Origin of the sequence: Sinorhizobium sp. NFACC03, assembly GCF_900103435.1 — a bacterium.
GTDB lineage: Bacteria > Pseudomonadota > Alphaproteobacteria > Rhizobiales > Rhizobiaceae > Ensifer.
The window spans coordinates 1-115343 of sequence record NZ_FMXF01000019.1 but is presented as its reverse complement, the minus strand read 5'-3'; the positions used below and the strand labels follow the sequence as shown (position 1 = coordinate 115343).

The following is a 115343-nucleotide window of genomic DNA, read 5'->3' as shown; positions in this document are numbered from 1 at the left end:
CAGGATGTAGCGTAGAAGTTCCATCAGACCCCCGCGTGCCCTACCGGCTCAGATCGTTGACAAAGGCGATGTGCCCGTAGGCCGGATTGTCAGCATAGCCCTTGATGTCCGCACGGATGATGTGGACGTTCGGCTGGTCGAGCATGAAGATGGCTGCCGCATCCTCGATGATCTTGCGCTGCGCTTCGATGAACAGCGCCTCGGCGCGCGGGCGGTCGGTGCCCGAGAGCTTGGCCGCTTCATCGATCTTGGCGTCCACTTCCGGGTTGGAATAGTAGCCGAGATTGAAATTCGGCTTCTCTTCGCTGTGGAACAGGTTGACGAGGTAGTCATAGGGGGTGACGAAGGTCGGCCACCAGAACATGACGAAAATGTCCTGCGCCGCCTCGGGGTTCGATTTGCCGAGTTGCCATTGCGCCTCCCATGCCATCGGCTGGAGCTTCAGCGTGATGCCGAGCGTTTCCAGATTGGCCTTCCAGAGTTCGACTGCGACCGCCTCGATCGCCTGGGATGTGGAATAGGTCATGACCAGTTCCAGGCCCGGCTCAATGCCCTCTTCGGCAAGAAGTGCCTTTGCGGCTTCCAGATCGGTCTTCGGGATCGGCGCATTGGCATCGTGGCCCCAGATGCCGGCCGGGACGACGCCCTTGGCGCGGGTGCCGAAGCCGCTCGTGCCCGCGGCGATCACGTCGTCATAGGGAAAGGCGAGCGACAGGGCCTGACGCACCTTGACCTTGTCGAGCGGCGCCCGCTTGACATTGTAGAGGCCGAACAGCGTTTCGAAGGAAGGGTTGACGACCACGTTCAGGTCGGGATTGGACTTCAACGCCTCGAGATTTTCGTAAGGGAGGCTGTAGGTCCAGTCGGCCTGGCCGCTCTCGATCATGTTCTGAGCGAGCGTCGCATCCTCGACGATCTCGAACGAGATCGTCTGGAAGGCACCGTCCGGCACCTTGCCCCAATAGCCTTCGACCCGGTCGAGAACGGCGCGCTGACCGGGCTCGTAGCGCGAAATCTTGAACGCCCCGGTCCCTGCATCGTTGCCGGCGTTGAACCAGGACGCTTCCTTGTCATGCGAGGAAGGCGCGTAGATCCAGGCGGCGAAGCCGGCCGATGCGATGAGGTCCAGGGGCTGCGGTTCGGAAAGCACGAAGACCACCTTCAGCGGTTCCGGCGTTTCGATGGACGAAACGGGCCCCCAGACGAAGGACGCACCGCCGCCGATTTTCTTGGTCCGCTCGATCGAGCCCTTGACCGCCTGCGAGGTCAGCGGGCTGCCGTCATGGAACTTCACGCCATCGCGAAGGGTGAAGGTCCAGGTCTTGCCGTCTGCGCTCACGTCCCAGGAGGTGGCAAGCAGAGGCTCGATTTTGGCTTCGGCCTTGTCGGTCGCGGGAATGTAGCGCGTCAGCCCTTCGTAGACATTGGCAAGCACCGCGCCGTCGTTGGAAAACGAGGTGGCGGGGTCGAGGTCCGGAAAGCTCGTCGGATAGGCTAGCGTGAAGATGCTGCTCGTGCCCTCGGCCATCGCAAAATTCCAATTCGATGCGGCAGCTGTGGCGAGAGCAGTGAGGGCGGCGGTTTTCAAGAAATTGCGGCGGTTCATGTCAGGCTCCCAATCGAGTTCTGGAGGTGCGGACGCTTAGGCGTCTTCTTTGTAGTGGGGTACGGCAGGCGCATCCGCAGACACGCCCATCGGCACGAAGTCGAAATCGTAACCAAAGGCACGCGGGCCGACGGAGGCGAGCGCGATCTCGCTTCGCAGCAGCACCGGTGCAGGCATGGACAACACGTCGATGCGCAGGCCGTAGCGCAGCTCCTCCGTGCCGATCGCCCGACCGGTTTCCGAATCCACGATGCAGATCAGGTCCGGCACCATGGTGATGATCTCTTCGCCTTCGCGCGCGACCAGATATTCGTTCTGAATGTCGACCGTCAGTGTGCGCCCCGCGTCCGCATCCAGGCCCGCAACGGTGAGCTTGCCGCGGGTGAAGCCCGCCATGACACGGCGGCTGATATCGGACACCTTGCCACGCATCAACCGCACACCACCGGATTGCTTCAAGATGGCCTCGACTGGATCCTCCTTGGCCGCGCGCGCGTTCATGACAGCGTCCCCAAGGCTCCAGGCCTGGCTGGTGGTGTGGGGCACGCCGAAACGGCGGACGAATTCACCGGACATCGGCGCCGTCGTCATCAGCGCCGTACATCCCATGGCAATTGTGCTGGCGCGCAATAGCTTCTCCAGCATCTTCGGTGTTGTCGCGTCGGTGACGACGAGCACGTTGCCGTCGGCGTCGGCAAGCGCCGCTGGCTGTACCGCCTGGCCGTGGATAAAGAAGGTCGTCATCTGTACTTCCGGGAAGGCCCGGCCCATGCCGTCTGCATCGACGACGGGCAGGTCGACCATCGCTGCCGTCAGCATCGGCGCAATGCCATTGCCGCCACCAACTTCGTCACCGAGCAGCGCATCGACCTTGCGGCCCATATGCCGTTCGAGCGCGTTCAAAAGCCGGACGCCCTCACTGCCTTCCGGGATCTTCTCAATACCCACGGTCGGGGCACCGATGCCGCCGATACCGAGAATCTGGGCATCCGGTGCCATGTCGGCCGGCCGCACCATGCGGATGCGCTTGCCTTCGCGTAAGAGCGCCTTGGCACGCAGCAGACCGTGATAGGTGCTGCCGCCACCGCCGGTTCCCAGAATGCCGCAGCCGATGGCGATGCGATCGATATCCGCTTCGCTGAGCGTCCAGTATTTCATGCCCGCAACTCCCCAATCACTTTCGCGGCGACGCGAACGGCATTGCCCGGCAGGTAAGCCAGCGGCGTTTCTTCGATTTCGGCAAGGGTGGTCGTCGCGGCATCTGCGCCGGCCTCGACGGCGCGCGCCCGAGCCTCCGCGACGATGGATTCCAGTGCGATTTCCCGCGTGGTGCCTTCAAGCGAAACCACGCTGTCCACCTCGCCGGAGACCTGCGCGATTGCCGCGCCGATTGCGTTGGCCGAGCCGAAATGATCCGGTTTCAGCGAAACCGAGGTTCCCTCCAAGAGCCCCTCGACCAGCACGGAACCGCCGCCAACGAGAATGGCGGGGATCGGATCGGCGCTTGGTTTCATGCGGTCCAGCACCATTTCAATGCTGGCCTTCATCTGCGCCAGCATCTGCTGCGCAAATTCTGGCGTGATGTGGCTGAGGCGGTCCCGGTCGCCGAGGTCGACGAGGTCGGCAGCCACGGCGATGTCGGTCGCCGTCAGCGTGTCGCCGCCGAAGCAGAGAGCCTTTTCCGGCAGGCGGAAGCCAACCGAATCCGGACCGATCGTCGCAGACGTCCCCGGGCGCACGATGCTGCCGCCACCAAGCCCGAAGGAATAGACATCCGGCACGCGGAAGTTGGTCGGCACGCCGCCGATCATCGCGCCTTCGCTGCGGGTGCGCGGGAAACCAGCGACCAGCATGCCAATATCCGTGGTGGTGCCGCCGATATCGATCACGGCCGCGTCGGAGAGCCCGGTGAGGAAGGCCGCGCCGCGCATGGAGTTGGTCGGTCCCGAGGCGATCGTGAAGACGGGATAACGTTCGGCGAATTCGGCGGCCATTAGCGTGCCGTCGTTCTGCGTGAGGAAGAGCGGGCAGGTGAGGCCGAGGGCGGCGAAGGCCGAGCGGAAGGCGCCGACCGTCTCGCGTCCGAGCGTGTGGAGGCTCGCATTGAGGATCGTTGCGTTTTCGCGGGGCAGGAGGCCGGTGCGGCCGACGCGGTGCGACAGGCTGATTGCCGCGCCGGGAATTTCCTCGGCGACGATTTCTGCCGCGTCGTTTTCCATTTTCGGGTCGACCAGGGCGAAGACCGAGCAGATCGCGACGGCAGAGATGCCACGCGCACGCCAGTCGCGGCATGCCGCGCGGATGGCCACATCGTCGAGCGGTGCAATCTCCGAACCATCGTAATTGACGCCGCCGCCAACCAGGGCGGCACCACCGTCGACGACGGGGCGGAGCGTGTCCGGCCAATCGATCATCGGTGGCAGCGAGCGCGTTGCAGCGCCGCAAAGTCGGAGAACGCCAACCTTTTCAAGATGCCGACCCTCGACGATCGCATTGAGAAAATGCGTGGTGCCGATCATCACCGCATTGACCGCGCTGGCAGAAACGTCTGCTTCGGCCAGGACGGTGCGGATCGCCGCGCTGACGCCCGATGTCACGTCTGCGGTGGTCGAGGATTTTACCGTGGCCAGGACCTCGGCACCGCGCAGCAGCGCCGCGTCCGTATTGGTTCCGCCGACATCCACTCCGATACGAAGCATGGTCTATACCTTTTTCTTGCTGCCGAGGTCGGTACCGCGGCTGATCGCGGTCGTCCTCGTGCCGAATACCTTGTAGAGACGCAGCACGACCGAGCTCGTGACGCGCTTGATGCCAGGCAGTTTGCCCAGCTCCTGATCGATGAATTCGAGCAATGCCGCATGGTCGGCGACGAAGAGCGAAGCACTCAGGTTTGCCGTGCCGCTCGTGGCGGCGAGGTAGCCAATCTCGTCATACTCGGCGAGCAGGATGGCGACGTCTTCCTGCTTGCCGGGCTCGACCTCGATCAGAAGCTCGACCTGGACATCGCGTCCAAGCGCGACTGGGTCAGGAATGGCGCCGATGACGATCATCTTGGCCTGGAGTAGTCCGGCAATGCGGTTGCGGATCGTGCGCTCCGAGACGCTGCCGATCCGGCCGGCGATCTCGGCCGCCGAAAGGCGCCCGTCTTCGGAGAGATAACGGATAATCTCGCGGTCCAGATCATCGACGAGGTAGCGTTGGGTCATCACCGTTTCCATTTCGGCCTTGATGACCGCAGTAAATTTCCGAAACGGAATTGTGTCAAGATTATTTCAGTCGCACATGGCAAGTATTATCAAAAATTACCCGTTTTAGGCATGTATTCATTCAGAAGTTGCCGAATCGGAAATTGCGATGCGGTGAGGAGGTGACCTATGCGGCTATGCGGGGAGGCAGCATGCTTGGCTTCCGTTCGGCATGGCCTCGCGCCCGAAGTCTCTCGTCTAGCGCCTGAAGACCGTACGCGCTGACGAACAGCCGAGAGGGGGTCGTGTTGATCTACAGCCGAATGCCAATCTGATGATCGGGCTGAGCATCCCGATCAAGACGGAGGACTACGCAACGCGCTTCCAGTTGGCGATGGCGCCAGGTTGGCGCTGTGGAACAGGAACTGGCTCAGTTGCAATCAAGTAGACCGCGCTGCTGCAGGCAAAGGTCGCAAGGGCGACCGCCTACAGCGATATGCTCGTCGCCGCAGCGGGCCTGACATTCGCGATGGGAAGACCGACGAACCGCAATGCCGTCAGTCGCGTCTGGGAAAGTAGCTGAGTGTGCGTTGCTGTTTGCGAGCCGTTAGCCGCCCTGCCGCAGGGTCAGTGGTATTTTTCCTGCTCGCGAACGAGGATCGCCGGAGCGTTCAGCCCGGCAATGGGTTGATTGACATCCGCCGGAATGTCCCCCGTCAGTTGGAGAGCGAGATAGCGCGCGCAGCAGACCCTCAGAAACGAAGTGAAGTTCCCAAGATCGTGGCCGGCATCGATGGACTCATGATGCAGCTTGGTTATCAACTGCGTGACGTTCATACGATCGCGATGTGAGATCTCCTCGAGCTTCGACCAGAAGAAATTCTCCAGTCGAACGCTTGTCACCATGCCATCGATGCGAAGCGAACGGGTCGTGCTTTCCCAGAGCCTTGCGTCCGCCTTTATGAACAACTCGCACATCCCGATCCTCCCTTGTCCGCTTCCTCAGGCGGCGTCCGTTTGTAGCAGGGCGGAGGCGTCGAGCACAGCCATGAACTGCCGCAGCCACGACGGGTGCGCCGGCCACGCAGGAGCGGTGACGAGGTTGCCGTCCGAGACCGCATCATCGATTGCGATATCGGCATAGATGCCGCCGGCGAGTTCGACTTCCGGGCGGCAGGCGGGATAGGCCGAGCATGTGCGCCCCTTCAGCACACCGGCCGCCGCTAGAAGTTGGGCACCGTGGCAGATGGCCGCCACCGGCTTCCCGGCTTCGAAGAAATGTTGCACGGTCTTGATGACGTCGGGGTTGAGGCGCAGATACTCGGGCGCGCGGCCGCCCGGGATGACGAGCGCGTCGTAGTCCTCGGCGCGAATACTGGAGAAGGTAGCATTGAGGGCGAAGTTGTGGCCGCGTTTCTCGGAATAGGTCTGGTCGCCTTCGAAATCATGGATCGCGGTCGCGACCGTCTCTCCGGCCTTCTTGCCGGGGCAGGCGGCATGGACGCTGTACCCGCAGGCAAGCAGCGTCTGAAACGGGACCATCGTTTCATAGTCCTCGGTGAAGTCACCGGTGATCATCAGAATTTTCGAAGCTGTCATCTGTCCCTCCCAAAACCAATGGAAAGAGCTTAGCAGCGCAGGCGAGCCAGCAGGTACTAACGGAATACTACAACGAAAATTCCAGGCGGGTCCGATTGATGCGAGATGGCGGAGCGGCCGCCATTCCGATCCCGATAAGGTTCCTGTCAGTCAATTTCGTGTGTGGCCCCGATACGGCCCGGACAATTACTCGCTGAAGGAAAAAAACAGCAGGGGTGCAATGATGGCGTCTCCCTCGTCTCATTTTGCAATCACTCATTGCGAGACGGGCAGTCACATATCTGTCATAAACGCGAACAAGATTCTGCTTCAAATCCATCGAAACCGAGAGAGAGATGTCCGAGCAATTCTCGCTGGTATGCGAAATGCTGCCACAAAACTCTGCTCGTTCAATGACATGTGTCCAGCAGGCTGGCGCGATTTGTTTTCGAACCTCCGCAGATAATCTTCCTGAAGTGTTGCTCGTCACGAGCCGCCGCAACGGCGGTTGGGGAATACCAAAGGGGCGTATAGAGGCAGGGGAGACAGCGCGCGGGGCCGCCGCGCGCGAAGCGATGGAAGAGGCCGGCGTTAGAGGCCGGGTATCGAGCGATGCCATTGGCTCGTTCGTTTATACCAAGGATAGCATTGACCTCAGCTATCACCTCAACGTGCATTTGCTCGAAGTAGAGGAAATTCTGGCGGACTTCCCCGAGAGGCAAAGCCGGAGACTACAATGGACTCCGATTGAAGCCGCCGTTCAGGAAGTCTCGCAGCCAAAGCTCCGTGAACTGCTGTTGCTTCTGGCTGCAGAAAATGGGCTGTGTGTCGGGTTTGAACTCGAGGCCCGGTAGCGCTGCCAGCATCATGCAGAGAAATCAGTTTGCGGTTTTCGCTCGTTGCAGAAGAACCTGCATCTCCTGAAATCGTCTCTTGCGCTCGGGATCGTCCTCATCGGCGGCGTAGCAGATGCGTGAAACGCAGAAGCGCAGGATTTTTGTCGGCGCGTTCGCATTGTCGAACTCGCAGTCGAAGGTGTCCGTCATATCTGCCTTCTTCGTGTCGGCTCTTTCGGAATACTTGAAGCGTGCTCCTGGCGGTGCAATCTCGGGAAAGGACTGGACCACCCCGACGTTGAGCGTGTCGACCAGGAAGAAATTCTTGGCGACCGCCATGCAGGTCGTCTCGAGGCTGGAGCTTTGCGCATATGCGGGGCCCGCCGCGATACACAGGACTGGGAGAAGCCATTTCATCGCATACTCCATCCGCGGAAAAACCTTGCCATCCGATCGGCTGCTTCGACAACACGCGAAGGTGGAAATTGTTCCGTCGCGTGGGTGACTAGGATGTTGTCGCGGTCGTGAAGCGAGATCCTGCGGGCTCAATTGATCGCAAAGCGCGCGTCTTCAGATGCCGTATCGGCTATGAGCGCTTGGCCAATTGGTGTTCGCGCCAGATCGTGAAAAGGCCCGCGCCGACCACGATCAGGGCGCCGATGATCATGTTGTGGGTGATCGTTTCGCCAAACAACAGGACGGCAAACATCACGTTGAGGACCAGCTGAAAATAGGTAACCGGCTGAACTTCCGCGGCAGGCAGCAGCCCATAGGCCCGGATAAGGAAGTAGTGGCTGAGCGTGCCGCATACGCAAAGGGCTGCCAACGCGAACCAATCGGTGGGGACGACTTCGGTCCAGTAGAACGGGCCGATCAGCGAAATCGCCAGTGCCCCGACCACACCCGCATAAAAGAGGCTCGTCACCGCGGAATCCTCGCGGCTGACTGCGCGCGTTGCGATGCTATAGAGCGCGAACAGCACGGAGGCGACAAGCGGCAGAAGCAGCGATATGTCGAAGTGAACGTCCACCGGATTGATGATCACCAGCACGCCGACAAGACCAATCAGTACTGCAGCCCCGCGCCGCCATCCGACTACCTCTCCGAGAAGCGGTATCGACAGGATGGTGATGATCAGTGGAGTTGCCTGGAAGATCGACTGGCTCATGGCGAGCCCGGCGTGAACATAGGAAAAGACGATGACGACGATCTCTGCGACCAGCAGAAGGCCGCGAACAACCTGCAGCCAAGGATGGCGCGTTTGAATGGATCGGCGAATACCTCCGGGAGACGACGCGGCAAAGGCAAATACGAAGAGGGCGAACGCCCAGAACCGTATCATCGTTATGAAGAGCGCCGGATAGCGATCACCCAGATATTTGGTTATCGCATCCTGGCCAGCGAAGATGCAGATGGCGAGGAAGGCAAACAAATAGCCGCGGGTCTTGGCGCTCATCACACTAAAAACTCAGAATCGTTGGCCTTTTGATTAGCATAGACTTTTCGTGAGCGCGCGAACCAAACGACGGGATAGTTCCCGTCGCCTTTACTTGGGAATGGCGACGTAATCGCTCCATTGGCTCCGAAATCGGATCGCGCCCGCATTGCTTCTCGAAAGAACTGCGACTGGAATCGTGCTCACGGCCGCATCAGATCAGACCGAGATGGGTGGCCAGTTCCCGTGCTGCTGCGCCGCCCGCCCTGTTCGCCCCAATTGTGGAAGCCGAGGGGCCGTAGCCAACCAGATGGATGCGTGGGTCCTTTTCGACCCGCGTCGCCAGGCGTCCGCCCATGACGATGCCGCCATCGTCCTCGCGCAGCTGCAGCGGAGCGAGATGGTCGAGTGAGCTGCGAAAGCCCGTCGCCCAGAGAATGACGTCAGCCGTCTGTTCCGTTCCATCCGGCCAGCGCACGCCGTGCGGAAGGATTTCACTGAAAATCGGCAGCCGTTTCAGTGCCCCGCGTTTTGCGACGGCCCGCAGGGCCGGGGTCCAGGGAATGCCCGTGACCGACACCACCGAGCCCGGCACAAGCCCATTGCGTACCCTTTCTTCTACGGCGGCGACCGCGGCGCGGCCGTCTTCCGGCGTGAATGGCCGTTCACGAAACTGCGGCTCGCTACGCGTGACCCACGTTGTCGTCGTTACTTGCGAGATTTCGTCGAGGTGCTGGAGTGCCGAAATACCGCCGCCGACGACAATCACATGTTTGCCCGCAAAGGCGCCCGCCGTTTGATAGTCGCGGGAGTGAAGCTGCTGACCTTCGAACCGGTCGGCACCGGGATAGGCGGGAATGGAGGGGGTCTCCCATGTTCCCGTGGCGTTGATGAGCCCCTCGGCCGAAAAAGTTTCCCGGTCGGTCTCCACCCGAAGCCGCCCGAAACGTTCGCAGACCACCTTGACCGCGACCGGCCGATAGATCGGCAGCCGAAATTTCTCTTCGTAGGCGGCGTAGTAGCTGGGAACCGCGGTCGACGCCCGTGCTTCCGTTTCGCCAACGGGAACAACTTCCGCAAACTCCATGCCCGGCAAGTCGTGGAGACGGTTGACGGTGCTCAGTGTCAATGACGGCCAGCGATGCTGCCAGGCGCCACCCGGTTTATCGTTCTTGTCGAGTACGATGAAATTCCGGCCCGGCTGGAGGCCAAGCTTCATCAGGTGATAGGCCGATGACAGCCCGGCTTGGCCAGCGCCGATCACCACAATGTTGACCTTGATCGCGGCGTGAAGCGCCGCATTCGTTGAGGCTGTGGATGGCATGGTGTCAGTCACTCTGGGACCTCGAAACGCGTAGCTCGGCCGCCGAGCAAAGCGAAACCCAGCTCTTCTACGCATCCTTGTGACCATAAGAAGCCCGCAATGCGCTCGCGGCATCGTTTGGAGAAATCCCCCGCTCGGCAAGCCCATTGGAGAGCTGCGCCGGCGGCGGAGCGGAGATTGGGCACCTGGAAGATTCGGCTCGTGCGGCGCCATAACCTTCGCGGCACTCGGGATCGCGCAGTGCCCGTCGAAGACTCGAGTCTCTTGCCACATCGATCCATATGTGAGTAAGCTATTCATATAAGAAGAAATTGATCACTGCCGCTGAGCGCCACTGGCGTTCGATGGCGAAAATCAAAGTCGGACTTCGCTTTCGCTACGCAAGGGTCTGCTCATGCATGAATTCACGCCCACCGTCGGTGTTTCCTCGACGCGTCCCACGGATATGCCGCAAGACCATGCCGCCCTGCCGGTCTGGAATGCGGAAAACTGGTTCTATGAAGATTGGCCCGTCGGCCAGCGCATCCGGTCTTTGCGCCGGACGATCGCCGAGGGGGACAGTCATCTGTTCAACACGCTGGTCGTCGACATCCACCCCTATGTGCAGGATCAGATGTTTGCCGAGCGGGACGGCATGTTCGGCAAGCGTCTCGTCGCTGGCGCTTTGGTCTTTTCGGCGGGCCTCGGGCTCGTGGCCACCAATTGCGTCAACGCCTTTTCCTACGGTTACGACAAGCTGCGTTTCATCAAGCCGGTCTTCATTGGCGACACGATCTACACGATCCGGACCAACATGGACAAAACCCCCCGTTACAAGGAGCTCGGGCTTATCCGCGCCAGCTACCAGGTGTTCAAGGGCGAGGGGGAACTGGTGCTCTACTGCGAGCATCTGCAGACCGTGAAATACAAGAATCCCGCCGATTTCGTCGGCAAGACCGAGAAATAAGATACCGATGACCGAAACAAACGAACTGCCGCTCTCAGGCCTTGTCGTCGTCGACATGAGCCAGTTTCTCTCAGGTCCCTATTGTTCGCTGCGCCTCATGGATCTCGGCGCGCGCGTCATCAAGATCGAACGCCCCGACGGCGGCGACCTGTCGCGCCGGCTCTATCTGAGCGACACCGAGATCGGCGGCGACTCGACGATCTTCCATGCCATCAACCGCGCCAAGGAGAGCCTTGCGATCGACCTCAAGAACGAGGCCGACGTTACGGCCTTGAAGACGCTGCTCGCCAACGCCGATGTGCTGATCCAGAATTTCCGCCCCGGCGTCATCCAGCGCCTCGGGTTGGATTATGAGGCAGTCAAGGCGATCAACCCGAAGATCGTTTATGCCTCGATCAGCGGGTACGGCGAGGAGGGTCCCTGGGTGAAGCGGCCGGGGCAGGATCTGCTGGCGCAATCGCGCTCCGGCGTCATGTGGCTGAACGGCGACGAAGGGCAGGGCCCCGTTCCCTTCGGCCTGGCGATCGGCGACATGCTCGCCGGCGCCGCGGCAGCGCAAGGCATTCTTGCAGCGCTCGTCCGTCGCGGCATCAGCGGCAAGGGCAGCCTGATCGAAACCAGCCTGCTCGAGGCACTCGTCGACTTCCAGTTCGAAGTTCTGACGACTCATCTCAATGACGGCCGCCGGCTGCCGGCACGTTCCGGCTTCCGCAGCGCCCATGCCTATCTGTCGGCGCCCTATGGCGTCTATCCCGCCAAGGACGGCTATCTCGCCATCGCCATGACGCCGATCCCGAAGCTCGCCGATCTCCTGGAAATGCCCGAACTCGACGCCTATCGCGACGACCCGGCCTCCTGGTTCTCCGAACGGGACAAGATCAAGGCGCTGATCGCCAGGCGGATCGCCGAAAACACCATCGACCATTGGCTTGGCCTGCTTGAACCCGCGGACATCTGGTGCGCGCGCGTGCTCAACTGGAACGAACTGCTCGAAAGCGAAGGCTTCCGGGTGCTCGACATGCTGCAGACGGTCGTGCGCGACGACGATGTCTCGATCCTCACCACTCGTTCGCCGCTCAGGGTCAACGGCAAGCGCGCCCAGGTGGATCGCGCCGCGCCACGCATCGGCGAGCATAGCGAAGCGATCCGAGAGGAGTTCGGCCTGTGAGCATCACGTTGAAGGGCATGACCTGGAGCCACCCGCGCGGCTACGATCCGATGATCGCCTGTTCGCGGCTGTGGCGGGAACGCACCGGCGTCACGGTCGAATGGGACAAGCGATCGCTGCAGGATTTCGAGACCTATCCGGTCGAGGAACTGGCGCGAGCTTATGACCTCATTGTCATCGATCATCCGCATGTCGGCCAGATCACCAAGGAGAAGTGTCTGGCGCCGCTCGATGTCGAAGGACGAGCGGCCGAACGGAAGGCACTGGCCGATGCTAGCGTCGGTCGCTCCTATCCGAGTTACACCTGGCAGGGCCGGCAATGGGCCTTCCCGATCGACGCGGCGACGCAGGTGCAGGCCTGGCGGCCGGACCGGACGGAGCGGGCCGACAGTTGGTCCGAGATGCTGGCGATGGCACGCCAGGGAAAGGTGGCCCTGCCGATGCGCCCGCCGCACTCCTTGATGAGCTTCTACACGCTCTCAGCCAATCTCGGGCACGCCTGCTGCAGCGACGGTATCGGGCAGCTCATCGCTCCTGATGCGGGCACCGACGCCTTCGAGCGCCTGCGTGAATTGACGGATCTGATCGATCCCGCCTGTTTCTCGATGGATCCGATCGCCGTGCTGGAGGCAATGAGCCATCCGGGCTCCGGGTTTGCCTGCGTGCCGTTGATCTACGGCTATGTCAGCTATTCGATGCCGGGTTTTCGGCCGTCGCTTGTGAAGTTCGGCGACATACCGGTTGCCGGAAAAATTGGCCCCGCCGGCTCCGCCTTGGGCGGAACCGGGATCGCGGTCTCGGCGTTCTCCCGCTCGATCGATGCCGCGATCGATTTCGCCTATTTCGTCGCGAGCGGCGAGGTCCAGCGCGGCCCCTATGCCGCCGGCGGTGGGCAGCCCGGCCACACGGCCGCTTGGGACGACGACGGAGTCAATGCTGTTACCTCGGACTTTTATCGCGCCACGCGCAAGACGCTGGAAACCGCCTGGGTTCGCCCCCGGCACGATGGCTACATGGCCTTCCAGCAGGCAGCTTCCGATCGGATCAATAACGGCCTCATGCGCAAGGACGCGGCACGAAAGGTCGTCGACGACCTCAATCGGCTGTTTGCGGCGAGCTTTGCCGTGGCCTAATATTTGACTCCGGGGCACCCTGGCGTCCCGGAGCCTCTCAAGGAGCGGGTCTCGCTAGGCGAGCTTCCAGATCCGCCGCGCATTGCCGGCGAGTAGCTTGTGCTTTTCGTCGGCGCTGCAGCCTTGGAGAAGAGCGTGGGTGGCGCCGACCCAGGTCGAAAGATTGCCGCCGAGCGTGCAGACCGGCCAGTCGCTTCCCCAGACCACCCGGTCCCAGCCGAAGACGCCGATCGTATGTTCGACATAGGGGCGCAGCGTCTCGACCTGCCAAGCCTCATCGGCGTAGGCGACAACGCCGGAGATTTTTGCCGTGACGTTCGGACGGCGGGCGATCTCGCTCATGTGCTCGCGCCAGGGGTGCTCGGCCCCGGCGCGAATGTCGGGCACGCCGCAATGGTCGAGGATGAATTGTACGTCGGGCGCGAGGTCGGCAAGCGCGATCGCCTTCGAGATCTGGTGCGGCAAGACGCAGAGGTCGAATGTGAAGCGGCGGCCACCGAGCTTACGGATGCTGCCGCGAAAGGTTGACTGTTCGGACAGGTCGTCCGGCATCACGTGCAGCACGCGGCGAAAACCCCTCACGAAGCCGTTTGCGTCCTGGCGCTCGAGATAGGCCGCAAAACCATCGTCTTCGGGTCGGCAGGCGGCGATGGCGCCCTTGAGCAGGCTGCCCGGCTCGCGCGCCAGCCGTTCGACTTCTGCCGTTTCCTTCTCGATCTCCGAAGGGTCGACGTCGACCTCCATGTGCAGCGCCGCTTCAATGCCGAGCCGACGGGCCTCGCGCGCGTAGGTCGCGTAGAGAAAGTCGTGGTCGAGCGCCGGCACGCCCGAGAGCCAGGGATAGGTGAGCTTCGACCTGTCGATGAGGTGAAGATGGGTGTCAATGATCAAGGCGCTTCTCCTCCGAACGGCGTCTCACATAAGAATGAGTTATTCAGATAAGAAGTACGGCCGTTGCCGGCTGGCGTCAATCGCTAGCCGGCGCCACGTCCGAACCTGCAAGCGTCGATAGCTGCTCGGCTGTCTTCAGCAAAAGGGCGATCGTTCCGGTAATGTCCGGCGCCGAGGGCGCGTTGACCAGCGCGATATAGGGCACGGTGAGTGCCGCGATGCCGCGGCCATCGGGGCCTAGGATCGGTGCCGAAAGGTTATAGACGCCGGCGGTCTGCGCGCTCGCCATCATCTCGTAGCCGCGTTCGCGGATCTGGTCGAGCCGCGCGTAGAACTCCGGTCCGCGCGGGACTTCGTCTTTGCTCTTGGCGTGTTCCGCGATCATCATTTCGCGCTCTTCGGCTGAGCGGAAGGCGAGAAGGATGTGGCCGGAGCCGGTGTCGAACAGGCTGATGTGCGATCCGACCCGGATCGAGATGCCCCAATAATCAGGTGCTTCCTGCTGGGCAATTACCACGGCCGAGCCGCGATCGAAGACGGCGAGGTGGTTGGCCTGCTTGGAGCGCTGCGCCAGGTCGCGCATCAACGGTGTTGCGTAGGAAGCGAGCCTGCGAACCGGCGCATGCAGTTGCGAAAGCCCGAACAGCTTTAGTGTCAGGGAATAGCGATCGCCGTCGATGCGGGTGACGTAGCCGCGCCGCACGAGCCGGTCGAGCATCCGGTAGAACTCGTTGGGGCTGCGGTTCAGGCGCTTGGAAATCTCCGCCTGCGTCAGGCCCCCGTCGACGCTGGCGAGCAGCTCGAGAATGTCGAGCCCCTTGTCGAGGGCGGGCGCGCGATAGCGGTCAGACTCTTCGGTGTCCATGAGATCCCTCCTTGGTGAATATTCATATCCATATACGCAGAGAAAGGCGCCGACAAAGGAAAGTTCGCCCTTGACGCTGGATAAATTTGTTGTTTGTATATGAATTAGTTTCTCACAAATGAGAACGTCGCGCCAGGATGAGGGCGTGAACCAGGGAGGAATGGAGATGAGAAGGCTGCTATCCGGCGTGTCCGCCGGAGCGATCATGCTTGCCGCGGGACTGGGGACGGCTATGGCCGCTGACCTGCCCGGCAAGTTTGAAGGCGTTACGATCGACGCCAAGCTGATCGGCGGACAGCAATACGAAAAGCTCTACGAGCGTATCGGTGAGTGGGAGAAGGCGACCGGCGCCAAGGTCAACATCCTGTCGAAGAAGAACCACTTCGAGCTCGACAAGGAGATCAAGTCGGATATCGCGACCGGTGGCGTCAGCTGGTGCGTGGGTTCCAACCATTCGTCATTCGCTCCGCAATATCCTGACATCTACACCGACCTGCTCGCGCTTCTGCCGCCGGATGAGGTCGCCAAGTTCGTGCCGGCCCTGATCGATGCCTCGACACTCGACGGCAAGCTGGTGATGCTGCCGCGTGCCCAGTTCGACGTTTCGGCGCTCTATTACCAGAAGAGCCTCTATCAGGACGAAGCTAAGAAGACCGCCTTCAAGGCAAAGTATGGCTACGACCTCGCGCCGCCGGACACCTGGGCCCAGGTTGGCGACCAGGCCGAGTTTTTCGCAGCGCCACCGAATTTCTACGGCACGCAGTTCGCCGGCAAGGAAGAGGCCATCAACGGTCGCTTCTATGAAATGCTGGTCGCCGAAGGTGGGGAATATCTCGACAAGGATGGTCGCCCGGCCTTCAATTCCGAAGCCGGCGTGCGCGCGCTCGACTGGTTCGTCAAGCTCTACAAGGACAAGGCGGTACCGCCTGGCACAACCAACTATCTCTGGGACGACCTTGGTCAGGGCTTTGCCTCGGGCTCGATCGCTCTCAACCTCGACTGGCCTGGCTGGGCGAGCTTCTTCAACGATCCGAAGTCGTCCAAGGTCGCCGGCAATGTCGGCGTGAAGGTGCAGCCGGCCGGTTCTTCCGGCAAGCGCACCGGCTGGTCGGGCCACCACGGCTTCTCGGTCACCGAGGATTGCGCCAACAAGGAGGCCGCCGCCTCGCTCGTCTGGTGGCTGACCAACGAGGACAGTCAGAAGCTGGAATCGGCTGCCGGCCCGCTGCCGACCCGCTCGGCCGTCTGGGAATACAACATCAAGGCAGCCGCAGGCGACGCCTACAAGACCGAAGTGCTGCAGGCTTTCCAGGAAGCCGCCAAGCATGCCTTCCCGGTGCCGAAGACGGCTGAATGGATCGAAATCTCCAACGCCGTCTATCCGGAACTGCAGGCCGCCATCCTCGGCGACAAGACGTCGAAGGAAGCGCTCGATGCCGCCACTGAGAAGGCGACCGGCATTCTGGAAGACGCGGGCAAGCTCTGATCACAGCCAAGGAGGCGGCGCCGGCGCTTCGGTGCCGGCGCCGCCTCAGCCATTTCATGCCATCCTCAGGACTGCCCGATGAAGCTCAAGAAATTGTCAGCACCGGCCCTGCTTCTGCTTCCGGCCTTCGTCGTGCTCGCGGCGGTGATCGTCTTGCCGCTGCTCTTTTCCTTCTATTCGAGCTTCACGCCGTTCCGTCTCACCAAGCCGGAGACGCTGTGGGTTTTTGTGGGCCTGCGCAACTACGCAACCGTTCTCGGCAACGCCGAGTTCTGGGTCGCCTTCGGTCGCACCGTACTGTTGCTGACGGTGGCGTTGAACGCCGAGATGCTGCTTGGTCTCGGCCTGGCATTGCTTGTCAACAAGGTGACCCATGGCCAGCGCCTGCTACGCACGATGATGATGTTCCCGATGATGTTCTCGCCGGTGCTGGTCGGCTTCCAGTTCAAGTTTCTGTTCAACGACAATATCGGCTTCGTCAACAATGCGCTGCAGTCGCTGGGCCTGACCGACCAGGCTATCCCGTGGCTGATCGACGGCAATCTCGCGCTGCTGTCGATCATCATCGCCGAAGTCTGGTCCTCGACCGCCGTGTTCGCCATCCTGATCCTCGCCGGCCTGCTCGCCATGCCGAAGGATCCGGTCGAGGCCGCCCATGTCGACGGCTGCACGCCCTGGCAGACCTTCCGCTATGTCACCTGGCCTTATCTCATGCCGTTTGCCTTCATCGCCATGACCATCCGTTCGCTGGACGTGGCGCGGGCCTATGACATCGTCAAGATCATGACCGATGGCGGTCCTGCTAAGCGCACCGAACTGCTTTGGACGCTCGTCGGCCGCACCGCCTATGCCGATGCCCGCATGGGGCTCGCCAACGCCATGGCCTATGTCGCGATCCTCTTGTCGATCGTCTTCACCGTCTATTTCTTCCGCAAGCTCGCCGCGGCGCGCCAGCAGATCGGAGCCGAGTGGTAATGGATATCAACGCCTCGCACCGCCTGCGCCGGCGCCTCCTGAAGATCGCGCATCTGATCGGCCTGTTCCTGGCAATGGCGGTGATCTGCCTGCCCGGCCTCTGGATCGTGCTGTCGTCGCTACGCCCGACCGTCGAAATCATGGCGAAGCCCCCAGTCTGGATTCCCGAGAGCATCTCGCTCGATGCCTATCGCGCCATGTTCTCGGGCGCGGGGCAGGGCGGCGTTCCCGTCTGGGACTATTTCCGCAATTCGCTGATCATCTCCGTGACATCGACGGTAATTGCGCTCGCAATCGGCATGGCCGGCGGTTACGCCTTTGCGCGCTATCGCTTCAAGGCGAAGTCGGCGATCTTTCTCGGCTTCATGCTGACGCGGGCCGTGCCCGGGATCGCTCTGTCGCTGCCGCTCTTCATGCTCTACGCCCGCACCGGCATCATCGACACTCATTTCTCGCTGATCCTCACCTATGTCGCGCTCAACGTGCCCTTCACCATCTGGTTGATCGACGGCTTCTTTCGCCAGGTGCCGAAGGATCTCGCAGAAGCCGCCCAGATCGACGGCTGCACACCGTGGCAGGCCTTCTGGCAGGTGGAGTTTCCGCTCGCCGGCCCCGGCATCGCGTCCGCCGGCATCTTCGCGTTTCTCACCTCCTGGAACGAATACGCGCTCGCCTCGCAGATCACCCGCTCGGTCAATTCCAAGACCCTGCCGGTCGGGCTTCTCGACTACACCGCCGAGTTCACTATCGACTGGCGCGGCATGTGCGCGCTCGCCGTCGTGATGATCATCCCGGCGCTGACCCTCACCTTCATCATTCAGAAGCACCTCGTTTCGGGCCTCACCTTCGGCGCGGTGAAAGGATAATCGTTCATGGCTCCTGTCACCCTCAGGAAACTGGTCAAGCGCTACGGCGCGCTCGAGGTCGTCCACGGCATCGACCTCGAGGTCAAGGATCGCGAGTTCATTGCGCTCGTCGGCCCCTCCGGATGCGGCAAGTCGACGACGCTGCGGATGATCGCCGGCCTCGAGGACGTCAGCGACGGCGCCATCGAGATCGGCGGCCGCAAGGTCAACGATCTGCCGCCGCGGGCGCGCAACATCTCCATGGTGTTCCAGTCCTATGCGCTCTATCCGCATATGACCGTTGCCGAGAACATGGGCTTTTCGCTGAAGATCGCCGGGCGCTCGGCCGATGACATCAAGGCGCGTGTCGATGAGGCTGCTGCCATCCTCGATCTCGGCCATCTCCTGGAACGCCGGCCGTCGCAGCTTTCCGGCGGCCAGCGCCAACGCGTCGCCATGGGCCGCGCGATTGTGCGCCAACCGGACGTCTTCCTGTTCGATGAACCCCTGTCGAACCTCGACGCAAAACTGCGCACACAGGTGCGCACCGAGATCAAGAAGCTGCATGCGCGCATGCAGGCGACGATGATCTACGTCACCCACGACCAGGTCGAGGCGATGACGCTGTCGGACCGCATCGTCATCATGCGCGACGGGTACATCGAGCAGGTCGGTACGCCGGAAGAGGTGTTCCAACGACCGGCCACCAAGTTCGTCGCCGGTTTCATCGGTTCTCCGCCGATGAACATGGACGAGGCGATCGTCGACAACGGCACGCTGGTGTTTGCCAGTGGCGCCCGGCTGCCGATCCCGCCGCGTTTCGCAAAATCACTGCGCCCGGGCCAGAAGGTCACCTTCGGCCTCAGGCCGGACGATATCTATCCGAGCGGCCACGGCCTGCATGCCGGCGATCCGGCGGCCGTGCACGACGTCGAACTGCCGGTGTCGATCACCGAACCGCTCGGGAACGAGACACTTGTCTTCATCCAATTCAACGGCCGCGACTGGGTTTCGCGCATGCTCAACCCGCGCCCGCTCGCCTCAGGCGAAAAGGTGCGCATGAGCTTCGACCTGTCGCGCGCCCATCTCTTCGACATCGATACCGGCAAGGCTCTGGAAGGCTGACATGGCAAGAATCGAGAAAATTGAACTGCGCATGGTCGACCTGCCGCCGAAGGTGAAGCGGACCGATGCGATCCAGAGCTTCGTCAGCCAGGAAACGCCTATCGTCACGATCGTCGATTCCGACGGGGCGACGGGCACGGGCTACAGCTACACGATCGGCACCGGCGGATCGTCGGTAATGCGGCTTCTCTCCGATCACCTCGTGCCAATCCTGCTCGGCGAGGACGCCGATTGCATCGAGGCGATCTGGCACAAGATGGAATTTGCCACCCACGCCACGACCATCGGCGCGATCACCGCGCTGGCGCTGGCCGCAGTCGACACCGCCCTTTGGGACCTGCGCGCCAAGAAGCAGAAGCTGCCGCTCTGGAAGCTCGCCGGCGGCGCCAAGGACAGTTGCCCACTCTACACCACCGAGGGCGGCTGGCTGCATATCGAGAAGGAGGCCCTCGTCGAGGATGGGCTCGCCGCCAAGGCCAAGGGCTTCTCCGGCTCGAAGGTGAAGATCGGCAAGCCGCACGGCTCGGAGGATTACGATCGGCTCGCCGCGATGCGCAAGGCACTCGGCGATTGCTTCGAGATCATGACCGACTGCAATCAGGGCTTCACCGTCGACGAGGCGATCCGCCGCGCGTCGCGGTTGAAGGAGCTCGATCTCGCCTGGATCGAGGAGCCGCTGCCGGCCGACGATCTCGACGGTCATATCCGGCTGACGCGCTCGACGCCGACGCCGATTGCGGTTGGTGAATCGATGTATTCGATCCGCCATTTCCGTGAGTATATGCAGAAGGGCGCCTGCTCGATCGTGCAGGTCGACGTCGCCCGCATCGGTGGCATCACGCCCTGGCTGAAGGTCGCTCATGCGGCGGAAGCCTTCGACATTCCGGTCTGCCCGCATTTCCTGATGGAGCTGCATGTGAGCCTCGTCTGCGCCGTGCCGAACGGCAAATATGTCGAATACATTCCGCAGCTCGATGACCTGACCACCAAGGGCATGGAGATCCGGAACGGCCGCGCCATGGCCCCTTCTGAGCCGGGCATCGGCATCGCCTGGGATTGGGACGCCGTGCGCACTCGCTCGATCAGTGAATTCACCCGCGAGTTCCGCGGCTAGAGCAATTCCAGCAAAAGTGCGGAACGGTTTTGCGTTTGGAATTGCGCAATACCAATGAGATGGAGGACAGGATGCAGCGGATGGGAATGGTGATCGGCCTCGAAGCGTCGAAAATCGCCGAATACAAGGCGTTGCATGCCGCCGTCTGGCCGGAGATCCTCGAACTGATATCCGAATGCAACGTCACCAACTATTCGATCTTCCTCAAGGAGCCGGAAAGCCTGCTGTTCGGCTACTGGGAATATGTCGGCTCGGATTTCGCGTCGGATATGGCCAAGATGGCGGCGCATCCGAAGAACCAGGAATGGTGGTCGGTCTGCATGCCGTGCCAGAAGCCGCTTGAGATGAGAAAAGAAGGCGAGTGGTGGGCGATGATGGACGAGGTTTTCCATCATGACTGAAGGCTTTGATCCCGGCACTCTCAGACAATGGTGGCCGAGGCCGAGCAATCCACGGCCGATCGTGATCTTCGGTGCCGGTAGCATCGTCGGCGACGCCCATCTGCCGGCCTACCGCAAGGCGGGCCTCCCGGTTGCCGGGATTTATGACCCGGACCGTTCCAAGGCGTCTCAGCTTGCGGAAAGCTGGGATATTCGGGCCTTCGAAAATGAGGCGGACGCGCTTTCGGTGCCGGAAGCGATCTTCGACCTCGCAACGCCGCCCGCCGCCCATGCCACCATCCTTGGCCGATTGCCGATCGGCGCGGCAGCGCTGATCCAGAAGCCCATGGGGTCGGACCTCGCCGCCGCAACCGCCATTCTCGAGATCTGCCGCGCGCGCAAGCTGAAGGCGGCCGCCAACTTCCAGCTTCGCTTCGCGCCGATGATGCTGGCGCTGCAGGATGCCATCGCCAAGGGGCATCTCGGCGAGGTGGTGGATTTCGATGCCTGGCTGGCGCTCGCCACCCCCTGGGGCCTTTGGCCGTTCCTCAAAGGTCTGCCGCGCATCGAGATTGCCATGCACTCGATCCACTATCTGGATCTGATCCGCGGCCTGCTCGGCAACCCCTTAGGCGTACACGCCAAGACCATCGGGCATTCGAACCATGATGTCGCCCAGACGCGCACGGCGGCGATCCTCGACTATGGCGATCGCGTACGCTGCGTGCTCTCGGTCAATCACGACCACGATTTCGGCCGCAAGTTCCAGGCCTGCGAGTTCCGCATCTCCGGCACCTCGGGTGCCGCCTACGTGAAGCTCGGCGTCAATCTCGACTACCCCAAGGGTGAGCCGGATGAGCTCTGGATCAGGCCTACAGGCGGCAGCGATTGGGTTGCCGTGCCGCTCGAAGGTGCCTGGTTCCCCGACGCCTTCGTCAATCGCATGGCGAACCTGCAGCGCTTCGTCAGGGGTGAGGACGATGAACTGATCGGCTCGGTGGAAGACGCGTGGCAGACGATGGCGCTCGTCGAGGCCGCCTATCAATCGAGTGCCGCGCCGGCAACGGCGATCGCGCCGCTTCCAGGACAATGACATGTCTGAACAGATCATCCATTTTGAAGACTACGAGCTCGGACACGAACGCCTGACGACGGGTCGCACGATCACCGAGACCGACTTTGTCGTTCATGCCGGTCACACCGGCGATTTCTTTCCACACCACATGGACGCGGAATTCGCCAAGACCCTGCCGGGCGGCCAGCGCATCGCCCATGGCACCATGATCTTTTCGATCGGCGTGGGTCTGACAGCCTCGCTGATCAACCCCGTTGCCTTTTCCTACGGCTATGATCGTCTGCGCTTCGTGCGTCCGGTCCATATCGGCGATACGATCCGCACCCGCGTGACCGTCTCTGCGAAGGAGGACGATCCGAAGCGACCAAAGGCGGGGCGCGTCGTGGAACGGTTAGAAGTTATCAACCAGCGTGGCGAGGTCGTTCTCGCCGCCGACCATATCCTGGTCGTCGAACGCAAAGCATGAGGGATCGAGAATGACAGCGGATCTTAAAGGCAAAGTCGTCCTGATTACGGCCGCAGCTCAAGGAATCGGCCGCGCTTCGGCTTTGGCCTTCGCAAAGGCCGGCGCCAAGGTGCATGCGACCGATATCAATACGGATGCGCTTGCAGCGCTTGCCAGCGAAGCCGGCGTCGAGACGCACCGGCTTGACGTCCTCGATACGCAGGCGGTGGACGCTCTCGTGGCAAAGATCGGCGCCGTCGATATCCTCTTCAACTGCGCCGGCTTCGTTCATGCCGGCTCGATCCTGGAGATGAAGGATTCCGACCTCGAATTCGCCCTCGACCTTAACGTCAAGGCGATGATCCGCACCATCCGTGCCGTGCTTCCGGGCATGCTTGCGCGCAAGGATGGCGCGATCATCAACATGGCTTCCGTCGCTTCCAGCATCAAGGGCGTGCCCAACCGCTTCGCCTACGGCGTTACCAAGGCAGCCGTCATTGGTCTCACCAAGGCCGTTGCCGCCGACTACGTCTCTGAGGGAATTCGCTGCAACGCCATTTGCCCCGGTACCGTTGAGAGCCCGTCGCTGCAGGACCGTATGCGGGCGCAGGGCGATTATGAGACGGCACGAGCCGCCTTTATCGCCCGCCAGCCGATGGGCCGCCTCGGCACGCCGGAGGAGATCGCCGCGCTCGCCGTTCATCTCGCGAGCGCTACCTATACGACCGGCCAAGCCTATGCCATCGATGGCGGCTGGACCATCTGACCACCGAGTTCAAGGATTTAAGATATGAAGCTTCTGCGTTACGGCGTTCCGGGTCACGAAAAACCGGGTATTCTCGATGCGAACGGCACGCTGCGCGACCTTTCCGGTCATGTGGCTGACCTCTCTGGTGCGGCTCTCGATCCCGATAAGCTGGCGGAACTGGAGTCGCTCGATCTTGCAGGTCTGCCCGCTGTCGCGGGCAACCAGCGTCTCGGCCCTTGCATTGCCGGAACCGGCAAGTTCATCTGCATCGGTCTCAACTATTCCGATCACGCGGCTGAGACCGGCGCCAAGGTTCCGTCGGAGCCGATCATCTTCATGAAGGCGACTTCGGCCATCGTCGGCCCCGATGACGATCTTCTGATCCCGCGCGGTTCGACCAAGACCGACTGGGAAGTGGAGCTCGGTGTCGTCATCGGCCGCAAGGCGAAATACGTGACCGAAGCGGAAGCCCTCGACTATGTCGCCGGCTACTGCGTCGTGCACGACGTCTCCGAGCGAGCCTTCCAGACCGAACGCCAGGGCCAGTGGACCAAGGGCAAGTCCTGCGACACCTTTGGTCCGACAGGCCCCTGGCTCGTAACCAAGGACGAAGTGCCGGATCCGCAGAACCTGCCGATGTGGCTGAAGGTCAATGGCGAGACCATGCAGAATGGCTCCTCCAAGACCATGGTCTACGGCGTCGCCCATCTCGTGTCCTACCTTTCGCAGTTCATGTCGCTGCAACCGGGCGACATCATCTCGACCGGCACACCGCCTGGCGTCGGCATGGGCATGAAGCCGCCGCGTTATCTCAAGGCGGGCGATGTCGTCGAACTCGGTATCGAGGGCCTCGGCAGCCAGAAGCAGTCCGTACGCGCGGACGATTAATTACCACCGACTGGAGTGACCATGACCCGCATCACTGATCTGCGCGTCTTCGACCTGCGCTTTCCGACCTCACAGAGCCTTGACGGCTCCGATGCGATGAATCCGGACCCGGATTATTCCGCGGCCTATGTCATCCTCGACACGGACAGGCCCGGTGTTGCGGGCCATGGTCTCACCTTCACCATCGGCCGGGGCAACGATATCTGCTGCATGGCGATCAAGGCTATGCAGCACCTGGTCGTCGGTCAGGATACGGCGGACATCCTCGCCAATCCGGGCCGCTTCTGGCGGCACCTGACGAGCGACAGCCAATTGCGCTGGATCGGCCCCGAAAAGGGGGCAATCCATCTCGCCACCGGCGCCGTGGTCAATGCCGTCTGGGACCTGCTTGCCAAGGAAGCGGGCAAACCCGTCTGGCGCCTCGTTTCCGACATGTCGCCGGAACAGATCGCCGACATCGTCGACTATCGCTACATGACGGATGTGCTCACCCGCGACGAGGCGATCGGAATTCTCAGCAAGGCCGAGCCCGGAAAGGCCGAGCGCATCGCGACGCTGGAGAGGGAAGGCTACGCCTGCTACACGACGTCGGCCGGCTGGCTCGGCTATGACGATGACAAGCTCAGGCGGCTCGCCCAGGAGGCGATCGACGAAGGCTTCAATCACATCAAGATGAAGGTCGGCCGTGATCTTGCCGACGACATCCGGCGGCTGACGATTGCGCGCGAGGTGATCGGGCCGGACCGCTATCTGATGATCGATGCCAACCAGGTCTGGGAGGTCGGCGAGGCGATCGATTGGGTGAAGCAGCTTGCCTTCGCCAAGCCCTTCTTTATCGAGGAGCCGACAAGCCCCGACGATGTCGCCGGTCACCGCAAGATCCGCGAGGCGATCGGGCCGGTGAAGGTCGCGACCGGCGAGATGTGCCAGAACCGCATCATGTTCAAGCAATTCATTGCCGAGGGCGCGATCGACATCGTCCAGATCGACTCGTGCCGCATGGGCGGGCTGAACGAGGTGCTGGCGGTGCTGCTGGTCGCAGCCAAATACGGGCTGCCGGTCTGGCCGCATGCTGGTGGCGTAGGCCTTTGCGAATATGTGCAGCACCTGTCGATGATCGACTATGTCGCCGTTTCCGGCACCAAGGATGGCCGCGTGATCGAGTATGTCGATCATCTGCACGAGCACTTCCTCGACCCCTGCGTCATCGAGAATGCCGCCTACATGCCGCCGCAGCGGCCCGGCTTCTCGATCGAAATGAAGCCCCAATCGATCGCGGACTACACATTCCGCGCCTGACAAGAGCGTTTATATAAGAATACATCATTCAAAATGGAAAAGCCGGGGCGGTCATAGATCGCCCCGGTTTTTCGTTTTCGAACCGGACTCTATCGGGAAGATGGGCGCCGCACTCTTGACGCTGAAGTTCATTCATGAATAGATCATTCATGCATTGTGCATTCCGGAGGGGAGTCCGGAAAGAGGAGGAATTGATGAAGACCTTGATCGTCGTGGCCGCTATGGCTGCCCTTTCCTATTGCGGTATCGCTAATGCGCAGGAATACAGCCTGCGGTTCTCGACGTCGCAGGTGAACCCCAACGAGCCCATCGTCAAAGCGATGAAGACCTATGCCGAACGTGTCGGCGAACGCTCCGGCGGCCGCATTGCAATTACGGTCATGACGGGCGATCAGCTCGGCGCGCAGAAGAAGGTCAATGAAATGGTCATGAGCGGCGCGAGCCTGCTCAGTGCCACGGACTATGGTCAGCTCGGCCAATTCGTGCCCGATCTCTCCATTCTGGCCGGTCCCTATGTCTACCCCGATCTGGCCGCGACCGACCGCCTCTTCGAATCCGGTCTCTACAAGGAACTATCCGGCAAGCTCGAGGCACAGGGCATCAAGATCATCATGCCGAACGGTCTTTTCGGCTACCGCCACATCATCGCCAACAAGCCGGTTCGCTCACCAGCGGACCTTGCCGGCGTCACCATCCGCGTGCCCTCGTCGCCGATTATGATGGCGACCTTCGGCAATTACGGCGCACGGCCGACGGAACTGCCGTGGGGCGACGTCTACAACGCGCTTCAGACCGGTGTCGTCGATGCCGCCGAAGGCCCCTTCGGCTCGATCGCCGGCGCGAAACTGAACGAGACCCGCAAGGTCATCTCGAAGACCGGCCACCAGATCATGTTCACGGCCTGGGTCGCATCCAGCCAGTTCTTCAACGGCCTGCCGGAAGACCTGCAGAAGATCCTTCTCGAAGAGGGCCAGACGATCGCCAAGGAGCTGACTGAGATGACGCTCGAAACGGATGATGCCTACGCCAAGCAGCTCGCGGCCTCTGGCGTCGAGATCGTCACCGACATCGACGTTCCAGCTTTCATCGAAGCCTCGCGCGCGGCTTACGAGAAGGTGCCGAACATCACGCCCGGAATGTACGATCAGGTACAGAAGGCAATGGCCGAGTAAGCGCTCCAACGGGCGTGGCCCGAACGGCCGCGCCCATTCATGCTGTCGCGCATCGGTGCGATGACCTGGGGCCGTGTGGCCATTCCGCCGTCCCCATTCCGCCCTTTAGGATATCGAGACAACCATGGAAACCTCACGACCACCCGAGGAAGCAATTCCTCTGCTCAGCCTGCGCCGCGCCGATGAAGCGATTGGTGTTGCGGCGTTGCTCGTCATCGTCATTTCGATCCTTTGGGGAGTGATCAGCCGCTATATCTTCCCGCAGCCCGCCGCGTGGACCTACGAACTGGCGATCATGGCTTTTGCCTATCTGGTTTTCTTCGGCGCAGTTGCCGGTGTCCGTCTCGGCACCCATGCCGCCATCGACGTTCTCGTCGCAGCGTTCCCGGAGGGTTGGCAGAAGGCGGTCGCCTGGTTCAACTATTTTCTGCTGGCCCTGTTCTTCAGCGCCATGACGATCCTTTTTGCTTGGCAGGCCTGGACGTCGCGGCATGTGCATACGATCGCGCTCGATCTATCGCGAAGTCTTTCCTACGGGCCGCTCGCGCTCGCTTCGGCCGGCATGTTGTTCCAGCACCTCATCGTCGAAAGGCCATGGACTGTCCGTCTGCATCGCAATGTGGAATCGCTGATATGACCTTCTTCCATCTGGCCGGCCCTTCGCTGCTGGTCGTCATCCTCTTCCTGTTGTCGACGCCCATCACCTGGGCGATGGCGATTGGCGCGCTCGCCTTCTTCGTCATCAACATGGACATGATCCCGCTTGCCAATTTCGCCCAGGAAATGGCGGAGGGCAGTCAGTCCGTTTCTCTCCTTGCGCTGCCGCTCTTCGTGCTTGCCGGCTGCATCATGAATGCGTCGGGCATCACCCGCCGCCTGCTGGCGCTCGCCGACGTTCTGGTCGGCCATATGACCGGCGCTTTGGCGCAGATGTGCACCGTGCTCGGCACCTTGCTCGGCGGCCTTACCGCATCGGCCAACGCCGATGCCGCGATGCTCGCCAAGACCCTTGGCGTCGAAATGGCTGAGAGAGGCTACAGCCGCGCCTTTGCCGCAGTCATCACCTCGTCCGCCTCCATCATCACCAGCCTCATCCCACCCTCGATCGGTCTTATCGTCTACGGCTTCCTGGCGGAGACCTCGATCGGCCGGCTGTTTGCCGCTGGCGTGGTGCCCGGCCTCGTGCTCGCGGCAGGGCTTATGGTCACCACCTACTTCATCGCGCGCAAGCGCGGCTACAAACCGCTTCGCAAGGAGCGCGCCAGCCGGGCGGAGGCGAGCCGGGCGCTGATCGACGGGCTTTGGGCGCTGTCGATCCCGGTCGTGATTTTCGCCGGTACGCGCTATGGCATCTTCACCACCACCGAGGCCGGCGCGGTTGTCGTCGTCTATGTGCTGTTCGTCGCCGTCTTCGGCTACCGTGAATTCACGCTCCGTCAGATCCCGGAAGTGCTTGCGGAGTCGGTGCGCGATTCTGCGGTCGTGATGATCATGATCTGCGCGGCGGCCGCCTTCGGTTTCTATCTCGCCTGGGAACAGGTGCCGCAAGCGATGTCCGGTTGGCTGGGCGGTGCAACCGACAATCCGCTGCTGATGCTGCTCCTCATCAACGTTCTCCTCATCGTCATCGGCACGGCGATTGAGGGTTCGGCTGCGCTCATCATCCTGACCCCGATGCTGATCCCGATCATCGACGGTGTCGGCATCGATCGCGTGCATTTCGGCGTCGTCTTCATTACCAACCTGACGATCGCCGGCATCACGCCCCCGGTCGGTGGCCTGATGTACATCTCGTCCATGGTGCTGAAGGTACCGATGATGGCTTATGCGCGCGAGGTGCTGCCCTATCTCGGGATGATGATGGTCCTTCTGGTCATGCTCAGCATGTTTCCGCAGCTCTCGCTGTGGCTTCCCAACCTCGTCTATGGAACCGCGGCGGTTCAATAGCGCGACAGACGGCCCTCCGCGTTGACGGAGGGCCTGGCGCCTGCGGGGGCCAGATGCTCTCGATCAGGCCTCGGGTTCGTGGCAAACCGCTTCGATGTTGTGTCCATCAGGACAAAGCACGAAGGCCGCGTAGTAGTTCGCATGGTAGCGCGGGCGCAGACCCGGCGCACCGTTGTCTTTGCCACCCGCTGCCAGAGCGGCGCGGTAGAAAGCGTCGACTTGCTCGCGGCTCTCGGCCGCGAAGGCCAGGTGAAGATGCGCCGGTTTCTCGTCCGTCTGGTGCAGGCACAACGAAGCCTTGCCCTTCGAACTAAGTTCGACACCGTAGGACGGTTCGCCCTCGGCTATGATAGCTACACCGAGCGGTTCGAGAGCCCTTAGGTAGAAGGCTTTGCTCGCGGCAAAGTCCCTGACGCCGAATTTGACGTGGTCAAACATGAGTTCTCCTGACGTGTGCGAGCCTGCCTGGCGGTGGGGCCCTCAGTGCTGTTTGTGCTGCAAATCGGTCCTTCCCGGCCGATTTGCATCGGGCCTAATTGGCATGTCTGAGCGATCAATGGCAAGGAACGGAGGCGAGAGACAAGGGGCGGTCGTTCGCAGTTGAACGCCAGAAGCGCTGTATCAAGCAGGCTCTGGTGCCAGACCTTTGCTCAGTCGGTTTCCGTCAGCCAACAGACCGCATCATCGGCTTTTGAGATGTACATCAACCAAGGTCTGTTGCTTTGCCAGTGCATCGATCTCATCAGGCGCCATCAGCGAAAACGCTGTCGAAAGGGCATCAGCGGTCGAAGCCTCCGGCGCAACGACCGAAACCCGGACATATTGCTGTGCCGTTGCGCCGCTCCGTGGGTCCAGGATGTGGCTGAAGCGGCCTTTAGCGTCGAATTGGAACCCTTTTGCAGAGGACGTCGCGACCGCGCGGTCGATGATATTCAGGGTCGCGTCGACGTCATTGGTCATCCTCGAAGTCGGCCAGGCCGATGCGCCAAGGTTGCCCGTCCGCCCTTGCACCGATCGCGCGGCTTTCACCCATGTCGACGAGGCTGCTGGTGACACCGGCCTCACAAAAAGAGCTGGACGACGCGATCGGTGACGTAGCCCTGGGCAATGCCATTCAGCGTCAACGCCATGCCTCGGCGGGAAAAGGCGATGCGATTGCGGTCGATGCGCACCTGCGTGAAATCGGCCAGCGCCGCCGCTTCACGTACCCTACCTTCTGGCGGTCCGGCGGGATTAGCGATGCTGCGACGATGAGGGCAAAGCGGACGGGTTTCAAATGTCCCTCCTGGAGAAAAGCAGCGTGGCAAGAGCGAGCGGTGCGGCTGTCCAGACGCAAAGTGCGGCGAGCAGGACCTCGCCTGTGAGGATTGAGTTCTTGGCGACACCGCCCATGCCGGAGAGCGCGGCAGCGCCGCCGCTACCGAGATTGAGAAGTCGATAGGCATCCGTCGGATTGGCGAGCAGCAAGAGATCGAGCAGACCGTCCGGTAGTGAGCGGCCCTGTGCTGCCACGAGCCCGCCGAGCAGTGCCATGTCGTAGATCAGCACGAAGAACAGCCAGAGGCCGATGGCAATGCCGCCCGCGGTGCTGCGCTCGCCCGCACTGGCACTGACGAAGTATCCGATCGCGACGAATACCGCGCCGAGCAAGACGGACGATCCCGTCATGGACTCATCGTGTCGCCGTCGATCGCCGAGAAGATCGCGTGATACTGCTTGTGGTCGTCGAGAACTGAGCCGTCGTTCGGGATCGGCACACGATCTTCGCCATTGGCGAAGACGTAGCCGGTGCGCGGATATTTCTGCACGCGTAGGCCGTGAACGGTGTGCTGGTTCGGCAACTGGATGATCTTGTCGCACTTCATCACATCGAGGCGGATGCGGCAGACACGCGTGTTGGCCTTGTCGTTTGCGAAGAGGTAGCGCCCGTCATAGGTGCCTTTCGTGAAAGACGGGTGCGGGTGGTGCAGGTCGCCGTTGAGATAGATGCCGCCCTTGTCCTTCAGATATTCCTTGATCTCCGGCAGCAGACCTTCGGTCAGGATCTTGCGGCTTTCGTTCGTCTGGCCCCAGCCGGTTGCGCTGTCGCGGTTAAAGACGGGAATTCGCATATCTCATGGCGCGCGAAAAGAATGCAGATGTGCTTGTCTTCGCCCAGGAGGCTGCCTCCCAACTGGTGCAGTGCATTCTGTTCTTGCGCGAGTTGCCGCCGCGGGCGTGAGCTTGCGTTGCGACGATGCTCAATCGGATCATCTTGAGAGGGGCCTTTATCAACCAAAGGCAGCGACTGCTGATTTGACGATGATGCCACCATCCGGACTTCTGCGCATTTGCCGACCGGTAGCAGCGCGGAAGACCTGTAGCAATTGCAGCGCCGGCGGTACCCGTGACCACATTGTTTTCATGCGTTCCACGCCATTTCGGCTTTTCCGCACAGCCTGGCCCGTAACAATGCGCTGTGACCAGCGGAAACCGATCTCGTGGAAATACAGGTCGGCATGCTGCGGGCTGATATGATGAAAGACGCCGGCAATTGTGCGGCGGACGCGGGAATTGAAACCCTCGACCGAATTGACATGAACGGCGTCACGAACGTACTCGCGGCTGGAATGCTTCACAGTGTCATGCCTGGCATAGTTCTCGCCAAGGGCTATGAACGCTGCCGCCTCATCGCTCATCAAGTAGGCGTCGGGGTCGATCTGCGCTTCGGCCGCGCGCGCCGCTGCACGGAGCGAAAGACCAGTCACCACCGCAGCACGCGCGTCACCGGCCGGAGTGCCGGGTGTGACGGGTCGCTGCACGATCACCATGACAGGCGTCTTCTGGGTATTCGGTAGACCTTTTCGGCCGCGTCCAGGCGGTGGATCGTCCGGATTTATTCTCGGTCGCCCACCGAGATGAAAATGGTCGATCTCCACCGTGCCATCGAGCATGTGCTCGCGCGCCGCCATGAGACGCAGCGCGTGCCCCATCCGCCAGGCCGTCGGTTGGCTCACCCCCAGAGCCTCGGCCAGGCGCACCGAGGACAAACCTTTATCCGACTGCAGCATAAGCCACATGCCCTTCAGCCAGACACGCAAAGGAAGCTTTGTGGAATGCAGCGGCGTGTGTGTCGTCACCGTAAACTGGAACCGACATTCGCCGCTGGAGCATTGATAGAGACCCGGACGCGCACGCCGCTTGCCCATATCGCGCCCGGCGATTGCGATCGAGCGCTTGTAACCACAGGCAGGGCAAACTCTTCCGGCCGGCCACACCATGCTTTCCAGCAATCGCCGGCACTGCTCCTCATCGCGAAAGGCCACGATCATATCTTCCGCCGTCCGAATGTTGGTAAGTGCTGCAAGCATCGTTTCCGACATTCTCATCTCCCTCGGATCATGCCCGAAGAATCGCATGGCAATCCCTAGACAGCAAGGTAATTGCTGTCTTTCGTTGATAAAGGCCTTGAGAGGTGATGAACGGGCTGCTTGTCTAAGCCTGGCGGTGACGGAGGGCCATCGTGACAAGCGTGGCGAAGACCATGATGACGCCGTAGGGGATCTTGCGGCTGACCCGAATCTCTTCGATCCGCATAATCACGGCGTAATGCGCGAACGCCAACGGCATTGGCAGCCTCAAGGCCAGCATGGTCAATATCCCGCCGATCAGCAGGAAAACGGCAAAGGGGAGCATGCCGTGCCAGCCGACGAAGAGGCCAATCGGCAGGAATAGTTTGGCGTCGCCGGCGCCGAACAACCGAAATGCCCAGAGCGCTACCCCGAGCGTGAAGAGCAGTAAGCCAGCTCCGATATCGCCGCCGACGCCATCGAGTGAGAAGAGCGCGGCGCCGATGTCCTGTGTTGTCGTGAGCCAGATCATGGCGCCCAGCGCGTAGACGGAGACGAGCGCGAGCACGACGCCGTTCGGTATGCGCCAGCTCTGGAAGTCGCTCCAGGCGGAGTAGAGAAAGAGCGCCGCCGCTACCAAAGGGATTATATTGACAAGTTCTGTCATGTTTCACCAGTTCTGCGCGATAGGTGGCCTCAGATGCAATTGTGTTGCTCTTCCAAAGGCTTCGCAAGAAACCGCGGATCAGAAAAGCTCAAGAAATATTACAGGATGTCATGTTTCCGCAGGTGATCTCTCTATTGACCCTTAAAATGCAGGGGTTCTGATTTTAACCATAACCCAAAGATGGCTCATATCACTTCGTATTAGAAGTTGACGATATAATAATTAAGGGATTATTAATAATGTCAGTCGGAGAGGCGGTCTCGATGACAGGCGGGGGCCGGGAAAAAAGCGGCCACGCAGAAAGTATACTGTGTTGGAGGTAATTCTCGATGAAAGCACTTTTGAATAAAGTCCGCGCTTTCGCGCGGGAAGAAGACGGCGTAGCGCTGACTGAATACCTTATTCTTCTCGGCCTTCTCGTTGGCGGTGTTGTCGCTTCTATTGTGACGATCGGCGGCGAACTTGAGACTAACTGGTCCTCCTGGGCGACTTGGTTCCAAGGCCAAGACCTCGATGCTCCTGCTCCTGCTGCTGCTCCTCCAGCTTAAAAAAAAGCGCGAGGCCTGATAAATAAGGAGGGGAGTTTGTTAACTCCTCTCCGCTATTTTAGAAAAATATTCTGGAAATAGTTTTCTCCGAATGTGCGAGTAGCGGCGATGCGTTCCTCAGCTATCATCAGTCTGGTTATTGCCCTTTTACTTAGTGTTGGAGCGGTTTTTGCAACGCGCATCTATCTCGCCGACCAGAAGGCGCGACTTACGGCTGCCAGCGGCTCAAAAACTCAGGAAAAGACGCTTGTCGTCGCCTCAAAACCAATGCGCTTCGGCGACCGGGTTCGTCCCGAAAATTTGAAAGCCATTCCCTGGCCCTCCGAAGAAAGGCCGGAGGGTTCGTTTGACGCCATCGTTGCTGTTCTCGGCGATAAGGACGAACCCCGTTATGCTATGGAGGCGATCGATCCCGGCGAGCCGGTGCTCTCCTCAAAGATTACTGGCGCCGGCGAGCGCGCCACGCTCTCGGCGGCGCTTGATGAGGGGATGAAGGCGGTTTCCATTCGTGTCAACGACGTGCTCGGCGTTGCCGGCTTCGTGCGTCCCTCGGACCGGGTCGACGTGCTCCTGACCCGCTTGATCCGCAATTCGAGGGGTGGCACCGAACAGACCTCGGTGGATGTGCTCTTGCAGGGCGTGAAGGTGTTGGCTGTCGACCAGACGGCTGACGAGCGTAAAGACGAGCCCTCCGTCGTGAAGACTGTCACCTTTGAGGTCACGACCGACGAGGCCCAGCGCCTGACACTCGGGGCCAATATCGGCACGCTCTCGCTGGCGCTTCGCAATATCGCGTCGGCCTCCGTCGAACAGACACGGCCGGTGACCGTCGCAGATCTGGGGGGTGGCCCCGTCGCCGCCGAACTCTTACAAGGTACTGATGATGGGCGATTCGAGTCGATCGAACGTATGGTTCGCAAGGTCGGCGAGGATCTCGGAGGCCGGATCAATTCCGTCGAAAGCAAGATGAATGCACCCGTGCGTGAAAAACAGGTGCAAATCGTCGAGCGAAATGTTGAGCCGGTCTTGCTGGCAGAGCCCAAGTGGGCGACGGTCGGCGTCTGGAACACAACGAAGCGGGAAGAACACAGAGTGGGATTGATCCAGTGATGTGAGGTGTAACCTGCCCTGAGGGGGCGGGCCCGGCTTCGAGGAGAGGGAGCTAAGGCAGGAATGTTGAGGGGAAGCGTCAAGCGTTCAACAAGAGGCAAGGTCCTCGCGGCGGCTGTCGCGATCGTATCGGCCAATTGTCTTTGGGGACCCAGCCTCATAGGGCCGGCAGATGCGCAGGAAAAATTCGTCAATCTCGGCGGATCCGTTCAGCAGGTGGTGCTGCCGCCGAATGATACGATGACGATCGCCACCGGCAAGCCTTTCGGAGACCTCGTAATTGGCAGCGCGGAACTCATAGACGTCGTACCGCTCTCCGACAAATCGCTCTTTATCCGCGGCAAGAAGACCGGGGCGACAAACATCTCCGTTTATAGCGACGACAAGAAGCTTCTCGGCGTGATCGATATCCGCGTCGCCAGCGATTTCGGCGAGGTAGCATCGGCGATCCGCTCTGCGTCGCCCGGTTCGCAAGTTCGTGTGATCAATTCGAATGATCGTATCCGCCTGACGGGCATGGTGCGCGACGCCACCGAGCTGCAGCGGGTGCTTGAAATCGCCCAGTCCTATTCGGACCAGCCGGTTCTCAACCAGTTGCGCGTCAACGATTCCCAGCAGGTCATGCTGGAAGTTCGCGTGATCGAGGCGTCCCGGCAAACCGGTCGCGACCTCGGCATCGGTTGGGCAGGGGCGGGCAGGAATGGCATCGGCAAAGCGACGACCAGTCAGGGCATTGGAGTTGAGGATGGCGCGCTGGTTCGAACCCTCGAAGATGCGGCGGGCGCGGCAACTGGCATGCAACCTTTCGGTCAGCTGATTGCCAAGGTGCTTGAAATCTCCGGCGGCCAGATAGACGTGGTCATCAACGCGCTCGAACAGAAGGGGCTCGTGCGTCGCCTGGCCCAGCCGAACCTGATCGCGATGAGCGGCGAAACCGCCAGCTTCCACGCCGGTGGTGAAGTGCCGATCCAGACTACGGTCGCCAATGGCGCGACCGTTGCTACGCAAACGGACTACCGGCCTTTCGGTGTGCGGCTGACCTTCACGCCGGTGGTGCTCGATGGCGGGCTGATTAGCTTGAAGGTCGAGCCGGAAGTTTCCGAAATCGATACGTCTATTAACGTCAACGGCAATCCCGGCTTCATTTCGCGCGCGGCGAAGACGACCGTGGCACTGCGCGATGGCCAGAGCTTCGCCATGGCCGGCCTGCTGCAATCGATCAACTCCAAAGATATTCAGCAACTGCCTGGCTTGGGGCAGTTGCCGGTGATCGGTGCACTCTTCCGCTCGACGAGCTTCCTGAAGCGCGAGTCCGATCTCGTCATCGTCGTGACCCCGCGCATCGTGCGGCCCGCGGCGCCCGGCGAGGCGCTCTACAGCCCGCTCGAGCAGACGCGGTCATCCAATGATGTGGAGCTCTTTGCGCTTGGGATACTGGAAGTGGACAAGGATATGCTGCGCCGCTTCCGCAACGGTGAGGGTGTCACCGGGCCTTATGGCCATCGGCTTGATCTCGACACGGGAGGCGTCGTTGCTGTTGCGAAGAAGTAAGCGTGTGCTTCTGGTTCTGGCGGCTACCAGCCTCACCTCGGGCTGCGCCGACTATTTGAACCACCGGGACTCGATCACCTTCGGGCTCGGAAACGCGATGGAAGCGAACAAGGGTATCCACACGCAGGATCCTTTCCCGCGCGTGGCGCAGAATACGCACATCGCCACTGATGGCAAGGTGGTCCATAGGGCGATCCGCAGCTACCAGGGCGGCGGCGGGGCGCCGGCCTTCGTGATCCCGCCCGCGGGGGCGGGGGGCAACGGCGCAATGCCCGGCAACTGATGGGCAAAGGCAGAATTTGATGCGGCAGCAGTGCCGGAAAGGAATGCAATAAAAACAACGCGACACGACAGTAAGCCGCCGCGATCGGAGAGGCATGCCAATGTTGAACAGGGCAATCAAACGGTTCTGGGACGATCGTCGAGGTTACGTCATCGCGTTGACGCTCATTGCGATGCCGCTGTTGCTCGGATTCTCCCTCATCGTCATCGACATCGGCCGAAGTGCCAATCTCCACACCGATCTTCAGAACGCGGTCGATGCTATGGCGCTGGCGGGAGCGCGCGAACTCGACGGTCGTGATAACGCGATCGAGCGGGCTCGGGATGCAATCGAGAAGCTCGCCAACACCGCGGCCTTTGGCGACGGTGGGGAGGGAATGTCGCTCGGGTCATATATTGCCGTATCTTACAATGCTGCGGATGACGACTTGAGCACCGTGACGGTCCGTTTCCTGAAGGGTATCCCCGGCGACGGAACGTTCGAGGGGGACGACGACGACCCGATCACCGAGGCAATGGTGACGACGGATTCGAACGAGGCTGGTTATGCCTGGGTCACGGCTAAGGATCAGGCTATGCAGACGATTTTCCCGCTGCCTGTGGGCCTCAATCGCAATACGATCATTGTCTCCGCCGATGCGGTTGCAGCCTACCGGGTCAGCGCCTGCGATGTCACGCCGATCTTCGTCTGTAATCCTTACGAGCCTGCTGGAAACACCAGTGCAACAGTGAGCGAAGAGAAGGCGGAAGAACTGCACGACAGGTTTGCGGCCGGTGATCTCTATGGCGTGCAGATCGAGCTCCACAGCACGTCTTCGTCCAATCCGGGGCCGGGCAATTTCGGCTTTCTCCGGACGCCCTTGGGCAATGGTGCAAACGTGCTGGCGGAGGCGCTTGCTACGGGCAACCCGGGCACTTGCTATACCCAGGACAACCTTGACACCGAAACAGGCGCAAAGGCGGGGCCGATCGAAGACGGTGTCAATACACGGTTTGGCTTTTACGGGTCGATAGGGAGCACCACCGATCCGAGTTACCGGCCCGCTACGAATGTTCGTGCTGCGCAAGAGATTTCTGGCAAAGGCAATGGCAATGGCGATGCCAGTAAGAGTTGTAGTGGTTATACCCCTGTCATGAGTAGCGACGGAACCCAGGTGGGGGACCCCGCCAAGGCGGTTCCACTGGGTTATGGCGCGGACATGAGAGCGATGGGCGGCGGTAAGATCAGTGACAGTAACGATTGGAATTATGTAAGCTACTGGAACGTCGCACACGCCGGAATAAGCAGGCCGTCTGTCACGGACGTTCCCTCGAGCTATCCGGGAAGCGACGCTTCGGCACCGGGCCAACCTTCCGCCTATGATGTCTATCGCTATGAGCTTAACAACCCGTTGCGGATCAGTGACGCCTCGGCCAACGGCGACACGGGTGCGCCTACGACGGGCAAAGGATGCTACGCCGGCACATACCCCGAAGACGAGGAGGGCGACCGCCGCGAGATCTTTTCCGCTATCGTCAATTGCGGCTACGAAGCCTCGGTCGGACATCTAAACGGCCATAAGGCAACACAGGCGGTGGCCTTTGCGCGCATGTTCCTGACGAAGCCGGCGATCAAGGCTGGCAGCGAGCGTTATCTTTCCCTCGAGTTGATCGACATCACCGGTAGAGGAGGGCGCGGTACGTTGGACGAGTTCCTCCGCGAGGAAGCGGAACTGGTCAGATGATCATCGCGCTGCGAAATTTCGTCTGCGGTCTGTTCCATCCCTTCCGATCGAGGGAAGACGGAGCGGTGCTGACCGAAGCCTTGGTCGCAGTGCCATTCGTTACCCTGTTTGCCGCCGGCATCCTCGAGTTCGGTAACATTTTCTGGCAGCGGATGCAGATCGATGCGGGCTTGCGCGACGCCGGACGGTATATGTCGCGCTGCCGGCCAAGGCCGGATCCGGAGCCGACATGCGAGGAGATGGCCAGGAAGATCGCGTTTTACGGAACGCAGGCTTCGGGCACCGTCCTGCGTGTTCCCGGCTGGGGCGACGACCTCGATGATATCACTATCATTCCCCTCAATACCGATGGCACGATCAGGGTGCAGACGGTGCATGTCTACCAGAGTTCGCCCGTCTTTGCCTGGCTAGGCATCGATGAGATCACCATCACGTCCTTTCACGAAGAGAGGTATATCGGATGGTAAACCGTCGATCGCCCGTCTCCTTCTGGCAGGACCAGCGCGGGGTCACGTTCGCCGAAGGTTTGATAACGCTGCCGCTCGTCCTTTTGGTGTTCGCGGCCTTTGTCGAGTTCGGCTACGCCATGTCGCAATGGAACCAGACGGTTAAGGCCCTGCAATTTGGCGCCCGACTTGCGGCTGTGTCCGATCCTCTGACGAGCGACTTCGACGACGTCTTTCCGATTGAAGCCGAAAATCCGCTGAACAATGGCGACCTTGCACCGAACGACGCGACCATTTCGTCCACTTGCGGGCCCGATCTCGTCAATTGCAGCGACGAGTTGAGTCGGGTCGTTTTGGGAAGCGATGGTCAATGCGGCGTGACGAGTGATCCGAACCCGGGAATCTGTGATCTTAATTGGCGCATCCAACCGGCGAACGTGGTGGTGACCTACCAGCGCTCAGGTCTCGGCTATTGGGGACGGCCGAACGGACCCGTTCTCACGATGCGTCTAGAGGTGCGGCACGTCACCTTCGACCTGCCGCTTCTTGGCGGCTTGCTTGGATTGGATCGGATCGAAATTCCCGCCCATCCGGTAACGCTTACGACGGAAGACCTCAAGACATGTTCAACCTGCTGAGCGCTTCAATATTGCGTGGGGGAGCGAGATGACTGTGCACATGAACTTCGCAACAAGCACCAAAATCCTCGTTCTCTCCGACGACGCGGCGGCGGCAAGCCTTATGCTCGACACCTTTGGTTCCCTGTCGCGCTACGAGGTGTGCCACATAGCTCTAAGCGCACTTGGTGAGGCGGGAAAGCTCGACCCGACACAGTTCAATCTGATCGTGCTCGACGTCGACTGCGGCGACATGCTCTGCCGTCCGGAGATTTTTGCCTTTCGTGCCAGCCATCGCAATATTCCGATGGTGATCGTTTCCGAGGTTCTGTCCGATGAACTGATGCGGCCGCTCTTTCGGCTGAACGGTGACGACTGGTTGAAGAAGCCGCTCGAGCGCCGCGCACTGATCGAGATGATCTCGACCCATGCGCCAGGCGTCGGCGGCAACGAGTGCCGGGTTCATGCCATCGTTGCTGCCGTAGGCGGTGCCGGGGCGAGCGTCATTTCTTCGTCGCTTGCCCATCTATTGGCGCAGCCGACAAAAGGCGTCACGCCGCGTGTTGGTCTGTTCGATCTGGATTTCTCGTCCGGATCGCTCGGCTACTACCTCAACCTTCTCAACGACTACGATCTGAAGACCGTCATCGCCAATCCGGCGCGTGTCGATCTCGAATTCATCGATCTGGTGCGCAAGCGTCACCCGGGTGGGTTCACGCTGTTATCGTTCAAGCAGCCGTCCGTGTTGCTCGAACCCAAAGGTGCCGAACTGGTGTTGCGCATGCTGGATGTCGCCGCCTTCGAGAGCGATCACCTGGTGATCGACACGCCCTATTACGAAACGCCCTGGAAGAGCGATGTGCTGGGGTCGGTCAACAGCGTTTCCATCGTCACGGAGATGACGATTCCGGCGCTCCATCAAGCCAAAGACCTCTACGTCGATCTCGTGCGGTTGCGGGGCAGCGCGGATTCGATCCAGATCGTCATCAACAAGTATCATACCAAGCTCTTCAGCCTTGGGGTGCGCCGCGAGCAGGTGGACAAGGTGTTCAAGGATACGCATGCGCACATCATCCCCTACGACTGGGACACGCTGAGCGAGGCGGTGAACCGCGGTGTCCTGCCCGACGAGGTCAATTCGCGCTCGCCCTTCTGCGGTGCCGTCGGCAAGCTCGGAGCGCTCGTCAGATGAGGGCACTTCACCACGGCAGCAGTGGATCGATGGGCCGAAGCGGCGCTGGCTTCGGGCGTTGCCGGTGGATGCGCGCCGTGCTGCTCTTGGGTGCGCTGGCGCTCACGCCGGCTGCGACTGGAGCATTGGCGGGCGGGACGGTGCCGCGCAGTCTCGGGCCGAAAACGAGCACGGTCGTAGCGATCGAGAAAAAGTACCCTGCCGGCACGATCGTCGTCGCCAGTCAGGAGCGGACGCTCGATCTCGTTCTTTCCGGCAACCGTGCGATCCGCTATCGGATCGGCGTCGGCCGCGACGGTTTCCGTTGGAGCGGCGTGGTGAAGGTGGGGCGAAAAACCGAATGGCCTGATTGGCGGCCGCCGGCCGAGATGAAGGCGCGCGCACCGGAACTGCCGGAGCTGGTGCCTCCTGGTCCGTTCAACCCGCTCGGCGCCCGCGGCATCTATCTCTACCGGGGGAGCGCCGACACGCTTTATCGCATTCACGGAACGAACGAGCAGTCCACGGTCGGGCAGTTCGCGTCCTCGGGCTGTTTCCGCATGAGCAATGCCGACATCATCGATCTCTACGGGCGGGTGAAGGTCGGAGCAACGGTGATCGTCAAATAATCGAACAGGGTAGGAAGCAATGGCAACCGGGTTCATTGGACGTTTCTACAAGCAACGGCAGCCGGATGGCGGGGATCTTAGAGAAGCCGTCGAACCCTCTCCATCAGCGGGCGAAGCTGCCGTCATGTCCGATCCGGAGGCTGCCGGCGCCGCAGCAAGCGCCAGGTTGGAGGAGACGCTCGGGCTCGACATGGTTGCGGAGCGGGTCAATCTGCACCGCTACCTGCTCGATCGCATCAACCTCGGTATTCTCGACACGATGGACGACGGGGAAATCGCCACCGAGATCAGGCCTCTGGTCAAGGACTATATCCGCCGCGGCAATTTCCCGCTCAATGGCAAGGAAATCAACGATCTGATCCGCGACATCACCGATGAGATGCTCGGGCTGGGGCCGATCGAACCGCTGCTTGCCGATGACTCGATCGCCGATATCCTGATCAACGGTTACAACAGCGTCTACGTCGAACGGCGTGGCAAGCTCGAAAGCACGACGGTGCGTTTCAAGGACGAAGATCACCTGCTGCGGGTGATCAACAAGATCGTCTCGGCTGTTGGCCGCCGAGTGGACGAATCGACGCCGCTGGTCGATGCGCGCTTGAAGGATGGATCACGTGTCAACGTCGCCATTAGGCCGATCTCGGTCGACGGACCGCTCGTCTCGATCCGCAAGTTCACCCGCAAGCCACTGACGCTGGAGCGTCTGGTCGAGAATGGCGCCATGGCGAACGCGATGCGGATCCTCTTGAGCGCCGCCGTCAAGGGCAGGGTGTCGATGGTCGTCTCCGGCGGCACCGGCTCGGGCAAGACGACCCTGCTCAACGCCCTGTCATCGCAGATCTCGGTTAAGGAGCGCCTGATCACCATCGAAGACGCGGCCGAATTGCAGCTGCAGCAACCGCATGTCGGACGGCTGGAAACAAGGCCGCCAACCCTCGACGGCCGCAATGAAGTGCGCCAGCGTGAGCTTTTGAAGAATGCGCTGCGCATGCGACCCGATCGCATCATCGTCGGCGAGGTGCGCGGCGAAGAGGCCTTCGACATGCTGCAGGCGATGAACACCGGCCACGAAGGCTCAATGACGACCATTCACGCCAACACGCCGCGCGATGCGGTCGGCCGGCTCGAGCAGATGGTCGGCATGGCGGGCATGCCCATGTCGCAGCTCAGCATCCGCTCGCAGATCGCCTCGGCGATCACCATCATCGTTCAGGTCCAGCGCCTGAGTGACGGCAGCCGCAAAGTGGTTTCAATCTCCGAGATCACCGGCATGGAGGGCGAGGTCGTGCAGATGCAGGAGATCATGCGGTTCAGGCGAACCGCTACTGACGAGAACGGCCGCATCCACGGCGAATTCCGGGCGACCGGCTTGCGTCCTCGCTTCGTCGAGGAGTTTGCGCAACTAGGGATCGCTATTCCCGCGGCGATCTTTGATCCCGGAAAGCCGCTGCAAACGGGAGCTGTTGAACCATGACTTTGCTACTGCTCTACGCTGCCGTCTTCATCGCGTCTCTCATCGCCGTCGACACCCTTTTGCGCAGCTTCTTTAGAAAGTCAGAACGCCGGCGCGCGGTCAATCATCGCCTAAGTCTGCTTGACGCGAGCGAAGATCACCTCAAGACCTACCGCGAAATGGTGAAAGAGCGCGGCGCCGACGGAATTTGGCGATCGCTGCCGTCGACACAGCTCATTCGGCAATGGTATACACAGTCTGGCGTCAAGTTCGACCCACGGCGGTTTGCGCTCTACGGCATCCTCGGTGCGGTGCTGGTCTGGTTGGCCGTCCAGTTCCTGATCCCGAGCAATCTTGTGCGGGTTCCCGTCTTCGTGGCGAACTGCCTTCTGATCCCCATCGTCTTCGTCTGGCGCACACGAACCAGCCGGATCCGCACATTTACCCTGAAGCTTCCCGAGGCGCTCGACGTCGCCAATCGCAGCCTGGCGGCAGGTCATCCGCTGCCGGCGGCGATTTCCCTCGTGGCGCGCGAAATGCCCGATCCGGTAGGCACGGAGTTTGGCCTGCTCTCAGATGAGTTGACCTATGGCACCACCTTGGATGACGCCCTCGTCAACCTCAGCCGCCGCGTCGGCGCGGAAGACCTGAGCCTCCTGGCGATCGCCTTGAGCGTCCAGGCGGGAACCGGCGGGAATCTGGTCGAAATCCTTCAAAATCTCTCGAAGACCCTGCGTGATCGCGCGATGCTGAAGGCTAAGGTCAAGGCCATTTCATCGGAAGGGCGGATCACTGCGATCTTCATGTCGGTCTATCCGTTCCTTCTCTACGCGATGATCAAGGTGCTATCGCCGACTTACTTCGATCCTGTCTGGGCAAGTGGTTACGGCACGACCATCGTCGCCGCGCTCGTTGCCATCATGGCAGTCGGTAACGTCATTCTCTACAAGATGGTCAACTTCGAATACTGAGGCCGCTATGGGCGAGTACGGAATCTACATCGTCGTCTTCTTCGCGGTTATGATATTCTCCGGCGTTATCTCGGAGCTGGTGTTTCGCCGACGCGAGGTCGGCGTTCGATTGTCGGAGACGGCCGCAAAGGCAAGTGGTGACGATCTCCAACTTGGCGACAGCACCCTTGTCGATCTGGGTGATGCGGAGAACCGCCTGATCCGCCGCTATTTCGAAATCACTCGACGCGACCAAAATGCTAATTCCACACAGAACCGACTGATCCGGGCGGGATATTTCGGAGCAAGAGCGGTTACCGTGTTCCAAGTGGTGCGTGCACTGCTTTGCGGTGTGGTCATGGTGGGGGCTGCCTGGGCCCTAAACCGCTTCGTCCCCGAGATGTCCCAGCTTGCGGTCCTTCTCGTCGCGATGATCGTGACCGGTATCGCGTTCGTGCTCATCAATATCTACATCGATCGTCGGGGCGAAGCCAAGGAACGGGAATACCGGCGGCTCTTCCCCGATTTCATGGATATGCTGATCGTTTGCCTTGACGCGGGCATGAGCATCGAGGCGGCGGCAAATCGCGTCGCGCGCGAGTTCGTCCAGAAGAAGCAGGACTTTGGCCTGCATCTATCGATTATGATGCTAGAGGTGCGTGGCGGTCGCCGCTTGCGCGACGCTCTGTCCAATCTTGCCACGAGGCTGAGGATCGACGAAGCGCGTGCTCTTGCGGTGCTCTTCCGCCAGTCCGAGGAGCTAGGAACGAGTGTCACCCAAACGCTGCGCGTCTACAGCAAGGAGATGCGCGATCTCAGGGTCGTGCGGGCGGAGGAGAAGGCGAATGCTTTGCCGATCAAGATGCTGTTGCCGCTCGGCGCCTTCCTGTTTCCCGTGAGCCTCATCATCGTGCTCGTCCCAATCATCCTTCGTGTCGTCGGCATTCTCATCGGTTTGAAGCCCGGCGGATAGGCAAGAGTGAGGTCCACATGCAATGTTCGCCCAGTCAGGATCATGCAGGCCTTGCTCCCGCATTTGACCCGCGCATGCCGGTGGTACCGCTGAGTCTTGAAGAAACCGGACTGGAATTGTCGTTCCTGCTGCGTCTGGCGGCCAAGTGCGCGACCGAGCAGGACACGGTTACGACTTCGCATCTTGCCGACCGGATGAAGCTGTCGAAAGTGCTGACCAATCTGCTCATCAAGGAACTGGTGAAGCTGTCCTATCTCGAAGCGAGAGGGCTTGCGGGAGAGGACGTCAAGTCCGACATCCGCTACGCGCTCTCGATGAAGGGCCTGGACTACGCTCAGACGGCGGCGCGGCAGTCGGAATATGTCGGCCCGGCTCCCGTGCCTCTCGATGCCTTCTGCCGCCAGATCGGCTTGCAGTCGATTCACCACGAACGCGTCACCTCCGAGCGGCTGATCCGGAGTCTCGAAGGGCTGGTGCTGTCGCCGGCGCTGGTCGAGAAACTTGGGCCTGCCGTCAATTCGGGTCGTTCCATCCTGCTCTATGGCCCCCCGGGCAATGGCAAGACGAGCATCGCCGAGCGAACCTCGGAGCTCTTCCTCCAGACGATCTGGGTGCCCTACGCTATCGAAGTCGGCGGCTATGTCATCAGTTTCTATGACGAGGCGACGCACCAGCCTGTGCGCGAGCCGGCGGTTAGGTCGCATCCGAAGGCGGACCAGCGATGGGTGGAATGCCGGCGGCCGGTCATCAAGACCGGTGGCGAACTCACCCTGGATCTGCTCGACCTGACCTACAACCCGGGATCCAATGTCTACGAAGCGCCAGTGCATCTGAAGGCATCGGGTGGCGTCTTCATCATCGATGATTTCGGCCGCCAGCAGGACCGGCCGCAGGCGCTGATCAACCGCTGGATCGTGCCGCTCGAGCGTGGCTATGATTTCCTGACATTGCATACCGGCAAGAAGTTCAAGGTGCCCTTCGATGAGCTCGTCGTCTTTTCGACCAACATTGCGCCGCGTGAACTCTCCGATGAAGCCGGCCTGCGGCGCCTCAAATATAAGATATTTGTGAATAACCCCTCGCGAGATGAATATATCCGCATCTTCGAGTCCTACGCGCGCGATGTCGCGATAAACTTGTTGAGCGATGATTTGCGCCTGTTCTACGATCGAAAATACAAGAGAGATACACTGGCGTCCTGTTACCATCCCAAATACCTCCTGGATTTCATCTCCTCCTATTGCGAATTCAACGACCTGCCGAAGGTCGCGTCGCTGGAGATGCTGGATCGGGCTTGGGGAGGGGTGTTTACGTTGGATTGAGGCGGAAAGCTGAGCCGGTCTCGGCCTGGGCGTCGCAGTCTTGTTAAGGTATGTCTGAAACGCTTGCGCAGGCTGGCCATCGGCGCGGTCGAGCGGAATGACGTTTCGGGGATAGGTAAAGTCAGGGCCACGGCCCAGTTTGGTGACGGAGGAATTCGATGACACATATTTCGAATGTCGATGTCGAAATCGAGCCCGACGTCGAATTGCGGCGCAGAGAGCACGGCGCGAAGGAGCCAAGCCGTTCGAGAAGCATGCCGATCATTGCACTGGGACTCATGCTGCTGCCGCTCAACGCCGGCATCCTGCTTTACACGGCAAAGAATGCCGCAGACGTGCGCGAAAGCCGCGAAACCCTTTCTGCACTCAAACGCTCGATCGACGGCTTGAAGCAGCAGATCAGCAAACAGGCCGTGAACATCGCCAGCGGGGCCAAGGCCGATGATATGGCGGCTGTTCGTAAATCCGTTGAAGAGTTGCAGAAGGATGTCGCTGACCTCGATGGCCGCATGGGTACGAGCATGTTCGCATCCAGTGGCAGCATGATCATCAGCGCGCCGGGGAAAGAAGTGACCCAGCGCCTGGCGCCATCATCCTATTCGGTGTCCGCTCCTGAATCCGCTGTTGACGATGTCCTCGCCGCAGCTGATCCTCAGGGCGGTTCCATCGCCAACCTGCCGCGCTATGAGCGCACTGTCTCGGCGGACGGCAAGCTCGTTCTAAGAAAGGTGCGCTAGATTGAACCCCCTTGATGCGGGTTCTCACCTGTAACTCCTTCGAGCCGTCGGAGAAGCAATATTTGTCTCAAGCCCAGCATTTCTCACTCGCGGAAGTATTGCCGGCGCGTTCGTCCTCAGTAGAAATGTAGAGGCAAGCTTGACGCCGACGGAAGTGCGCGAGCGGTGACAGCCAGCTACCGCTGCGCGTATTTGACGCTGTTCTTCATCAACTCGAGGTTCCTCGCCGTGGTCTCGTTCGAGGGATCGATCTCATATGCTTTCAGGAAGTAGGTGCGGGCTCCGGGCAGATCACCGCGCAGCAGGTGGGAATAGCCGACGTTGTTGTAGTAGACGGCTGTACCGCCGATCATCTTGGAAAGCTGCGCATAGGCACGATCCGAAGTGTCAAAGCGACCGATCATGTCGGACGAGGCCGCAAAGCCCAGCCATGCTGCAGGATCTCGCGGAAAGACCTCAACCGCCCGCTTGTAGATCGCGTAGGACTTTCCGTAGTTCTTCTCCTGGAACTGGAGCTTGCCCGTGGTCACCAGCTCATCGTCCTTGTAGAAGGCGACCGCCGAATCATCGTTGAGCGTTTTCGCGCTATCGCCGAAGGCGGCGACATCGTCGAGTGCATCCGATTGGCAGCCGCCCAGCAACAGCACCCCCGCGAGCAGCATAACGCGGCCTATTTTGCTCCGAGACATTTCCATTACATTCCCCCGATTGCGGGCATCCTAGCCTCGCCTAGAAATGAGCTCACCGAAAATCTTCCAGAAAAATAACTAATAAAGATAGAATTGAAACTGGGAGTCGCAATAAAGAGACACATGCCGGCCGGTCCGGCCGCATCTGACTCCGTAATTCCGCCTTTCAGTCCTGCAAATCAAAGGGTTGGAGCCGGCAGACTTCGATGAGGGCGGCCCCGTTAAACCGCGAGATATTCCGAATCCAGGCGGCAATCTCGTAAGCCTCAATTAAGCATCATCTTATATTTTCTGTTCGACACATCCACATCGGGTGGGCGGGCGTGAAGGGATAGAGCCATGCGAGCGTTAGCGCTGACAATCATTCGACTTGGGCCCTGCGGAGCCTACTTGCTCGCAACCATCTCGCTTCTGAGTGTCGCGCTGCTTGGCAACACTCCGTCCAGCCCGTTCGCCTGGGCCTTGTACACGACCATGTTGCCGACGACGCGCACGCTTATACTGACGCTCGTGACCGCTTCCAATATGGTCTTTTGGGGCGTGACCTTTACGCTTCTTGTCGCCGCCGCCGTTGGCGGCTATCTCGCGGTTCGGCCGGAGCGATATCTGCAGCTTCGCTTCATTCATGCGCACGCGGCGCTCATCGCCTCCGGGCTCGCTGTGCTCCAGATATCGCAAAACAGCGTCGGGCTCGCCAGTGTTTCGTTTTCGCAACTTCCGCCAGTTGGCTGGTCACTCGTCGACGGCTCGTCTGCGGCGTTAGCCTTGTTCGTTCTGATCCTCTTGGCCTGCGTTAGCGCTCATGCGGCGATCATCAAGAGCGTCCGTTCCGCTCGTCATTGCACCCAATGAAGTAACGAGCCTGCCGAGGATGTCTATTTAACGAGAGTTCACGAACTTCATATACGGGATCGAGGATCTCGCTTCACGCATTGATCTGATGCTATGCGATCAAGCGGACGGCTCTCGGTAAGGAGTTGCGGAAAGTCGTCCGAGCTGCCGCCGGAAAATTGTCTATTTTTGCGGCTGTAGGTTGATCGGACGCTACTCACATCAAGGCGAAATTATTAAGAGCACTCATGGAGCCACCATCAATCGTCAACGACTTGGCCTCGATCGTCCAGACGTCCCTGGCGCCTGTCTTCCTGCTCGCCGGTACAGCCGGTTTTGTCAATGTCTATACGACACGTCTCGGCAGGGTCTCGGATCGGGTTAACGAGGTGGGGGAAAAGGATGGGGACGATGAGGCGCGTCGCATACAACTGGACTATCTGCGCCGGCGGACGTTTGCCCTGGAGATAGCGGTCGCCTTGGGAACCTTGGCTGCGATCTGTACCGGCTGCGCGATCCTTAACCTGCTTGCCGGCGCGCTCGCGTTCGGCTTCCGTGAGGAGAACCTTTTCTGGTTCTTCGGCGGTGCGATCGTCTCGCTCATCGTCTCGCTCGTGGCGTTCCTGTTTGAGATGCTCATCGCCGGGCGGAACATGCTGCGCCAGATGCGGATGGATCAGTCGGCTGCCGGACGCGACTGAGCTTGGCGAGACGACGGTCGGCTGCGAATGCAGCCCGCCCGTTTCCCGTCTATCTCGGTTCGCGTTGGGGGCGTCCGGACCGAAGACGTTCCCACGGTTTGCCCGTTGAGCTTTATCGCGCCTCCGCAGGACCTCTGCCTTGCCCATTTAGAAGCCAGGCTCACCTGCAGAGTTCGCGCCAGCATGTCGGGCTTTCAGCCCGGAACTGCGCCAGGTCAGGTCGCCGAAACAGCCGACCGTGATGGAGCCAGAACTGAATTTCCTCATCTCGGCTTTGGCTCGAAGCGAGGTCCTTCCTTGACGACGCACCCCTTTCGTCCAATACCGTCACCCGACGTGCACGGCGAGGTGGCGAAATATGGCAATGCTCCTGGTTCCGGGTTTTATGCTCGACGCTGATCTTTGGCGTGACGTGGTTCCCCCGCTGAGCGAATTTGGCCCCGCCACATACGCTGATCTCGCGCAGGACAGTTCCATACCGGCTATGGCCCGCCGCGCCCTCGGGGAAGCGCCGTCCAAGTTCGTGCTCGTCGGCTTCTCTATGGGCGGCTACGTCGCTCGGGATATCGTCCGGCAGGCTGCCGACCGGGTAACCGCCCTAGTCCTCATCGCAACGTCCGCACGTGGTGACAGCGATGTCGAGCTTCAGCGAAAGGCAGCGATCGCCGTGCAGACAGGCAGTGCCCTTTTCAAGGGGCTGAGCCGGACGGCTGTGGTCTCGTCGCTGCATCCTTTCAATGTCGAGCGGGCAGACATCGTCGAACGCATTCAGGCGGCAGGGCAGCGGTTGGGAGGTGAAGTGTTTCGCCGGCAGTCGCTGATCGACCGGCGAGACGAACGGAATGATCTGAAAACGATCAGCTGTCCAACCCTCGTCATCGCGGGAGAACAGGACCGATTGAGGTCCCGAACCGAAGCGCTTGAGCTGCGTCACGGTATCGCCGGCTCAGACTTCGAAATTATCGAACACACCGGACACATGGTTCCTATGGAGGCGCCGCAGCGCCTCGCCAAGGTCATCGCGGAATGGCTTGAACGACAACGCGGCGGAAGCTGATGAACGCTGCCGGTGCGATATCAAGCTACGGAGGATGGGCGGCGTTGGCCGCCCGCTTGACGAAGCTCCGACGCTTAGAGCGCGATGACCGCCTCGATCTCGACCTTTGCACCCTTTGGAAGCGCGCTGACTTCGTAGCAGGCGCGTGCTGGGAAAGGCTTGGAGAAGAAGCCGGCATAGACCTTGTTGATTTCGGCGAAGTTGCCGAGGTCGGTCAAAAGGACCGTCGTCTTGACCGTGTTGGCGAGGCTCGTGCCGGCGGCGGCGGCGATCGCGGCAAGGTTCTTGAGGCACTGATCGGCCTGCGCGATCGCGTCATCCGAGTTGAATTCGCCGGTCGCTGGATCGAGCGGCAACTGGCCGGAGACGAACAGCAGATTGCCGACCTTGATCGCCTGGGAGAAAGGGCCGACGGCGCCCGGCGCGTCGTTCGTGTGGATTTCCTGGATCATGATTTGTTTCCTCGAAAGGGATTGAACAGAGCCGCTTACGCGTAGCGAGCAATTGCGAGATCGGTTGCGTCGATCTCAGGTTTGCGGCCGCTGACGAGATCGGCGATCACCCGAGCCGAACCGGAGCTCATCGTCCAGCCGAGCGTACCGTGACCGGTGTTGAGATAGAGGCCCGCGACCTTCGTCGCACCGATGACCGGCGTGCCATCCGGCGTCATCGGGCGAAGGCCCGACCAGAAGCTGGCCTTCGACACGTCGCCGCCAGGGAAGAGGTCGGTGACGGAATGCTGCAGTGTGAGGCGGCGGGGCTCTCCAAGATCGTTGGTATAGCCGGAGATTTCCGCCATGCCGCCGACGCGGATGCGATCGCCGAGCCTTGTGATGGCGATCTTGAAGGTCTCGTCCATCACAGTCGATTCCGGCGCACGCGAGGCGTCGGTGATCGGGATCGTCAGCGAATAGCCCTTGACCGGATAGACCGGCAGACGGATGCCGTGCGGCCTTACCAGCAGGGGCGAGAAGCTGCCGAGCGCCACGACAACGGCGTCGGCTTGCAGCGTTCCGTGCGCGGTGACGACACCACGTATGCGGCCACCCTCGACGTCGAGGCCACGGATGATGCTGCCATAATTGAAGCGCACGCCGAGTTCGTCAGCCCTCTTCGCGAGAGCATTGGTGAACTTGAAGCAGTCGCCGGTCTCGTCCTTCGGCGTCAGGAGGCCGCCGACGATTTTTTCGCGAACGTGCTTCAGCGCAGGCTCCACGCGGATGCAGCCGTCGCGGTCCAGTACCTCGTAGGGGATGCCGTCGGCGGCGAGTGCCTTGACGTCTTTTCCGGAGGCATCGAGCTGCTGTTGTGTGCGGAACAATTGCAGCGTGCCCTGCATCCGCTCGTCATAGGCGATGCCGGTCTCTGTGCGCAGTGTGGCGAGCGAGATGCGGCTGTAGTCGGCAAGGCGCAACATGCGGCTCTTGTTGATGGCGTAGCGCTTGGACGTGCAATTGGAGAGCATCCTCATCATCCACGACAGCATGGCGGTGTCGACCTTCGGGCGAAGGATCAGAGGTGCATGCTCCATGAACAGCCACTTCATCGCCTTCATCGGAATGCCGGGCGCGGCCCAGGGCGAGCAGTAGCCGAAAGAGACTTCGCCGGCATTGGCGAAGCTCGTCTCCAGGGCGGGACCGGGCTGACGGTCGATGACCATCACCTCATGTCCTGCCTTGGCAAGCTGGTAGGCGGACGTCACGCCGATGATACCGGCGCCGAGAACGATAACTTTCATGATGTCCTCACGGGAGAAGAGAAGGGGTCAGCGGTATTGCCGCTCGTAGCGCTGGCCGAGGCCGGTCAGGATTTCGTAGGAGATGGTGCCGGCGTCGCGCGCAAGGTCTTCAAGCGTTTGATTGGGTCCGAGCACTTCCACGAGGCTGCCGAGGTGCAGGCGACCTTCCGGCAAAGCGGAGATGTCGATGGTGATGCTGTCCATCGAGACCCGGCCGACGATCGGCAGGCGAATGCCGTCGCAATAGACCGCGCCCCGGCCGCTCAGGCCGCGTGGCAGGCCATCGGCGTAACCGGCGGCAATGGTGGCAAGGCGTGTTTCTCCCGCGGCAATATGGGTGCCGCTGTAGCCGACGCGCGCCCCGGCAGGCACGGTGCGGGTCTGCACGACAGCCACATCAAGGCGCAGGACGGGCTCCATCGGATTGGGCTGGTTGGCGGTCGGCGCGCCGCCGTAGAGAGCGATGCCGGGACGGGCAAGTACGCCGTGATAGGGCCTGCCGAGGAAGATGCCTCCCGAATTTGCGAAGCACAGGTCGAACTCGGGGAATTCAGCCGTGATGCGGTTCATCTCGGCGAGCTGACTTCCGTTCTGCTCGCTCTCGGCCTCGTCGGCCGAAGCGAGGTGGCTCATGATGAACTGGACATCAATGCTACCGCTTGCTGTCAGCAGGCTGGCAACGGCGGCGCGTTCTGCCGGTGGAACGCCGAGGCGCGACATGCCGGTATCGAATTGCAGAGCCGCCGGCGGCTTGTGGCCGAGCGCCTTTGCAGTCTCGTTCCAGCGCTGCAACTGCTCCAGCGAATTGATGACCGGCACGATGCCATGCTCGGCGCAGGCAGTTTCATTGCCGGGCTGGAGGCCATTCAACACATAGACGGTGGCATCGGCTGCGAGACTTGTCTGCAGGCGCAGGGCTTCAACGAATTGGGCGACGAAGAAGTGACGGCAGCCTTGCTGGTAGAGCCTTGCGGCGACCCGGTTGGCGCCGAGCCCATAGGCATCCGCCTTGACGACCGCGGCTGCGCGCGCAGGCGCTACCTCAGCCGCCAGCTTTTCATAGTTGCGAGCAATGGCCCCTAGATCGATGGCCAGGTAGCCCGATGCGCCGCTCGTGGCGGTCGCCGTACCTTGCCTTCTTGCCTGTATTGCCCCGTCCATTTCAGCTTCCCCCGTGTTGGCGGGAGATTAGTGAAACGATCGTGAAATTGCCAAGGAAAGAATGATTGATCGTTGCGTGAAATCATGTTCATTGAAAGAAACGATGATGAATTGGAATAATCTGCAATGGCCGCACTTGATGCGATAGACCGCAACATTCTTCGCCTGCTTCGTCTCGATGCCCGACGCAGCAATGCGCGCCTTGCCGCCGAAGTCGGCCTTTCGCCATCGGCCTGCCTCAGGCGCATAAAACTGATGGAGCAGGCCGGCGTTATCCGTGGCTACACCGCGCTGGTAGACACATCTAATGTCGAAGCCACGATCGCCGTGATCATCAACATCACGCTCGATCGTCAGACGGAGGATTACCTCGACCGCTTCGAGGCCGCGATACGCAGGCACCCCGAAATAAAGGAGTGTTTCCTGATGACCGGCGGATCGGATTATCTATTGCGCGTCGAAGTCGCCAATGCCGGCGAGTTCGAACGTATTCACAAGGAAATCCTTTCAGCTCTTCCAGGTGTTTCGCGAATACATTCGAGTTTTGCGATCCGTAACGTGCTCGCGACGCGAACCAATACTAAGCGCCCCATGCGGCCGTAGAGACGACGAGGCGGCGGCGCAGATTCTGCTTGCGTGCCGTGCACACGCGTGCAAATATGCACGCGTGTGCAATGGAGTCCCACTGATGAACGATCAAAATCCGCGCTATTCGAATGATCTCGCTGGGCGAGCGTCGTTATGTCGGGACGTCATTCGCTCCGCTGGCGAGCTGGTGCTCGCCGGTTTCAAGGAGAGTTTCAGGCGCGGCTTCTCGTTGAAGGGTCCTCAGGACTTTCTGACCGAGACCGATGCTGCGTCCGAGGCTCACATCCGTCAGGCGATTGCGACACACTTCCCGGGCGATGCATTTCTGGGAGAGGAAGGCGGCGGCTTGATCGCCGAGCGCATGTGGGTCGTCGACCCGGTGGATGGCACTGCGAATTTTGCGCGCGGGATACCGCATTTCTGCATCTCGATCACCTATGTGGAGCGGGGCAGCGCAGAGATCGGCGCCATCTATAATCCCGCTCAGGACGAACTCTATTTTTGTCGAAGGGGGGCTGGAGCGACATTGAACGAAAAACCCATCGGCATCTCGTCGACGGTCGCATTCGATGCGGCCTCCATCGAAATGGGATGGTCACGCCGCGTGCCGGACGAGACCTACCTCGAAACCATGCGGCGGATGCTCGCGAAAGGAGCCAATGTCCGACGCGGCGCGTCGGGCGCACTTGCGCTTGCCTATGTTGCCGACGGGCGCTCGGACGCCTATGTGGAATTGCATATGAACTCATGGGATTGTCTCGCCGGGCTCCTGCTCGTTGCCGAAGCGGGCGGCGTCGTGTGCCCCTTCATGGAGATCGGCAGCCTTCAGGAGGGAGGGCCGGTGCTTGCGTCGACACCGGCCATCGCTGCTGGTGTGAGCGAGGCTTCGGGCATTCCGGTCAGCGCCCGCGAAATGACGGCTGCGCTTCAATCGGCCTGAGCCAACGAATGGCGGGATCACCGGCCGAACGAAGCGTTCGCCGCCCTAGAAGGAAACACCAATGAATGCACCGGTATACGCGCGCCCCGCAATCAGTCTGATCGCAAAGGGGCTCGGACCGCACAGCGCCGATCTCTATATCGGCGGTAGCGACGGCGCGCGCGACATGGATCTGCTCAAGCGCCACGGGATCACCATCGTCGTCAACTGTGCGGTCAACCTCGATATCAATCTCGTGCGCGAAGAGGGAATTGCAGTCAACGATGACCTCTGTGCGAGTGGTTACGCCGACATACGCTACTACAAGCTCGGCATGATTGACGGCGACGGCAGCCCGGACACGATGATGCTCGGCGCTTACTACATTCTCGATGGCGCTTTGCGCCAGACGATGCCGAAACGCTCAACCTACCCCTTCGTCGACGGCGGCAACATTCTGGTCAATTGCCGCGGCGGGCGTAGTCGCTCCGTATCGTTGGTGGCGCTTTTTCTGCACAAGCAACAGCCGCATCTGTTTCCAACGCTGGACGCCGCAGTCGCCCACATCCGGGAGCACCGCGAACTGAGGCCGGACGAATGGTTCGAGACGCCGAAGCCCATGCTGTACGAAGCGGCAAGGCGTGCCTCCGCCTGGATCGATCTCGTCGAAACATCGCGTGCGCAGGTCAATTCCAATGGCTGATTTGCCGCGGATCGCCGTCATTGCCGATGCTCACTTTCATGATCTTGAGGGTAACTTCGAATTTCCCGCCATCGAGGTCGATGGCGAGAGGATTGCCATCAGAAGCTGGGCCGATACCCGCGAGTCCACCCGCGTTTTCAACGAGAGTGCGAAGGCATTGGACGAGGCGCTTGCGGAGGTGCTTCGGCGCGACATCAGGCATGTCGTCCTTCTCGGCGACTACACGGATGACGGCCAAAGGCAAACCACCGAACGGCTGCGCGCCATCCTGGAGCGACACGAACGCGAGCACGATACGCGCTTCTATGCGCTTCCCGGCAACCACGACATCTTCGGCCCGAAGGGGCGCCATCACACGAAGCAGTTCCTTGGTGCGAACGCCGCGAGGGTCATTGTCACGAGCGACGGCGAGAAGGCTGGCCCTGGTACGTACGCAACGCCGCTGATGTACTGCGAGGGATATCCGAAGGGTCTCGCCCCCATGGCCGCGTTCGGATACTTCCGGAGGCCCGGCGACATCCATTGGGAGACGCCGTTCGGCACCTCGGACAAGGCCGAGGACCGGCTATATCAGGTTTCATCCCCCGATGGCCGAAACAGCTACACGCTGATGGACGCTTCCTATCTGGTCGAGCCGGCGCCCGGCCTCTGGCTGATGATGATCGATGCCAACGTGTTCGAGCCGCGCGACGGAACGTTCGAGGAGGGCGGCGAGGCCGCCTTCGTCGACAGTACCGGCGCCGGCTGGAACGCACTGTTGAGGCTGAAGGCGTTCATCATCGAGTGGATCGCCGACGTATCGGCGCGGGCCAGGAGGCTCGGCAAAACGCTTCTTGCCTTCTCGCATTACCCGGTGCTCGACCCCTTCGACGGCGCAACGGGAGCCGAAGGCGTGCTCTTCGGCGAGACCAACATTGCCCGCAGGACGCCACGCGAGGCCGTCGCGGAAGTGCTCATCGACGGCGGGATGACGGTGCATTTCAGCGGACATCTGCATGTCGAGGGCGTCACACGCCGAGAACGGGGCGGTCGGCAGCTCACCAATATTGCCGTCCCGTCGCTGGTGGCCTTTCCACCAGCCTTCAAGGTCGTCGAGCCATCCGCATCGGATTTCTTGGTTGAAACTATTGAACTTTATTCCACTGCCGTCGATCCGCGCATCCTGCATGGTTATCGCCGCGAAATGGCGCAACTGGAAGAAAACCTTGATCCCGCCTTTGATCCGTCTGACTACGGAGCGCTCCTGAAGGCGCACAAGCGTGCTCTGGTCCAGCACCGCTATTTCGCGAAGGAATGGCCTAAGGAAGTCGTCAACGAAATTTCCGGGCTCACTGTCGAAGGTATCTGCGAACGCCTCGGTGGTCCCGGCACGATAGCAGATGTGGTCGCGGCATGCGCGCTCGAAGATGCCGGTCAGTTGGCTCGCCTCGATATGCTCGAATTGATCGCCGATTGGTATTGCCTGCGGCAGGCCGCGGTGCTTGCACTCGACAAAATTCCTGCGCCACGCCTTTGGCTTTATCGCGCACTCGCTGAACGGTTTGGGCGCCCTCCGGAAAGCGGCTGGGATGGCTCGACGGACGGGTTCCTTTCGATTTTCTTCGGCGCTTTTGACGCCTTCCTCGATCGCGCCGAGGCTGGCGGTCTTCGCATTCGCATTGAGAACGCGTCCCCGAAAGAGGAGGCGGCCTGAACATGACGCATCAGTTGTCCGTCTGCGCGACCTCCACCGCCCCGCCTGCGACCTTCATCGAACTGCGGGAGTCCTGCCGCCTCGGCGTTCGGCGATTGAAGGGCGGGCGCCTCGAGGTGGCGAAGTTCGTGCTTGCTCACCCCTATGATGTCGCCTTTGCGAGTGCGCGCGAAGTGGCCGAATGCAGTGGTGTCTCGACGACGACCGTGATGCGCCTGGTCAGTGATCTTGGCTTCGAAAGCTACGCGGCCTTTCAGCGGCTCTTCCGGGCCGAGTTGATGCGCAGCAGACAGTAGCGTTCAGGGGAGAGGCCATGGATTCGGCGATCGTCATCATCAATCTCTTCGGCGCCGTGGCCCTGCTTCTGTTCGGTCTCGGTCTGGTGCGTGACGGCATGCAGTGCGCCTTCGGTGCTCGCCTGAAGGCGGGTCTGGCGACCGGAACGCGCGATGGTCCTCGCGCCTTCTTTGCCGGCCTGGTCGCGACCGTCGCGCTTCAGAGTTCGACCGCCACCGCCCTCATGGTCTCGTCCTTCGTCGAGCGTGACCTCATCCTGCCCCGCATGGCGCAAGTGGTGTTGCTTGGCGCCAATGTCGGAACGGCAATGACTGCCTGGATCGTCGCAATGGGCGTGGGTTGGCTTTCGCCGCTTCTGTTGCTTTCTGGCGTTGTCGTGGGGCGTGGAAGCTCGAACGCGCGCAAGGGGGCAGGTGCTGCCCTTGTGGGCATCGCGCTGATGTTGCTGTCGCTGCATCTGATCGGCGCCGCGACGGAGCCGCTTCGCACATCGGCCGCGCTTTCGGCCTTCCTCGCGCTGCTCGACAACGCCTGGCCGGTCGCCCTCATCATCTCCGCCGTCCTCGCCGTGCTTGCCTCGTCCAGCCTGGCGATCGTGGTGTTGATCCTCTCGCTAGCGGCGTCCGGGCACCTTTCGACAGGCCTGCTCATCGTCCTTGTGCTCGGCGCAAATCTCGGAGGGGCCGTGCCGCCGGTGCTGGCCACGCTGCATGCAGCGCTGAGCGCCAGGCGCGTCGCGGTTGGTAACCTGATCGTGCGGGCGGTCGGTTGCTTTCTGGCGCTGCCGCTCGCTGGCTATTCCGCCCAATTGCTCGAACTGTTGCCCCTGTCGCACGACAAGCTGCCGGTCGACGCGCATCTCGGCTTCAATCTTGCGCTGGCGGTCCTGGCTGCTCCTTTTACTGGCTTGCTTTCTCGCCTGACCACGCAGCTTTTGCCGGACCCGGCTAAAGCCGAGAATGGCCGGTCGTTTCTAGAACAGAGCGATCTACAGACACCTGTTGCAGCCCTGGCTGGCGCTAGCCGCGAGGTCCTCGGCGTTGGTGACATGATCGAGCGCATGCTCGTGCAGGCAAACGACGCGCTACAGCAGACGGACATTTCCAAGCTGTCGACGATCAGTGCGCTCGAGGGGCGGGTCGATCGCGTTCAGCACGAAATCAAGGTTTATGTCTCCCGGGTGGGCAAGACCGAAATCGGCGACCAGCACCGACGCCGGGCCACGGACATCGTCGACTATGCCATCAACCTCGAGCACATCGGCGACATCATCGAAAAGGGTTTGCTGGCCGAACTCGCGAAGAAGATCACTTGCGGCCTGACCTTTTCCCACGACGGCCACGAAGAACTATCGCAGGCTGTTCGCGGTCACGATCGACAACCTGCGCATGGCGCAGGCGGTATTTGCCACGCGCGACAACGCCATGGCGCGGCGCCTTGTCGAAGCGAAAGAAGATGTTCGCAGATTGGAGCGGCAATCGGCCGAACGGCATCTGCAACGGCTGCGTGACGGACGCGCCGAAAGCATCGAAACCAGCTCGCTTCATCTCGACATGTTGCGCGACTTGAAGCGCATCAATGCGCATATCGCGTCGGTTGCGCATCCGATCCTGGATCAAAGCGGACTGTTGATCGACAGCCGCATCAGGCCGGCGGCTTCTTGAGGAACTGGCTTAGCGTCTTGCCGTCTTGCGCTCGACCATCGCGACGGGCACGACCTGGAGACGGGTTTCGGCATCGTCGGAATCAAGCGCGGCAAGCACGTGATCGGTCAGCGCAGTAAAGGATTGCGCAACGGTGGTGAGCTCGTAGCTCTTCCAGCTCGCCTGCGGAATATCGTCGAAGCCAACGACGGAAAGGTCGGCCGGGATGCGGCGATGCATCTCGGTACGCGCCGCATCTAGAAAGCCGAGGGCGAGCAGATCGGTGACGCAGAATGCACCGTCAATGGCCTCATCTTTCAGCACCTCACAACCGGCCTGATAGCCACTCTCGTAGCTGGTCGGGCCGCCCGACCAGGCAACGACTTCAACGCCTGCCGTAGCCATCTTCTGCTTGAAAGCCGTTGCCCGACGAACCTGCGCCGGTGTCTGACTGCCGCTTGAAATAACCGCGACCTTCTTGCACTGCGCCTCAATCAACCGAACGGCCGCGAGATCGGCGCCACGGGAATCGTCGCTCAAGACCATGCTCGTATCGGTGCGTTCGAGTTTCTGGTTGATGAGGATCAGCCTAACGCCGTTTGCGATGCACTGGTCGACGATCGATTCCGGCGGCTCTCCGGAAAGAACCACGATGGCCTGCGCGCGGAACTCGAAGAGCAGTTCGATCAGCGGCGCGATATCCTTGCGGGCATCCGCGGCATTGAGTAGCAGGCACTGCAAACCCTTTCGCAAGAGGCCGATGCTCAGCAGATCGAGCTGTTTCGAAATGAAGGGTGAGCTGAGGTTGGCGCCGACGACACCGATCAGGTTCGATCGGTCGTTGTTCAAGCCTTGCGCCAGCCGGTTGACACGGTAGCCGAGCTCCCGGGCAGCCTTCAAAACCTTGCGCCTAACGGACTGGGAAACGCTGGCTCCGGGTGTAAAGGTCCGAGAGACCGCCGAGCGCGAGACGCCCGCGCGCTTTGCGACTTCCTCGGCCGTCACGAACCCTCTTGCCATGCCTTCCCCCATTGAATCAGACATTTCCATCAGGGCCATAAAAGCTGCCCCATTCCAACGAAAAAGTGCAAGCACCCGCTTAGGACCGACAGTCCACGGCTCCCGCTCGACAGCCCCTATCCACGGTACTTTTACCTCCGCGCTCGCCATTGATCGTAGCCCCGGAAAGACCCTTCGATAGGCGATTGATCACGTGTTCTAAAACGAATATCAAATGATCGAAAAAATATCAATTAAAACAAATAGATAAATGATTGCGCACGTGTGCATTTTTTTATTGACAAGATTAAGTCGCCGTTGGATCATGCATTCCGCAGCCGGAGAGATTTTGGAATATTTGTTCCGTCTGTGTTCGCGACAATGGCGGCGCCTTTGAGGAGTTGGAGCTGTCGTTTTGGCAGGGCGTTCGTACCTGTCCGCGAGTGGGGAGGATTGGAGCCGGGCGGGTGCGGTATCTTGTGTCCGTGTGCGGCGCTGCGCGCGCTGCGTAGAGCGAAGCGCGAACTCTGCTTCCCCATCAACATTACTGGAGCGCTGCCCGGCGACGATCGCCGCGACAGATTGCGCATGTCGAGTTCCGAGGGGAAGAGCATGGCCTTATTGAGTGAAACAGCCAAGGCGTCGACAGTGCCAGATGGCGCGATCGCGCCGACGGCATGGCAGCGCTGGCGCTATCGCGCCAAGGTCGCTTCCCGGGAGCCGACCACATTGATCGGAATCCTGACTGCTCTTCTGTTCACCTATCTGATCGCCGTGCCAATTATTTCGATCGTCTTGGATTCAGTTCGGGTTCAGTTCGGTCACGAGCGGCGGCTCGGCAAGGATTTTGGTGATCTGACGCTCTACTATCTTGATCGTGCGTTCTTTTCACCTGTTTCGGTTGATCTCTTCTGGCGGCCCCTCCTGAACACCCTGTCGGTCGCCCTCGGGGCCATCAGCCTGTCGCTGCTGATAGGGACTGTGCTCGCATGGTTGATCAGCCGGACAGATATGTTTGGGCGCCGCTGGTTCGCGACCGCGCTCATAGTGCCGTACATGCTGCCAGCCTGGACCTTCGCGCTTGCCTGGACGACGCTCTTCAAGAACAGGACGGTTGGCGGCCAACCAGGGTGGTTCGAGGCGATGGGGCTGACGCCGCCCGATTGGGTCGCCTATGGTCGCTTCCCGATCATCGTTATCCTGGCGCTGCACTATACGCCGTTCGTCATCCTGCTGTTTGGTTCGGCTCTTCGCCGTTTCGACTCACAGCTCGAAGACTCCGCGCGCATCCTGGGAGCCAAGCGTTACCAGGTGGCGATCCAGATCATCCTGCCGCTGATGCGCCCGGCGCTGCTGTCCTCCATGGTGCTGATCTTCGCCAAATGCCTCGGCGAGTTCGGCGTACCCTATGTCCTCGGCCTGCCGGTCAAGTTCGAAGTGCTCTCGACGTCTCTCTTCCGCAGCATCGCCTCCCGTCAGACGGGCGTTGCCGGTGTCGTCGCAGCCTCGATCATGCTGATCGGCATCATTACCCTGATGATCGACGCCCGGCTTGTCCGCGAAGCCAGACGGTTTGTTACCGTCGGCTCGAAGGGCTCGATGAACCGCCAGAGCCGGCTTGGCACGTATCGTCTGCCGGCGACGGGTTTCGCCGCGCTCATCTTCCTGCTGAGCGTCGGGTTGCCGCTGCTCACCCTGTTCCTGTCCACCATCATGAAGCTGCCGGCGCAGTTTACACTCGACAACTTCACGCTCGACTACTGGATCGGCCGTGATCTTAACACCGTGGCGCTGCAGACAGGCATACTCTTGAGCCCGGACCTCTGGGCTGCCGCCAAGAACACGCTCATGATCGTCGGTCTTGCCTCGCTGACCTCCGGCATCCTCGGCCTGCTCGTCGGCTATGTCGTCATCCGCACACCGGTCAAAGCGCTGTCGGTCTATCTGCGCCAGGTGACCTTCCTGCCCTATCTGGTGCCCGGCATCGCCTTCGCCGCCGCCTACCTCTCGCTCTTCGCCGTGCCGCGCGGGCCAATGCCCGCTCTCTACGGTACGGTCACGATCCTGATCCTGGCGCTGATTGCCGACCAGATGCCCTATGCCTCGCGCGCCGGTATTTCCGCCATGACCCAACTCGGCAAAGATCCCGAAGAGGCCGCCCAGATCGCTGGCGCCGGCTGGTTCCGACGGATGATCTCGATCGTCATCCCGATCCAGAAGGGGTCGCTCGTCACCGGTGTGCTGCTGCCGTTCATCTCCGGCATCAAGGGGCTGAGCCTCTTCGTCATCCTCGCCGTGCCGAGCACCGATGTGCTGACGACCTACTCGCTCAGGCTCGTCGACTACCACTACACCCAGGCGGCAAACGCGGTGGTGCTGATCATCGCCGCCATCGCCTATCTCGGAACCCTGGCAGCCCAGAAGCTGACCAAGACCAACCTCGCAGAAGGACTCGGAAGCTGATGCCCACCATCAATCTCAGCGGTGCTCAGAAGAACTATGGCGTGAATTCCGCCAATGCCGTTTCGAACCTTGACCTCGAAATCCGCGACGGTGAGTTCATGTGCCTGCTCGGGCCATCCGGCTGCGGCAAGACCACGACGCTGCGTATGATCGCCGGCCTCGAAAACCTCTCCGATGGAGAAATCCGCATTGGCGAGCGGGTGGTGGACTCGGTGAGGGCAGGTGTGTTCATACCGCCGGAAAAGCGCGAGATGGGCCTTGTTTTCCAGAGCTATGCGCTCTGGCCGCATCTAACCATCGAACGCAATACCGACTTCGGTCTGCGCCTGCGCAAGCTGCCGAAGGAAGAGCGGGAGCAGCGGGTCGAGAAGGTCATGCAAGCGCTCGACATCGCCAAGTATCGCGACCGCTACCCATCGCAGCTTTCCGGCGGCCAGCAGCAGCGTGTGGCGCTTGCCCGGATGCTCGCGGTCAATCCGGGCGTGCTTCTGCTCGACGAGCCGCTCTCCAACCTCGATGCGCGGCTGCGTCTCGAAATGCGGGCGGAGCTCAAGCGCATCCACAAGGAATTCAAGACGACGATCGTCTTCGTGACCCACGACCAATGGGAAGCGATGACGCTGGCGACGACGATTGCCGTTATGAACGAAGGCACGTTGCAGCAGATGGGCACGCCGAACGATATCTACGACCGCCCCGCCAATCGCTTCGTTGCAGAATTCGTCGGCAGCCCGCCGATCAATATCCTGACCTTCGGATCGTCCGCATCGGCGATGTCGCGGGCCGTCGCAGCCTTTCTCGGTGAGCGCTATCCGTCGTTGCGCGGCGTCGGTTCGGTCGGCATCCGGCCGGAAGCGATCGGCTACGCGACAAAGGGCCGGGATGTTCCGGCCGGAAGCTTCACAGGTGAGATGACGGTGACGGGGGTCTTGCCGACCGGCGGCAGCTGGATCCTTGAACTCAGGAACGACAACGACACGCTGTTCCTGACAACCAATGCGCTCACGCGCGTCGAGACCGGATCCAGGGTCGATTTTTTTGCGCCACCCGATGCGCTGCACGTCTTCGACAAAGACGGCCAGCGCATCGCCGAAGCGGACGCGCTTCTCCGCGCAAGCACGCTGAACTAAGGCGCCGGGCCGCGCCACAGCGATAAACCGAAACACGCTCTGAGGGAGGAACAGACGATGCAATTTCGGAAAACTGACAGGACAAGACGGGCAATCAGACGCGCGTTGCTGGCATCGGCCATCGCCACACTGGGTGACCCGGCGCTGGCGGAGGAGCCGTTCGATCTCAACGCGCTGATCGAGGCTGCGCGCAAGGAGCCGCCGATCACGGTCTACGACAGCACCGGCAAGATCGTCGAAATGGCCAAGGCCTTTGCCGAGAAATACCGGGTGGGCGCCGAGGGTTCCAAGGTCAAGGCGACAGCACAGCTCGAGATGATCATTCGCGAAGCCCGAGCCAACAATATCCAGGGCGATGTCTCGATCATCAGCGACGCGCCGGCCGCGATGGCGCAGCTCATTCCGCAGGGCTTTGCCGAGAGCTGGCTGCCGCCGGACCTCGCATCGAAGATTTCCGCGCAATACCACGACCCGCTCACCGTGGTCACCAGCGCCAATGTCTGGGCCTACAACACTGAACTCTTCGACAAGTGTCCGGTCACGAATATCTGGCAGCTGACCGGACCGGAGTGGAAGGGCAAGGTCGCGATGCAGGACCCGCTCGGCAAGGCGTCCTATGTCGACTGGTTCAACCAGATGGCCAAGCACGGCGACGACAAGGTTGCCGCCGCCTATAAGGAGCTCTATGCCAAGGACCTCCAAACCGACGACGGCAGTGCAACCGCCGCCTGGGTGAAGGCGCTTGCCGCCAATGCTCCGCTGCTGACCGATGCCGATGCGGCGGCTGCCGACGCCGTCGGGGCGCCCGGTCAATCGCAGCCGTTCATGGGACTGATGAGTTCCGCGAAGTTCCGTGACAATGCCGAGAAGGGCATGAAACTCGGGCTTTGCAAGGACCTGAAGCCGTGGCTCGGCTGGATGTATCCGGGTGTCGGGCTGATCACCAAGGGCACCAACAGCCCGAACGCCTCGAAGCTCTTCATCCACTATGTGATGACCGCCGAAGGCATCGCCCCGCAGGCCGAAGACGGGAAGATGTCGACGAACAAGGATGTCTCGCTGCCTGCCGACGAACCGTCCGGCATCGGCGCCGTCCTCGACCAGGTCATGCCTTATGAGATGTCGACCAGCCTCGACGACTGGGACGCGCGCGAAACCTGGCAGGACCTCTGGCGCATCAACTACCAGAAGTGAAGCGAGCTCCGAGGATAATTTTATGAGCACTCAAATCATGGGGTCCCGTCGGCTGGGAGCGGTTGTGTCCGTCACCGCCTTGTGTATGGCGGCCGTTATATCCGTCGCTTCCGCAGCCAAAGGCGAGGAAATCTTCGATCTTGAAGCGACGATCGCGGCGGCAAAGAAAGAACCGCCGATCACAGTCTATGCCGTGACCGGCAAAATCGTCGATACTGTCAAAGACTTCACCGAAAAATACGGAATTGAAGCAAATGGCAAGAAGGTGAATGAGGCGACGCAGGTCGAACTCATGATCCGCGAGCATCAGGCGGGCAACGCCGTCGGCGATGTCAGCCTCGCTATGGATGTTGCTTCCGCAGTCGGGCAGATTCTGCCTGAAGGCATCGCTACCAGTTGGACGCCGCCCGATCTTGCGGGTGACATTGCCGAGACGTCGCGCAACCCGTTGGTGGTCGTCTCCGATCCGCACGTGTGGACCTACAACACGGAGAAGTACGAGAAATGCCCCATTACCAACATCTGGCAGCTGACCGAGCCGGAATGGAAGGGGAAAGTCGCGATGCTCGATCTGTTCGACAAGCCGCTCTATGCGGATTGGTTCAATCAGATCGCTGCTCATCGCGACAACGACGTCGCGCGCGCCTATGAGGCGCACTACGGCAAGACGCTCGATACGCAAGGCGAGAGCGCAACGGCCGCTTGGGTCAAGGCATTCGCCGCAAACGGCCCGCTGCTCGCCGATTCATCGACCGTGGCCGAGGCCGCAGGTGCGCCCGGCCAGGCCGAGCCGTTCTTTGCAATTACCTCGACTGCAAAGTACCGGGAGAATGTCACCAAGGGACTGAAGCTCGGTATTTGTGCCGGAGTCGAGCCGTTCACGGGCTTCCTTTATCCCGGCTTTGGCTTGATCGCCGCCCAGACGAAGAGCCCGAACGCGGCAAAGCTTTTTGTTCGGTATCTCATGACCGCCGAGGGGATCGCGCCGCAGACCGTTGACGGAAAGGTCTCCGGCAACAGGACGATTGCCCTGCCTGCGGACGAGCCTTCCGGCGTCTCCAAACACCTCGGTGAACTGATGGTCTTTGATGCTGCGACGGCCGATGACGATCTCCAGAAGCGCGAAACCTGGCAAGACCTCTGGCGGATCAACTACCAGAAGTAGCTTCGTGAATTTGAAACGGTCTCCTTGGGAGGGGAAACCATGAAAAAAGGCAACAGCAAGTTTCTGGCAATGGGGGTGGCGTTTGCCGCCCTTGCGACCGCTGTCGCAGTTGAGGCGCGCGCCGAAGAAGCCTTCGATCTCGAAGCGTTGGTCGAGGCTGCGAAGAAGGAAAAACCGATCAACGTCTATGACAGTACAGGCAAGATCGTCGAAATGGCCGAGGCCTTCACCGCCAAATACGGGATCAAGGCAACGGGCGTGAAAGTGTCGGCAAACAGCCAGCTGGAGATGATCATCCGGGAGGCGCAGGCCGGCAATGTCCAGGGCGATGTCGCGCTGATCACCGATGCACCCGCCGCGCTCGCGCAGCTTCTGCCGCAGGGCTTTGTCGAAAGCTATCTGCCCGGTGATATGAAGGAAAAAATACCGGCGGCCTTCCAGAACCCTCTGGCGATTTCGACCAATGCCAATGTCTGGGCCTATAACACCGAGGCCTATGACAAATGCCCCATCAGCAACATCTGGGAACTGACGGAGGCGAAATGGAAAGGCAAGATCGCGCTCGTCGATCCCCTGACCAAGAGTACCTATACCGACTGGTTCAACCAATTGGAGAGACACGCCGACGCCAAGGTCGCGGAGGCCTACAAGCTCCACTTTGGCAGGGACTTGGAGACGAATGAAAAGAGCGCCGCGGCGGCGTGGATCAAGGCGCTCGCCCACAACGGACCGCTCGTCACGGATGGCGACGACCCGGTGGCTGAAGCGGTTGGCGCCGCCGGCCAGAAGGAGCCTTTCTTCGGGCTCCTGAGTTCGGCCAAGTTCCGCGACAACGAAGGTAAGGGCTATAAGCTCGGGCTGTGCACGGAACTCCAGCCATGGGTCGGTTGGACATACACCAAGCTCGGCCTGGTCGCGGCAAAGACCGCAAGCCCGAACGCCGCAAGGCTCTTCATCCATTACGTGCTGACGGAAGAGGGGATTGCGCCGCAGATGAAGGACGGCAAGCTGCCGACCAACTCCGATATCAAGATGCCGGCGGACGAGCGGTCGGGGATCATGGAAGTGGCGGACCGCCTGTTCCCCTACGATGCCGCAACGGGTCTTGAGGATTTCGACCGACGCGAGGAATGGCAGGACTTCTGGCGAGTAAACTACGGCAAATAGAAACTTGGGCTCGGCGCGGCCTCACGAAAGAGGGTCGCGCCGGCCGTTTCTGAAAGAACGGAAAGAGAGCATGGACAACGCCTATCCGGAGGCAAGCCAGAGCCGATCGGACGATGCGGGCCGACTTGGCCGCTCGCGTCATCTGATGAAGATTGCCGAGGGCGCTGCCCGCGCCGTCGGACCGTCGCTGATTGCCGCCTTTCGCGCCGAAATGACGGTGGATTACAAGCGCGACCTGCACGATATCGTGACGATCCATGACAGGAATGCCGAGGCGTTGATCCGCAACGTCATCTTCGCGAACGAACCGAACTCCGCCATGCTTGGTGAGGAAGGAGGCCAGATCGGCAAGGGTGACATCCAGTGGTATGTCGACCCAATCGACGGAACGGCCAATTTCGCCAGAGGGCTTGCTTTCTGGTGCGTGTCGATCGCTGCGGTCGAGGCTGGGGCCGTCGTGGCAGGGATCGTCTACGACCCGGTCGCCGACATGCTCTTCGCGAGTGATCTCGAGCGCTCCTATTTGAATGGGCATGTCATCGTCTCAAAGTCGGTCAGCGATGAGAACCGTGCGACCTTGATCACAGGATATCCCGTTTCCAGGGACTTTCGCCTCGATGGGCAGGATGTCGCGCTTCGCCGTTTCGGCGATCTGGTCGAGACCTTCTCGACGTTGCGAAGGCCCGGTAGCGCCGCGCTCAGCATCGCGCATGTGGCCGCGGGCTTCGCCGATGCCGCCGCCGGCTTCGGCGTCAATGCATGGGACGTGGCGGCCGCCACGCTGATCCTGAAGAACGCCGGCGGCCGCTATGTGCCTCTGACCCTCGGCAAGGTGCCGGCCGGTTCCGCCGATTATCTGTGCCCCGGTTACGTGGCCTACGGCGCCGGCGCGGAATATCCGACCTTGAACCGTGTCGCCATGGCCATTTCGGATGGCCGTATTGCCAAGGTCCTGGCACCATGACTACCTATGAGGAAATCATGCAAATTAGCGCGACCGACACCCCTACAACCGAAAAGACCAGCAGCGAGTTGCCAAAGCTCAGCCTCATATACGCCAAGCATCCGGCCTATGGCGTCGACATCTTCATCGCGGGCAAGGAGGGGGCGAGCGATCTCGATCTCCTACGCAGCAATGGCATTACCACCGTCATCAACTGCGCGGTCAACCTGGATTTCAATTTCGTCCGCCAGCCGCAACCCGTCTCGGATCATCGCAACAGTGTCCATGGTCCGGGTGAGATCCGTTACTACAAGGTCGGGCTGATCGACGGGGACGGGAATCCGGATACCCAGATGTTGGCGGCGTACTATATCCTACGCGCTGCGCTGGAGCAGATCCTGCCGGAAAAGCCGTCCTACCCAAGGCGCGAGCGCGGTGGGGTTCTCGTCAATTGCCGCGGCGGCCGTTCGCGCTCCGTAGCCGTCGTGTCGCTGTTTCTGCATCTTACACTGCCAGAGCAGTTCCCAACCCTGGAAGCCGCGATCGACTTCGTTCGCGATAGGCGCAACCTTCCTGAAGATGAATGGTACAAGGCACCAAAGCCCGTGTTGACGCAAGCGGCGCGGCGCGCGGCCGGATGGGCACGCGCAATTGGTTGCTGATACACCAATGACGATGGCCCCGACACTCGCGCAAGGCCCGCGAGCCAGCTGACAAATCGGGGCCTGCGATGTGGCCGGTGTGCGAATGAAAGTGGAGCACTCTGCGGGACGCGGGGGCCCCGCAGAGTGCCGTTACGACCGAGGCGTCACTTGAACGTCGAAACGACGACTTCGATCAGCGTGTCGCGGCCAAGATCGGCAACGCCGACAGTTGCGCGGGTGGGCAACTCCTCGGGGGCCATCCAGGCCATCCATTCGGCACCCATTTCCGGCTTCTTGCCGAGGTCAAATGCCGATTTGTTGGTGCGCTCGCGGCTATTCAATGCGGATAAGTGACCCAAACTTCTGCCCCGTTTAACGGCCCCCGGCCATTCTCGTTAAATGGGCGGGGCGCGGTGAACGGGACGAACGCGGGTTCAGTCCTTGAAACCGATCGCTCGCTTGACGCCTGATTTAAGCAGGTATTCGGCTCGCGAAATCGGGAAGCGCTCGATGAATATCTCGGAGTAGTCGTAGTGTGTCGCGCCAAAGCGCTCTTTGAAATGTGAAAGTGAGGCCGAACTGCCGCTCTCGCCAAGGTGATAGAAACGGCAGCCTGCCCGGCACGCATCTTCGATGGAGAGCTTTTGAAGGAGATCGTTGGCGCGCGACGTACCCAATGCAACCCGGTCGATTGCGCCGCGCGCGTCGTTCACATTCTTCCCCATCAAGACCAGGGACGCTGCAACGGGTTGTCCGTTCACCCACGCTGCCCAGACCTTGCAGGATGCTCCGAGCGCCTCCTGAATCCGATAGAGCTTTTTGATGGGATCCCGTCTCCCGAAGCGAAACTTCGCCAGCCAGTGCGGTTCGTTGTGCTGTTCGGCCCATCTCTTGACCGACGTCTCAAGCAAGCGGTGGAGCAACGGAATCAACTCGCCGCTGCTGCTGCTCTTAACGACAACGGCCTCCCTCTCGGCCTTGCGGATACTCACCCTTGTCGCCTTGGTGAAGAGCTTGCTGTAGACGTGATCGAAACCATCCTTGAGATCGATAACGTGCGCGCGTCGCGGTTTCGTCATCAGACCAAGGCCGCCCGCCGCTTCGGACCATCGTTTTCCCTGTAATGGGTTGGGCCTGATCCGAATGCTGAGGAAACGCAAAGCCATGAGATCCTTCAGGACTTCCCTGAGGTGGCGGCTGGTCGTGTTCTCGCAGCAGATAGCCCCGCCCATACCGCAACCATCGGGATACGACCCCGCAACAAGGTCCACGGGACCAATGGCCGTCACGGTCACGAGCGGAACTAGGATCTGGCACCCGTCTTCGAACTGGTAGTAGCGGCTAATGTCCCTGAGCCTGCCCTCAGCGCAGATTGCATTGTTCCACTCTGGCGATTGATAAGGCATCGCCTCCGGATCATGGTTCATCAATTGCTTCCACGCGTCACGCGGTGCGGGGCTTGTGACGCGATAGCAAATCGTGGGTGCGATCCGGTTGTCGTAAGTGTGTTGCATTGGCCCAATACGCAAGAAGAGTGGACACGCAAGAACAAGAAAATCATTTTATGCAAATAAATCGCGTGAAATCCGACACTTAAGCGTCGGTCCGCGAAGAAGCTAAAACCCATAATTCACTTCGGCAGTACAAACTTCCGCATAATATATATTACGTATGTTTTAATTTAAGGAAAGAGGGCGCAGACTACATTCGCGCCCCCCCCCGGCACCGAGTAAATCCACAACGAGTTTGCGAGCAGGAACGGCCCTCAAGTTTTGGCAGCCAGGATTTAGCGCTTCGCATGGCGTCGCGACGAGTACATATTGACGGAGTCCCCCGCTCTCGACGTCTGCTACCCGTACGCGAGCAAGAAGGATGTGGGGGATCGGTGACTTGACTGCTGGGTAGCGAAAATGGAGGATTGAATGGAGACGCCGAGAGTGTCGGTGGTGGCGCAGAGACAGCAAGGTATTGGTTTCGTTCGCAACTCATTTGCACATTTTGGTTGGCTATCTGCCGCGATAACTTTCGTCGAGACCAAAAAGTCATGGGGGGAAACGGGTTGAAAACGATCTTGGTTACCGGGGGGGCAGGGTTCATCGGTGCGCATCTGGCGCGGCGATTGCTGGAAACTGGCAGAGACGTTGTGGTGCTGGATGACCTCAGTTCAGGAAAGCGCGACAATGTGCCGAAGGCAGCGACGTTCATCAACGGTTCTATTCTGGATAAAGAGGTCGTTCGAAGTGCCCTTTCCGGTGTCGATGCTTGCATCCACCTGGCCGCGGTCGCTTCGGTCGAAAAATGCAATCGAGAGTTGACGTATTCTCACGCAATCAACATCACCGGGTTCCTAAATCTGGTTGAGGAAATTGCGAAGTCTGGCACCAAGCGAACAATAGTCTACGCCTCCTCAGCCGCTGTTTACGGGGCCAGCCAGAACCTGCCGCTCTCGGAGGACGGCAAGTGCGTTCCGCTTTCGCCCTACGGCGCCGACAAGCTTTCGTGCGAATTGCACGCCCGAGCCGCCTACGAAGTCTATGGTCTCTCGACGACGGGCCTTCGCTTCTTCAACGTCTTCGGACTGGGCCAGGATCCGCAGTCACCCTATTCCGGCGTGATCACCAAATTTGCGCAGCGGCTCGGAAACAACGAGGACATCGTGATCTACGGCGATGGCAAGCAGACCCGTGATTTCGTTTACGTCGCCGATGTCGTCGAGGCGCTTATCCGATCAGCGGAGCGGATTCCGGACGGTGCTCGGATCTTAAATGTTTGCAGCGGGGTCGAGACATCGATCAATGAGCTCGCGCGGATCATGATCGAAGAAACCAAGTCACAATGCGCAATCAGTTACGTGGACGGACTGCTCGGCGAAGTCAGGCGTTCTCAAGGGTGCACCCAAGCGCTCCAAGCAGAGCTCGACCATCGATGCCGCACGGATCTTCGCGCTGGACTGGCGCTGTTGCTTACGCAAGGGCGGCAATAGCGTGAAAGGCCTTGTTGCGGCGCCACGCATGACCACACCATAATGTGCGCTCCGATGCGACACACATTTCTGATGTTGGCTGAGCTCCGCTCAATGGTACCGATTGCCTGGGGTGCTGCCGTCCGCAGTCGCGGGCAGCAAGCGAAATACTTTCGCATTGGTCGATGCCCGCACCAGCTTAAAGCGAGGCGAGGTCAGCAGGTCCCGTTCGATGTGGTCAAAGTCGCCCGGCCGCAACTGCCCGTTGGCTTCGAGAGAAGCTTTCTGGCTGCGCGTGAGAATCACATAGGCGTCACGCCATTGGGGATTGTCCATCCACCGCAAAAAGACACCTGATGGGTCGGCGGCAATTTCTTCTCGCGTTGACTTGGCTTCCAGCGAAATCGCCAAATAGTAGAAATTCTCGTAGTTCATGAACTGCGACGGATAACTACGCGAACCTTCGATGAGGAGTGTGTCCTCCGGAGCTGTGCGATAGAGCCATTCGGCCACCGCGACTTCATCTTGCGCAAAGCGGTATTCGCGGTCCTTGCCATTGTTTGCGAATAGGAAACCGATGGTCGAAAAAAGAAGCACGATAGCAAGCGGCAGGAAGACATAGGCCGGCTTTCCCGCCCGGGTCGACGGAAAGAACGCGGCGGCAGCGAAGAAGGCAAGGAAGGGCGACGCAAAGAGGTAAACGCGAAATATCGACTCTCCGCCATACGCAACCGCTATCAGCGGCATTGGTGAGAGCAAGAGTGCGGCGGCGGTGAGGTCCCAGTGGCCATTTAAGAGCCGACGCAAACCGCCGAGGAGCGCAAGGACAATGACGCCTGCCGAAAGCGCGCGCCCGAACAAAACCACCCAGGCACGTTCGGCACTCACGTCGGCCACATTCGCGAGCTTGCTGGTGGCTTCTGACAGCGTACCCATGCTGGCCAGTTCGCTCAAAATTTGCTCGTAGACAAAGGGGGCCGCTGGCCAGAGAAGCCATCCAATTTCAGCGACGATTGCAAACATCAGATAGGCAGGCGAAAGCCATCCGAGTACGGTCAGGGATACCGCCGCGAGGATGATCATGAGAGGCGTCAGCTGATGCGTGACCACGACCACGCAAATGAGCACCATCGCCAGCAACGCGGAGAAGGTACGCACAAAGCGGCTGCCCGTCCAGGAAGGTAGCCCGATCGGGCGTGAGACAGGGCCGAGCACATACAGAAAACCAGGTCGCTGCGCCGCCCATGTCGTTTCGCGTTTGCGCAAGGGGCCAAGAAATAGCCCTATGAGAATGAGGTAACAAAGGAACGTCACGCCTTGCGGCGAAAAATAGTCCTGGCCGACCCAGTTGGCGACCACGAATAGCCAACAGGCCGTCAGTTGTAGGCGGCGATCTGCGGATAGGCGTTTGGCAATTCCCAGAAACGCCCCGACAAGCCCGAGCGTAAGGACCGGCGGGGTGAAGCTTACGATTGGCGCGAGATCGACCGATCTCAAGCCGAAGCGGTCGGCCAACCAAGCCGTCGCCGCGAACAGCCCGGGCCAATTGTGATAGGCCGCGAGGAAAGATGCATTTCGGTCAACGGCTTCATAACGTTGGATGTAGTCGACGACGCCGAGGTGCTTCCAGGCCCAGGAATAGCGCAATGTTCCGTAAACGATCGGCGGGGTCGCGTGAAGGACGATGACGAGCGCGATCAGATAGAAGACGGGTAAGGGGCCAGCGGTACGCCCAGCACATACCAGCCAGGCAAAACCTGCTGCTAGCAACGCCAGTGACAGAAAGAAGCTCCTGGGCAAAACCGAAACCAAGCCGACGTCGGTCATCCGATCGGGCTCGATCGCAGGCAACGATATCGCCCAAAGGAGGAGCGTCGCAAAGAGTATAGCGGCGAGGGCTACGTCATATCGCTTGGAGACTGTGTCAGCGTCAGTGTTCAATGGCATGTCTTCGACGCGGGCAAGGACAGTCATTACCTGCTACCCCTCTTCGCGGAGCCGGCAGGAATGAGGTAGGACGACGTCGCGCTTGTACTGCGCTTTTGTCTCCGCAGGCAGCCGACCGCAAGTGTGTGCGGTGCCGCGTTCACCTTACCGCCGTACCAGGCCAGGACGAGGTCGATATTGACCGCCAGCCATAGCGCTTTATCAGCAAAACAAGACGATTTGGTCAAATTGGTCGCAATGTGGTGCCACCACGCCAACCCGCAAAGCGCACGCAACACGGCGGGGTCCGTAAGTGCACCGTAGCTCTCCTCAAGTGTGGCACGCATTGGTGCCATGGCTTTCATCTCCTCGGGTGACAATTGCGGCACTTCCAAAAAACGGCGTACGACGAAACCCAGGTCTTCGCCGCTGCGCAATGCGCGCGCGGTCAGCAACAGGAAGATGACGTCAAGGCCGGGCGGGGTATCCTGGGTGGCGGTCTCCCAGTCAATAATAGCACTCAAGCGGACATCAGCTTCATCTGGGCCGGACGTGAAAAGCAAGTTTCCGGGGGCGAAATCCCCATGGCCGAGACTGAGAGACAACGAACGACCGCTCCAGAACTCGCGTTGCTGCGCCTGAAAGACAAAAAGTGCCTCTGCGCGCGACGCCGGGCCGAGTAAATGCGATTGCGATGCGCACACAATATCGGATCCATAATAGAGCCAGCTTTCCAGCCAATCCTGGTTGATTACCTCTTTTGTTCCTGTGCGCGAGTGCATTATGTGGATGGCGTCTATCGCTTGGGTGAGTGCGGAAAGGTATTGTTCAGACATGGCAAAAACCGAACGTCCGTCGGCACCCGGCAACGCGCGCTCGGCGAGCTTTGCTGCTGATGGGTCAACAGAACTCGCGATAATCGTTGAAACCGCAAAATCAAGGTGTCGGAACGCGGGATTGGCGGCGAGCTCACGGCTGCGTTCGATGTGGCGGGTAACTGCTCGGTGCCCCTCTGGCGAGGTCGATGCCTTGAAGACGAGGAGTTCGTTCGCAGCGTCATCCGTCCGGAACATGCCTGTTCGCACGTCGCTTTCACGGTAAAACTCCCGCACGGACTGCGCAGCTGGCATTGCAAGCCCGGTGGCGGAACAGAAGCTCGCAATTGACGCCTCTAGTGGCGGCGCTGAATGCCGCCGCGGTGCGACATTGCTCCAGATCCGCGCCAGCGACGATAACAAACGCAATGTAAGATCGATCCGACCGGACGGTCCGAGACGGCGCCACAGGTCGCCTAACAGGCCGACCGCCGTTAAGCTGTGGGCGATCAGCCACGCGGCCGCCATCCCTAGAGCGCCATAGGCGACGACAAGCGGAGTGCCAAGACCAAGCACAACGACTAACGTTACGACTTGTGCCAGTGCAACAACCTGTGTCCGACCCGTCGCACGATGGACGGCGAGAACGAGCGTGACGAGGCTCCAAGGCAGGCAGGATATAGCGAGTAGGCGCAGCAGCGTCGAATTTGTAAACGAGACATCGATACCGAGCACCGTCAACAGAAGTGGCGCGCCTATGATCAGCACCAACACAACAGCTGCCAATGGCGCGATGGTGTAGAGCAAGGCATCTACGGCGAGCCGATGCAATTTCGACTTATCGAACGCGATTTCTGCCAAGAGGGAGACGCCCATCGAACGGCTGATCAAATAGACCCCGTAGACGATTTCCCAGCTGATATAATAGACAGCAAGATTGGCCGAGCCGCCATAACGCAGGACGACGAGGGGCGCGATGCCCATTGCCGTCATTGAGGCGAGCGTACCCAGATAGTCCCATCCAAAATATCGAGTGAGCGCTCTGCGGTCAGCTCTCTGGGTGTCGCCGTTGATACGGTGTTGCGGAAGAAAACGGATAAAAATCAGCCAGTTAATGCCGGCCAACAAGAGTGGCAGCGGCAAGATCCACGCCGCATAGAGCCCAGCACCGAGAATGGAGGAGCCTGCAAATAGTGTAAGCAACAAAAGCTTGGCAACGGCGAATATGGCGTTTTCGATGGGCACGACCGTCGCCCGCCGCAAGCCCGCTAACACGCTATCCTGCAGGGCAAAGAGCGTCCAGGCGACCGTTGCGACCATGAAGGCTGCGGATGAGATGGGCTGCTCTCGCAGGAAACCCAATTCGGGTGTGATACGGGAGATGAAAATGATGGCGAGCGTGGAAAGAAAAGCCGCTGCAATGGCGGCTAATGCATAGGCCCAAAGCACCAGACGCCGGACACCCTCCTTCGCGGTCGCAGGTAGATAGCGGTTCAGAAAGTTGCCCATGTTGAGCTGCGAGATGTTTCCAAGCGCCAGCATGGTAGAAATGAGTGCTGCCCCAAGCCCGACTTGTTCGGGGGAGTAAAGGCGGGAAGCCAAGCCCCAGAAGGCGAGTCCGAGCACTGAAGTGAGCCCGGCGCTCGCGATCAGCGCGTAGCCGTTTTTGAGGAGTGACGAGTGGGCAAGCGCAGCCAACGCTGGATAGGCCCGCGAGATCCGGGCCATGAAGTTGACGTGGTCGTGGTTGTTACGCTGCAACATCAGCCGTCGTCCCGCTGCCAGATACGTACGTAGTCGACGAGGTATGCGGAGGGAAATTTCGTAGACTTCGATGGAGACCCCGCCCACTCACCGCCAACAGCCAGATTGAGGAGCAGGTACATCTCTTCACTGGATATCGTCGGGACGTCCGTGTGTCGCCAGACCTCCTTGCCGTCGAGGTACCAAATGATCTTGTCCGCGTCCCAGGTCAGACTGTAGACGTGCCAGTCCGCCGTCAAGTCTGATGTCTCGACGTCCTTCCCGACGCTTTTCTTCTCAGAGGCCGCGTCAAGGTAATGATAGTGCATTCGCAACGTGGAGGATGAATCGCCCAGAACCTCCATAATATCGATTTCCGGACGGGATTTGCGTGTCTCCGGCAGAAGCCATATCGCGGCCCAGAACCCCTTGCCCGCAGGAACTTTTGCCTTGACTTCAACGTGGCCGTAACGGAACCGAACACGCGAGGGACGAGGCAGTTCGTCGTAGTCGCGCCCCGTGGTGACAATGCCGGAGGTGTAGTTGAAAGTCCGGTCTTCGATGCCCTTGGCCTTTTGTCGTCGAGCAGTGAGCCGTAAAAGGCCTTCGGACAGAGTGACGTTTTCTGGTCGGTACCATTGCAGTTCGGCATTGCCGAGATTGGTACAGCCGTCCTTGTTCCACCAATAACAGGTGGTCCACTTTTCCCGGTCAATTTCGGGTCCGTCGAAGTTATCTTCAAAGATCATCCGCCACGAACCTTCGGCAGCGATCGGAACCGGTCCGTCAGCACGTGCCGCCGATGTTGCGAGACAGAGAGACAGGAGTACGGCGGTGATGGTGATCGATTGCCTAAGATGCATCACGAAACCCCACCACGCGTTTGACTGTATTTCGGGCGAAACTGTCGAGGCTTGCGAGGGGAAGTCGCTCATAGCGGTATTCCGCATAGGGGATGGCGACCGCGCCGAAGCGAGATTTGAATTGGGCGAGCGAAGCGGAATTCCCAGTCTCGCCCATATGATAATGTGTACTACCGAGCCGGCAGGCATCTTCGATCGCCCGGGCTTGAAGCAGGTATGTGGCGCGGCTTTCGCCAGCGAGCTCCTCATCGATCGCGCCGCGCGTGTAATGGGCTTGGTGATGCATGAGCACTAATATTGCGGCAACGGGCCGGCCGTTGATGCGCGCCACATAGAGCCGAAAAGCCTCGCCGAGATGGCTCGCCATTTCGGCGAACTTTGAACGTGGATCACGGCGCAACCCACGGAAGCGTGCAAGTACTGCAGGTTCATGCTGCTTGCGCGCCCAACGCAGCAACGAAAGTTCGAGCAGGCTGTGAAACTCATCGATCAGTCGATCGCTGTTACCTGCTTCCACCACAACGCCACATTTTTGGGCGCGTCGGATGTTCGTTCCAGCATTAGAGCGAAAGCGCGCCCGTACAACCTCCATCCCTCCGGCCAAATCAACGACATGCGCCAGACGGGGAACGGTCGCCCAGCCAGGGCGGACAGCCTCAGCCCAGATATTCGCTAAAAGAGGGTTTGGTCGGATTTTAAGGCCGACATAGGGCAACGTCTCAAGATGAGCGAGAACGCAACGCAACTTGTCGGGCGAAATTCCCTCGTCAGAAAGCAGGCCACCGAACCCCCACGCCGGCGGTGGCGACCAAGCGTAACGCAATGAGGCGACACCCTTGGTAAATAGGGGCAATACCGCTTGGGCACCGTCGGCGAAATGGAAGTACTGCGGGCTGCATCGGTAGTTGCCGCTGGCAGTGACGGCTTGTGCCCATTGGTGCGACTGGCTGACGAGCGCGGTCCGGTCACTTTGATAGAGATCAAGCCAAACGGCATCTGAGGCCGGCCCACTTGATTGGATGAGGTGACCAAAGGCGTTAGGGCCGATCGGTTGCGTTGATGCCGTCTCCAAACTCATACAGCCGATCCAGCGCTTCCATCATGGTCGTTCATCGGTGCGTTTCACAAGCATAGGACGAATAAGCAGGAAATGAAATGCCCGAGAATGATCTCTTAGGGGGCGTGCATCTTCAAAATTTTGTGCTTTACTAATGTAGGACAGCGCACTGGCAGGTTATGCTTGGAGCCAGCAAATGCCGCATCGATTGCAAAACCGAATATTGACGGCGAAACAGAAGCTCAAAAAGATGAACTGGCGCGTCACAAGGTTCCTTACCGCTGGCGCCGTCTGGATGTTTGCGGTCTTACCGGCGTCAGCCCAATCGGTGGTGCTCGATACCCAGGAAATTTCCTTACCCTATCTCGCGCGGGCACTTGAGCAGGCTTACCAATTGCCGCTTCTGTTAGACGCCGGCGCTTCGCCGGCCGAGCGAAAGGAGGCGCTCGCGACCGAAAAGGCCCGGCTCAAGGGTGTGATCGCCGGCTTTGGCTATTTAGACGCGGATGTCTCCGAGGAGGATCAGAAAGGGCAAATAGTTCTTCACCCTAAGCTTGGTGATCTCTACAGGGTGACGTCCGTGGAACTCAAGGGCATTCGTCCATCGGAACTGGACCGTGAGGTCCTCGATCGGCTCGCCGCGATCATTGATGAGTTTGTCGGGCAGCCCGCGACGACATTCGTCGTTGACACGTTCACTCGGCGTATCCTCCAAATCGTCACCGCCCAAGATTTCGCGCACGCACGGCGACGGGCAACGGATTGGGTCCGTAAGGGCGAGGGTGTCGCGACTGCGGTCATTGATCTCGACCTTGGCCCCCGCAGCCGTTTTGGTGAGGTTCGATTTAGTGGCGCTCTTCGCATGCAATCCGAACTCCAGCGCCTCGTTCCGTTTCGTTCCGGCGACCGCTACAGCGCCGCAGCTGTCGAACAGCTACGTCACAATATTCAGGCTCTTGGTACTGTGAAGTCTGTAAGGATTGCCACAGGTAAAGACGAAGACGGAATGGTCCCGATCGATGTCAGGATCCGCGAAGCCCCTGCAAATCTCGAGACCCTGCGCCATACGAACCCGCTCGACGTTGGAAGTGGCCTCGCCGCGATCGCAGGTCTATTTATCGTTCAGATCGCAGCACAGGCCGGCTTGCCGCGATCCCGGTTGCGCCCATTAATATGGTGCACAGGTGGCTGCCTATTGATGTTTGCAGTGTTGGCGGCTCTCAGGCTCGTTAGCTTCTTAGCTTGACGCCGGCATGGGTTAGGCTGAACGTGTGCTACTGCTCGCCTTTGGGCGTCGGAATAAGGGTTCCGACAATCAGTGGGCCGTTGACCGGCTGGCGTTGACTGGCGGCCTCGCCGAGAACAGCGTCAATCTCTTCCTTAAGCGCCTGGCCTTTGGCGACGAGCGCCGCCTCGGCCTGGATTAAGGTAGCGTTATCCGCGCTCGCGTTTGTTGCGATGGAACGTCGCAATTCCCTCAAGTCCGCAATCAGAGCGTTCCACTCTTCCATGAGCTTCATCCACCGCTTGACTGGGTCCGTTGTCGGTGCCTTGGCGATATGTTCTTCCGACTGCATCAGCCTCGCTTGCCCTTGATCGCATGTTGATCTGCACCATGCCTCGCGCTGCAAGATACGCGATTCCCTCTTGATAAGCCATCGATCTTGCAACCTTAGTGGGTCGCAACCCTTCGTTATCCCTCAGAACTAGGCAAATTCAATCGGTTAGATTCGACTGCGCTCAGCTTTGCGAGAGGCTATGTTGTCCTTCTTCGGCGCACAAACCAGGATATCCGAGGGAGAGCTGTTCTTTAGCTGACGCGGCGTCGAGACGCTGTGGTCACGACAACGTGTGTGGATAGCGGTTAGCCACTTGCGCTCGCAGTGTGGCTCCGCTCGTCATGGATCCCCGGCGACTCCTTTCATTTAAGGAGTTACTGATATTTAGGTTTGTGTATTAAAATTAGGAAAACATCTTATTTTCCAGAGAAAAATAAAGGGTCTAAATATAACGGCACCGGAGAAATTGCGTCCGCGAGAGAATTTGTTTCCTAAGATTTTTTGTGAACGGAACTATTCCATCTGTTATACTGTGACATATTTCTGCAATAAAACGGCAACATCGAGCCTGTCTTAGAATAAACCAAGGAAAATAACGGCTTCTACCATAAAATGCTCTTTTTCAAGAAATTCATGTGGTAGTTTACAAAGTTAGAATATTGTAATAAAACTGAATATGTACAAGTAATACACACTTTTCTCCTCCGCGGCCATCTGCATGACCGAGGATGGACGCTTATTGTTTTCAATTTTCTTTTTTTGGTTTGGAGGATTTTGATTAAAATGGGTGAGCATTTTCACAATTCGTTAAGAGCAGCCCTCCGCCCCTCGACCATGGACAGGGCCATCGTTGTCCCGAGGGTCAGTGTCATCGTCCCTACGGTAAATGAGGCAAAAAACCTACCGCATGTCCTGCCACGCATACCCGCCTGGATAGACGAGGTCATCCTTGTCGACGGGAACTCTACCGATGGCACCGTCGCCGTGGCGCGCGAACTTATGCCCGATATCGTCGTCATAGAACAGCCGCGCCTTGGAAAAGGGGTGGCGCTTGCTGCTGGTTTCGCCGCGGCCCGCGGAGACATCCTCATCACTCTTGACGCGGATGGTTCCGCTGACCCCGAAGAGATGACTGGTTTTGTGGGTGCATTGCTTGCAGGCGCCGATTTCGTAAAGGGTTCGCGGTTTCTCCAAGGCGGCGATACGCGTGACATGGAATGGTACCGACGTCTTGGAAACTGGGGCTTGCTGCAATTGGTGCGTCTGCGCTTCGGCGGCCGCTACAGCGATCTCTGCTACGGTTACAACGCCTTCTGGCGTGACGTTTTACCCCATTTGCGGGTCGAGTCCGCGACCGGTTTCGAGATCGAAACGCAAATGAATATCCGCGCGCTCCAAGCAGGCCTCGCCATAGCGGAGCTTCCGAGCCGGGAATATGCGCGGATTCACGGCGTCAGCAATCTACGCACGATCCCCGATGGCTGGCGCGTCCTGAAGACAATTGCCCGGCTGGGCCTCAGTCAACGCAGTCGCGCCGGTGCCATGGTCAGAAACCGTACGCAGCGGGCAGGTTGAGGCCTGCCATGTCTTCGATTGCGGTTGTGATCTGCGCTTACTGCGATGAGCGCCGCCTACAACTGGGCGACGCCATTAACTCGGTATTGAAACAAGCCCGCAAACCTGATCGGCTCGTCGTCGTCATCGACCACAACGACGACTTGCTGCGGGACATGCGGACCTCTTACCCAGATGTCGAGGTGATCGCCAATGACGGGGCACGAGGCCTCTCGGGTGCGCGAAACACCGGCGTGCGTGCAGCCGCGCCCTGCGATATCGTTGCATTTCTTGACGACGACGCTGTCGCCGAAGCCGACTGGCTGCAACGGCTCGCTCTGCACTATGTGGATCCAAACATTATCGGCGTCGGTGGCAAGGTGCTGCCACTTTGGCCAGATCAGCGACCGCGCTGGTTTCCAGAAGAATTCCAGTGGGTGGTCGGCTGCAGTTACAAGGGCCTGCCGAACAGGCTGAGCCCGGTTCGCAATCCGATTGGCTGCAACATGTCGTTCCGACGGACGGTCTTCGATGCCGTGGGCGGCTTTCGCGAAGGTCTCGGTCGCAGCGGCCAGGATGCCGCCGGGTGCGAGGAAACAGAGCTTTGCATTCGCGCCCGCCGGCACTTCCCGGCAGCAGTCATTCTCTACGATCCGCTAGCCGTGGTTCATCACCAAGTTACCAGAGAACGGACGCGGTGGGCCTACTTCCGCAGACGATGCCAGGCGGAGGGACGCTCGAAAAGTGCTGTGGTCGAGACCGCAGGAGCGGGCGACAAGCTTGGTGCCGAGCGTGCCTATGTTACCCGCACCTTGCCGGCTGGCGTCTTTCGCGGCTTGATGGATATGGTGACGCAACTTGACCCTTCGGGGCCGCTGCGTGCGTTCACAATCGTCGCCGGGCTTATGTTTACGACGGCGGCCTATCTTGCCGCAAAATTCTCTAGACACTCAAGACCTTTCCGCCCAATCAAGATCGTAGACATAGACCATACCAAGCCACTTCCGGCGATCGACCTTACCAGGCCGGGCGGCGATGTGCCCTATGGCGGCGTTTTCTGTTTGATCCGCTCTGGCGCGCAGCCGCTCGCACTCGTCGAGTTGCAGCATTCTGGCCCCGTGATTGCGCCTGCAGACTTGCTCGCGGAGATCGGCTCCGTGCGCTCCTTGCCTTCAGTTAACTCCTACCGAGCGCCTACGCGTGAAAGAGTGGCGGTGGTGATTGCAACGCGTGATCGCGCAGAGAGCCTCGATCGCTGCCTCGCGTCGCTGTTTGATCAGACCCGCGCCCCCGATGAGGTGCACGTTGTAGACAACGCTCCTGCCTCGTCGGCGACATTGGATCTGATTTCGACACATTACCCCGGACGAGTGCACTATGTGCTTGAGCCAACCCCGGGGCTCGGACGGGCACACAATACTGGCCTGCGCTACGTGTCCAGCGACATCGTTCTCTTTACCGATGATGACGTCGTGCTCGACCGACATTGGGTCGAAGCGATGGCAGCGCCGATGGAGGAGGATAAGGCTGTCGGTTGCGTGACCGGTTTGATCCTGCCAGCCGAACTCGAAACTCGGGCGCAGGTCTGGACGGAGCGGCATGGCGGCTTCGGGAAGGGGCTGCATCGTCGAGTTTACGATTTGGAGGCGAACCGTCCCAAAAGCATGCTCTTTCCCTTCACCGCTGGTCAATTCGGTTCAGGTGCCAACATGGCGTTCCGGGCAAGTGCGTTGCGCCGGGTTGGCGGCTTTGATCCAGCACTCGGCGCTGGAACGCTGGCGCGTGGCGGCGATGACCTTGCTGCCTTCTTCGCCATCGTTAGCGGCGGCTTTAGACTGGCCTACCAGCCTCAGGGCATTATCTGGCACTACCACCGCCGCGGCGAAGACGGCATGCGTCGGCAAGCCTTTTGTTATGGCATGGGGCTTGGCGCCTACCTGACGAAGATCGTTGTCGACGAGCCACGTCGGGCTATTCGGCTCGCTGCGGCATTTCCAGCAGGCATCTTACACATGGCCGGGCCGACGTCGCAGAAAACCGCGCGGCTACCGAGCGACTACCCGCTGCGGCTCGTCTGGATGGAGCGCCTTGGCATCCTTGCAGGTGTACCAGGCTATTTGCGCAGCCTGACAAAACGTCGGCGCGACGATCAACCACGTAATGGCATTGACGCAAGACGACCGGCAGAAAGAGAGGTCTGACATGCAAGCTATCCCGATCCTGGTCTATCACAGCGTCGGCCGTACTTGCGGCCCGGCCTATCGACGCTGGCTGGTGACCGAGCGGGAGTTGGACGCACATCTCCAGGCCCTGACGCAGCGCGGCTACCGCTCAATGACGGTTCGCGACCTTGCGCTATTGCGTTGCAGCGGACAACCGATCCCTCCGCGCACCTGCGTCATTACCTTCGACGATGGACTTCGCGACTTTGCCGAAGCCGCCATGCCAGTTCTGGTCGACCGGAAGTTTGCCGCCACACTCTATGTCACCACCGGTTTCGTGGGGGCGACCGCCCGATGGCTTGCGGATCTCGATGAAGGCAATCGCCCAATGCTCAACTGGACCGCGCTGCGTGACCTGCACGACGCCGGGATCGAGATCGGCGCGCACTCTGTAACTCATCCCGAACTTGATACACTGTCCTTTGGAAAGGCTACCAGCGAGCTTCGCGACAGCAAGAGGGCCCTGGAAGACGGGTTGGGCGCGGCAGTCACCACATTCGCATACCCGCATGGCTACGCGTCCCGCGCAACGCGCAGGATTGCAAAAAATGCAGGCTACCTCGCCGCCTGCCGTGTTCGTCACGCGCTCAGCGACGAGACGGAAGATCTCTTCGCTCTTTCTCGCATTGTTGTCACCAGTGAAGTGACGCCAGACGCGCTCTTGGATATGATCGAGACGCCGCAGCTTCCCGTCGCACCGCCAGCCGATCGGCTGATTGCCATCGGTTGGCGCGCAGCAAGACGCCTGCGCGCCTTGCACCGCTCGGTGTTTCCAAGGCGCCAAGTGGCCGGATCAGAAAGTGGGGCGTGATGCGTTCCTCGGGCTGGATCGGACTTGTCGCTGTCGGTGTCCTGTGGGCCGGGTCGGCGTCTGCCGCCGCGCCGGAAGCCTCAGCGGTCGACCCTCTATCCCAACACGATCGGCCTGAAGGAGGGCAACAGGTTGTCTTCCAGCCCAACCTAGGCCGGGCATTGGCGCAACTGGCTGACCTCTACATTGCACGCAAGGTCGATGCCACGACCGTGGATCGTCTGCTCGGCGAGTATGAAGGTATGCTGCGCAATGCCGGGCCGGATGCGATTGTCGCGGTATCGCAGCCGAGAGGCTCGGGTGAGGTTGTCAACGAAGCGCCCGATGGTGCCCGCGTGCTTACTCTCTACCAACGTGCGGCGGCCTACGGCTATCGGGGCGCGCTGTTTGGTCTCGGTGATCTCTACAGTCGTGGCGAACTCGTGCCTCGCAACCCCGAAAAGGCATTTGCCGCTTATGCCGAGGCGGCAAATCAGGGGATCCCCGCGGCGCAGTTGCGGATGGCGGAATTGATGATCCGCGGTGAGGGCACGAAACGCGATGTGACGGCAGGCGAGGCGAGCCTGCGCGTGCTCGGTCAATCCGAAAATCCCAGCGTGCTGGAGCTAGTCGCTGAGCTTTGCCTTTCCGGACGCATACCGGAACAGACCGATATCGCGGTTTCGGCGCTGCGCAAGGCTGCAGATTTGGGTTCCGCAAGGGCGCACTTCAGGCTCGGCGAACTCTACTACGCCGGAACAGTTCTGGCTGCGGACTATTCCGCAGCACTTGTTCATTACCGTCTGGCTGCGGGACACGGAAATGTGGAGGCGAAGGTTCGGATTGCCGAAATGCAGGCGCACGGTCAAGGCATGGCCCGCGACGTGACGAAGGCGGTGCGCGAATTGCAGGCTCTGGCCGATCTCGGCGCGCCGATTGCCGACCTCTCCCTTGGAAGTCTCTATCTGAAAGGCGATGTCGTGCTGGCCGACCCGGTTCGTGCGGCAAAATACTTCCGTCAGGCCGCTGCCCGTGGCAGCGGGACGGCGCTGATGCAGTTGGGAGACCTCTATGCGGATGAGGGGGCAGTAACTGGCGACTATGGTCCAGCCGTTCAAAGCTATCAACAGGCCGCAGCGAACGGCAATCCAGGCGCGAGAGTGCGGCTTGCGGAAATGAAGGCGCGAGGGCGCGGAATGCCGAGGGATCTTGCCGCGGCGACGACGGAACTGATGACGCTTGCAAGTGCAGGAGAGGCCGGTGCCTCTTTGGCGCTTGGCGATCTCTATGGCGAAGGGCGCGCGTTAGCCATCGAGCCCGCCAAGGCTCTGATCTACTATCGACAGGCCGCCGCTCAGGGCAGTGTCACGGCGTTGCTCCGGCTCGGGGAATTCCATTCGCAAGGCGAGTTATCCCGCCCCGAGTACGGACGTGCGTTGGAATACTATCGTGCCGCAATCGCTAGGGGCAGCGTCAGTGCAAAGGTCCGGTTGGCAGAAATGACGGCCATGGGCCGAGGCGTGCCGCAGGATGTCGTCGCCGCCAAAGTTGAACTGGAAAACCTTGCAGCCCGCGGCGAGGGGGAGGCATCCCTTCTTTTGGGTGATTTCTATGCCCGTGGGGATGTCATGCCGGCCGATCCTGCCCAAGCCTGGCTCCACTATCGGCGTGCTGTCGATCAGGGAAGCGTCGCTGCGCTGACACGGCTTGGCGATCTCTATGCCGGCAACGGTAGGGCTACGCCGGACTATACCCTCGCGCAGGAATACTATCGGCGCGCCGTCAGCAGAGGAAGCGTGAGCGCCCAGGTGCGGCTCGCAGAAATGGAGGCTCACGGGCAGGGGGGCGTTCGCAACGTATCGACGGCGACGCGAATTTTGACGTCGCTTGCCGAACGGAGTGAGCCGGCTGCCGCTCTCAGCTTGGGTGATCTCTATTACTCCGGGGAAGTCACACGGGCGGATCCGGCACGCGCAACCGGATATTACCAGCACGCTGCCGCACTTGGAAGCATAACGGCCTTGCTTCGACTGGGCGATCTCTACGTCACCCAGGGCGCACTAACGGGCGACTATAGGGCCGCAAGAGTAAGCTATGAACAGGCAGCGGCGAGGGGAAACATCGGTGCGAAAGTGCGGCTCGCGGAAATGAAGGCGAGAGGACGCGGCACAACGCAGGACGTTGCAGCCGCGAAGGCCGAGTTGGATGCTCTCGCGTCGGCCGGGGACGCGGGCGCTTCGCTGTCGCTCGGCAATCTGTACAGTGACGGACAGGCTCTGGCAGCCGAGCCGGCTCAGGCCCTCCTCTACTATCAGCAGGCAGTTGCACAGGGCAGTGTCACGGCGCTTCTTCGCCTTGGCGACCTTTATTCCGACGGTGAACGCACCGCTGCCGATTACGCGCGCGCCATCGAGTTCTATCGCAAGGCCGCAGATGCAGGAAACGTCAACGCAAAGATACGGGTGGCGGAGATGAAGTCGCGGGGCCGCGGCATCAACCAGGACATCGCCGCCGCGAAAGCCGGACTCGAGCAGCTTGCAGCAGCGGGCGAGGCAGATGCCTCACTGGCTCTCGGCGACCTCTATGGTAGGGGCGAAGTTGTCGCGTTCGATCCTGGGAAGGCTCTCAGCCAGTATCGGCGGGCTGCCGATGGGGGCAGCGTGACCGCCTTGTTGCGGCTCGGCGACTTTTATTCACAAGGCCAACCGACGATGCTCGACTACGGGCTTGCGCAGGACTTTTACCGTCAAGCGGTCGGCCGGGGGAATGTGAGCGCCAAGATCCGGCTCGCCGAAATGCAAGCACGCGGCCAAGGTATTGCTCGCGACGTATCCGCCGCGACCCGGGAACTGACCGAGCTCGCGCAGCGGGGTGAGACGGCTGCCGCGCTGGCGTTGGGCGACCTCTATGGCAGGGGAGAAGCCGTACCGGTCAATCCGACGCAGGGTTTGCAATATTATCGCCAGGCGGCCACGCAAGGCAGCATGACTGCGTATTTGCGGCTTGGCGACCTCTATTCCGCCGGCACCACATCGGCGACGGATTACGCGGCAGCGCTAGACCACTACCGCCGCGCTGCCGACCGAGGAAATTTGGTGGCAAAGGTTCGGCTCGCCGAAATGAAGGCGCGCGGCCAGGGTATGGCGCCGGATATCGCGTCGGCAACAAGCGAATTGAACGCCCTGGCAAAAGGAGGAGAAAAAGCCGCAGCGATTGCGCTTGGCGAACTCTACAGCAATGGACAAGTCGTGCCTGCCGACCCAACCCTTGCTGCCGGCTATTATCGCCGCGCCGGAGAGCTTGGTAGCGTTGAAGCAAGAGTGCGGCTCGCGGAGATGGAGGCAAGAGGGCAGGGTGTCCAGCAAGACGTGACGGCTGCCACCGCCGATCTGGCGGCGCTTGCCAAGGGAGGGGAGGCCAGCGCGTCCCTCGCCCTTGGTGATCTCTATGCCGAAGGAAAGGTCGTACCTCAAGATCCATCAGCCGCCGTCAACTACTATAGGCAGGCGATCTCGCAGGGAAGCGCCACCGCACATCTTCGGTTGGCCAATCTTTACTCTGCTGGCGGTCTTTTGGCGACGAACTACGCCGGAGCGTTCGACCAATATCGCCAGGCGGCAGAGCGCGGCAGCAACGAGGCAAAGATCCGGATGGCTGAAATGACGGCGCGGGGCCAGGGGACTGCCCGCGACGTAGCAACGGCAACGCGTGAATTGATTGCGCTCGCCGACAGGGGAGAGACCGCCGCTGCGATCTCGCTTGGGGACCTTTATGGCGCGGGAGACGTGGTCCCAGCCGATCCGGTGAGAGCGCTGCATTACTACCGGCAGGCCGCCCAGAACGGCAGCATTACTGCGTTGCTGAGACTGGGGAGCTATTACTCCGAAAGCGGGTCGCCAGTGGCCGACTTTGCTCTGGCGCTAAACTATTATCGGCAGGCTGCAGGTCGGGGGAACACAGAGGCCGCAGTCCGGCTCGCCGAAATGAAGGCGCGGGGACAGGGCATGGCGCGGGATGTGGCGTCGGCCACACAAGAATTGGCTGCCCTGGCCAAAAAGGGGGAGACGGTGGCCGCGCTTTCTCTCGGTGAGCTCTATCGCCAGGGGGAGGTTGTGCAAGCCGACCTTGGGCGCACGGTCGAGTACTATAGCCAGGCGGCCAAGCGCGGCAGCGTGACGGCGATGATACGTCTCGGCGAGTTTTACTCCAAGAGCCAGACGGCCGTGACTGACTACGCTCGCGCGCAAAACTTTTACCGTCAGGCGGCAAGCCAGGGTAGCGTTGAGGCGAAGGTCCGGCTAGCGGAAATGAAAGCCCGGGGGCTTGGCGTTCCGCAGGACCTCGCGACGGCCCAGGCCGAGCTTAAAAGCCTTGCTGCATCCGGTCGACAGGAGGCTTCACTGGCATTGGGCGATCTCTATGGTGACGGAAAAGTTGTCCCGGCTGATCCCGCCCAAGCAGTGCAATATTTCCGGCAAGCCGCGTCGCAAGGCAGCACCACGGCGAATGTTCGATTGGGCGACCTCTATTACGCGGGCAAGGGGGTGAGGACGGACTTTGCGGCCGCCTTCGATCACTATCGCCGCGCAGCAGAGCGGGGCAATTTGGAGGCCAAGGTTCGGCTTGCGGAAATGCGGGCACAGGGCAAGGGAATCCCCCAGGACCTCTCCGCTGCAAAAACCGAGCTGGAAGACCTTGCCGCCCGCGGCGGGGCTGAAGCATCGCTTGCCGTCGGCGATCTTTATAGCAAGGGCGAGGCTGTGCCTGCCGACCGCGCTCGCGCAGCAGACTATTATCGACAGGCCGCCGCGCAAGGCAATGTCGCCGCATTGCTGCGGCTTGGGGATTTCTATTCGCAAAGCGAGGCAGCCACGAGCGACTTTCCGCTGGCCCAAAGCTACTACCGCCGGGCGGCAGACCAGGGCAACGTCGAGGCGAAGATACGGCTTGCAGAGATGCAGGCCCGAGGCCAGGGTGGAGAGCAGAACATGGAGGCCGCCAGTGCCGAATTGGCGGCGCTTGCCGACAGAGGCGAAGCCAGCGCTGCACTCGCCCTTGGCGATCTCTATGGACGTGCAGGCGTGATGCCCAATGATCCGATCCGGGCGGCCCACTACTACGAACAAGCCGCAAAACAAGGGAGTTTGACGGCGCTGCTGCGGCTCGGCGACGTTTATCGAGGTCGCGAACCAGGCAAGGCCTTCGCCGCCTTTAGCGCAGCGGCCAAGCAGGGCAGTCTGGACGGCAGCCTGCGTGTTGCGGAGCTGACGATCCGTGGCGAAGGAACGTTACGCGATGTCCCGCAAGGCGTTGCGACGATGCGTTCGCTCGCCGAAAGTGACAATCCGAGCGTACTGGAAGCGCTGGCCGACCTGTGCTTGTCCGGTCGCGTGCCGATGCAGCCGGAACTCGGCATCACAACCTTGGAGCGCGCTGCGCGCCTCGGCTCGGTGCCGGCGCATGTACGGCTCGGCGATCTCTACGCCGCCGGGAATGCCGTAACGGTCAACTATGCTCTCGCGCTAGAGCACTATCGCCAGGCGGCCGATCAAGGCAGCCTGGAGGCGAAGGTGCGGCTCGCTGAAATGAAGGCACTCGGCCGGGGCATGGCTCCTGACGCGGGAAGCGCCACCGGCGAACTGGCGATGCTTGCCGCCCAAGGTGAAGCGGGCGCGGCCTACTCCTTGGGCGACCTTTACGCCAAGGGCCAAACGGTGCCAGCGGATCCGCTGCGGGCTCGGCAATATTACCAGCAAGCCGCAGATCAAGGCAACGTGAGGGCCATGTTGAGGCTCGGTGACGGCTATCGGTCGGACGATCCAGGTAAGGCGTTTGCGGCCTACAGCACCGCAGCAGATCAAGGTAACCTGGAAGGCCAGCTCCGTGTCGCTGAACTGACAATCAGGGGCGAGGGGACAGAGCCAGATGTGAATGCCGGCATGGCGGAGCTTCGTGCACTCGGAGCAAGCGAGAGCCCGGATCTCCTGGTCACACTCGCCGAACTCTACCTCTCCGGAGGTATCCCTTTGCAGCCAGCGCTTGCCGTCTCGGCGCTTGAGAAGGCGGCGCATTTGGGATCCGTCCGAGCGCATGTACGGCTGGGCGACCTTTATTCCGAGGGAGATGATGTGAAGGCGGACTACAGCGCTGCGCTTGAGCACTATCGCCAGGCAGCCGAGCAGGGCGATGTGGACGCCAAAATACGCCTTGCCGAGATGGAAGCACGTGGCCAGGGCATGAAAAAGAGCGTCGCTTTGGCGGTCGATGCGCTTTCAGCGCTGGCGGCTGAGGGCTCAGCTTCCGCCCTGCTCTCCCTCGGGGACATTTACGGCGAGGGGCAAGTTACTGCGCAAGATCCGAAGCTGGCTGTGAAACATTATAAGGCCGCAGCGGAGCAGGGTAGCGTATCAGCGATGCTCAGGCTCGGCGATGCTTACAACAACGGACGTCTTGTCCCGCGCAATACGAAGGAGGCCGAAAAATACTACCAGATGGCCTTCGAAACGGGGAACCCGGGTGCCAGTGTGGCGCTCGGCCGCTTCAAGGCGTCGACCAAGACCCGCAAGAATGCAGCTGCGGGCATGGCCTTGCTCCAGCGCTCCGCAGACGAGAAAGTGGTCGGAGCATCGTCGGTTGTCGCCGAGGCCCTATTTTACGGTCACGGCGTCACGCGCAGCAGCAAGAAGGCTCTCGCCGTCCTGCAGAAAGCTGCCAAGGAGGGCGATCGGATCGCCGCGATCGATTTGATCGAAGCCTATCGTGATGGCAAGCGCGATGGCCGCACACAACTCGTAAGAAGGGACAACGCGAAAGCGAAGTCGGTCTTGCTCGCGTCGGCGGACCTGCTTTCCGGTCCGGAAATGAGCGTGCAAACCTTCCTGCTGGATGCATCGATCGCAAATGCCAAAGCGTTTGCGGCGCTCAGCAACAGGTTTAGATCCCTGACACAACCGGAACGCCAAAGGGTCGTGCGTGACTTGGCAAGGACCAACCCTCGACTGTTTGCCTACCTGATGGAAGCACAATTGCGACAGAGGGGGGTTCGCGTCGGGCCAATTGACGGTCGCCTTAACTCAGCCGCCCAAACAGCAATGGTCCGGCATTGCCGCACGCTTCTGCCGGCGCGCCAATGCAATCAAGGTTTTTCAGCGCCCCGCGTCGTTGAGACACTTACTCAAATGTTTTGACACAATTCAACTATCGTCGGAATTTTGCGCTGCTTCCGGCCGTGAGCGCCGTCTTAACCGTCGTTTGGCTTTTTGTGTGCAGAACTGGTTATGCTGCGGACGCAGCCTATGGCCCCTAGAACTGAAGATTTTCCTTGAGCAGGATCTCGATGCGGATCCGCTCCTGCGAGGCGAGCAACTCGCGGTGGTCGGCGCGGGCGCGCATAATGCGAAGTGCGCTTCTGACCGCATGGCCGGGGTCCTGGGCGATCAGGGCATCAATGCGTTCGTCCATCAACGCCCGCTCGCTGAACGGCGTGCGCTCGTGGGCAATGACTGTGAGGTCGCGTGGCCCTTGCGCATTCCAGACCGCGGTTAGCGGCGCCCGCGCCTCGGAACTCAGCACGTAGACGGCAAGCGTATCGGGGTTGTATTGCAAAGTCCTGTTGATGATCAGTTCGGCGCGTTTCTCGTCGGCATAGGTTTCGAGCGACGGCAGACATGCAAGATGTGGAAACTGCGCGTTGATGATGCTGTCGAAGCCGAGGCGGCGCTGGATGCTGTCGAGTGCCATCATGGTTTCCGCCACGACCATGATCTTGCCTGGCTGGTTGCCGATGAAGCGGCCTGCGATCTTGCCGGCCGTAGCACCCGCCGCGAAGTTGTCGATGCCGACATAGTCGGCCCTTTCCAGCCGTTCCTGGCCTGACAGGAACTGCACTACCTTCACGTCTCGTTCGACGAGCCGCACCAGCGCATCGCGCACCTGCGGCGATTCCGGCGCCATCACCGCGACGCCATCGACAGCCTCGTGATCGATGAGGCTCAGATACTTGGCGACGTGGTGCGGGTCGGCCATCGGGATCTGCACCACCTCCACCGCGGTGGAATCGGCGCGCAGCGCGTCGCGTGCTTCGGTGACGCGCCCAATCAGTTCGCTCAGATATTGGTCGCCCGAGATGGGAAGGACGAAACGGAACCGGTAGGTCTTGTTGCGCGCGAGCGCGACCGCCGCCGGGTTCCTGACGAAGCCGATGCGCTCGATGGCGTCGTTGACCTTGCGGAAAGCCTTCTTGCTGACATTCGGCCGGTCGTTCAGCACGCGGTCGACGGTGGCCAGGCTCACGCCGGCTGCCTCTGCCAGGTCTTTCGCGGTAGGGCGCATGCAATCGCTTCTCTTTGCTTTCGATCCTTCAGGGCGATTCCTCCAACAAAAGCAATCGAAAAGCAAGAATTGATGTGCGCACCTCAAAATTTGCTTGCATTGAGGTGCGCACCTCAGTATCAATAGTGCTGTGGCCGGCAGAGGAGTGCGTGAGGTCACGGAGCGATGCGAGGGAGGCCTGCCCACGAAGAAACGTCGCTTTGCGCCCGCTATTCGCCACAGGCGTTTTCAGCTTCCGATGGAGGTCGGAAGAAAGGGGAGGAGGCCCCAGCTATGGAACTTCGTCATTTCAAATCATTGGCCGCATTGGGTGCCCTGCTGGCGGCAAGCGTCGCAAACACTGGCCACGCAAGCGCGACTGAGCTGACGCTTTGTTGGGCAGCTTGGGATCCGGCAAACGCCCTGGTCGAACTCAGCAAGGATTTCGAGGCCAAGAGCGGCATCAAGATGAAATATGAGTTCGTGCCATGGCCGAACTTCGCCGACCGCATGCTGAACGAGTTGAACTCCGGCGGCAAACTGTGCGACCTGATGATCGGCGACAGCCAGTGGATCGGTGGCGCCGCGGAAAACGGCCAATACGTCAAGCTCAATGATTTCTTCGACAAGGAAGGAATCAAGATGAGCGACTTTATCCCCGCAACCGTCGTCGGCTATGCCGAGTGGCCGAAGAACTCGCCGAACTACTGGGCGCTGCCGGCATTCGGCGACGTCGTCGGCTGGAGCTACCGCAAGGACTGGTTCGCCCGCCCCGAGCTGCAGGCGGAATTCAAGAGCAAGTACGGCCGCGACCTGGCCGTGCCGAAGACCTTCGCCGAACTCAAGGACATCGCCGAATTCTTCCAGAAGCGCGAGATCGACGGAAAGACGGTCTATGGTGCTGCGATCTACACCGAGCGTGGATCCGAAGGCATCACCATGGGTGCGATGGACGTGCTCTACAGCTTCGGCTTCGAGTATCAAAACCCCGACAAGCCCTACGAGCTCGAAGGATACGTGAATTCCGCAAAGGCGGTGAAGGGTCTGGAGTTCTATAAGGCACTCTACGACTGCTGCACGCCGCCTGGGCATTCCGACGCCTACATGTCCGAGGACATCGACGCCTACAAGTCAGGCCAGGTTGCCCTTCACATGAACTTCGCCTTTACCTGGCCCGGCATCAATGCCGATGCCAATGTGGGTGGCGACAAGTCGGGCTATTTCCCGAACCCGGCCGGTCCCGATGGCGTTGCCTTCGCGCAGCTCGGCGGCCAGGGCATCTCCGTAGTCTCAGCGTCCGAGAAGCAGGACGATGCCCTCGCTTACATCAAGTGGTTCGCCCAGCCGGAAATCCAACAGAAGTGGTGGCAGATGGGCGGCTATTCGGCGCTGCGCAAAGTGGTCGAAGATCCCGGTTTTGCAACCAGTCAGCCCTATGCCCAGACCTTCCTCGACTCCATGGCGATCGTGAAGGACTTCTGGGCCGAGCCTTCCTATGCCTCGCTGCTTCAGGCGACGCAGAAGCGCTTCCACGACTATGTGGTCGCCGGCCAGGGTTCTGCGCAGGATGCGCTCGACGGTCTTACCAAGGACTGGACGCAGATCTTCGACGACGAAGGCAAGTACTGACCGCCATCAGGCCATGGCCGTGCACCTCCCAGCGCGCCATGGCGCGACACGGAGCCGGGGATTTTCCCCGGTTCTGTCGCCGCCTTCTGCATGGTTCTTTCGCTCGTGGTCGATTGAAGGACGAAAACATGCAGCAATTCAAAGTGCTGCAGCGGCCTTTGCGCGTCTCTTGAGACGCGCGGCGCGGCAGTCAAATGAGGGAACTACCCATGCTGAAATCAACAGTGGACCGGGTCGCCGGAGCGACACCGCATGCCCTTGCCAAACGGGTCCGAGGTCTGTCAGATCGCTCGCTGGCCTGGTTGTTCGTCGCCCCGTCCATCGTCCTGCTTCTCGCGGTCAACATCTTTCCACTGATCTGGACAGTCCGACTGAGCTTTACGAACTTTCGCGTCAACCGACCGAATGCCGAGGTCCAGTTCGTAGGGCTCAAGAATTACTTGAGCATCCTGTCCGACAAGGACATCTGGCTGACCATGCAGGCAACGGCTCATTTCCTGATCTGGACGATCGTCCTTCAGGTGCTGATCGGCTTTTCCCTTGCCTATCTGATCAACAAGAAGTTCCGCGGCAACGATCTGTGGACGACGCTCATCGTCCTGCCGATGATGCTGAGCCCGGCGGTGGTCGGCAATTTCTGGACCTTTCTCTACCAGCCGCAGATCGGGCTCTTCAATTACGCAGTCGGTTTCCTCACGGGGGCTGATCCGTCGAGTTTCTCGATGATCGGCGACGTTTCGCTTGCCCCTTGGGCAATCATCATCGTCGACACCTGGATGTGGACGCCCTTCGTGATGCTGATCTGCCTTGCGGGCCTTCGTTCTATCCCGAGCAGCATCTATGAAGCAGCCGAATGCGACCGCGCCAGCAAGTGGCGGCAATTCTGGACGATCACCATTCCGCTCGTGCTGCCGTTCCTGATGCTCGCCGTGCTTTTCCGCGGCATCGAGAACTTCAAGATGTTCGACCTCGTCGTGCAGCTGACCGGCGGCGGCCCGGGATCGATCACCGAACTCACCTCGATCAACCTGAAGCGTGAAGCTTTTGAAAAGTGGCGCACCGGCTACGCATCCGCCTACGCCGTCATCCTCTTCGTCACCGTCTTCGGCCTGGCGTCGATCTACGTCAAAGCCCTGAACAAGGTCAAACAACGATGAGCTATTCCGTTACCGAGCCGTCGCAACGGCAAAAGTGGTTCGCCGGGATCCTGGTCGTTGGCTACGCGCTGATCACGATTCTACCGCTTGTCTGGATCATCGCGACGAGCTTCAAGTCGCCGGCCGACGCGATCGCCTATCCGCCCAAGACCTTCTTTACGCCGACGGTGGAAGGCTATGTCAACGTCTTCACGACGCGCACCCGGCTTACCGAGGAACAGTTGCAGGCGGTCGGCGAGCCGCAGACCTGGTATGACCTGCTGGTTCGCAAGGATGGCCTCGTCATCTCCGGTCCGTCGCGCTTTGCCGAGCGCTTCACCAATTCGGTGATCATCGGCTTCGGCTCGACCGTGCTCTGCATCGTGCTCGGCACGGCCGCCGCCTACGCCTTCTCGCGCTTCAAAGTTCCGCTGAAGGACGATCTGCTGTTCTTCATTCTATCGACGCGCATGATGCCGCCGATCGCCGTCGCCATCCCGATCTTCCTGATGTTCCGGTCGTTGGGCTTGAACGACACCCATGCGGGCATGATCCTGCTCTACACGGCGGTCAACCTGTCGCTATCGGTCTGGCTGCTGAAGGGCTTCATCGACGAGATCCCGGTCGAGTACGAGGAGGCGGCGCTCATCGATGGCTACACCCGGTTCCAGGCCTTCTATAAAGTGGTGTTGCCGCAGGCGGCGACGGGCATCGCCTCAACCGCGATCTTCTGCCTGATCTTTGCCTGGAACGAATACGCCTTCGCGGTACTTTTGACCTCGGGCAATGCCCAGACGGCGCCTCCCTTCATTCCAACCATTATCGGCGTCAGCGGTCAGGACTGGCCGGCGGTTGCCGCCGGGGCGACCCTGTTCCTCGTGCCGGTCATGGTCTTCACCATTCTTCTGCGCAAACACCTGCTGCGCGGCATCACCTTCGGAGCCGTACGCAAATGACAAGATTTTTCAATGGATTGCTGCATTTGCGCCGCGGTGCGTGGGAAATGCTGGCATCGGCTCTGATTGCGGCGGGCGTCTTCATGCTCATGCAGCCCTTCGCGCTCGTGCTCTATTCCTGGTCCTTCGTCATAACCTTGCTGGGCACGGTGATGTTCATCATCGTCAGCCATTTTCCGGAGTAAGCCGATGGCGCAGATCAGAATTCAGAATGTGCGCAAGGAGTTTGGTGCCTTCACCGCGGTGCGCTCCTCGAGCTTCACCATTGAGGATGGCGAGTTTTTCATGCTGCTCGGCCCATCCGGCTGCGGCAAGACGACGACCTTGCGCATGATGGCAGGCCTGGAACTGCCGACGAGCGGCGAGATCTTCATCGACGGTGAAGAGGTCGGGATGAAACCGGCCAGCAAGCGCGATATCGCCTTCGTCTTCCAGATGTTTGCGCTCTATCCGCATATGAACGTGCGCAAGAACATCTCCTATCCGCTGGTCAGCCAGGGCCTGCGCGGCGAGGAAGTCAGGTCGCGTGTCGCCGAAGTCGCCCGCATTCTCAAGATCGAGAACATTCTCGACAAGCCCGTCGGCGGCCTTTCGGGTGGCGACCGCCAGCGCGTTGCGCTCGGCCGCGCGATCGTGCGTCGCCCCAAGGCCTTCTTCATGGATGAGCCACTCGGCGCGCTTGATGCCGAGTTCCGCGAGCACATGGCCGAGGAACTGCGGGCACTTCACGACCGCATGGGCGCAACTACCGTATATGTGACCCATGACCAGCTCGAAGCGATGCAGATGGGCGACAAGATCGTCGTCATGAACCATGGGGTCGTCGAACAGTTCGGCAAGCCGCAACAGATCTACGACTGGCCCGCGACGAAATTCGTCGCTCAGTTCATTGGTTCTCCGCCGATGAACTTCCTGGAGTTCGAAGGGATGATCGGCGTCGGTGGCGGTGCCATCGATCTCGGCGGCATTGAGGTCAAGGTGCCGACGTCGCGGGAAGGACGAGCCGGAAGGCTGACGCTCGGCGTCCGGCCGGAACATGTGAAATTCGTCAGTGACGGCGCCTATCGGGGCCGCGTCAGCGCCGTCGAATATCTCGGGACCACCCAGATCGTGACGCTCGCAACGAGCCACGGCGACCTGAAGGCGCGCATTCCATCGGGCCACCGGGTTCAGGAAGGCGAGCAGGTCGGCCTCGAATTCGACGCGAGGACGCTTTCGGTTTTCGACGCGGAAACCGGCAAGGTGCTGCTATCCGACGGCAATGAAGGAGTGCTGAGACATGGCTGAAGTCGTCTTGGAAAACGTGACGAAGACGTTTGCTGGTACGGTCGCTCTCGATAATGTCTCACTGACGGTACCGGACGGTTCTTTCGTCGTGCTGCTCGGGCCGACCGGTGCTGGAAAGACGACGACACTGAGGATGGTTTCAGGCCTCGACTCGCCCGATCGCGGCGAGGTCTATATCGACGGGCAACCAGTGAAAGGGCTGGCGCCTGCCGAACGCAACGTAGCCATGGTCTTTCAACAATACTCGCTCTACCCACATCTCACGGTTCGTCAGAACCTGGAGTTCCCGCTGAAATCTCCGCTGTTGAAGACGCCAAGGGAAGAGATCGACCGGAAGGTGAGGGAGGTTGCCGAGGTTCTCCAGATCACGCACAAGCTCGACAACAAGGCAACGGCACTCTCAGGTGGAGAGATGCAGCGCGTTTCCATCGGTCGTGCTCTTGTCCGAGATCCGCAGATATTCCTCATGGACGAGCCGTTGAGTTCGCTCGACGCCAAGCTCAGGGCCGATCTTCGCATCGAGCTCAAGCGCATCCAGGCAAGGTCGGGCGCAACCCTGCTCTATGTTACTCACGACCAGATCGAGGCGATGACGATGGCGACCCATGTCGGGGTGCTGCATGAGGGCAAGCTGGTACAATTCGGCTCGCCGCGCGAGGTGTATGAGCAGCCGGTCAGCGTCTATGCGGCGACGCGCCTGGGACAGCCACGGATCAATGTGCTTCCGGCCGACATTTTTGCCGGCGCCCCCTTAGGCGCGGCAAGCATCGGCCTCAGACCGGAGCACATCCAGCAGGGTGCGGGTGAGGATGCACTGGTCAAGCGTGTCGAGCATCTCGGCGACCAGACGCGTCTGCATCTGACCTTCAGGAAACACGATCTCATCACCGTCACGGACGCCCACACGCCACTCCGAGGCGGTGAAACGATCAAGATTCAACCTTTAAAGCCGCTCTACTTCGATGCGGCAGGCATGCGTTTGGCTTAAGGAGCTCGAAATGTCGCAATTCATCAATAAGCGGGAAGATGTCGTGACAGAAGCGATCGACGGCGTTCTGGCCCTGTCCGGCGGCGCGCTCACCCGCCTTGACGGCTATCCGCATATCCGGGTCGTGTTGCGCAGCGACTGGGATAAATCGAAGGTCGCGATCGTCTCGGGCGGCGGTTCCGGTCATGAACCCGCTCATGTCGGTTTCGTCGGACGCGGCATGCTGACGGCCGCGGTCTGTGGCGATGTCTTCGCTTCGCCGAGCGTCGACGCCGTCCTCGCCGGCATTCTCGCCGTGACCGGACCGGCCGGATGCCTGCTCGTCGTCAAGAATTATACCGGTGACCGGCTGAATTTCGGTCTTGCGGCAGAGCGCGCCCGCGCCTTCGGGCTGAAAGTCAGCATGGTGATTGTCGGCGACGATATCGCGCTGCCCGATCTGCCGCAGGCGCGCGGCGTTGCCGGCACTCTGTTCGTGCACAAGATTGCCGGCGCACTTGCCGAACGCGGTGCCGATCTCGATACGGTGACGGCGGCAGCCAAGAAGGTCATAGCCGGTACGCACACGATCGGCATGTCGCTGGATACCTGCCGGGTTCCAGGGTCGCCGAAGGAAGAGCGGATACCGGAGGGCAAGGCGGAACTCGGCCTCGGCATTCATGGCGAAGCCGGTGTCGAGCAGATCGACTTTGCAGGCGCCCGCGCGTCGGTTGCGACCATGGCAGAACGGCTGGCGGCCGTCATGGGCGAAGGCGCGCACGTCGCGCTGATCAACAATCTGGGCGGTACCTCGGTGCTCGAAATGTCGGTGCTCGCCCACGACCTTATCAATCTGCCTCTCGGCAAGAGGATCACCCATACGATTGGTCCGGCGCCACTGATGACATCGCTCGACATGCAAGGCTTCTCGGTCTCGGTCTTTGCAGCGGATAAGGCGGAACTGGAACTCTTGAAGTTGCCGGTGGCGATCGCCTCCTGGCCGGGTGTGTCGGAGGTGCGGCCGATCGCCGTCAGCGCCTTGCCGGATGGTTTGACGCCGATCACGCCGATGGCATCCGACCATGGGGCGACGCGCGCATTCCTGATCGATTGCTGCAAGGTATTGATTGCTGCGGAGCAGGATCTCAATGCTCTCGATGCAAAGTCCGGCGATGGCGATACGGGCTCGACGCTGGCGGGAGCCGCTCGCGCCCTGATCAACGCCATCGATCGGCTGCCTTTATCCGATCACACCCAGCTTTTGCGGGCGATCGGCCTGGAACTGAGCCAGACCATGGGCGGCTCCTCCGGCGTGCTGCTTGCCATTTTCTTCGCAGCCGCCGGCGACGGAGCATCCAGCGGTCTACCGATGCGCGAGGCGCTTCGAACCGGGCTTGCGCGCATGCAAGAGATCGGCGGTGCCAAGATCGGGGACCGGACGATGATCGATGCTCTGTCTCCGGCGCTCGATGCGCTCGGCGACAGCGTGGTCGCGGCAGCCGCTGCCGCCCGTACGGGCGCGAACTTCACCTCCACCTTGACGCGTGCCAAGGCAGGCCGTGCGGCCTATATCAATGCAAAGCAGCTTGAGGGCCATGTCGACCCCGGTGCCGAGGCTGTCGCCCGGCTGTTCGAGCATCTGGCGGCTTAGGTTGCCGCTATCGTTGATGCTACGCCGCCGAGCTTTGCGTTCGGCGGCGTAGGGCGCGTGTCGCCCGTCTATGTCTGATCGAAAACCCGCCACATCTCCTGTATGGATCGCGGGGCGACCCCAGGACATCATGGGGGCATCGAGCATTCCCAATCTCCGTCAGAGTCTACAATCACCGGGCGAGAGCAAGGACGGCCCCGTCGAGCACGAGGCTGAGCGCGAAGCCCGCCAGATCGTGAGCAGAGCGGATCAGCTCGTCAACACGATGCGCGCCGCCGGGCAGGGCCGATCAGGCGGACTGATGATTGGACACCACAGCCCGATATCGGCTGGGAACCTTCGCGCCACACTGTTCGGGTGGCACGCCAGCAATCCTGATATCGATATCGATATCGATATCGATATCGATGTCGATGGAGTCGAGGCCGAGCGCGAGGACCTGATCAACGGGCTCAAGGATGGGATGGTCGACATCGCCATCATGATTGGGGAGGCGAGCTATCCGGGAATGAACCGCGCGACCTTCTGGAGCGAAAGGTTGCTCGTCGCAATGCCGGCAGCACACGCACTGGCCGAGCGCGAATGGGTGCAATGGTATAATCTTCGAAATGAGACCTTCCTGCTGACTGCGAGTGATCCCGGCCCGGAGCCCCCGCGATATGGTATTGGGCCGGCTGTCTGCATTTGGCACGCGCCCCAAGATCAAGATGCATGGGGTTAGCCGTGAGTCGATTATGAGCGTGCTCGGCCGCGGGCTTGGCGTGACGATTACGTGCGAAGGGGCGGCCGGCGCACAATACCCCGATGTCGTGCTTCGGGTTCCTTTCGCCAATAACCAGAATAGCTCATTAGGCAGAGGCCATGCGAACCATGCACCTAACACATCCGCCTCGCGGCCGAGTTCGTGGTGAGCGTCTGGAGGCGCGCGTTACGGCAGACCAGAAAAGCCTTATTGAGCGCGCTGCGGCCCTCCAAGGCCGGACAGTGACCGATTTTGTGCTGTCCAGCGTCCAGGAGGCCGCCCGTAGGGCGATCGAGGAGCATCAGCGTCTGGATCTGTCGGTTCGCGACAGCGAGACGTTCGTAGAAGCATTGCTCAACCCTCAGCCGGTCAATGCCCGTCTGCGTGACACGGTGCGCCGCTGTGGGCAGGCAACCCGCGTCTGACGGGTGGGGGACGATATCGGAGAAGCGCTGCGGGTCGAGATCGTCGGCGCACAGCACGACAGATCTGCGTTCGAAAGTGGCGTCGAGCCGCTCGACCGGTATTTTCGCATTCAGGCGGGTCAGGATGCCCGCAAGAACATGGCCGCGCCTTTCGTCCTGGTACTCGGACGGTACGGTGGCTGGCTACTACACCCTTTCCTCGTCCGCTGTGAATCTCGGGGAGCTACCGGAAAAGGGAGTCCGGAAATTGCCACGCTACCCGCTCGTTCCGGCAATCCTTCTCGGCCGACTCGCGGTCGATCGACGTCATCAAGGCAAGGGGTATGGCGGGTTTCTATTGGCGGATGCTCTCTTTCGGGCCGTGAGCAGCCAGATCGCATCCTTCGCGGTGGTCGTAGATGCCAAGGATGAAAATGCACGCCGATTCTACGAGCGCGAGAGCTTTTTGCCGTTTCCCGACCAGCCGATGAAACTGTTCCGGCCGATGGCGGACATCGAACAGTTGTTCAAATAAAAAGAGGGGAAGGGGATGGCCATTCTGGAAAGGGCGTGAGGCGGTGGGATATTTTCTCCTGCATATTGCCAAAGTGTTTTTCGCTGTGGTAACGTTCCCACAGAGTTCAGGTGATGGCTTGAAAAACATTGCCTGAGCTTTGGGAGGAAGCTTATGAACAACACGACTGGTCGAAGGGCGACCATTATCGACGTTGCGAAACGCGCAGGCGTTTCGAAGAGCACCGTCGCGCGTGTTCTCGGCGGCTCTGCCAATATTTCCGAGGAAGCACGCGATCGCGTCTTAAAGGCGGTCGCCGTCACCGGCTACGAGCCCAATCAGCTTGCCGTCGGCATGCGCTCCGGCCGGAGCGGTCTGCTCGGCATCGTTATTCCTGATATCACCAACCCGTTCTGGGCCGAAGTTGCGCGCGGAGCGCAGGATCGGGCGGCGAAGGACGACATTTCACTTCTCATCTTCTCGTCCGATTGGGATGCGCACAAGGAGGCAACCCACCTGCGTGCCCTGCGCCGGGCGCGCGTCGATGGCGCGATCATCAATCCCGTTGCGGATAATTTCGACGACCTCGACCGTTTTGGCATGCCCTTCGTATTCATCGGCTCCAGCGCCGAGCGCTTCCCCGATACGTTGAGCGTCGGCTCCGACATCGCTCAGGCGGTGCGGCTCGGCATGGATATTCTTGTCGAGCGCGGACACCCGGCGCCGGCATTGATGCTCGGCCCGAGGTCTCGTCTCGCGCGCGCCCGCTTCCTGCGCTCGGTCCACGAGCACTGCATCGCCCGCGATGTCGATCCCGAAGTCCTGATGGTCGAAGAGTCCGACTATACGGTCGAGGGCGGTCGCAGCGCGATGGCCCGCCTGCTTACGAAGCAGTGGAGAGGAAACCGCGCCGTGTTCGTCGCCAACGACCTGATGGCGCTTGGGGCCATGATAGCCGTTCGCGAGGCGGGGCTGAGATGCCCGGAGGACATCTCGATCCTGGGTTTCGACGGCATCCCGGCAGGGGCCTTTTCCTGGCCGGGCCTGACGACTATCGAAAAGCCCGGCCGGCAGATCGGCATTCGCGCGGTCGAATGCCTGATCGATCAGATCGCCGGTGGGCGCCAACGCGAACGGATTTATCTGCCGTGCCGACTGGTGGAGCGCGGCTCGCTTGCCGACGTTTCGGCCTCGGCACCCGTGCGCGTGGCGGCAGGGAGGTAAGCAATGACGGTAGGCAACGAGCTTGTGGTGAACGCAACTATGTCACGAAATGGGAACGTTCCCAGAATTCGGCGCCAGGGGCTATCGAGGGGTATGCGGCAATGGTGGCCGTATTACCTGATGATGGCGCCCGGCCTGATCTTCTTCGTGATCTTTCACTACTTTCCGATCTGGGAAGCCAAGATCGCTTTCGAGCAGCTGCGCATCATCCCGCCGAACATATGGGTCGGTATCAAGCATTTCCAGACGCTGTTCTCGTCGCCGATCTTCTGGCAGGTGCTGGCAAACACGCTGATCCTGTCGACGATGAAGATCGTCTTCTTCTTCCCGGTCCCGATCATCACAGCGCTTTTGCTCAACGAGATCCGCGGTGGCGCTTTCCGTAAATTCATCCAGTCGGCGATCTATCTGCCGCACTTCCTCTCTTGGGTGGTCATAGCCGGCGTATTTATCGCCGTCTTGTCGCCGAGCGACGGCGCGGTCAACGACATCATCGGCTTTTTCGGCATTCAGCCGGTGTCCTTCATGACCGACACGGGCTCGATCCGCTGGGTGCTGGTCTTCTCGGAGATCTGGCGATCGGCCGGCTGGGACAGCCTGCTTTATCTCGCCGCCATCATCGCCATCGATCAGGAGCTTTATGACGCGGCCGAGATCGATGGGGCGAACCGCTGGCAAAAGATCCGCTATGTCACCATTCCCGGGATCGTGCCGACGATTGCGACACTCTTCATCCTGAATGCCGGCATGTTCCTGAACGCCGATCTCAACCAGGTGATCAACTTCTCCAACGACGTCGTGCGCAGCAAGATCGATATCATTGACACCTACGTCTACCGCATCGGCCTGCAAACAGGCGAATACTCGCTGGCGACGGCCGCCGGCCTCTTCAAGGCGGTGCTCGGCATGCTGATGATCGTCGCAGCGCACCTTCTTTCCAAACGTCTTACCGGCAAGGGGGTATGGTGATGGCCGCCCACAACGTCCGCAGAACACCGCTTGAGCGGCTCGAATATGCGATCATCGTCTCGACGCTCTTGTTCCTCGTCGTCCTGACGGTCCAGCCGCTCCTCAACCTGCTCGCCATTTCGTTCTCCGATCCGGGCAAGGTCGCAGGCATGAGTGGCCTGACGGTCATCCCCAATGGGTTTTCGACCGAGGTCTGGGATCTGCTGATCAACAATTCCGCCGTTCAGCGGGGTCTCCTCAATTCGATCTTTATCACGCTGGTCAGCACCGCTCTTGGTGTCGTTCTTACGGCGCTGATGGCGTGGGCGCTTTCTCGTCCCGGTCTGCCGGGACGGCGTATCATCTTCGTCTTCGTGCTGGTCACGATCGTCTTCGAGCCCGGCATCATCCCGGACTATTTCATCAACAAGCGCCTCGGCCTGCTCGACAGCTACTGGTCGCTGATCCTCTTCAAGGTGGTCAACGCCTGGTATCTGATCATCCTGGTGCGCTTCTTCGAGGAGGTGCCAAAGGAACTGATCGAGGCCTCCGAGCTCGACGGCGCCAATCCGTTCCAGATCTTCTGGTACGTGGCGCTGCCGCTCGCCAAATCGGCGCTCGCGACCATCGCGCTCTTCTATTTCGTCTTCCACTGGAACGAGTTTTTCCGGGCGATGATCTACCTCAACGACCAGTCGAAGTGGCCGCTGCAGGTCGTCCTGCGCCAGTTCGTGGTCGAGGGCGACAAGCTCGCCATGGTAGGGGTGGTCGAAAGCAACACCTACACGGGTGCGAGCCAAATCAACATCCGTGCGCTGAAGGCCGGCATGATCCTGCTCACCATCGCGCCGATCCTCGCGATCTACCCGCTCATCCTGAAGTTCTTCACCAAGGGCACCATGAGCGGTGCGCTGAAGGGCTGACGATGTCGAACCGAAACATAAATGGCCAAAGCATATTGGGAGGAACAAACATGCTTGGAAGACTGATCCTTGGCGCAACGACCGCCGTGGCACTGATGGCGAGCGTCGCGATGCCCGCCTTCGCCGATCCGGTAACGATCCGCGTCGTCTCGAAGGACCTCACGACGAGCAATCCTGACGACGTCAAGCTCATGAAGGCCTATGAGGAGGCGCTGAAGGCGAAGGGCACCGACATCCACATTCAGGTCATCGACCTGCCGTCCTCGGGCTACGCCGACAAGCTCAGCGCCATGCTTCTGTCAGGCGATATCCCGGACCTCATCTATTTCCAGGGCGGCGACGCCAAGATGGCCGAACAGGGCGTGCTCGAAGACTGGAACAACTGGCTGCCGAAGACGACCTATCTCAAGGACGCGCTCTTTCCGCACAATGTCGAGCGACTGAAGAACTATCCTTATCTGCTCTATGTCTATCCGCCGCGCATGCCGCAGCCGGTCATCCGCGCGGATTGGCTCGAGAAATCGGGCGTCGCGGCGCCGAAGACGACAGACGATTACGTCACCCTCTTCAAGGCGATCAAGGACGGCGATCTCGACGGCAACGGCAAGGCCGACAGCTACGGCGTCACCACTGCCGATAACACCCAGGAGCTCGATGCGATCTTCAATCAGGCCTTCGGCGTGACCGGCACCTGGCTGAAGAACGATGCCGGCGAATGGATCCATGCCCGCGTCTCGGCAGCGGAAAAGGCGAAGATCGCCTTCTATGCATCGCTTCGCGAGCAGGGCCTCTATGACCCGGAGTTCATCACTACCAAGTGGGACGTGAAGGAAGACAAGTTCTATTCCGGCCGGGCCGGCGTGATCTTCGGCTCTTCCGCAGAGGTCATCGACATCTATGGCGGCAAGATGCGCCAGGCGCATCCTGACGTGACGCTGAGCCTGCTTTCGCCGCCGAAGGGGCCGGCCGGCCAGGGCCTGATGGCACTCGACGTTTCGAAGGAGTCCCGCGGTCTCGCCATTGCGACGACCTCTGAACACAAGGAAGAGGTGGTCAAGCTGCTCGATTTCATCGCCAGCCCCGAGGGCCAGGCGATCGAGCGCCTTGGGTTTGCAGGCGAGCAGTACACAAAGGACGGCGAAACCATCAAGCCGACCGACAAGCTCGCCACCTGGTATGCCCGCTTCCTCGTTGCCGCCAACTGGCAACCGCCGGTGCAATGGCTGAGCGAGGCCGCGCAACAATCGCTGAAGACGATCTCAGCAGACTTCAAGCCGGACAACGCTTTCGTCTGGCCTGCCGAATACGCCACCGACATCGATGCCACCGAAAACGTCTACCGGGCCTGGGTGTACAAGTTCGTCTCCGGTGAAGCCAAGATGGACCAATGGGACCAGTTCGTTTCCGAATGGAACGGTGCCGGCGGCGAGAAAATGACCGAATATGCAAGGACGGTTCTCAATGACAAATGATGCTGCAGGGCTCTCCCTCAAGGGAAGGGTCCGGGCGCTTCTCTTTGGCGTCGCTTACGGCGACGCCATCGGGGCGCCGGTCGAAAAACTCTCCGCCGCAGAAATTCGTGAGCGCTATGGCCGGGTGACGTCGCTCAACACCGAGTGGCACCGGATGAAGCAGAGCGAAGCGGCCCGCAACGGCCGTGTCCGCGGTGGCGGCATCGTTACCGACGACACGCTGATGACGCTCTGCGTCATGTCGATCTACGACGACGTCAAGCGTCACCTCGATGCCTGGGACATGGCTTCCGGCATGGTGCGCGAGATCGCCTGGACGCCGCGCTGGGTGCCGGAATTGCAGCGCGAAACGATGCTCATTGAGCGTCTGTTCTATCCGGAAAAGTGGATCTTCCAGCGCCATCAGCTTTCCGGCTGCGACCCGCGACAGGGCGGGGTCGGCAACATGGTGAACTGCGGCGCGGCCATGTACATCGCTCCGATCGGCGTGGCGAACGCCTGCGATCCGAAGGCAGCCTATGACGAGGCGATCGCCTTTGCCTCCGGCCACCAGCAGAGTTTCGGCCTGGAGGCTGCCGGCGTGCTTTCGGCAGCCGTTGCCGCCGCTTTCGTGCCGGGCACCACGCTTGACGCTGTCGTCGAAGAAGCGCTTGCCGTTGCCAAAGACGGTACGCGCAATGCGATTGCCGATATCGTGGGCGCCGCGCGCGCACTGAGGGGCACGGACCATCAGACGGTCGTCGCCGAGTTCCATCGGATCATCGCCCGCTACTCGCCGATGGGCGACAATGTGCAGCATACGCCGCAGAAGGCAGGCATTGCCACGGACGCCTACCAGCCGTCGCGCCTCCACGCGATCGAGGAATTGCCGCTGGCCCTCGGCTTTGCCGTCGTCAATGACGGGGATTTCTACAAGACGATCGTCGACGGCATCAATTCCGGCCGCGACACGGATTCGATCGGCGTCATGGCTGGCGCGATCCTCGGCGCCATGCATGGCGAGAGCATCATAGACCGGGCGATGGCCTCCCAGCTCGACCGCGTCAACAAGCTCGACCTCTTCGGCTCCGCCGATGCCTTCACCGAAACGGTGACTGCCATCCAGGCGGCAGACCGCAAACGCGAAACAGCGCGGGCGCAGGCACGCGCGGGCCTCGTTGCCGTCCCCGAACTCACCCAGGTTTCCAGTCTCTAGTCTTTGAAAGTATCCGATGCTCAGCACCACAGAAATCTTCGAGCGGATCTATTCCGGCTTCATCGGCAAGGCGATCGGCGTGCGCCTCGGCGCTCCTGTCGAACCGACCATCTGGAGCTATGAACGCATCCGGGACACCTATGGCGAGGTGACGGAATATCTGCGGGACTTCAAGAATTTCGCGGCGGACGATGACACCAACGGCCCGGTCTATTTCATCCGGGCGCTACGCGACTACGGTCTCGGCGCGACCGCGGAAGAGGTCGGCAAGACCTGGCTGAACTATGCGGCCGAGGAACACGGCATGTATTGGTGGGGCGGTTTCGGTAATTCGACCGAGCATACCGCCTACCAGAACCTTCGGGCCGGCATCCCGGCGCCGCAGTCCGGCTCGATCGCCCAGAACGGCACCACGGTTGCCGAGCAGATCGGCGGCCAGATCTTCATCGACAGCTGGGGCTGGGTGCACCCGGCCGACCCGAAGGCCGCGGCCGAAGCGTCCGCGCGTGCCGCAAGTGTCGCCCATGACGGCGAGGGATTGAACGGCGCGCGTTTCTGCGCCGCGGCGATCGCCCAGGCCTTCGTTGCAAAAAGCATCGAGGAAGTCATCGAGACCGGCCTCGCGACGATCCCGGCCGATTCCATCTACGCCAAGGTTTCTCGCGCTGTACTTCGTTTCCACGACAGCAACCCGAACGAGTGGCGCGCCTGCCGCGACATGCTGACTGCGGAATGGGGCTATGACCGCTATCCCGGCGTCTGCCACATCATTCCGAACGCCGGCGTTCTCGTCATGGCGCTGATCTATGGTCAGGGCGACCTTTCGCGCACGGTCGAAATCGCGACGATGGCCGGCTGGGATACGGACTGCAATGCCGGCAATGCCGGTGCGATCGTCGGCACCCTGCAGCAGGTGCAGCCGAGCTGGGACAAATACCGCAAGCCGATCAACGATTTCGTCGTCGCCTCGGGCGTTACCGGCACGATCAACGTCGTTGATATTCCCTCTTTTGCCCGCGAGTTGACCGTGCTGGCGCTCCGCCTGCAGGGGCGGGAAGCTCCAGCGCTCTGGGTCGAGGATTTCGAGCGTCGCGGCGTGCGTTTCGACTTCGACGCTCCCGGCGCGACCCATGGGTTCCGCACCGAGCCGTTCAACCAGATTGCCGTCAAGGCATCGGCGGAGCGCCATACGCAGAATGCCAAGGGATCGTTGGAAATCCTGCTCGACCGGCTGGAACGCGGGCAGGGTGGGCGGATCTTCTGGAAGCCCTTCTACAGCCGCTCCGACTTCGACGACGAGCGCTACCGCCCGATGTTCACGCCGCTTGCCGATGACGGCCAGACGGTGAAGTTCAAGCTCTGGCTCGACCCGTGGAATGGCGACGGCAATCTGCGGGTGGCGTCCTACGTCCGTCGTGCCATGACCGGCACCATTCAGGAAACGAGCGCCTGGCACGTGCCCTCGACGAGCGGCTGGCAGGACTACGAATTCACCATCCCCGATGGCAATGGCGAGGCGGTCGATGAGATCGGTATCCTGGTCGAATATTTCGGCCGCCTGAAGTTCCTCGGCCGGCTGTTTCTGGCGGACTTCACCGTGTCCGGCAAGGGCCGCGCCGTGATCGACCCGGCCAAAGAAGTGCACGAATGGGGCGGCATCACCCGCTTCACCTGGAACCGTGGCCATTGGAGCCTGCAGCAGGGGCGCATCCATGCGCATACGGCGACCGATGCGGATGCCTGGACCGGCAATGCCTACCTGCGGGACGTCAGTGTCGTCGCGGAGCTTCAGCCGCTCTCCGGCGCCTCGCATCTGGTGGTGGCACGCGCTCAAGGGACAAGCCGCTTCTATGCCGCCGGTTTTGAGAATGGCGAGGCCGTGATCCTTCTGGAAAATCACGGCACCAAGATCCTCGCGCGCAGCTCGTTCCGTATCGAATACGGCCGGAGTTACGCGGTCGATCTCACGGTCGAAGGCGGCAAGCTGGCGCTTTTCGTCGATGGTGAGCGAGTGCTCCAAGTGGATGATGCGACGCTCAGCTACGGCATGGCAGGTCTGCGCATGGCCTCGGCTGGACGCATGTCGATCGGCCGGCTCGAGGTCGCCGAGCGCTAGTCGCGCGACGAGGAAAGGAAGGGAGGAAACATGTCCGAGATAGAGCTCAGAAGTGTCGGCAAGAGCTATGGCAGTGTCGCCGTGCTCAACGACATCTCGCTGGAAATGGGCGATGGCGAATTCGTCGTGCTCGTCGGCCCTTCGGGCTGCGGCAAGTCCACGCTGTTGCGTATGATCGCCGGATTGGAGGATATTTCAGCCGGCGAAATCACCATCGGCGGCAAGGTCGTCAACGACATGCCGGCGAAGGAGCGTGATATCGCCATGGTCTTCCAGTCCTACGCGCTCTATCCTCACATGAAGGTCGCGGAAAACATGAGTTTCGCGCTGAAACTCGCCGGTGCGCCAAAGGCGGAGATCCACAAGCGCGTGACCGAGGCGGCCGAAATCCTCGGCCTGGAAAAGTTGCTCGACCGCTTGCCGCGGGAACTCTCCGGCGGCCAACGTCAGCGTGTTGCCATGGGCCGCGCCATCGTGCGCGACCCGCGCGCCTTCCTCTTCGATGAGCCGCTCTCGAACCTCGATGCCAAGCTGCGGGTGAAGATGCGCGGCGAGATCAAGAAACTGCATCAGCGGCTGCGCCGGACGATGGTCTACGTCACCCACGACCAGACCGAGGCCATGACCATGGCCGACAAGATCGTGGTGATGAACGGCGGCAAAATAGAGCAAGCGGGCGCGCCGCTCGAACTCTACAACGACCCCGCCAATCTCTTCGTTGCCGGCTTCATCGGCTCGCCGGAGATCAACCTCATCGAGGCGATCGCTGACGGCGAAACGGCATTGACCCGTGGCGGCGTCTCGCTGCCGCTTGGACGACAGGTGCATCCGGGTACGCGGCTCGTCTGCGGCATCCGCCCGCAACATATCACGCTTGGAGCAACGGGTGTGCCGGGCCGCATCAGCCTGGTCGAACCGACCGGCGAAGATCAGGAAATCGTCGTCGATATGGGCGGCCAGGATATTTCCGTCGTCGTCCATGGCGGCAAGCTGCTTTCGGCCGGCCAGGATGTGACGCTTACGATCGATGCCGACAAGGTTCTGCTCTTCGACAAGGAAACCGGGGAGCGCATTCGATGAGCGTGTTTGCCAAGCGACAATTCGATCCCGCTGCCAAGGGGCCGCTTGTCGGCACAAGGGTTTTGGACCTCTCGCGCCTCGTCGCCGGCAACATGCTGTCGCTGCAACTCGCCGATGCCGGCGCCGACGTCATCAAGATCGAGCCGCCGGCCGGCGATCCGCTGCGCGACTGGAAGGACGACGGTCATTCGCTCTATTGGAAGACCTATAGCCGTAACAAACGCTCCGTCGTGCTCAACCTTCGGCAGGAGGCGGCCATGGCGGCGCTCTGGGCGTTGATCGAAACGGCCGACGTCTTCATCGAAAATTTTCGGCCGGGGACGCTGGAGCGCATGGGCCTTTCGCCGGAAGCGCTGCATGCCCGCAACCCCAACCTGATCATCGTTCGCATTTCCGGCTTCGGCCAGACCGGCCCCTATGCGCAGTTCCCGGGCTTCGGTACGATCGTCGAAGGCATGAGCGGATTTGCCTACCGAACCGGCTTTCCCGACCGCGAACCCGTGCTGCCGCCGTTGGCGCTCGCCGACATGATCGCCGGTGTCTACGGTAGTTCGGCCACCGTGACGGCGTTGCTCGCGCGCGATCGCGGTTACGCAAAGGGACAGGTGATCGACCTCTCGCTGCTCGAACCGATGTTTTCCGTGCTTGGGCCCGAGGCGGCGATCTACCAGACGACCGGCAAGATCAAGGAGCGCGTGGGCAGCGCCTCCAACACAGCCGCGCCGCGCAACGTCTACCGGTGCCGCGACGGCAAATACGTGGCGCTGTCCGGTTCCACGCCGCAGGTCGCAAGGCGGATTTTCGAGATCATCGGCCGTGCCGACATGAACGAGGATCCGCGCTTTGCAACGAATTCGGAGCGCGTTAAGAACCGGGATCTGGTCGACGAGGCCGTCGGCGGCTGGTTTGCCGGGCACGACCACGACGAAGCGCTGAAGATCATGCGCGAGGCCGGCGCGACGGTTGGGCCGATCTACAACATCGCAGATGCCGTTTCCGACCCGCATTTTACCGAGCGTGAAATCATCGTCGACGTGGAGGACGCGGAGTTCGGTAGCCTGCCGATGCACAACATCGTGCCACGGCTTTCGGAGACGCCGGGTGTCTGGCGGCGACCGGCACCAACGCTTGGGGAACACACGGCTGAAGTCCTGACCGAAGCCGGCCTAAGTGCAAGCGCAATCGACCTCATTCTGAAGGAAGAGGCAGCATGAGACTGCGATCTCTTCTCTATGTGCCTGCCTCGTCCGAACGCTTCATCGCCAAGGCGCATGAACGTGGCGCCGACGCCATCGTCCTCGATCTCGAAGATTCCGTCGCCGACGGCGAAAAGCAGGCGGCACGTGCTGGACTTGCGCAGTCAGTCCACCTGGCCGGGCGAAGCGGCGCCAAGACCTTCGTCCGGATCAATGCCGAACCGGGATTGCAGAAGGCGGATGCCGAGGCCGCCTGCCGTGCAGGCGCCTTCGGTCTTTTTATCGCCAAGGCCCGTTCGCCGGAGCAGCTGCGCGCTCTTGCCGAACATCTGGCACCGATTGAACGTGAGCTCCGGCGCGAGCCGCTCGTTTTCGTCGCGCTGTTGGAAGATGCCGGCGCGGTGCTGGACGCAAGACCAATTGCCGCCTGTCAGCGCGTATTGGGCCTCGTAGCCGGTGGTGAGGATATTGCCACGAGCATGGGGGCCGAACCGCTCCCCGAGGTGTTGCGTCTGCCGAAGTTGCTCGTGCATCTCGCGGCCAAGGCGGAAGGCAAATTGTCCTTCGGCACTCTCACGACCGTTGCCGACTATCAGCAGCGCGATGCCCTTGAGGCGGCTGCCCGCGAAGCGAGCCGCCATGGCTTCGACGGTGCAACCTGTATTCATCCCTCCGCCGTGCCGATCATGAATGCCGCGTTTTCACCAAGCGAAGAAAAGGTCGCCTGGGCGCGCGCCGTGCTCGATGCCGCGGCAGGTGCGGCGGCCGAGGGCAGGGGTGCCTTCCTTGTCGGCGACAGGATGGTCGATGCACCGATCATCGAACGTGCCCGCCGCATTTTGCAGAAGATCGATTAGACAAAGCCCGCGGAGGCCCCCGCCTTCTTGCAAGGAGATCTCCGGCCTGGTGTCACGCCACGCGGAAAGTGGCGAAACACCCTACAGCGCCGCGCGTCTTATCAGACGCGCAAAGGTCGCTGTAGCACTTTGAATCGCTGCATGTTTTTGTCCTTTAACCGGCAACGATTAAAGGAAACATGCAGTAGCCGCCGCAACCTGAAATCACATGGCGTCCTTGCCCTTCATGGCATTCTCCATGTGGGTCTTGCATTTCGCAGTATCTTTCGCCGCCATTGCTTCCTTGGCCATGGCCAGTTCCTTCGTTGCCATCTCCTTCTTGGTGGCGTCGGTGATGGAGCCCACATCCGTTTCCAGCTTTGTCATGCCGGCTTCATCGCAGGTCATATCGGCCTGGGCCATGGCGGTGCCGGTGAAAGAAGCCGCCATGACGGCTGCAATCAGAAGTCTATTGAACATCGCATCTGCCTCCTGTTTTGGGTGGTATTTCGCGCCCCAAACCAGCGGGCGGAAACTACGTTCCCTTGAAGGCGACAATTGCCGTCCGATTCAGTGGAGGGGCGGAACCAAACCGGCCTGCCAACGTTATGCGCTCGCAAGGGGAGGTGCAGGATGAAACACGCGGATATCCGAACAGTCGACAACCCCCAGGCCAAACATATCTGGGACGTCGCCGATTATTGCCGGCGCACCGGCATTCACAAGACCGAAGAGCAGCGCCTGATCAAGGTGCTTGGCAGATACGCGACGAGGCATGAGCTTCAGATGAACATCGTGCGCGTTCAGACGCGCATACGCTGATTGCTGGATACAGGCTTTTCACGCAGTACCACGGCCGGACCGCTCGTTTGCGCGGCTGCACTCTCTCATTCGCGACGTCGCTTCAGGCTCAGTCTACGAACTTAACGATGACGCCAGGCTTGACCATCCCTGCCAATTCTTCCGCATCCCAGTTCGTCAAGCGGACGCATCCGTGCGATCCGGACTTGTCGATCATCGATGGTTCCGGCGTGCCGTGGATTCCGTAGGTTGGCTTCGACAGGTCGATCCAGACGCTTCCAACAGGGCCGTTCGGACCGCCGGGCAACGTCATTATCTTCCGGTTGTCGCCCTGCTGGAAGTTGATCTTCGGATTGTAGACATAGGGAGGCGTGCGAGCGACCCCCTTGACCTTATGCGTGCCGGAAGGCGACGGGGCCTCTCGGCTGCCGATCGTGGCTGGATAGGCGGCGATCAGCGTTCCGTCGCCTGCGAAGGCCATGACCTGGCCCCAGCGTCGGTGCACTTCGATGCGTTTGACTGTCCCCTGCCTTGAGGCTCCGGGGATCATAACGGACACGGTATCGCCGACCGAAAACATAGAGGCCGTATTGAGCGCCTTGAAGAGATCAATGTCCATGTGAAAGCGCTCGGCCAGCTTCTCGGCGACGCTCGTATATCCGAGCTGATCCATTTTCGCCTGTTCGGAGTAGTCTTTGGGTATAGTGGCGACGAGATCTTTGGTGTCCTCTTCGGAGATGACATAGGGCTGTACCGCCGGCGTCTGGTCCGAAAGTCGTTCAATGACATCCGGGTCCAGTTTGCCGTCTGCAGGCAGACCTTGCATGGTCTCGAAGGCAGCAATCGCCTTGCGGACGTTCTCGCCGTCGTAGCCGTCGATCACGCCAGGCGACGCACCCGCGCGATCCAGAAGAACTTGAAGCCGAACGATGGCGGGGTCGGGTTCGTCAGCGGCTCCCGTCTTCGGCTCCAACGAAGTGGGCGCGATCGAAGCGTTGTTGATCGCATCTGGCTGAAGCGGCTGGGCCAGAGCGATAGCGGCGGGAAACAGCATCAACAGTGCTATCGACAGGGTCATGTTTTTCATGACCATTCAATCGACTGGACGCAGGATTTGTTCCCGCCTATCGACATGCCGCAGCTGGCCGGGATCATAGCCCGGAAAGCCGACACGCCGCTGATCGCGGCAACAGCCATTTTCCGCACGGTTCCCGATGGGGTGCGGAAACGCTCTGCTCTCACAAGGGGTCGACCTTGCAGGTCTCGCGGATCTATCTATCGGCGGAGCTAGTTGAGCACACGCATCGGCGCGCCGCGTCGGGGAAAGGACGTCGCCTCCGAACGCGATCGCTCCAGCAACATGGCGTTTTCAAACAGGGTACCCTCGTCGCAGATGCCGCCGCGAAGCTGATCCGTCAGATACCGAACCAGACGCCCTGCACGCAGACTGTTCGCAGGGATGTTCTGCCACAGGCAGACCCGGTCGAATGTGCGCTGGAGCATTTCAAGCTCGGTTGCATTCCATTGGCCATTAAGATCATTGACTGCCCACTGCATTGAAACCTCCCTGGCGGCCGTGGTTCCCGGCCCATCCTCCAGTTGACGCTCTCAGTTTCACGCGGGGGTATCGCTGATAGCCTTCGACCCGCGGACCTTCTTGGGAGAGATAGGCTTCATTCGCCCGATCTCCCATGCAGTCATTCCCGGTCGTCGGCACGGGGGGGACGACCGGCCGGTCAATCTATACCTCTTCATGGAATTAAGCCAGTGACGATGGGTTGCCGTGGACTCGGCACCCGCAGCACGTGCCTTTTGTGGTGATCATCGCTATCTGCAAAAAGGGAGCGTATGCATCGATACAAGAGTTCAAAGTTGATTGCGTACAGATTTCCATTCGCGCGTCGTTCGCTGCGGCGGGTGATCGAACAACATAGGAACGGATACGAATCACCGAGCAAGATCAACCGAAGGTCCCGGCGATCAGCCGGCACCAGTGTTCTCCGGCAATACCGTTGAAGAAGCCTTGCCCGTCCCGGCAGGCCTGGACGATTGCCGGATCACGGGAGTGAAGTACGGTTGAGTAAACATGGACGAAGGCGATCCGACGCCCGAGCATGGCTTCCATAAGCACCGGCTGTGTCCGTCCCCGTAAGCCCGGGAGCCCACGCTTGGCGGCATGATCGACAAGACAGTCGATGACCGGGCCAGCCTGGCCCGGCAGCGCCAAAACCTGCAGGACCCGCCCGATCGCGCCCGCCCTGGCGTAATAGGCGAAAGCGCCAACGAGCGTGCCGGTGCGCGCGGCAACCAGAGCGTAGACGAGCTCTCCCTGTTCGGGCTTTTGCTCCGCATCACCGAGAATGTAGTTGAGTTGCCCTTCGGCCCATTCGGGGCGCAGCGGAAAGTGCGCGATGAAGCGATCGACCACGGCGGCAAAGCCGTTGCGATCGGTTTCCTGTGTCGTGAAACCGGCCTGGCCGATGCCGGCGGCAGACACGGCGGACCAGCGTTGTTCGCCCGGCGCCATCCGCTTGCGGTAGGCGCTGTCAATGGCCCGCGCGAAAGGTGCGGCAAGTCGCGCCGGCTTGATGCGGTCGGACGCAACACTCAGGCTGAAGGACGCGGGTTGGATGACGCGCACCCAGTCGAGGCTGTATTGCGGCAGGACGACGCCCCGCAGCCGTGTCCACATCTGCATCGAGACGTCGCTTGCGGTTTCGCTGAAGGAAAGATCCTGTGGTCCGGCCAGAAAGGCCTTGAGGATG

Annotated in this window: 106 protein-coding genes and 4 pseudogenes (1 of these 110 running past the window's edge); 74 read left to right on the top strand and 36 right to left on the bottom strand. The window is 60.7% G+C overall.

The annotated features are described in order from the left end of the window. The 7 genes from BLU35_RS22460 to BLU35_RS22430 all read right to left on the bottom strand — a co-directional run. Positions 1–24: the 5' portion of an ABC transporter permease gene (locus BLU35_RS22460; RefSeq protein WP_093234556.1), read on the bottom strand. The gene continues 999 nt to the left of window position 1, outside the view; the window shows 24 of its 1023 coding nt (coding positions 1–24); it begins with the start codon at positions 22–24; its stop codon lies off the left edge, out of view. A gap of 16 nt (positions 25–40) precedes the next feature. After that, positions 41–1606 carry an ABC transporter substrate-binding protein gene (locus BLU35_RS22455; protein WP_093234585.1) on the bottom strand — a complete coding sequence of 522 codons (1566 nt, stop codon included), beginning with the start codon at positions 1604–1606 and terminating at the stop codon, positions 41–43. A 36-nt stretch (positions 1607–1642) separates the two neighbouring features. Beyond that, complete coding sequence (locus BLU35_RS22450; RefSeq protein WP_093234555.1) at positions 1643–2764, bottom strand: DUF917 domain-containing protein; 1122 nt, start codon at positions 2762–2764, stop codon at positions 1643–1645. Continuing rightward, entirely contained in the window at positions 2761–4305 is a 1545-nt protein-coding gene (locus tag BLU35_RS22445; protein ID WP_093234554.1) for a hydantoinase/oxoprolinase N-terminal domain-containing protein, read from the bottom strand. The genes BLU35_RS22450 and BLU35_RS22445 overlap by 4 nt, the downstream gene beginning before the upstream one ends. 3 nt (positions 4306–4308) lie before the next feature. Further along, entirely contained in the window at positions 4309–4812 is a 504-nt protein-coding gene (locus BLU35_RS22440) for an Lrp/AsnC family transcriptional regulator (RefSeq protein ID WP_162765011.1), read from the bottom strand. Positions 4813–5418: 606 nt separating this feature from the next. Next, positions 5419–5769 (bottom strand): ribbon-helix-helix domain-containing protein, encoded by a 351-nt coding sequence (locus tag BLU35_RS22435; RefSeq protein WP_093234552.1) that lies wholly within the window; start codon positions 5767–5769, stop codon positions 5419–5421. Positions 5770–5793: 24 nt separating this feature from the next. Then, positions 5794–6390 (bottom strand): DJ-1/PfpI family protein, encoded by a 597-nt coding sequence (locus tag BLU35_RS22430; RefSeq protein WP_093234551.1) that lies wholly within the window; start codon positions 6388–6390, stop codon positions 5794–5796. 335 nt (positions 6391–6725) lie between these two features. On the opposite strand from BLU35_RS22430, the gene BLU35_RS22425 reads away from it, so the two are divergent. Continuing rightward, positions 6726–7223, top strand: coding sequence for an NUDIX hydrolase (locus BLU35_RS22425; protein WP_286161585.1), 498 nt, complete (start codon positions 6726–6728; stop codon positions 7221–7223). 24 nt (positions 7224–7247) lie between these two features. Here BLU35_RS22425 and BLU35_RS22420 read toward each other — a convergent pair whose 3' ends face one another. From BLU35_RS22420 to BLU35_RS22410, 3 genes are all read right to left on the bottom strand, one after another. Then, on the bottom strand, positions 7248–7634 hold the full coding sequence (locus BLU35_RS22420) for a hypothetical protein (RefSeq protein WP_093234550.1): 387 nt from the start codon (positions 7632–7634) through the stop codon (positions 7248–7250). A gap of 157 nt (positions 7635–7791) precedes the next feature. Beyond that, positions 7792–8661 carry a DMT family transporter gene (locus tag BLU35_RS22415; protein WP_093234549.1) on the bottom strand — a complete coding sequence of 290 codons (870 nt, stop codon included), beginning with the start codon at positions 8659–8661 and terminating at the stop codon, positions 7792–7794. 193 nt (positions 8662–8854) lie between these two features. Continuing rightward, positions 8855–9976, bottom strand: coding sequence for an NAD(P)-binding domain-containing protein (locus BLU35_RS22410; protein WP_353615043.1), 1122 nt, complete (start codon positions 9974–9976; stop codon positions 8855–8857). A 382-nt stretch (positions 9977–10358) separates the two neighbouring features. Here BLU35_RS22410 and BLU35_RS22405 point away from each other — a divergent pair, with 382 nt between their 5' ends. From BLU35_RS22405 to BLU35_RS22395, 3 genes are read left to right on the top strand one after another with little or no spacing between them, the layout of a single operon-like run. After that, positions 10359–10910, top strand: a complete 552-nt coding sequence (locus tag BLU35_RS22405) for a MaoC family dehydratase (RefSeq protein WP_093234547.1) — start codon at positions 10359–10361, stop codon at positions 10908–10910. 7 nt (positions 10911–10917) lie between these two features. Further along, complete coding sequence (locus BLU35_RS22400; RefSeq protein ID WP_093234546.1) at positions 10918–12078, top strand: CaiB/BaiF CoA transferase family protein; 1161 nt, start codon at positions 10918–10920, stop codon at positions 12076–12078. After that, the gene (locus tag BLU35_RS22395) at positions 12075–13211 is read left to right on the top strand and encodes an extracellular solute-binding protein (protein ID WP_093234545.1); all 1137 of its coding nucleotides are present in this window, start codon (positions 12075–12077) and stop codon (positions 13209–13211) included. The genes BLU35_RS22400 and BLU35_RS22395 overlap by 4 nt, the downstream gene beginning before the upstream one ends. Positions 13212–13265: 54 nt before the next feature. Here the strand turns inward: BLU35_RS22395 and BLU35_RS22390 are convergent, their stop codons facing one another. Next, positions 13266–14102: an amidohydrolase family protein gene (locus tag BLU35_RS22390; protein WP_093234544.1), complete on the bottom strand. Its 837-nt coding sequence runs from the start codon at positions 14100–14102 to the stop codon at positions 13266–13268. A 76-nt stretch (positions 14103–14178) separates the two neighbouring features. Further along, on the bottom strand, positions 14179–14967 hold the full coding sequence (locus tag BLU35_RS22385; RefSeq protein ID WP_093234543.1) for an IclR family transcriptional regulator: 789 nt from the start codon (positions 14965–14967) through the stop codon (positions 14179–14181). Between the two features lie 166 nt (positions 14968–15133). Here BLU35_RS22385 and BLU35_RS22380 point away from each other — a divergent pair, with 166 nt between their 5' ends. From BLU35_RS22380 to BLU35_RS22315, 14 genes are all read left to right on the top strand, one after another. Then, positions 15134–16453, top strand: a complete 1320-nt coding sequence (locus tag BLU35_RS22380; protein ID WP_093234542.1) for an ABC transporter substrate-binding protein — start codon at positions 15134–15136, stop codon at positions 16451–16453. Positions 16454–16531: 78 nt separating this feature from the next. Further along, complete coding sequence (locus BLU35_RS22375) at positions 16532–17428, top strand: carbohydrate ABC transporter permease (protein WP_093234541.1); 897 nt, start codon at positions 16532–16534, stop codon at positions 17426–17428. Next, the gene (locus tag BLU35_RS22370; protein ID WP_093234540.1) at positions 17428–18294 is read left to right on the top strand and encodes a carbohydrate ABC transporter permease; all 867 of its coding nucleotides are present in this window, start codon (positions 17428–17430) and stop codon (positions 18292–18294) included. The genes BLU35_RS22375 and BLU35_RS22370 overlap by 1 nt, the downstream gene beginning before the upstream one ends. A 6-nt stretch (positions 18295–18300) precedes the next feature. Further along, a complete protein-coding gene (locus BLU35_RS22365) occupies positions 18301–19398 on the top strand; it encodes an ABC transporter ATP-binding protein (RefSeq protein ID WP_093234539.1) in 1098 nt (365 codons plus the stop codon). A gap of 1 nt (position 19399) precedes the next feature. Continuing rightward, on the top strand, positions 19400–20512 hold the full coding sequence (locus tag BLU35_RS22360; RefSeq protein ID WP_093234538.1) for a mandelate racemase/muconate lactonizing enzyme family protein: 1113 nt from the start codon (positions 19400–19402) through the stop codon (positions 20510–20512). Positions 20513–20583: 71 nt separating this feature from the next. Further along, positions 20584–20913 carry an L-rhamnose mutarotase gene (locus BLU35_RS22355; RefSeq protein ID WP_093234537.1) on the top strand — a complete coding sequence of 110 codons (330 nt, stop codon included), beginning with the start codon at positions 20584–20586 and terminating at the stop codon, positions 20911–20913. After that, complete coding sequence (locus BLU35_RS22350) at positions 20906–21985, top strand: Gfo/Idh/MocA family protein (protein WP_093234536.1); 1080 nt, start codon at positions 20906–20908, stop codon at positions 21983–21985. The genes BLU35_RS22355 and BLU35_RS22350 overlap by 8 nt, the downstream gene beginning before the upstream one ends. A 1-nt stretch (position 21986) precedes the next feature. Beyond that, on the top strand, positions 21987–22433 hold the full coding sequence (locus tag BLU35_RS22345; RefSeq protein ID WP_093234535.1) for a MaoC/PaaZ C-terminal domain-containing protein: 447 nt from the start codon (positions 21987–21989) through the stop codon (positions 22431–22433). Positions 22434–22443: 10 nt separating this feature from the next. Continuing rightward, on the top strand, positions 22444–23178 hold the full coding sequence (locus BLU35_RS22340) for an SDR family oxidoreductase (protein WP_093234534.1): 735 nt from the start codon (positions 22444–22446) through the stop codon (positions 23176–23178). Between the two features lie 24 nt (positions 23179–23202). Then, positions 23203–24048, top strand: a complete 846-nt coding sequence (locus tag BLU35_RS22335; protein ID WP_093234533.1) for a fumarylacetoacetate hydrolase family protein — start codon at positions 23203–23205, stop codon at positions 24046–24048. A 21-nt stretch (positions 24049–24069) separates the two neighbouring features. After that, complete coding sequence (locus BLU35_RS22330) at positions 24070–25347, top strand: L-fuconate dehydratase (RefSeq protein ID WP_093234532.1); 1278 nt, start codon at positions 24070–24072, stop codon at positions 25345–25347. Positions 25348–25541: 194 nt separating this feature from the next. Next, positions 25542–26519, top strand: coding sequence for a C4-dicarboxylate TRAP transporter substrate-binding protein (locus BLU35_RS22325; protein ID WP_093234531.1), 978 nt, complete (start codon positions 25542–25544; stop codon positions 26517–26519). Positions 26520–26643: 124 nt separating this feature from the next. Further along, positions 26644–27156 (top strand): TRAP transporter small permease, encoded by a 513-nt coding sequence (locus BLU35_RS22320; RefSeq protein WP_093234530.1) that lies wholly within the window; start codon positions 26644–26646, stop codon positions 27154–27156. Beyond that, the gene (locus BLU35_RS22315; RefSeq protein ID WP_093234529.1) at positions 27153–28466 is read left to right on the top strand and encodes a TRAP transporter large permease; all 1314 of its coding nucleotides are present in this window, start codon (positions 27153–27155) and stop codon (positions 28464–28466) included. Before BLU35_RS22320 ends, BLU35_RS22315 begins: the two co-directional genes overlap by 4 nt. A 63-nt stretch (positions 28467–28529) precedes the next feature. Here the strand turns inward: BLU35_RS22315 and BLU35_RS22310 are convergent, their stop codons facing one another. The 7 genes and pseudogenes from BLU35_RS22310 to BLU35_RS22285 form a co-directional block, all read right to left on the bottom strand. Further along, on the bottom strand, positions 28530–28904 hold the full coding sequence (locus BLU35_RS22310) for a VOC family protein (protein ID WP_093234528.1): 375 nt from the start codon (positions 28902–28904) through the stop codon (positions 28530–28532). Positions 28905–29147: 243 nt separating this feature from the next. After that, a complete protein-coding gene (locus tag BLU35_RS36860; protein WP_502688168.1) occupies positions 29148–29426 on the bottom strand; it encodes an FAD:protein FMN transferase in 279 nt (92 codons plus the stop codon). Positions 29427–29527: 101 nt separating this feature from the next. Beyond that, on the bottom strand, positions 29528–29638 hold the full coding sequence (locus BLU35_RS36855) for an FAD:protein FMN transferase (RefSeq protein ID WP_502688167.1): 111 nt from the start codon (positions 29636–29638) through the stop codon (positions 29528–29530). Positions 29639–29738: 100 nt separating this feature from the next. Further along, a pseudogene (locus BLU35_RS36215) lies at positions 29739–30137 on the bottom strand (ABC transporter permease subunit); the annotation flags it as partial. A 2-nt stretch (positions 30138–30139) separates the two neighbouring features. Continuing rightward, positions 30140–30577, bottom strand: a pseudogene (locus BLU35_RS22295) (TAT-dependent nitrous-oxide reductase); the annotation flags it as partial. Positions 30578–30736: 159 nt separating this feature from the next. Continuing rightward, positions 30737–31828, bottom strand: coding sequence for an IS1595 family transposase (locus BLU35_RS22290; RefSeq protein ID WP_093234525.1), 1092 nt, complete (start codon positions 31826–31828; stop codon positions 30737–30739). Positions 31829–31940: 112 nt separating this feature from the next. After that, positions 31941–32462: an A24 family peptidase gene (locus BLU35_RS22285; RefSeq protein WP_093234524.1), complete on the bottom strand. Its 522-nt coding sequence runs from the start codon at positions 32460–32462 to the stop codon at positions 31941–31943. 329 nt (positions 32463–32791) lie between these two features. Between BLU35_RS22285 and BLU35_RS22280 the strand changes: the two genes are divergently transcribed. The 14 genes from BLU35_RS22280 to BLU35_RS22215 all read left to right on the top strand — a co-directional run bounded on the left by BLU35_RS22280 (position 32792) and on the right by BLU35_RS22215 (position 45975). Then, positions 32792–33010: a hypothetical protein gene (locus tag BLU35_RS22280; RefSeq protein WP_093234523.1), complete on the top strand. Its 219-nt coding sequence runs from the start codon at positions 32792–32794 to the stop codon at positions 33008–33010. A gap of 108 nt (positions 33011–33118) precedes the next feature. After that, complete coding sequence (cpaB, locus tag BLU35_RS22275) at positions 33119–34120, top strand: Flp pilus assembly protein CpaB (RefSeq protein ID WP_093234522.1); 1002 nt, start codon at positions 33119–33121, stop codon at positions 34118–34120. A 63-nt stretch (positions 34121–34183) separates the two neighbouring features. Continuing rightward, entirely contained in the window at positions 34184–35671 is a 1488-nt protein-coding gene (locus BLU35_RS22270) for a type II and III secretion system protein family protein (RefSeq protein WP_093234521.1), read from the top strand. Then, complete coding sequence (locus tag BLU35_RS22265) at positions 35655–35954, top strand: pilus assembly protein (protein ID WP_286161588.1); 300 nt, start codon at positions 35655–35657, stop codon at positions 35952–35954. Before BLU35_RS22270 ends, BLU35_RS22265 begins: the two co-directional genes overlap by 17 nt. A gap of 100 nt (positions 35955–36054) precedes the next feature. After that, the gene (locus BLU35_RS22260) at positions 36055–37677 is read left to right on the top strand and encodes a TadE/TadG family type IV pilus assembly protein (RefSeq protein WP_093234519.1); all 1623 of its coding nucleotides are present in this window, start codon (positions 36055–36057) and stop codon (positions 37675–37677) included. Beyond that, positions 37677–38144: a TadE/TadG family type IV pilus assembly protein gene (locus tag BLU35_RS22255; protein ID WP_176907374.1), complete on the top strand. Its 468-nt coding sequence runs from the start codon at positions 37677–37679 to the stop codon at positions 38142–38144. The genes BLU35_RS22260 and BLU35_RS22255 overlap by 1 nt, the downstream gene beginning before the upstream one ends. Continuing rightward, positions 38138–38761, top strand: a complete 624-nt coding sequence (locus BLU35_RS22250) for a TadE/TadG family type IV pilus assembly protein (RefSeq protein WP_093234517.1) — start codon at positions 38138–38140, stop codon at positions 38759–38761. The genes BLU35_RS22255 and BLU35_RS22250 overlap by 7 nt, the downstream gene beginning before the upstream one ends. A gap of 28 nt (positions 38762–38789) precedes the next feature. Then, entirely contained in the window at positions 38790–39932 is a 1143-nt protein-coding gene (locus tag BLU35_RS22245) for a MinD/ParA family protein (RefSeq protein ID WP_093234516.1), read from the top strand. 68 nt (positions 39933–40000) lie between these two features. Next, positions 40001–40540: a L,D-transpeptidase gene (locus BLU35_RS22240; protein ID WP_176907372.1), complete on the top strand. Its 540-nt coding sequence runs from the start codon at positions 40001–40003 to the stop codon at positions 40538–40540. Positions 40541–40559: 19 nt separating this feature from the next. Next, positions 40560–42014: a TadA family conjugal transfer-associated ATPase gene (locus BLU35_RS22235; RefSeq protein WP_093234514.1), complete on the top strand. Its 1455-nt coding sequence runs from the start codon at positions 40560–40562 to the stop codon at positions 42012–42014. Further along, the gene (locus BLU35_RS22230) at positions 42011–42964 is read left to right on the top strand and encodes a type II secretion system F family protein (protein WP_093234513.1); all 954 of its coding nucleotides are present in this window, start codon (positions 42011–42013) and stop codon (positions 42962–42964) included. The genes BLU35_RS22235 and BLU35_RS22230 overlap by 4 nt, the downstream gene beginning before the upstream one ends. A 7-nt stretch (positions 42965–42971) precedes the next feature. Continuing rightward, entirely contained in the window at positions 42972–43916 is a 945-nt protein-coding gene (locus BLU35_RS22225; protein WP_093234512.1) for a type II secretion system F family protein, read from the top strand. A gap of 17 nt (positions 43917–43933) precedes the next feature. Then, positions 43934–45238: a DUF8689 domain-containing protein gene (locus BLU35_RS22220; RefSeq protein WP_093234511.1), complete on the top strand. Its 1305-nt coding sequence runs from the start codon at positions 43934–43936 to the stop codon at positions 45236–45238. 158 nt (positions 45239–45396) lie between these two features. Then, on the top strand, positions 45397–45975 hold the full coding sequence (locus BLU35_RS22215; RefSeq protein ID WP_093234510.1) for a hypothetical protein: 579 nt from the start codon (positions 45397–45399) through the stop codon (positions 45973–45975). A gap of 176 nt (positions 45976–46151) precedes the next feature. On the opposite strand, the gene BLU35_RS22210 is transcribed toward BLU35_RS22215, so the two are convergent. Next, positions 46152–46664, bottom strand: a complete 513-nt coding sequence (locus tag BLU35_RS22210; RefSeq protein WP_286161584.1) for a tetratricopeptide repeat protein — start codon at positions 46662–46664, stop codon at positions 46152–46154. Positions 46665–47054: 390 nt separating this feature from the next. Here BLU35_RS22210 and BLU35_RS22205 point away from each other — a divergent pair, with 390 nt between their 5' ends. The 3 genes from BLU35_RS22205 (at position 47055) to BLU35_RS22195 (ending at position 49253) form a co-directional block, all read left to right on the top strand. After that, positions 47055–47516 (top strand): hypothetical protein, encoded by a 462-nt coding sequence (locus BLU35_RS22205; RefSeq protein WP_093234508.1) that lies wholly within the window; start codon positions 47055–47057, stop codon positions 47514–47516. A 227-nt stretch (positions 47517–47743) separates the two neighbouring features. Beyond that, positions 47744–48196 carry a DUF2721 domain-containing protein gene (locus tag BLU35_RS22200; RefSeq protein WP_093234507.1) on the top strand — a complete coding sequence of 151 codons (453 nt, stop codon included), beginning with the start codon at positions 47744–47746 and terminating at the stop codon, positions 48194–48196. A gap of 358 nt (positions 48197–48554) precedes the next feature. Beyond that, on the top strand, positions 48555–49253 hold the full coding sequence (locus BLU35_RS22195) for an alpha/beta fold hydrolase (protein ID WP_093234506.1): 699 nt from the start codon (positions 48555–48557) through the stop codon (positions 49251–49253). Positions 49254–49327: 74 nt separating this feature from the next. Here BLU35_RS22195 and BLU35_RS22190 read toward each other — a convergent pair whose 3' ends face one another. From BLU35_RS22190 to alr, 3 genes are read right to left on the bottom strand one after another with little or no spacing between them, the layout of a single operon-like run. Beyond that, the gene (locus BLU35_RS22190; RefSeq protein ID WP_093234505.1) at positions 49328–49705 is read right to left on the bottom strand and encodes a RidA family protein; all 378 of its coding nucleotides are present in this window, start codon (positions 49703–49705) and stop codon (positions 49328–49330) included. 35 nt (positions 49706–49740) lie between these two features. Then, positions 49741–50991, bottom strand: coding sequence for a D-amino acid dehydrogenase (locus BLU35_RS22185; protein WP_093234504.1), 1251 nt, complete (start codon positions 50989–50991; stop codon positions 49741–49743). Between the two features lie 27 nt (positions 50992–51018). Then, positions 51019–52152 (bottom strand): alanine racemase, encoded by a 1134-nt coding sequence (gene alr / locus BLU35_RS22180; RefSeq protein WP_093234503.1) that lies wholly within the window; start codon positions 52150–52152, stop codon positions 51019–51021. Positions 52153–52278: 126 nt separating this feature from the next. On the opposite strand from alr, the gene BLU35_RS22175 reads away from it, so the two are divergent. The 6 genes and pseudogenes from BLU35_RS22175 (at position 52279) to BLU35_RS22150 (ending at position 58016) form a co-directional block, all read left to right on the top strand. Further along, entirely contained in the window at positions 52279–52755 is a 477-nt protein-coding gene (locus BLU35_RS22175; RefSeq protein WP_093234502.1) for an Lrp/AsnC family transcriptional regulator, read from the top strand. 85 nt (positions 52756–52840) lie between these two features. After that, positions 52841–53680 carry an inositol monophosphatase family protein gene (locus BLU35_RS22170; protein WP_093234501.1) on the top strand — a complete coding sequence of 280 codons (840 nt, stop codon included), beginning with the start codon at positions 52841–52843 and terminating at the stop codon, positions 53678–53680. A 61-nt stretch (positions 53681–53741) separates the two neighbouring features. Further along, positions 53742–54362 carry a dual specificity protein phosphatase family protein gene (locus BLU35_RS22165; protein ID WP_093234500.1) on the top strand — a complete coding sequence of 207 codons (621 nt, stop codon included), beginning with the start codon at positions 53742–53744 and terminating at the stop codon, positions 54360–54362. Next, positions 54355–56055 (top strand): metallophosphoesterase family protein, encoded by a 1701-nt coding sequence (locus tag BLU35_RS22160; RefSeq protein ID WP_093234499.1) that lies wholly within the window; start codon positions 54355–54357, stop codon positions 56053–56055. Before BLU35_RS22165 ends, BLU35_RS22160 begins: the two co-directional genes overlap by 8 nt. A 2-nt stretch (positions 56056–56057) precedes the next feature. Next, positions 56058–56351 (top strand): MurR/RpiR family transcriptional regulator, encoded by a 294-nt coding sequence (locus BLU35_RS22155; protein ID WP_093234498.1) that lies wholly within the window; start codon positions 56058–56060, stop codon positions 56349–56351. A gap of 17 nt (positions 56352–56368) precedes the next feature. Then, positions 56369–58016 (top strand): annotated as a pseudogene (locus tag BLU35_RS22150) (Na/Pi cotransporter family protein). 9 nt (positions 58017–58025) lie between these two features. Here BLU35_RS22150 and BLU35_RS22145 read toward each other — a convergent pair. Next, on the bottom strand, positions 58026–59015 hold the full coding sequence (locus BLU35_RS22145; protein ID WP_058327540.1) for a LacI family DNA-binding transcriptional regulator: 990 nt from the start codon (positions 59013–59015) through the stop codon (positions 58026–58028). Between the two features lie 591 nt (positions 59016–59606). Here BLU35_RS22145 and BLU35_RS22140 point away from each other — a divergent pair. The 7 genes from BLU35_RS22140 to BLU35_RS22110 all read left to right on the top strand — a co-directional run bounded on the left by BLU35_RS22140 (position 59607) and on the right by BLU35_RS22110 (position 67718). Then, positions 59607–61457, top strand: coding sequence for an ABC transporter permease (locus BLU35_RS22140; protein WP_093234497.1), 1851 nt, complete (start codon positions 59607–59609; stop codon positions 61455–61457). Continuing rightward, positions 61457–62587, top strand: a complete 1131-nt coding sequence (locus BLU35_RS22135; RefSeq protein WP_093234496.1) for an ABC transporter ATP-binding protein — start codon at positions 61457–61459, stop codon at positions 62585–62587. Before BLU35_RS22140 ends, BLU35_RS22135 begins: the two co-directional genes overlap by 1 nt. Positions 62588–62644: 57 nt before the next feature. Continuing rightward, entirely contained in the window at positions 62645–63781 is a 1137-nt protein-coding gene (locus tag BLU35_RS22130; protein ID WP_093234495.1) for an ABC transporter substrate-binding protein, read from the top strand. Between the two features lie 85 nt (positions 63782–63866). Beyond that, positions 63867–64946, top strand: coding sequence for an ABC transporter substrate-binding protein (locus BLU35_RS22125; protein WP_502688170.1), 1080 nt, complete (start codon positions 63867–63869; stop codon positions 64944–64946). Between the two features lie 69 nt (positions 64947–65015). Beyond that, positions 65016–66113, top strand: a complete 1098-nt coding sequence (locus tag BLU35_RS22120) for an ABC transporter substrate-binding protein (RefSeq protein ID WP_502688169.1) — start codon at positions 65016–65018, stop codon at positions 66111–66113. A 70-nt stretch (positions 66114–66183) separates the two neighbouring features. Further along, the gene (locus tag BLU35_RS22115) at positions 66184–67077 is read left to right on the top strand and encodes an inositol monophosphatase family protein (RefSeq protein WP_093234492.1); all 894 of its coding nucleotides are present in this window, start codon (positions 66184–66186) and stop codon (positions 67075–67077) included. 17 nt (positions 67078–67094) lie between these two features. Continuing rightward, the gene (locus BLU35_RS22110) at positions 67095–67718 is read left to right on the top strand and encodes a dual specificity protein phosphatase family protein (protein ID WP_093234491.1); all 624 of its coding nucleotides are present in this window, start codon (positions 67095–67097) and stop codon (positions 67716–67718) included. Between the two features lie 146 nt (positions 67719–67864). Here the strand turns inward: BLU35_RS22110 and BLU35_RS35955 are convergent, their stop codons facing one another. Both BLU35_RS35955 and BLU35_RS22100 read right to left on the bottom strand, forming a co-directional pair. Continuing rightward, positions 67865–68041 (bottom strand): RidA family protein, encoded by a 177-nt coding sequence (locus BLU35_RS35955; RefSeq protein ID WP_210185153.1) that lies wholly within the window; start codon positions 68039–68041, stop codon positions 67865–67867. 93 nt (positions 68042–68134) lie between these two features. Further along, on the bottom strand, positions 68135–69127 hold the full coding sequence (locus BLU35_RS22100) for a GNAT family N-acetyltransferase (RefSeq protein ID WP_176907364.1): 993 nt from the start codon (positions 69125–69127) through the stop codon (positions 68135–68137). Positions 69128–69759: 632 nt separating this feature from the next. Between BLU35_RS22100 and BLU35_RS22095 the strand changes: the two genes are divergently transcribed. Further along, positions 69760–70683: an NAD-dependent epimerase/dehydratase family protein gene (locus BLU35_RS22095; protein WP_176907362.1), complete on the top strand. Its 924-nt coding sequence runs from the start codon at positions 69760–69762 to the stop codon at positions 70681–70683. 90 nt (positions 70684–70773) lie between these two features. On the opposite strand, the gene BLU35_RS22090 is transcribed toward BLU35_RS22095, so the two are convergent. From BLU35_RS22090 to BLU35_RS22075, 4 genes are read right to left on the bottom strand one after another with little or no spacing between them, the layout of a single operon-like run. Continuing rightward, a complete protein-coding gene (locus BLU35_RS22090; RefSeq protein WP_093234488.1) occupies positions 70774–72636 on the bottom strand; it encodes a hypothetical protein in 1863 nt (620 codons plus the stop codon). Next, the gene (locus tag BLU35_RS22085; protein WP_093234487.1) at positions 72636–75167 is read right to left on the bottom strand and encodes a phosphotransferase; all 2532 of its coding nucleotides are present in this window, start codon (positions 75165–75167) and stop codon (positions 72636–72638) included. Before BLU35_RS22085 ends, BLU35_RS22090 begins: the two co-directional genes overlap by 1 nt. Next, complete coding sequence (locus tag BLU35_RS22080; RefSeq protein ID WP_286161587.1) at positions 75167–76009, bottom strand: glycoside hydrolase family 16 protein; 843 nt, start codon at positions 76007–76009, stop codon at positions 75167–75169. Before BLU35_RS22080 ends, BLU35_RS22085 begins: the two co-directional genes overlap by 1 nt. Beyond that, positions 75999–77087: a GNAT family N-acetyltransferase gene (locus tag BLU35_RS22075; protein WP_093234485.1), complete on the bottom strand. Its 1089-nt coding sequence runs from the start codon at positions 77085–77087 to the stop codon at positions 75999–76001. The genes BLU35_RS22080 and BLU35_RS22075 overlap by 11 nt, the downstream gene beginning before the upstream one ends. A 175-nt stretch (positions 77088–77262) precedes the next feature. Between BLU35_RS22075 and BLU35_RS22070 the strand changes: the two genes are divergently transcribed. Further along, positions 77263–78312, top strand: coding sequence for a POTRA domain-containing protein (locus tag BLU35_RS22070; RefSeq protein WP_143032966.1), 1050 nt, complete (start codon positions 77263–77265; stop codon positions 78310–78312). Between the two features lie 28 nt (positions 78313–78340). Here the strand turns inward: BLU35_RS22070 and BLU35_RS22065 are convergent, their stop codons facing one another. Then, positions 78341–78643: a hypothetical protein gene (locus tag BLU35_RS22065; protein ID WP_093234484.1), complete on the bottom strand. Its 303-nt coding sequence runs from the start codon at positions 78641–78643 to the stop codon at positions 78341–78343. 765 nt (positions 78644–79408) lie between these two features. Between BLU35_RS22065 and BLU35_RS22060 the strand changes: the two genes are divergently transcribed. Genes BLU35_RS22060 through BLU35_RS22045 form a run of 4 tightly spaced genes read left to right on the top strand, consistent with a single transcriptional unit; the run spans position 79409 to position 90378 of the window. Beyond that, entirely contained in the window at positions 79409–80200 is a 792-nt protein-coding gene (locus BLU35_RS22060) for a glycosyltransferase family 2 protein (RefSeq protein WP_082615775.1), read from the top strand. Between the two features lie 8 nt (positions 80201–80208). Further along, the gene (locus BLU35_RS22055; protein ID WP_093234483.1) at positions 80209–82380 is read left to right on the top strand and encodes a glycosyltransferase family 2 protein; all 2172 of its coding nucleotides are present in this window, start codon (positions 80209–80211) and stop codon (positions 82378–82380) included. Beyond that, a complete protein-coding gene (locus BLU35_RS22050) occupies positions 82340–83212 on the top strand; it encodes a polysaccharide deacetylase family protein (RefSeq protein ID WP_093234482.1) in 873 nt (290 codons plus the stop codon). Before BLU35_RS22055 ends, BLU35_RS22050 begins: the two co-directional genes overlap by 41 nt. Next, the gene (locus BLU35_RS22045; RefSeq protein ID WP_093234481.1) at positions 83212–90378 is read left to right on the top strand and encodes a tetratricopeptide repeat protein; all 7167 of its coding nucleotides are present in this window, start codon (positions 83212–83214) and stop codon (positions 90376–90378) included. The genes BLU35_RS22050 and BLU35_RS22045 overlap by 1 nt, the downstream gene beginning before the upstream one ends. 115 nt (positions 90379–90493) lie before the next feature. Here the strand turns inward: BLU35_RS22045 and BLU35_RS22040 are convergent, their stop codons facing one another. Beyond that, entirely contained in the window at positions 90494–91522 is a 1029-nt protein-coding gene (locus tag BLU35_RS22040) for a LacI family DNA-binding transcriptional regulator (RefSeq protein WP_093234480.1), read from the bottom strand. Positions 91523–91795: 273 nt separating this feature from the next. Between BLU35_RS22040 and BLU35_RS22035 the strand changes: the two genes are divergently transcribed. The 19 genes and pseudogenes from BLU35_RS22035 to BLU35_RS21940 all read left to right on the top strand — a co-directional run bounded on the left by BLU35_RS22035 (position 91796) and on the right by BLU35_RS21940 (position 111798). Beyond that, complete coding sequence (locus BLU35_RS22035; RefSeq protein ID WP_093234479.1) at positions 91796–93130, top strand: ABC transporter substrate-binding protein; 1335 nt, start codon at positions 91796–91798, stop codon at positions 93128–93130. 209 nt (positions 93131–93339) lie between these two features. Then, positions 93340–94287: a carbohydrate ABC transporter permease gene (locus BLU35_RS22025; RefSeq protein ID WP_093234477.1), complete on the top strand. Its 948-nt coding sequence runs from the start codon at positions 93340–93342 to the stop codon at positions 94285–94287. Continuing rightward, positions 94284–95222: a carbohydrate ABC transporter permease gene (locus tag BLU35_RS22020; protein WP_093234476.1), complete on the top strand. Its 939-nt coding sequence runs from the start codon at positions 94284–94286 to the stop codon at positions 95220–95222. Before BLU35_RS22025 ends, BLU35_RS22020 begins: the two co-directional genes overlap by 4 nt. After that, positions 95219–95407, top strand: a complete 189-nt coding sequence (locus tag BLU35_RS22015) for a hypothetical protein (protein ID WP_065372979.1) — start codon at positions 95219–95221, stop codon at positions 95405–95407. The genes BLU35_RS22020 and BLU35_RS22015 overlap by 4 nt, the downstream gene beginning before the upstream one ends. 4 nt (positions 95408–95411) lie before the next feature. Next, positions 95412–96509, top strand: a complete 1098-nt coding sequence (locus BLU35_RS22010) for an ABC transporter ATP-binding protein (RefSeq protein WP_093234475.1) — start codon at positions 95412–95414, stop codon at positions 96507–96509. Continuing rightward, complete coding sequence (locus BLU35_RS22005) at positions 96502–97497, top strand: ABC transporter ATP-binding protein (protein ID WP_093234474.1); 996 nt, start codon at positions 96502–96504, stop codon at positions 97495–97497. Before BLU35_RS22010 ends, BLU35_RS22005 begins: the two co-directional genes overlap by 8 nt. 10 nt (positions 97498–97507) lie before the next feature. Continuing rightward, positions 97508–99127 carry a dihydroxyacetone kinase subunit DhaK gene (locus tag BLU35_RS22000; protein ID WP_093234473.1) on the top strand — a complete coding sequence of 540 codons (1620 nt, stop codon included), beginning with the start codon at positions 97508–97510 and terminating at the stop codon, positions 99125–99127. A gap of 70 nt (positions 99128–99197) precedes the next feature. Further along, entirely contained in the window at positions 99198–99848 is a 651-nt protein-coding gene (locus tag BLU35_RS21995) for a LysR substrate-binding domain-containing protein (RefSeq protein WP_093234472.1), read from the top strand. A gap of 149 nt (positions 99849–99997) precedes the next feature. Further along, the gene (locus BLU35_RS21990) at positions 99998–100294 is read left to right on the top strand and encodes a type II toxin-antitoxin system TacA family antitoxin (RefSeq protein ID WP_093234582.1); all 297 of its coding nucleotides are present in this window, start codon (positions 99998–100000) and stop codon (positions 100292–100294) included. Between the two features lie 3 nt (positions 100295–100297). Beyond that, positions 100298–100808, top strand: a pseudogene (locus BLU35_RS21985) (GNAT family N-acetyltransferase). Positions 100809–100961: 153 nt separating this feature from the next. After that, the gene (locus BLU35_RS21980) at positions 100962–102011 is read left to right on the top strand and encodes a LacI family DNA-binding transcriptional regulator (protein WP_093234471.1); all 1050 of its coding nucleotides are present in this window, start codon (positions 100962–100964) and stop codon (positions 102009–102011) included. 93 nt (positions 102012–102104) lie between these two features. Continuing rightward, a complete protein-coding gene (locus BLU35_RS21975; RefSeq protein ID WP_286161582.1) occupies positions 102105–102980 on the top strand; it encodes an ABC transporter permease in 876 nt (291 codons plus the stop codon). After that, positions 102980–103882, top strand: a complete 903-nt coding sequence (locus tag BLU35_RS21970) for a carbohydrate ABC transporter permease (RefSeq protein WP_093234581.1) — start codon at positions 102980–102982, stop codon at positions 103880–103882. Before BLU35_RS21975 ends, BLU35_RS21970 begins: the two co-directional genes overlap by 1 nt. 50 nt (positions 103883–103932) lie before the next feature. Then, the gene (locus BLU35_RS21965; RefSeq protein WP_093234469.1) at positions 103933–105354 is read left to right on the top strand and encodes an extracellular solute-binding protein; all 1422 of its coding nucleotides are present in this window, start codon (positions 103933–103935) and stop codon (positions 105352–105354) included. After that, a complete protein-coding gene (locus BLU35_RS21960; RefSeq protein ID WP_093234468.1) occupies positions 105344–106549 on the top strand; it encodes an ADP-ribosylglycohydrolase family protein in 1206 nt (401 codons plus the stop codon). The genes BLU35_RS21965 and BLU35_RS21960 overlap by 11 nt, the downstream gene beginning before the upstream one ends. A gap of 16 nt (positions 106550–106565) precedes the next feature. Further along, positions 106566–108665, top strand: coding sequence for an ADP-ribosylglycohydrolase family protein (locus BLU35_RS21955; RefSeq protein WP_093234467.1), 2100 nt, complete (start codon positions 106566–106568; stop codon positions 108663–108665). A gap of 30 nt (positions 108666–108695) precedes the next feature. Further along, positions 108696–109745 carry an ABC transporter ATP-binding protein gene (locus BLU35_RS21950; protein ID WP_093234466.1) on the top strand — a complete coding sequence of 350 codons (1050 nt, stop codon included), beginning with the start codon at positions 108696–108698 and terminating at the stop codon, positions 109743–109745. Then, the gene (locus BLU35_RS21945) at positions 109742–110959 is read left to right on the top strand and encodes a CaiB/BaiF CoA transferase family protein (protein WP_093234465.1); all 1218 of its coding nucleotides are present in this window, start codon (positions 109742–109744) and stop codon (positions 110957–110959) included. The genes BLU35_RS21950 and BLU35_RS21945 overlap by 4 nt, the downstream gene beginning before the upstream one ends. Next, positions 110956–111798 (top strand): HpcH/HpaI aldolase/citrate lyase family protein, encoded by an 843-nt coding sequence (locus BLU35_RS21940; RefSeq protein ID WP_093234464.1) that lies wholly within the window; start codon positions 110956–110958, stop codon positions 111796–111798. The genes BLU35_RS21945 and BLU35_RS21940 overlap by 4 nt, the downstream gene beginning before the upstream one ends. Before the next feature lie 204 nt (positions 111799–112002). Here the strand turns inward: BLU35_RS21940 and BLU35_RS21930 are convergent, their stop codons facing one another. After that, entirely contained in the window at positions 112003–112257 is a 255-nt protein-coding gene (locus BLU35_RS21930; protein ID WP_093234463.1) for a hypothetical protein, read from the bottom strand. A 153-nt stretch (positions 112258–112410) separates the two neighbouring features. Here BLU35_RS21930 and BLU35_RS21925 point away from each other — a divergent pair, with 153 nt between their 5' ends. Continuing rightward, entirely contained in the window at positions 112411–112599 is a 189-nt protein-coding gene (locus BLU35_RS21925) for a hypothetical protein (RefSeq protein WP_093234462.1), read from the top strand. An 88-nt stretch (positions 112600–112687) separates the two neighbouring features. On the opposite strand, the gene BLU35_RS21920 is transcribed toward BLU35_RS21925, so the two are convergent. From BLU35_RS21920 to BLU35_RS35700, 3 genes are all read right to left on the bottom strand, one after another. Continuing rightward, positions 112688–113671: a L,D-transpeptidase family protein gene (locus BLU35_RS21920; RefSeq protein WP_093234461.1), complete on the bottom strand. Its 984-nt coding sequence runs from the start codon at positions 113669–113671 to the stop codon at positions 112688–112690. A gap of 194 nt (positions 113672–113865) precedes the next feature. Continuing rightward, entirely contained in the window at positions 113866–114135 is a 270-nt protein-coding gene (locus BLU35_RS21915; protein ID WP_057249283.1) for a hypothetical protein, read from the bottom strand. A gap of 403 nt (positions 114136–114538) precedes the next feature. After that, positions 114539–115343: hypothetical protein (locus BLU35_RS35700; RefSeq protein WP_093234460.1), on the bottom strand; the 805-nt coding region annotated here is incomplete at its 5' end.

Excerpts from the sequence above, each read along its gene's own strand:
- BLU35_RS22455 (WP_093234585.1), bottom strand. The coding sequence starts at position 1,606 with ATGAACCGCCGCAATTTCTTGAAAACCGCCGCCCTCACTGCTCTCGCC.
- BLU35_RS22450 (WP_093234555.1), bottom strand. The coding sequence starts at position 2,764 with ATGAAATACTGGACGCTCAGCGAAGCGGATATCGATCGCATCGCCATC.
- BLU35_RS22445 (WP_093234554.1), bottom strand. The coding sequence starts at position 4,305 with ATGCTTCGTATCGGAGTGGATGTCGGCGGAACCAATACGGACGCGGCG.
- BLU35_RS22440 (WP_162765011.1), bottom strand. The coding sequence starts at position 4,812 with ATGACCCAACGCTACCTCGTCGATGATCTGGACCGCGAGATTATCCGT.
- BLU35_RS22435 (WP_093234552.1), bottom strand. The coding sequence starts at position 5,769 with ATGTGCGAGTTGTTCATAAAGGCGGACGCAAGGCTCTGGGAAAGCACG.
- BLU35_RS22430 (WP_093234551.1), bottom strand. The coding sequence starts at position 6,390 with ATGACAGCTTCGAAAATTCTGATGATCACCGGTGACTTCACCGAGGAC.
- BLU35_RS22425 (WP_286161585.1), top strand. The coding sequence starts at position 6,726 with ATGTCCGAGCAATTCTCGCTGGTATGCGAAATGCTGCCACAAAACTCT.
- BLU35_RS22420 (WP_093234550.1), bottom strand. The coding sequence starts at position 7,634 with ATGGAGTATGCGATGAAATGGCTTCTCCCAGTCCTGTGTATCGCGGCG.
- BLU35_RS22415 (WP_093234549.1), bottom strand. The coding sequence starts at position 8,661 with ATGAGCGCCAAGACCCGCGGCTATTTGTTTGCCTTCCTCGCCATCTGC.
- BLU35_RS22405 (WP_093234547.1), top strand. The coding sequence starts at position 10,359 with ATGCATGAATTCACGCCCACCGTCGGTGTTTCCTCGACGCGTCCCACG.
- BLU35_RS22400 (WP_093234546.1), top strand. The coding sequence starts at position 10,918 with ATGACCGAAACAAACGAACTGCCGCTCTCAGGCCTTGTCGTCGTCGAC.
- BLU35_RS22385 (WP_093234543.1), bottom strand. The coding sequence starts at position 14,967 with ATGGACACCGAAGAGTCTGACCGCTATCGCGCGCCCGCCCTCGACAAG.
- BLU35_RS22380 (WP_093234542.1), top strand. The coding sequence starts at position 15,134 with ATGAGAAGGCTGCTATCCGGCGTGTCCGCCGGAGCGATCATGCTTGCC.
- BLU35_RS22375 (WP_093234541.1), top strand. The coding sequence starts at position 16,532 with ATGAAGCTCAAGAAATTGTCAGCACCGGCCCTGCTTCTGCTTCCGGCC.
- BLU35_RS22370 (WP_093234540.1), top strand. The coding sequence starts at position 17,428 with ATGGATATCAACGCCTCGCACCGCCTGCGCCGGCGCCTCCTGAAGATC.
- BLU35_RS22365 (WP_093234539.1), top strand. The coding sequence starts at position 18,301 with ATGGCTCCTGTCACCCTCAGGAAACTGGTCAAGCGCTACGGCGCGCTC.
- BLU35_RS22360 (WP_093234538.1), top strand. The coding sequence starts at position 19,400 with ATGGCAAGAATCGAGAAAATTGAACTGCGCATGGTCGACCTGCCGCCG.
- BLU35_RS22355 (WP_093234537.1), top strand. The coding sequence starts at position 20,584 with ATGCAGCGGATGGGAATGGTGATCGGCCTCGAAGCGTCGAAAATCGCC.
- BLU35_RS22350 (WP_093234536.1), top strand. The coding sequence starts at position 20,906 with ATGACTGAAGGCTTTGATCCCGGCACTCTCAGACAATGGTGGCCGAGG.
- BLU35_RS22345 (WP_093234535.1), top strand. The coding sequence starts at position 21,987 with ATGTCTGAACAGATCATCCATTTTGAAGACTACGAGCTCGGACACGAA.
- BLU35_RS22340 (WP_093234534.1), top strand. The coding sequence starts at position 22,444 with ATGACAGCGGATCTTAAAGGCAAAGTCGTCCTGATTACGGCCGCAGCT.
- BLU35_RS22335 (WP_093234533.1), top strand. The coding sequence starts at position 23,203 with ATGAAGCTTCTGCGTTACGGCGTTCCGGGTCACGAAAAACCGGGTATT.
- BLU35_RS22330 (WP_093234532.1), top strand. The coding sequence starts at position 24,070 with ATGACCCGCATCACTGATCTGCGCGTCTTCGACCTGCGCTTTCCGACC.
- BLU35_RS22325 (WP_093234531.1), top strand. The coding sequence starts at position 25,542 with ATGAAGACCTTGATCGTCGTGGCCGCTATGGCTGCCCTTTCCTATTGC.
- BLU35_RS22320 (WP_093234530.1), top strand. The coding sequence starts at position 26,644 with ATGGAAACCTCACGACCACCCGAGGAAGCAATTCCTCTGCTCAGCCTG.
- BLU35_RS22315 (WP_093234529.1), top strand. The coding sequence starts at position 27,153 with ATGACCTTCTTCCATCTGGCCGGCCCTTCGCTGCTGGTCGTCATCCTC.
- BLU35_RS22310 (WP_093234528.1), bottom strand. The coding sequence starts at position 28,904 with ATGTTTGACCACGTCAAATTCGGCGTCAGGGACTTTGCCGCGAGCAAA.
- BLU35_RS36860 (WP_502688168.1), bottom strand. The coding sequence starts at position 29,426 with ATGACCAATGACGTCGACGCGACCCTGAATATCATCGACCGCGCGGTC.
- BLU35_RS22290 (WP_093234525.1), bottom strand. The coding sequence starts at position 31,828 with ATGTCGGAAACGATGCTTGCAGCACTTACCAACATTCGGACGGCGGAA.
- BLU35_RS22285 (WP_093234524.1), bottom strand. The coding sequence starts at position 32,462 with ATGACAGAACTTGTCAATATAATCCCTTTGGTAGCGGCGGCGCTCTTT.
- BLU35_RS22280 (WP_093234523.1), top strand. The coding sequence starts at position 32,792 with ATGAAAGCACTTTTGAATAAAGTCCGCGCTTTCGCGCGGGAAGAAGAC.
- cpaB (WP_093234522.1), top strand. The coding sequence starts at position 33,119 with ATGCGTTCCTCAGCTATCATCAGTCTGGTTATTGCCCTTTTACTTAGT.
- BLU35_RS22270 (WP_093234521.1), top strand. The coding sequence starts at position 34,184 with ATGTTGAGGGGAAGCGTCAAGCGTTCAACAAGAGGCAAGGTCCTCGCG.
- BLU35_RS22260 (WP_093234519.1), top strand. The coding sequence starts at position 36,055 with ATGTTGAACAGGGCAATCAAACGGTTCTGGGACGATCGTCGAGGTTAC.
- BLU35_RS22250 (WP_093234517.1), top strand. The coding sequence starts at position 38,138 with ATGGTAAACCGTCGATCGCCCGTCTCCTTCTGGCAGGACCAGCGCGGG.
- BLU35_RS22245 (WP_093234516.1), top strand. The coding sequence starts at position 38,790 with ATGACTGTGCACATGAACTTCGCAACAAGCACCAAAATCCTCGTTCTC.
- BLU35_RS22240 (WP_176907372.1), top strand. The coding sequence starts at position 40,001 with ATGCGCGCCGTGCTGCTCTTGGGTGCGCTGGCGCTCACGCCGGCTGCG.
- BLU35_RS22235 (WP_093234514.1), top strand. The coding sequence starts at position 40,560 with ATGGCAACCGGGTTCATTGGACGTTTCTACAAGCAACGGCAGCCGGAT.
- BLU35_RS22230 (WP_093234513.1), top strand. The coding sequence starts at position 42,011 with ATGACTTTGCTACTGCTCTACGCTGCCGTCTTCATCGCGTCTCTCATC.
- BLU35_RS22225 (WP_093234512.1), top strand. The coding sequence starts at position 42,972 with ATGGGCGAGTACGGAATCTACATCGTCGTCTTCTTCGCGGTTATGATA.
- BLU35_RS22220 (WP_093234511.1), top strand. The coding sequence starts at position 43,934 with ATGCAATGTTCGCCCAGTCAGGATCATGCAGGCCTTGCTCCCGCATTT.
- BLU35_RS22215 (WP_093234510.1), top strand. The coding sequence starts at position 45,397 with ATGACACATATTTCGAATGTCGATGTCGAAATCGAGCCCGACGTCGAA.
- BLU35_RS22210 (WP_286161584.1), bottom strand. The coding sequence starts at position 46,664 with ATGTCTCGGAGCAAAATAGGCCGCGTTATGCTGCTCGCGGGGGTGCTG.
- BLU35_RS22200 (WP_093234507.1), top strand. The coding sequence starts at position 47,744 with ATGGAGCCACCATCAATCGTCAACGACTTGGCCTCGATCGTCCAGACG.
- BLU35_RS22195 (WP_093234506.1), top strand. The coding sequence starts at position 48,555 with ATGGCAATGCTCCTGGTTCCGGGTTTTATGCTCGACGCTGATCTTTGG.
- BLU35_RS22190 (WP_093234505.1), bottom strand. The coding sequence starts at position 49,705 with ATGATCCAGGAAATCCACACGAACGACGCGCCGGGCGCCGTCGGCCCT.
- BLU35_RS22185 (WP_093234504.1), bottom strand. The coding sequence starts at position 50,991 with ATGAAAGTTATCGTTCTCGGCGCCGGTATCATCGGCGTGACGTCCGCC.
- alr (WP_093234503.1), bottom strand. The coding sequence starts at position 52,152 with ATGGACGGGGCAATACAGGCAAGAAGGCAAGGTACGGCGACCGCCACG.
- BLU35_RS22175 (WP_093234502.1), top strand. The coding sequence starts at position 52,279 with ATGGCCGCACTTGATGCGATAGACCGCAACATTCTTCGCCTGCTTCGT.
- BLU35_RS22170 (WP_093234501.1), top strand. The coding sequence starts at position 52,841 with ATGAACGATCAAAATCCGCGCTATTCGAATGATCTCGCTGGGCGAGCG.
- BLU35_RS22165 (WP_093234500.1), top strand. The coding sequence starts at position 53,742 with ATGAATGCACCGGTATACGCGCGCCCCGCAATCAGTCTGATCGCAAAG.
- BLU35_RS22160 (WP_093234499.1), top strand. The coding sequence starts at position 54,355 with ATGGCTGATTTGCCGCGGATCGCCGTCATTGCCGATGCTCACTTTCAT.
- BLU35_RS22155 (WP_093234498.1), top strand. The coding sequence starts at position 56,058 with ATGACGCATCAGTTGTCCGTCTGCGCGACCTCCACCGCCCCGCCTGCG.
- BLU35_RS22145 (WP_058327540.1), bottom strand. The coding sequence starts at position 59,015 with ATGGCAAGAGGGTTCGTGACGGCCGAGGAAGTCGCAAAGCGCGCGGGC.
- BLU35_RS22140 (WP_093234497.1), top strand. The coding sequence starts at position 59,607 with ATGGCCTTATTGAGTGAAACAGCCAAGGCGTCGACAGTGCCAGATGGC.
- BLU35_RS22135 (WP_093234496.1), top strand. The coding sequence starts at position 61,457 with ATGCCCACCATCAATCTCAGCGGTGCTCAGAAGAACTATGGCGTGAAT.
- BLU35_RS22130 (WP_093234495.1), top strand. The coding sequence starts at position 62,645 with ATGCAATTTCGGAAAACTGACAGGACAAGACGGGCAATCAGACGCGCG.
- BLU35_RS22125 (WP_502688170.1), top strand. The coding sequence starts at position 63,867 with ATGGCGGCCGTTATATCCGTCGCTTCCGCAGCCAAAGGCGAGGAAATC.
- BLU35_RS22120 (WP_502688169.1), top strand. The coding sequence starts at position 65,016 with ATGGGGGTGGCGTTTGCCGCCCTTGCGACCGCTGTCGCAGTTGAGGCG.
- BLU35_RS22115 (WP_093234492.1), top strand. The coding sequence starts at position 66,184 with ATGGACAACGCCTATCCGGAGGCAAGCCAGAGCCGATCGGACGATGCG.
- BLU35_RS22110 (WP_093234491.1), top strand. The coding sequence starts at position 67,095 with ATGCAAATTAGCGCGACCGACACCCCTACAACCGAAAAGACCAGCAGC.
- BLU35_RS22100 (WP_176907364.1), bottom strand. The coding sequence starts at position 69,127 with ATGAACCATGATCCGGAGGCGATGCCTTATCAATCGCCAGAGTGGAAC.
- BLU35_RS22090 (WP_093234488.1), bottom strand. The coding sequence starts at position 72,636 with ATGACTGTCCTTGCCCGCGTCGAAGACATGCCATTGAACACTGACGCT.
- BLU35_RS22085 (WP_093234487.1), bottom strand. The coding sequence starts at position 75,167 with ATGTTGCAGCGTAACAACCACGACCACGTCAACTTCATGGCCCGGATC.
- BLU35_RS22080 (WP_286161587.1), bottom strand. The coding sequence starts at position 76,009 with ATGCATCTTAGGCAATCGATCACCATCACCGCCGTACTCCTGTCTCTC.
- BLU35_RS22075 (WP_093234485.1), bottom strand. The coding sequence starts at position 77,087 with ATGAGTTTGGAGACGGCATCAACGCAACCGATCGGCCCTAACGCCTTT.
- BLU35_RS22070 (WP_143032966.1), top strand. The coding sequence starts at position 77,263 with ATGCCGCATCGATTGCAAAACCGAATATTGACGGCGAAACAGAAGCTC.
- BLU35_RS22065 (WP_093234484.1), bottom strand. The coding sequence starts at position 78,643 with ATGCAGTCGGAAGAACATATCGCCAAGGCACCGACAACGGACCCAGTC.
- BLU35_RS22060 (WP_082615775.1), top strand. The coding sequence starts at position 79,409 with ATGGGTGAGCATTTTCACAATTCGTTAAGAGCAGCCCTCCGCCCCTCG.
- BLU35_RS22055 (WP_093234483.1), top strand. The coding sequence starts at position 80,209 with ATGTCTTCGATTGCGGTTGTGATCTGCGCTTACTGCGATGAGCGCCGC.
- BLU35_RS22050 (WP_093234482.1), top strand. The coding sequence starts at position 82,340 with ATGGCATTGACGCAAGACGACCGGCAGAAAGAGAGGTCTGACATGCAA.
- BLU35_RS22045 (WP_093234481.1), top strand. The coding sequence starts at position 83,212 with ATGCGTTCCTCGGGCTGGATCGGACTTGTCGCTGTCGGTGTCCTGTGG.
- BLU35_RS22040 (WP_093234480.1), bottom strand. The coding sequence starts at position 91,522 with ATGCGCCCTACCGCGAAAGACCTGGCAGAGGCAGCCGGCGTGAGCCTG.
- BLU35_RS22035 (WP_093234479.1), top strand. The coding sequence starts at position 91,796 with ATGGAACTTCGTCATTTCAAATCATTGGCCGCATTGGGTGCCCTGCTG.
- BLU35_RS22025 (WP_093234477.1), top strand. The coding sequence starts at position 93,340 with ATGCTGAAATCAACAGTGGACCGGGTCGCCGGAGCGACACCGCATGCC.
- BLU35_RS22020 (WP_093234476.1), top strand. The coding sequence starts at position 94,284 with ATGAGCTATTCCGTTACCGAGCCGTCGCAACGGCAAAAGTGGTTCGCC.
- BLU35_RS22015 (WP_065372979.1), top strand. The coding sequence starts at position 95,219 with ATGACAAGATTTTTCAATGGATTGCTGCATTTGCGCCGCGGTGCGTGG.
- BLU35_RS22010 (WP_093234475.1), top strand. The coding sequence starts at position 95,412 with ATGGCGCAGATCAGAATTCAGAATGTGCGCAAGGAGTTTGGTGCCTTC.
- BLU35_RS22005 (WP_093234474.1), top strand. The coding sequence starts at position 96,502 with ATGGCTGAAGTCGTCTTGGAAAACGTGACGAAGACGTTTGCTGGTACG.
- BLU35_RS22000 (WP_093234473.1), top strand. The coding sequence starts at position 97,508 with ATGTCGCAATTCATCAATAAGCGGGAAGATGTCGTGACAGAAGCGATC.
- BLU35_RS21995 (WP_093234472.1), top strand. The coding sequence starts at position 99,198 with ATGTCTGATCGAAAACCCGCCACATCTCCTGTATGGATCGCGGGGCGA.
- BLU35_RS21990 (WP_093234582.1), top strand. The coding sequence starts at position 99,998 with ATGCACCTAACACATCCGCCTCGCGGCCGAGTTCGTGGTGAGCGTCTG.
- BLU35_RS21980 (WP_093234471.1), top strand. The coding sequence starts at position 100,962 with ATGAACAACACGACTGGTCGAAGGGCGACCATTATCGACGTTGCGAAA.
- BLU35_RS21975 (WP_286161582.1), top strand. The coding sequence starts at position 102,105 with ATGCGGCAATGGTGGCCGTATTACCTGATGATGGCGCCCGGCCTGATC.
- BLU35_RS21970 (WP_093234581.1), top strand. The coding sequence starts at position 102,980 with ATGGCCGCCCACAACGTCCGCAGAACACCGCTTGAGCGGCTCGAATAT.
- BLU35_RS21965 (WP_093234469.1), top strand. The coding sequence starts at position 103,933 with ATGCTTGGAAGACTGATCCTTGGCGCAACGACCGCCGTGGCACTGATG.
- BLU35_RS21960 (WP_093234468.1), top strand. The coding sequence starts at position 105,344 with ATGACAAATGATGCTGCAGGGCTCTCCCTCAAGGGAAGGGTCCGGGCG.
- BLU35_RS21955 (WP_093234467.1), top strand. The coding sequence starts at position 106,566 with ATGCTCAGCACCACAGAAATCTTCGAGCGGATCTATTCCGGCTTCATC.
- BLU35_RS21950 (WP_093234466.1), top strand. The coding sequence starts at position 108,696 with ATGTCCGAGATAGAGCTCAGAAGTGTCGGCAAGAGCTATGGCAGTGTC.
- BLU35_RS21945 (WP_093234465.1), top strand. The coding sequence starts at position 109,742 with ATGAGCGTGTTTGCCAAGCGACAATTCGATCCCGCTGCCAAGGGGCCG.
- BLU35_RS21940 (WP_093234464.1), top strand. The coding sequence starts at position 110,956 with ATGAGACTGCGATCTCTTCTCTATGTGCCTGCCTCGTCCGAACGCTTC.
- BLU35_RS21930 (WP_093234463.1), bottom strand. The coding sequence starts at position 112,257 with ATGTTCAATAGACTTCTGATTGCAGCCGTCATGGCGGCTTCTTTCACC.
- BLU35_RS21925 (WP_093234462.1), top strand. The coding sequence starts at position 112,411 with ATGAAACACGCGGATATCCGAACAGTCGACAACCCCCAGGCCAAACAT.
- BLU35_RS21920 (WP_093234461.1), bottom strand. The coding sequence starts at position 113,671 with ATGGTCATGAAAAACATGACCCTGTCGATAGCACTGTTGATGCTGTTT.
- BLU35_RS21915 (WP_057249283.1), bottom strand. The coding sequence starts at position 114,135 with ATGCAGTGGGCAGTCAATGATCTTAATGGCCAATGGAATGCAACCGAG.